Origin of the sequence: Teredinibacter sp. KSP-S5-2 (genome assembly GCF_032773895.1) — a bacterium.
Classification (GTDB): Bacteria; Pseudomonadota; Gammaproteobacteria; order Pseudomonadales; family Cellvibrionaceae.
The window spans coordinates 3,315,001-3,430,343 of the sequence record NZ_CP120416.1 but is presented as its reverse complement, the minus strand read 5'-3'; the positions used below and the strand labels follow the sequence as shown (position 1 = coordinate 3,430,343).

The window sequence follows — 115,343 nt, the reverse complement described above, 5'->3', positions numbered from 1 at the left end:
AAGCAAAAGAAGAGGTTCAGGAACTCGTTGATTATTTGATGGACCCCTCTCGCTTTCAGCGTTTGGGCGGCAAAATTCCACGTGGTGTCTTGATGGCTGGGCCTCCGGGAACAGGTAAAACCCTGTTGGCGAAAGCCATTGCTGGTGAAGCTAAAGTACCGTTCTTCTCCATCTCCGGTTCAGACTTTGTGGAAATGTTTGTTGGTGTGGGTGCTTCCCGTGTGCGTGATATGTTTGATCAGGCAAAGAAGCAGTCGCCGTGTATCATCTTTATCGATGAGATTGATGCAGTAGGTCGTCATCGTGGCGGCGGTCATGGCGGTGGTCACGATGAGCGCGAGCAAACGCTAAACCAACTGCTCGTTGAAATGGATGGTTTTGAAGGCAATGAAGGTGTGATTGTCATTGCCGCTACTAACCGTCCTGATGTGCTCGACCGAGCTCTGTTACGTCCAGGCCGCTTTGACCGACAAGTGTTTGTTGGCTTGCCAGATATTCGTGGTCGTGAGCAAATTTTGAAGGTACACATGCGTAAAGTACCCTTGGATGACAATGTTCAGGCATCGGTGATTGCGCGCGGTACACCAGGGTTTTCCGGTGCTGACTTGGCGAACTTGGTGAACGAAGCTGCTTTATTTGCCGCGCGAGCCAATAAGCGTCTGGTTACTATGGATGAGTTCGAAAAAGCCCGCGACAAGATTCTTATGGGAACCGAACGCAAGTCCATGGTGATGAGTGAAAAAGAAAAGGAAAATACGGCATACCATGAGGCAGGGCACGCAATTGTTGGGCGCTTGGTGCCGGAACACGACCCTGTACATAAGGTTAGTATTATCCCTCGTGGGCGCGCATTGGGTGTAACCCAGTTTCTCCCTGAAGAAGATAAGTACAGCAAAAGTAAGCGACAAATCGAATCTGAGCTTTGTACATTATTTGGTGGCCGTATCGCGGAGGAAATGACACTTGGTCTTGATGGTGTTACGACCGGTGCTTCCAATGATATTGAGCGCGCGACTGATTTGGCTCGTAATATGGTGACAAAATGGGGCTTGTCGGAAAAGCTTGGCCCGCTTCACTACGGTGAAGATGAAGGGGCTTATCCGGGAACGGGAACCTTGCAATATTCTGGCGCAACCTCAAAATTGATTGATGAAGAAGTTCGTCGGATTATTGATGATACTTACGCAAGAGCAAAAAACATCTTGGATGAGAATCGCGATATTCTTGAATCGATGAAAGACGCTCTGATGGAATACGAAACCATTGATTCTGAGCAGGTCGATGATCTTATGGCCCGTAGGAAAGTTCGTCCGCCTCAAAGCTGGCATGACAGCGGCCCTAAAGGTGGTGCTGGTACAAGCAAAGATACCGAGACCAAAAAAGACTCCTCCGAAAAACCGGTAGGCGGTCCAGCCAAAGAGCATTAATAAAAAAAGCCAGAGAAATCTGGCTTTTTTTATTGTCAGTTTAAAATTGCCTTTGCATGAAGTAGGCTGGTTGTTTGTTCTATTTAATCCCAGATAGATACCAAAAAACGGGCGATTTTTATACCGGGTTTGTGTGAATTAAATGAAAGCCACACTGCTGTGTAATGTATTGATATGGTTGTCTTTCTCATGCTTTTGTGCAGGCAGTGAAATTGATGTCTATGTCTATCACGATGCCCCGTTTTTAATTCGGCAAGGTAATCAAACCGATCTCAGCGATCTTTTTATATCGCGCCTGCAAAAGCAGTTTCCTAAAACACAATTTCAGCTCAAACCGAGTACCAAACACGAAGTGGTAAACGCGTTAACGGAGAAGAAGTCATTAATGATTTTGTGGGTGAACCCGCTCTGGTTTAACAAAGTGGATGTGCCTTTAATTGCAAGCAAACCCATATTATGGGATTCCGATCACTTGATCTCATTGCAAGATAAGCCTGTGCAATACGCTGGGCAGGATAGCTTGAAAGGTAAAACGCAATGTAGCGTAAAGGACCATTACTATCATTTCTCCGAGCCAGCTCTTCTTGCGGGGCTTGTTAAGGAAGTTAAGGCGGAGAGTCGTATGCGTTGCCTGCAATTAATTGAGGCGGGTAAGGCAGATTATGCAGTGATAGAGCGTTCAGCCTGGCTGCACATGTTGGTGTCCTCGGAAAAACAAAAATTTGTATTAAGTGATCAGACTGTTGATGCATTTAGTCGAGGTGTTTTAGTTACTTCGGATCTTGAGCCTATGGTGAAAACTATAAATCAATTGATCTATAGCCTAAAGAGCTCTAAGTCCTGGCGTGAGCAAATGCGCATATTGGGTTCCGATGAGTTTTTTGATCTGTTCCAGTTGGAGTTGAATGAGCTCCCCCAGATTGAAATAGATACGGGTAGAGCAAAGCCCGTGGCTAAAAATATTTTTGCTCAGCGCTAAAAATTTCTCCTGTATGCATTGTGTCGTATTCTTTGTTTATTGTTAGTTAATTCCACTAAAGAGTTATTTTATTACGATGAAATTCGGTTCACGAAAACTTGATTTATCTTTTCCCCGAGTCATGGGGATCTTAAATGTTACGCCAGATTCTTTTTATGATGGCGGCAAATTACATGACTCTCATGGTGTTCTAAAAGAGCGTGTGCTGAAGGTTGCCGAAAAAATGGTGTTTGATGGAGCTGACTTTCTGGATATTGGTGGAGAGTCTACGCGCCCGGGCGCAAAGGCGGTAAGTGAGCAGGAAGAAATGGATAGGGTATTGCCTATCGTTGAGGCGATTGCACAAAACATTGATGCGGTTATTTCTGTTGATACGAGCTCTCCTAGCCTTATGTTGGAGGCTGCACGCAAGGGAGCTGGGCTTATTAATGATGTGAGGGCCTTGGAACGAGCTGGTGCGGTTGAGGCGGCGAAAGATTCCGGTCTGCCTGTGTGTTTGATGCATATGCAGGGGATGCCAGCAACTATGCAGGAAAACCCAAGCTATAGTGATGTAGTAGCTGAGGTGAATAATTATTTGCTCCAGCGAGTTGATGCCTGTTTGCAGGCAGGAATTGCCCGTGAACAAATAATTCTGGACCCTGGATTTGGCTTTGGTAAAACCGACAATCACAATCTGGCGCTACTGAAGAAGCTTGAGCTGTGCGGTAATGGTGAATTTCCTCTTTTGGTTGGTATGTCGAGAAAATCCATGATTGGTCGTTTACTGGGGCGTGATCTCGCTGATCGCATGCCGGGTAGCTTGGCGCTGGCAATGGTTGCTTTGCGAAACGGCGCATCAATTATTCGTGTTCATGATGTGGCTGAAACCGCCGATGTTGTGAAAATATTTCAGTTAGCTCAATAAACTACCAAAAATGGAGTAGCGCTTATGTCGCGGAAATATTTTGGTACAGATGGTATTCGTGGGCAGGTGGGTGACGAGCCTATAACGCCCAAATTTGTTATGCAGTTAGGCTGGGCCGTTGGTAAAGTTTTGGCCAGAATGGATGATGGTGATCATCAGGGTATGGTGCTGATTGGTAAAGATACTCGTATATCTGGCTATATGTTCGAATCCGCTCTGGAGGCCGGGTTGATTTCTGCTGGGGTTGATGTTGGCTTACTGGGCCCGATGCCCACTCCTGGAATTGCCTATCTCACTCGAACCTTCAAAAACGCGAAAGCCGGCATTGTAATTAGTGCATCTCACAACCCTTATACGGATAACGGGTTTAAGATCTTTTCCGCTGAGGGAACAAAACTACCGGATGAAATTGAAGATGAAATAGAAAAGATGCTCGATCAACCTATGACCACTGAAGAGCATTTGGGTAAAGCCTGGCGGATGGATGATGCGCAAGGTCGTTATATTGAGTTTTGTAAAGGGTCACTTCCTTGGGGGTTTAGCCTTAGGGGTTTAAAAATAGTGTTGGATTGCGCTAATGGTGCAACCTACAACATCGCACCAAAAGTGTTTTCTGAGCTGGGCGCAGAAGTCGAGGTCATTGCCTGCGAGCCGGATGGGGTCAACATTAATCTGAATTGTGGCTCAACTCACATGGATCGACTCCAGCAAGAGGTTGTTGCTCGAAAAGCCGAGCTGGGAATTGCGTTTGATGGCGATGGCGACCGGGTGATGTTTGTCGATCACAAAGGTGAAGTCGTCGATGGTGATGAGCTGCTTGTGATAATTGCCAGCTACTGTCGAGATCATCTCGGAGGATGCAACGGGGTTGTGGGTACACAGATGAGCAACCTTGGAATGCAGCTGGCGCTGGAAGAGATTGGTGTTCCTTTTGCACGTTCCAAGGTTGGAGACAGGTATGTTAACGAGCTTATGACCGACAATGGCTGGTTGTTGGGCGGTGAGTCTTCTGGGCATATTGTATGTCGTGACCTGACCACCACCGGTGATGGTATTGTTTCTGCCTTACGGGTTTTGAGTGCAATAAATACAGAAGGCAAATGTTTACATGACTTAAAGCAACGCATGACCCGGCTGCCTCAAGTTATAGTCAATGTGCCTGTCAACGATAAGCAGTGTGTTGTCTCTGACTTGAATGTTCAATCGAATCTGGAAAAAGTAGAAGAAGTGCTGGGTGCTAATGGTCGTGTGCTTTTACGACCTTCCGGTACCGAGCCTTTGATTCGGGTTATGGTTGAAGGTAAACAGCAAGAGCAGATTCAAATGCTGGCAGATGAGTTGGCAGAGGTTGTGGCAAACGCCGCTTCCAGCTAATAGGTTCATAAAGCGCCAACTAAGTTGTTGTATCTTAGGGCGTTCTTCGCTACCATTTGCGCCCGTTTTGCCGGGCGTGGACTAAACCGGTTAAATAACTCTTTGGGGGAAAAACATGCGCCGCAAAATAGTAATGGGCAATTGGAAAATGAATAGCAATAGCGAGTCTGCTGAAGCTTTGTTGAAAGGGCTTGCAGAGCAGTGGACTGGAGTTCATCAAGCTGAGGTGGCTGTTTGTCCTCCATACCCATATATTGCTTTGGCCAAGTCTGTGCTTGAGAACACCAATATTGGTGTCGGGGCTCAGGATGTAAGTCAGCATGAAGCTGGTGCATACACTGGTGAGATCGCTGCGGATATGTTGGCTGATATCGGTTGCCAATATGTGTTGGTTGGCCACTCCGAGCGTAGGGATTACCATAAAGAATCCTCTGAATTGGTTGCTAAGAAATTTGCAGCTGTATCTGCCAAAGGCATGATTCCTGTTTTGTGCGTGGGTGAAACGCTTGAAGAGCGTGAAGCGGGTAAAACTTTTGACGTCATTGGCAGTCAGTTAATGAAAGTTGTAGACCATTGTGGTCTAGCTGGTGTTGCTAAAGGTATGATTGCATACGAACCAGTATGGGCAATAGGTACTGGTAAAACCGCAACGCCTGAAATGGCACAGGATGTTCATTCTTATATTCGAGAAGTTATGGGGCCAGAAGGCGACCAGATTCGAATCATGTATGGTGGTAGTGTTAAGCCTGAATCAGCAGAAGGCTTGTTCTCCCAGAAAGATATTGACGGTGCTCTTGTTGGTGGTGCTTCCCTGAGTGTGGAAGACTTCGTGGCCATTTGCCGCGCTGCCGAGTAAGGCATCAATTCTAATAATTAGAGATAAATATGGAAAACATCGTTCTTTTAGTTCATGTACTAATTGCATTTGCAATTATTGGCTTGATTTTGCTGCAGCAAGGTAAAGGTGCGGAGATGGGTGCATCTTTCGGTGCTGGGGCTTCTCAGACTTTGTTTGGTGCATCGGGTTCGGGAAATTTCTTTTCTCGAGCAACCGCATGGTTGGCTACGGCGTTCTTTGTTACCAGCTTTAGTTTGGCGGTTTTAGCGAAGCAAAGTACCAGTATTGATGACGATATTCCGGTTCCAATGGAAGAAACAGAAATTCCTGTATTGGAAGAGTCATCGGATGTGCCGGTTCTGAACGAAGAAGAGTCAATTGATGTGCCTGTTATAGATGAAGCAAGTGCTTCTGAAGTAGCGGACGATGTTTCTGATGTAGTGGATGAAACCATTACAGATGAAGAAGGTGATGTTCCTCAGGAATAAGCCTTTAACTCCTTTGCCCAGGTGGTGGAATTGGTAGACACGCTATCTTGAGGGGGTAGTGGCGTAAGCCGTGCCGGTTCAAGTCCGGCTCTGGGCACCATATACAAAGCCAGTCTAAGCGTATGTTTAGACTGGCTTTTGTCGTTTTATCCTCTGTTTTTTCACTCCCTTTTACCCGATTGATTTATCCGCTTGAATTTACTTGGAGTAAGTTTGGCTACGAGGTGTATGTCGACTGCTATTATTGTGAAGATAGCTGCGGTTGGTGTTGTTAACCTTAATTCAGGAGGAGCACAATGAGTATAATTAGGCTGGCGGTGCTTACAGGTTTTGTTGTTTTTTCGGTTACGGCTTTTGCTGAAAAGCCTGAATGGGTCGGAAAGGGAAAGCCTGGTGAAGAGCAGGTTGAAAGTCATAAAAAGGAGGTGGGCGAGAAGAATGAAGATGCACAAGACGAGGTTGAAAAAGGTAAGGGAGAGAAGAGGGCTCCAGGTGATGCTGATAAAAAGAAAGAAAAAGCTCCAAAAGATAAATTAAAAGATAAAAAAGATAAGGAGAAAAAAGAAAAGCGCTTGGAGGATCAAAAAGAGTTGGATAAAGGTTCTGAAAAAGGCCAAGAGCAGAGAGCGAACCGGAAAAAGTGGTGGAGGTTTTGGGAGTAGCGTTTTTCTGTTGTTGTTTTGTGGGTGTTCAGCGTCTTCTGCAGCTTTTTAGTGTGAGGTTAATTATTGGGGGTAGCGAAAAAAGAGTAGCTAACCCCTGCTTGATCTTTCTTATTCCTTTCTTCTTCTGTATGTAAGTCGGTTTTTTATCTGGCTTATCCTTATCTACATTGCTTTTTGTAAGTGCTCATTTATTGCTTGCATGTCTGGGGTGTGTTGAAGGTTTTCTCGGACTAATTTAAATCTGCGAGTCGCTCTAATGTACGGCTATGGTTTGGTGGGTTAGAGGATTTTTCGGGGGCTTGCAGTGTTAATGCACCTGAGGGAAAAGGTGGTGAATTTTGGAGGACGCTTTCCATTTTAAATAATAATATCAGAGTAGTTTTATTGGTTTTATTTCTGGAATTAACCGTTCTATGGTTTTGTGGATGTGCTTAATATTAACGAATAATAACTAAAAGTTGGAAATGCGGTTGACCTGGCTCGAACAGCTCCCTATAATGCGCACCCTCAGTTGATGGCAAGCCATTAACTTGCCGGTGCGGGGTGGAGCAGCCTGGTAGCTCGTCGGGCTCATAACCCGAAGGTCGTTGGTTCAAATCCAGCCCCCGCTACCAATTTCTTAGACGGCCTGTAGATAGTGTTGTGCTTTACGACTTTATCTACAGGCCGTTTTTGTTTTTACAGTCTTGTGGTGCCGCTCTCTCATTTCATTCTTGGCTATATTCCTTATTCTTTAGGTTTTCTGGTGTTTTGCTGGCGGATGAGGGTTTGGTGTATTTGTTATTCTGCGTTGGAATGAAGTGAGGTTGCTTGTGTTACAGAGGGAGGAGTGGGTTGATTAGGACGCAGTTTTGGTATGCGTTGCTGATCGGTATTGAATAAGTTATAATCCGCGCCCCAAGTGAGGTAGAACAATAGCTCCTCTTGGAATGTTTTGTTGATGTTGCTTTATTGCGGCATCTGCCGGTAAGGCAAAGGTGTTTGGAATGGGCGCCACTTCAAGGGTGGTGTTTGTATATTGAGCCCCTAATATGGGGCTTTTTAGTATCTAAACACTTTTAGTGGCTGATAACGAGATGGGCTTTATGCCCATTTTTTGTTTGTGATTTGTATGCAGTGAGAATTTAACCGCATGGCAGGAAAGCAGGCTAAATTAGAAGCTTTATTGGCTCCTGTAGTTGAGTCTTTCGACTGTGAGCTATGGGGGCTTGAATATCGAGCTCAGGGAAAGCGGTCCTTGTTGCTACTTTATATCGACAAGCCTGACGGTGTGTGCCTTGAGGACTGTGAGAAGATCAGTCGTCAGGTCAGCAGTGTCTTGGATGTGGAGGACCCCATTAATGGTGAGTACACCTTGGAAGTGTCTTCACCCGGCATGGACAGACCTCTTTATCGGCTCGAGCAGTATCAAGGTTTTATAGGTTCTCAGGTGTCTTTGCGCTTGAGAATGGCGTTTGAAGGACGCCGCAAGTTTTCTGGCCTGTTGAAAGGCATAGAGAACGATGAAGTTATCATCGAAATCGATGGTGAAGAATATATCTTGCCTTACGAGCTAATCGATAAGGCGAATGTTGTTCCAACATTCTAGTTTTTTGACTTATTACGCTTCCACTTAAGGAACAGAGGCAACTCAATGAGAAAAGAAATTTTACTGGTCGCGGATGCTGTATCTAACGAAAAAGGCGTAGATCGGGAAATTATTTTTCAGGCTATCGAACTTGCTTTAGCCTCAGCTACAAAAAAGCGCTATGACGAAAATGCGGACATTCAGGTTACGGTTGACAGAAAGACTGGTGATTACGTAACTGTGCGCCGCTGGGAAGTTATGCCAGATGACATTCTGGCAGAACTAGGTACCCAATTTACTATAGAAGAGGCGCACGAAAAGGATACTTCGTTACAAGCCGGTGATGTGTACGAAGAGGTAGTTGAGAATATCGAGTTTGGCCGTATTGCGGCGCAAACGGCAAAACAGGTCATCGTACAAAAAGTACGGGAAGCGGAGCGCGCTCAGGTTGTTGATGAATACCGTGAGCGAGTAGGGGAATTGATTTCGGGTACGGTTAAAAAAGTTACACGGGATAATATTATTGTGGACTTGGGTGGCAATGCTGAAGGTTTGTTGCCTCGCGAAGAGTTGGTTGGACGTGAAGTCTTCCGCATGAATGACCGTGTTCGGGCCATTCTTATTGATGTTCGTCCTGATGCACGTGGTCCTCAGCTGTTTTTGAGTCGTGCATGCCCCGAAATGCTTATCGAACTTTTTAAAATCGAAGTGCCTGAAATAGCAGAAGAAGTTATCGCTTTAAAAGCAGCAGCGCGAGACCCTGGTTCCAGAGCTAAGATCGCGGTAAGTACAAACGACGGCAGAATTGATCCTGTGGGTGCTTGTGTTGGTATGCGTGGTTCGCGAGTCCAGGCCGTTTCCAATGAATTGGGTAATGAGCGAATTGATATTGTGCTTTGGGATGACAACCCCGCACAGTTTGTGATCAATGCAATGGCTCCTGCGGAAATTGAGTCTATCGTTGTTGATGAAGAAACCGGCTCGATGGATGTGGCTGTAGCGGAAGAAAACCTGGCTCAGGCGATTGGTCGTGGTGGTCAGAATGTTCGTTTAGCTTCCGAATTGACGTCATGGGAAATTAACGTCATGAGTGTAGAAGACTGGAATGAAAAGCAAGAGGCTGAAGCCGGTAGCTCGAAAGACGTCTTTATTGAAGCACTGGATGTAGATGAGGAAGTGGCTGAAGTTCTTGTTGACGAAGGCTTTACCACCCTTGAAGAAGTAGCCTATGTGCCAATGGAAGAGTTTTTGTCGATTGAAGGTTTCGATGAAGATATTGCTAATGAGTTGAGAAACCGAGCCAAAGATGCGTTGTTAACGCAAGCATTAGCAAATGAAGAAAAAGTCGTATCTGCCGAACCGGCTGAAGACTTGGTAACTATGGAAGGTATGGATGATGTTCTTGCAAAAGAGCTGGCTTTGCGCGGTGTAATTTGCATGGAGGATCTGGCAGAACAGTCAGTGGATGAGTTAATGGAAATTGATGGTATGGACGAAGAGCGTGCAGCGTCACTGATTATGAAAGCACGTGAACCTTGGTTTGAATAAACCTAAACCAGGTTTTGGAGGGAGTTGTCCCTCCTTTGATTGAATGGTTGTGAGACCACGTTTAATTAATGACTGATACCAAAACACGGTAACAACGGGGACAGACCGAATTTATGGCCGAAGTAACAGTAAGTGAACTCGCCAAGTCCGTAGGGGCTACAGTAGAACGAATTTTATCGCAGATGAAGCAAGCGGGATTGCCACATACATCTGCGGATGAGGCTGTGTCGGATGACGAAAAGCAAAAGCTATTAGCCTTCTTGAAATCAAGTCATGGCGAGACCACGGCAGCACCCAAAAAAATTACGCTGAAGCGTAAAACCACGACAACAATAAAAACCGGTTCCGGTAGTTCGAGAAAAACCGTAAACGTTGAGGTTCGTAAAAAACGCACCTACGTTAAGCGCGATATTCTTGAAGACGAATCACTTCCTGCAGCTGAAGAGTTACAGAGCGAAGAGATGCTTGAGTCTGAATTGACAGAAGCGCCTGTAGTCGAGACGCCTGCTGTTGAAGAACCTCTCATTGAAACGCCAGAAGAAGAGCAAGAAGTCGTTGCAGAAGCGCAACAGGTTCAGGCAGAGGATGAGTCGGTTGAGGTGGAAGCGGAAGATGCGGCAGCTCAGGAAGATGTAACTGAAGAAGAGCAAGAGCCTACTTCATCTGCCAGCGAAGCCGAAGAGGTTTCGGACTCGGAGCAAACTCAGCCAGAGCCAGAACCTATGGTTCGCTCCTCTTTTGTTGATGATGCTGAGATTCTTCGCCAGCGAGCTGCGGAAGCTCGTCAAAAGGCAGAAGCAGAGAAAGCCGCTGCAGCGAAAAAAGCCGCTGAAGAGCGTGAACGCAAAGCGAAAGAAAAGAAAGAGAAAACTGCAGCGACGGCGAAGCCTTCTGAGAAAACTGCAGAGCGAGACAAAGCTGGTACCCCAGAAAGAAAACATCCTAGTAAAAAGGCTGTTAAAGAAGAGTTTGATGATGGGGACGAGAAGTCTAAGCATAATAAGAAAGCTGGTAAGGCCGTTAAGAAAGTTGCCGGTCCGAAGAAAGTCGCCTCCGCTTTGGATTATGTTGAAGACGAAACTGAAATCGATGAAGTACTTCACGCACCAAAATCCAAGACGCTTGCTTCCGGTAAAGGGGCTCGTCCAGTCGTTAAAATTACCAACAGGCATGGCTTTAAAAAGCCAACCGGTAAAATCACATATACAGTAGAAGTTCCGGAAGAAATTGTTGTTTCAGATTTGGCTCAGCGTATGAACGTCAAAGCCGGGGAAGTTGTTAAGCAGCTCATGAAAATGGGGACAATGGCAACAATGAACCAGGCGATTGATCAGGATACCGCTCAGCTAGTTGTTGAAGAGTTGGGACACACACCAGTATTGGTGAGTTCAAACTCCGTTGAAGAGAAACTGCAAGAACAATTTGTTCAAGTTGAAGGTGAGAGCGCCCCTCGTGCCCCTGTGGTGACGGTAATGGGACACGTGGATCATGGTAAGACTTCGTTGCTGGATTACATTCGTAAGGCGAAAGTGGCCTCGGGCGAAGCCGGCGGTATCACCCAGCATATTGGTGCATATCGTGTTCGTACCAGTCATGGTGAATTGGCCTTCCTGGATACGCCTGGTCACGCGGCTTTTACCGCAATGCGTGCGCGTGGAGCTCAATGTACGGATGTGGTTATTCTGGTTGTTGCTGCGGATGACGGTGTGATGCCTCAAACCGAAGAGGCGGTGCAGCATGCGAGAGCCGCAGGTGTACCAATTGTTGTTGCGGTTAACAAAATTGATAAAGAAGCAGCCGATCCAGATCGTGTTAAAAACGAACTGTCCGCGAAAGATGTTATCCCTGAAGATTGGGGTGGTGATACGCAGTTTATTAATGTTTCTGCCCATACAGGTGAAGGTATTGAAGATCTTCTGGAAGCCGTTGCTCTGCAAGCTGAGTTGCTTGAATTGACGGCTCCTGTTGACGTGCCTGCTCGCGGTGTTGTTGTTGAAGCAAGAATGGAAAAAGGTCGCGGTGTTGTTGCCACCCTGCTTGTTCAGGCTGGTATGTTGAAAGGCGGCGATATTATTCTTGCTGGCCAGAGCTTTGGTCGTGTTCGTGCGATGACGAACGAGTTGGGTAAGAAAGTCAATGATGCGGGCCCATCAACTCCGGTCGAGTTGCTAGGTTTGGATTCGACTCCTCAAGCTGGTGATGAATTTGTTGTCGTTCCCGATGAGCGTAAAGCCCGGGAAGTGTCCTTGTTCCGTCAGGAAAAAGAGCGCGAAGAAAAACTTAAGCGACAACAGGCTGCCAAGCTGGAAAATATGTTCGCTGGTATGGAGTCCGCTGAGAAGAAAATTCTACCGGTTGTGTTAAAAACCGATGTACGTGGTTCGCTTGAAGCGATTCAGGCCGCACTGTCTGACATGGGTAATGAGGAAGTTCAGGTGAATGTCATCGGCGGTGGTGTCGGTGGTATTACGGAAAATGACGTAAACCTTGCTTTGACATCTGGCGCTATTGTAGTCGGCTTTAATGTTCGTGCTGATTCATCAGCCAGAAAGCTCGCAGAAGCGGAGTCTGCCGAGATTCGTTACTACAGCATCATCTATCAATTGATCGATGAAGTTAAAGCAGCGCTGGGAGGTATGCTTGATCCAGAGCGTGTTGAGGAGATCGTGGGTATCGCAGAAGTGCGCGATGTCTTCCGTTCACCGAAGTTCGGTCAAGTTGCTGGTTGTATGGTGGTAGAAGGTACGGTATATCGCAATAAGCCTATTCGTGTACTTCGAGATAACGTTGTGATCTTTGAGGGCGAACTGGAATCATTGCGTCGATTTAAAGATGACGTGAATGAAGTGCGAAATGGTATGGAATGTGGCATCGGGGTGAAAAACTACGATGTTAAAGTTGGTGACCAAATCGAAGTCTTTGATATCAAAGAAGTTGAACGTCAGCTTTAAGCCAAGACTAAAACGTTATTTTGTGAGGTAAAACAGGCTTACACCATGCCAAGAGAATTTACTCGATCAGATAGAGTTGCGGATGCAATTCAGCGCAGTTTGGCGCATGCGATACAGATGGAGGTTCGAGACCCTCGTCTGGGTATGGTGAACATTAACTCTGTTTCTGTATCCCGCGACCTGACTTGGGCAAAAGTCTACGTAACGTTTGTTGGCGTGGATAGCAGTGAGGAAGCGGAAGCATCCGTTGCCATATTGAACAAAGCTGCAAGTTATCTGCGAAATGTTGTTTCTAAGGACCTGACTATTCGCAGTACCCCGAAACTGCAGTTTTTCTACGATAAATCAACCGTAGTTGGACAAAAACTGTCCCACCTTATTGATAAGGCAGTAGCGAAGGATCGCGAAGGAAAAGAGCAAAACGAGGAATAACGTTCTTGGGACGACGACGTAAATTCGGCCGTGCTGTTGACGGTGTTGTGATTATTGATAAGCCTTCAGGTATGACATCGAATGATGTTGTGCAGAAAGCTAAACGGTTATTTTTTGCCAACAAGGTTGGGCATACAGGCGCGCTTGACCCTTTGGCTACAGGCGTGTTGCCGCTTTGTTTCGGTGAGGCTACCAAGTTCTCGCAATATCTCCTGGACTCAGATAAAGAATATTTGAGTACTTTTCGTTTTGGTCAGGCGACAGATACAGGGGATGTTGATGGCAACATCCTTAGTGATCAGGACGCAAGTGGTCTTACTCGAAAGGAGTTGGAAAAGCGTATCTCTGAGCGCTATATGGGCCAAATTGAGCAAGTCCCGCCCATGTATTCGGCTTTGAAAAGAGATGGTCGGCCTCTGTACGAGCTTGCCAGAGAAGGCAAGACCGTAGATCGAGATGCACGCCCAGTAACTATTTATGCTTTTGAGGTAATCGATTTTCGTCCAGGTGTTGTGGCGGAGGCTGATGTTCGAGTCAGTTGCAGTAAAGGCACATACATCAGGAGCCTTGCCGAAGACCTAGGGCAGGATTTCGGGCTGGGTGGACATGTCGCTTCGTTAAGACGAACCTGCGCCGGTGGTTTTGTCGAAAAGCAATGCCATACGCTGGAGGAGCTTGAAGAAGAACGCGGAGAAGGGAGAGCGGAAGAGCTTGATCATCATTTGTTACCTATAGATGCTCCGCTAAGCGATTTACCTGCGTTGGAACTGGATTCCGATACCAGTTTCTACTTTACCCAGGGACAACCAGTTATGGACATGCGGGTCTATCGCCTTGGAGATGAAGGTGATACAGTGCGCGTTTTCCGTGATAACGGTGATTTTCTGGGCGTTGGTGTGATAACCGATGATGGCCGGGTAAGCCCGAAACGCTTGGTTGTACTTGCAGACTAGACCCAGCGGAAACAGTATTTAATTGAGCTTGTCAAAGCCAGTTAGATGGGTGGTAAAACCACTCTCGACCTATCTGTAAATATGCACGGATAGGCCGTATCCAACATGTAGGTAATGCATTGCCATTGCCTACTCGGCATATTGAGAAATGAGGAAATAGTTATGGCACTAAGTGCACAAGAAAAATCAGCGATTTTAAAAGAACACCAAACTGCAGAAGGTGATACTGGTTCTCCTGAAGTGCAAATTGCATTATTGACTGCAAACATCAATAAGTTGCAAGGTCACTTTGCGGATCATAAACAAGATCACCACTCTCGTCGTGGTTTGATTCGTATGGTAAACCAACGTCGTAAGTTGTTGGATTACTTAAAGAGTAAAGATGTAAATCGCTATGCTGCGTTGATTCGAAAACTGGGTCTACGTCGCTAAGAAAAGTGCCCGCATATTGCGGGCATTTTTTGTTTTTCATGTAATAAGTTTTCGCGCAGTTTGTTAGGCGCAAGATTTTCAGGTTGTATCCCTATTCTGGGCTGCAACAAATTTATTAATGTAATGTAAGTAAAGTGACGGCGTAAAAAAACGCCATTTAGTAGGAAAAAGAAGGATAAACAAGTGAATCCGGTAATCAAAAAATTTCAATACGGTAATGATACGGTAACTTTAGAAACTGGTCGTATTGCTCGCCAAGCTACTGGCGCAGTACTTGTCACAATGGGTAAGACATCTGTGCTATGTACTGTTGTTGGAGCAAAAGAAGCAAGTCCAGGGCAAGATTTCTTCCCTTTGTCTGTACACTATCAAGAAAAAGCCTATTCAGCAGGTAAGATCCCTGGCGGCTTTTTCAAGCGGGAAGGGCGTCCATCAGAAAAAGAAACACTGACTTCACGTCTGATTGACCGTCCAATTCGTCCATTGTTTCCAAAAGGTTTTGTAAACGAGGTACAGGTTGTTTGTACCGTTGTATCTTCAGAAAAAGATGTTGATCCAGATATTTGTGCGTTGATTGGTACTTCAGCAGCATTGCAGATCTCTGGTATTCCATTCAACGGCCCAATCGGTGCAGCACGAGTAGGTTATACCCAGGAAAGTGGTTATATTTTGAATCCTGGCTACCAGGCTCTTGGCTCTTCCGAGTTGGACATGGTGGTTGCAGGAACGCAAGAAGCAGTACTTATGGTTGAGTCTGAAGCGAATGAGCTTCCAGAAGATATTATGCTTGGTGCGGTTTTATACGCCCATCAGGAAATGCAAGCGGTAATTCAAGCTGTGCAAGAGTTGGCTCGTGATGCGGGCAAGCAAACTTGGGAGTGGACACCAGAAGCTGTTAACGAAGAATTAAAAGCGGCTGTAGAGCGAGGCTTTGAAGATTCAATCGGCGTTGCTTATCGCATTACCGACAAGCAAAAACGTTACGATCGTTTATCTGAATTGCGTACGCAAGCGGTTGGTGAGCTGGCGAATGACGAAGCGGGTGTTTCTGCCGATGACGTTAAGTCTATTTTTGGCTCAATCGAAAAACGCATTGTTCGCACACGAGTAGTTGCTGGTGAGCCTCGTATTGATGGCCGCGATAATAAAACTGTTCGTCCGCTTCATATTGAAGTGGGTGTGTTGCCTAAGGTTCACGGTTCAGCACTATTTACCCGTGGTGAAACTCAGGCGTTAGTTGTGTCTACGCTAGGTTCAGCACGTGATGCGCAAGTAATTGATGCCTTGGAAGGTGAACGTAAAGACCCATTCATGCTGCACTATAACTTCCCTCCATACTCTGTGGGTGAATGTGGTCGTATGGGTGGTACTGGTCGACGTGAAATCGGTCATGGTCGTTTGGCTCGTCGTGGTGTTGCTGCGGTATTGCCGAAAGAAAATGAATTCCCTTACAGCATCCGCGTGGTAAGTGAAATCACTGAATCAAACGGTTCCAGTTCTATGGCTTCTGTTTGTGGTTCCAGCCTGGCTTTGATGGACGCTGGTGTACCTGTTAAAGCTCCTGTTGCGGGTATAGCCATGGGCTTGGTTAAAGAAGAAAGCGGCTACGCAGTGTTGACCGATATTCTTGGTGACGAAGACCACTTAGGTGATATGGACTTTAAAGTAGCCGGTACCGCTAATGGTGTTACTGCTTTGCAAATGGACATCAAAATTGAGGGCATTACCGAAGAAATTATGGAAACAGCGCTTGAGCAGGCGTTAAGTGCGCGTCTTCATATTTTAAGCGAAATGAACCGTGTTATTTCGCAGCCTAGATCCGAGCTGTCTGATAACGCGCCTCAGTTCCACACCTTGTCAGTGCATCCAGATAAAATCCGCGACATCATTGGTAAAGGCGGCGCAACGATTCGTTCTATTACAGAAGAAACCGGTGCATCCGTTGACATCGATGATAGTGGTACGGTGAAAATCTATGCAGACGATGCTGAAGGGCTTCAAGCTGCTATCTTCAAGATCGAAGAAATTACAGCCGAAGCTGAGATCGGAACTGTATATAAAGGTAAGGTTGTACGCATTGTTGACTTCGGTGCATTCGTAAACTTTTTGCCTGGTAAAGATGGTCTGGTTCACATTTCTCAGATTGCTCACGAACGAGTACAAAACGTAACAGATTACTTACAGGAAGGTCAGGAAGTTGAAGTAAAATGTATGGACATTGATCAGCGTGGTCGAATTAAGTTGTCCATTAAAGAGCTTCTACCTGAGCCTCAAAAAGAGAGCGCTGGAGATTCAGAGGACGGCAATTCTAACGATGAGTAAGCGTTAGAATTTCTTCGAAAAGCCCGCCATTGAGCGGGCTTTTTATTGTGGGGATAAAAAAAGCTTATTTATGGTTAGTGACTGACTTTACAAAGGTAATTAGCCGAAAAACGAATGGATTAAGAGAATGATGGAAGCGACTGGAGTGGTTGTGCGTCAATAAAGGGAAGTGATTTGTTGTATCTTTTTGGGGGAAGTGTGAGAAAAGTAATTTTCACTGTTGTGATGTGTTTTATTTGCGGTGTGGCTGTTGCCGATGGTGAAGCAGATAGGAATGGCGGTTTGCCAACAATGGAACTGGGTGTTGGCATAGGTGGTCAGCATTTGAATGATTACCGTGGCTCAAAGGAGGCACAAACCACCGTCCTGCCTTTACCGTTTGGTGTTTACCGCGGAAATTTACTAAAGGCTGACCGGGGAGGGGTTCGAACGGATTTATTTGCAACCCAGCGGTTTGAATTAAATCTGAGTGCCGCGGTCGCTCTGAGCAGCGGTGACGATGATAATTCGCTCAGACGTGATATGCCTGAATTGGGGTCTATGTTTGAATTTGGTCCGTCATTTAATATTAATTTAACCGGTGAAGATTTTCGTCAAGGGTGGATGTTCCGAATTCCGCTAAGAGCAGCATTTTCTCTTGGTGGCGATGGTGACGGTTACGAGGGGTATATTTTTAATCCTAAGCTGACGTATCGCCATCCGGATTTTTATAAAGGTTGGTCTACTCGAGTTAATATTGCTGGATTGTATGGTTCGGAAAGCTTTCACGATTATTACTATACCGTTGATACGCCTTTTGTTACCGTAGACAGACCTTATTATAAAGCTAAAGCTGGCTATAGTGGTGCCTATGGCAAGGTGTCATTTACCCGTTACAGAGACAAGTGGTATTACGGTATAAGCTTTCGTTACGATTATTTAAACGGTGCTGTTTTTGAAGATAGTCCGCTAGTTGAGACTACCGGTTACTATGCTGTTAGCTTTGGTATCTCTCGCGTACTCTGGCAGTCAAAAGATTAATCTTTTGACTGTGTGTTTAAAAAATTCAATATATCCAGAGACTCATACATCCAGGTCTCTTCTCCCCGCTCATTAAAATATTTGAGAGCGGGGACCTGCTGTTTCCCTCCCTTTTCCCTTAGTTCTAAAAGTGCTTCTCTGTCTTCACTAATATTAAGAGTTTTAATTCCTATTGCTATATTGGGAAGTTGCTGTAACACCCTGACACAAAAAAAGCAGGTTGGACGGTAATAGAGAGAAAACTGATTAGACATATTAAAAGCTAAGTAACGCAATGGAAGTAACAAACAGGACAATAGCGGGTATTGATAGGCCCGTAAGCTGAGGAATGATTAATGCAGAGCTGCCAGCAAGCATGGTGATGCCTGCTATTTTTCTTATTGCTGATTTTTTCTTTGCCTGCTTTTGTTTAGCTAGGGCAATACTGGCTTCTTCAATGTGTGGAATTGCTTTGGCAAAAGTTTGAATCCCTTCGAGTGAGGAAAAAAACAGTTCGGGCAGTTTTGGAAATTTTTCCATCCAGTCGGGAGAGTGATATTTAAACTCTTTCCACAAGGTCTTAGGGTGATAACGTTTTTTTATCCAGTTTTCCAAATAGGGGTGTGCAGTATCCCATAAATTGAGGTCTGGATAGAGTTGTCGACCTAAGCCTTCTATATTTACCAGCGTTTTTTGCAGTAACACTAACTGGGGTTGGACGGGCATATTAAATCTGCGAGCAGTTTGAAAAAGGCTTATTAACGACTCCCCAAACGATATTTCTGAAATGGGTTTTTCAAAAATAGGTTCGCAGACGCTTCTTATCGCAGACTCAAAACCGCTGATAGATGTCTCTGGGGGTACCCAGCCGCTAAGTACGTGCAATTCGGCAACTTGGCGATAGTCTCGGCGAAACATGGCGATAAGATTACGGGCAAGATAGTACTGATCTTCTCGACTGAGGGAGCCGACAATAGCCATGTCCACAGCCATATAACCGGGGTCTTCCGGTGTGACTTTGGACACGAACACGTTACCCGGATGCATATCTGCATGGAAAAAATTGTGCTCGAATACTTGGGTGAAAAAGACTTCCACGCCTCTTTCTGCAAGCACCTTTAAATTCGTGTTTTGTTTTCGTAATGCTTCAGCATCGGTGACGGGTAAACCATAAATACGTTCCATCACCATAACATTCTTGGTGGTGTAGTCCCAAAATACATGAGGAACATAGAGTAGCTTGGAATTTTCGAAGTTTCTGCGTATTTGCGACGCGTTAGCCGCTTCCCGTTGTAAATCCAGCTCATCGAAAATTGTGGTTCGGTAATCTTCTACCACTTCTACAGGTCGTAAACGTTTGCCATCAACACTGAATTTTTCAATCAGTCCGGCAAAAAATGCCAGAAGTCTTACGTCCTTATCAATTATCTTTTCAATACCGGGACGAATCACCTTAACAACAACGTCTTCACCGGTTTTTAATCGAGCGGTTTGTACTTGTGCGACGGATGCGGAGCCAAGTACTTCATCTGAAAAATGGTCAAAGATTTCTTCTACTGTACCGCCGAGAGAGCGCTCTACTATTTTTTTGAATTCAGCAGTACAAAAAGGCGTAACGTTGTCTTGTAGGTTATTGAGTTCCTGGGCAATATCATCAGGAATTAGGTCCGGGCGTGTTGATAGCAGCTGGCCAAACTTAATAAACACTGGACCAAGTTCTTCCAGTGCGTAACGAATACGCTGACCGCGTGTCAGTTTAGGTTGAGGATATATTTTTAGTGGTAGTGTCAGTAGTTTTATCCGTGTTGGTATCTCTTCGCCAAAAAGAATATCAAGCCGATATTTGCCAAATGTATGAATGAGATTTAGCAAGCGCAATAATCTAGTCACTTTTCTCTCTTATTTTTAGTATCTTGTTTAGCCGAGCTTCCAAACGTTCACTGCCTGAGCGAAGGATATCAATTTCCTGTGCCAAAATTTCAAATTCGATTTTAGTGGGAAGTAGCTGTAGTTCCTCGGTTATATATTCCGGTAACTTTTTCGATAGTGTTTTACTTTGTGCTGTACCCCAGCCGACGAAAAGTCGAATCTGTTCTGCAAGCTGATGGCCTATAACTGTGCCGAATTTCTCTATCAGGGCTTCCTCCCAGTCAATCTCTATATCTGAAAATACGTCCTGGTATTCAGATATTAATCGGGTGTTGCCGCTTATGGTTACTGTGGCTTTGGATAAAGAGTGGGAGTACTGATCTGTTAACAAAAGTGTTGCCAGGTCGCTGAGGGTTCCTTCAACGCGCGCGTCATGATGAATACCGTCCAACTCTGTATCCGGGACTATGGTAATTGATACCAACTGTTCATTTGTCGTCAGAAACAGTGCGCAGTTAAAGTCAGAAATTACAATGCCCAGCTTTTGACCTGCCAGAGATTGGAATTTGTGCTGAGTTCCCGGGTCGTACTGCAGCGCACGGTTAAGTGCGTTTTCCAATACCGCGGTGAGCGCAGTGGCTAAGCTGTAATCAATCACGGTGTCACTCCGGTATTAGCTTTTTATACCTTTGTGCAATGCGACGATTCCACCGGTTAAATTGTAATATTTGGTTTGACTAAAACCGACGGTTTCCATCATGGATTTTAATGTTTCCTGATCTGGGTGCATACGTATGCTTTCAGCGAGGTAGCGGTAACTGTCAGAATCATTGGTGACCAGTTTGCCCATCATAGGCAGGACAGAAAACGAGTATATGTCGTAGGCTTTTTCGAGCAGTGTGTTTTGTGGTTTAGAAAATTCAAGTACAAGCAGACGTCCGCCGGGTTTTAAGACCCTGTGCATTGATTGCAGTGCGGTGTCTTTATCTGTGACATTGCGCAGTCCGAAGGCTATGGTGATGCAGTCGAAGGTATTGTCTGGGAAAGGCAGGTATTGGGCGTCAGTTTGAAGATACTCAACATTACCCGAAATGCCTTTATCAATGAGTTTATCTCGACCAACCTTCAGCATGGAGTCATTAATATCTGCTAAGACAACCTTGCCTTCAGGACCAACCAATTGGGCGAACTTGGCGGTAAGGTCACCGGTTCCTCCTGCAATATCCAACACCGCGTTGCCTTTGCGAACACCGGATAACTCGATTGTGAATTTTTTCCAGATTCTGTGAATCCCAGCAGACATCAAGTCATTCATCAGGTCGTATTTCGCCGCGACAGAATGGAATACTCCCGCAACTTTGTCGGCTTTGTCTTCTACACGAACCTGTTCATACCCGAAATGGGTGGTTTTATCGTCTGTCATTGGCTGTTCTTCGATCTGTCTACGGAGAAGACCATTGTACCTTCTGCCGCGACTTAAGATAAGACTCCGTGTGATTGGAGTTTGATATCACTCAGCGGGGGGAGGAGATACCCAACGAACCACTGATGTTTCCATTTCTTCTTTCTTTTTCTCGGCTTGAACTAGGTATTCCTGCCAATAGTGTTCGTGGTTTTCCCCCAGATCCTTCAAATAGGACCATGTGTAGATACCAGAGTCATGGCCATCGTCAAAGGTAAGGCGAATAGCGTAGTTGCCTTGAGGTTCAATTTTGGTAATCAAGACGTTTTGTTTGTTTAGTGGAAGTTCGCCGTCGTTTGCCCCGTGGCCACGAACTTCTGCGGAAGGTGATAGAACACGAAGCAGTTCAAAGGGGAGTTGGTAACTCTCAGGTTCAAAAACCAGTTCCAGGGTCTTTGAACCTTTGTGTACCTTAATTTTTTGTGGGGGAAGTGTGGTCATGATTCTCGTTACAGGATAAACCGGCTCAGGTCTTCATTCTCTCGCAGTTCACCCAACTGTGCATCAACAAAAGATGCGCCAATTTCAATGCTGTTTGTGCTCGGTTCGCTGTTGAAAGAAACTTCTTCCAGGAGTTTCTCTAGAACGGTGTGAAGTCTGCGTGCGCCAATATTTTCTGTTCGCTCGTTGACTTCATAGGCTGTTTCAGCGATTTTCCGTATACCGTCTTTGGTGAAGGTTACTTCAATCCCTTCTGTTTTGAGCAGTGCTTGATGTTGCTCAGTTAATGATGCATCCGGTTCTGTGAGAATGCGCTCAAAGTCATCCGGGGTTAGCGCTTCCAATTCAACTCGAATAGGGAGCCTGCCCTGAAGTTCTGGAATTAAATCCGAGGGCTTGGATAAATGGAAAGCGCCAGAGGCAATAAACAGAATATGGTCGGTTTTGATCATTCCGTGCTTGGTGGAGATTGTGCAGCCTTCAATTAATGGCAGGAGATCCCGTTGTACGCCTTCTCGAGAAACGTCTGCACCTGAGGTTCCTTCACGTTTACTGACTTTATCGATTTCGTCGATAAAAACAATGCCATTTTGCTCGGCGGCCTCAATGGCCATGCTTTTGATTTCCTCTTCATTGACCAGTTTGCCTGCTTCTTCATCCGTTAATTTTTTAAAGGCTTTTTTAACGGTGATTTTCGCTTTCTTCGTTTTTCCTGGAGAAATTGAAGAAAACATGTTTTGTAGCTGACTGGTCATGTCTTCCATTCCGGGAGGTGCCATGATTTCGACCCCTACCTGGGCGGCGGCGATATCTATTTCGATTTCTTTGTCATCCAGCTCTCCCTCTCGTAGCTTTTTACGAAATATCTGGCGAGTGTTGGATTCATGACTTTGTTCGGCGTCAGTTCTTGCCGGTGGAAGTAATGCATCTAGTATGCGTTCTTCAGCAGCTTCTTCCGCTCGGGTTTTTACTTTGGCCATTTCCTGTTCGCGGTATAGCTTAATGGATCGGTCTACCAAGTCGCGAATGATGGATTCCACATCCCGGCCAACGTAGCCAACTTCAGTAAATTTGGTGGCTTCAACTTTTACAAAGGGGGCGTTGGCTAATTTTGCCAAGCGTCGGGCGATTTCTGTTTTCCCCACCCCGGTTGGGCCAATCATCAGAATGTTCTTTGGGGTAATTTCATTACGTAATTTCTTATCTACCTGGGTACGGCGCCAGCGGTTGCGTAAGGCAATGGCTACGGCTTTTTTGGCAGCTTCCTGGCCAACGATATGTTTGTCTAATTCGTGTACGATTTCACGAGGAGTCATATGAGACATGAATTCTTTACCTTAAATTAATATGCCAATTCTTCGATAGTGAAGTTGTGATTGGTGTAGACGCATATGTCTCCTGCAATGGTTAAGCCCTTTTTCACGATTTCCTGAGCTTCAAGCTCGGTGTTTTCCAGAAGGGCTCTGGCTGCGGATTGAGCAAACGGTCCACCAGAGCCGATTGCAATAAGGTCATCTTCCGGCTGAATTACATCACCGTTACCGGTTACGATTAATGATGCTTCGTGATTGGCTACCGCGAGTAAGGCTTCCAGACGGCGTAAGGCTCGATCGGTTCGCCAGTCTTTGGCGAGTTCCACTGCTGCGCGAACAATCTGGCCATTATGTGTTTCCAGTTTTGCTTCAAAGCGTTCGAATAGAGTAAATGCATCGGCTGTGCCACCGGCAAAGCCGGCGATAACTTGATCTTTATATAGGCGACGTACTTTTCGGGCATTGCCTTTCATGACGGTGTTGCCCATAGAGACTTGGCCGTCGCCACCGATAACGACTTTGTTTCCACGGCGAACGGAAAGAATAGTTGTGCCCCGATACTGTTCCACAAATAAGTCCTTAGTTTAGTAACTTTACCCCTATATTTGGGGTTGGGGACTTTATTTCAACTATTCAGGTGTGTCTTTTGGTCGCTTTAATAAAAGCGCGTCATAGTTATTGGAGAGTAAGGTGGAGCGGGCTTTTGCCAGTTTTGATCGTGATTCAAAGGGTCCGACAATGACTCTGTGCCAGGTTCCCCCGCCTTTGACCTTGGCTTTTTCCCGTGTTGCTTCGAGGTTGAGTAGCAGCAGTTCTACCATCAGTTGTTCGGCGTCGTCCTTATCGCGGAAAGAGGCGACTTGAAGTAGAAAGTCAAATTCTTGCTTTACTTGTTGGGGGTTTTCTCCCGGCTCTTCGGAATTGAAATCTGGAACTTCAATTTTGTTATTTTTCAGCATTTCGTAAAAATCAAATCGGGGCAGCACTTTTTCTTTCTTTTCTTCTGACCGATTTGATGTCTGTTCTTTTTGCGTAGCAGCTGGCGGCTGATCTTGTTTCATATCCGCCAGGCGCATCAAAAACATAATAAATGCCCCCAGGATGGCTCCTGTGAATAGCCATACCCAAGCGGGAACGCGGGGCTCACTGCGTCGAGAGGCGGAGGGTTTTCGTCTTTTGGCTTGATAGCTACTCATAAACTTGGGCTGTTTTTTGATCAGTGCGTGTGGGTGTGAATGGAAACTTGATTCGACGATTCTACCTCAAAATGCTTTGCAAAGTGTTGCGCAAATTTACAATTTATCCATTAGAATTATTGGCTTAGCAAAACAATCTAAGCTATTATCGAGCTAAATGCGGCACTCCGGGTTATAGGAGGTTGAACGCTGTTTTGTTACCTCAGCCGGTATATGATGTGGCTGGAGTTGCAGGGATTTTGTTTGCTACGCTCCGTAAAAGCAAACCTGTTTATATGAATTGATCACAGAGAGCGTCGAAATATGAAGAGTGTTTTACAAAAAATGGTATCGCCTCTGGCAAAAGTATTATTGCTTTCGCTTGCTAGTTTGTTGGTTATTTCCTGTGGCGGAGGCCCTGGAGGTGGTGGAGTTTCCGGTGGCGATAGTGATCAGTTAATCGTAGCTTATGACAGTGCAACATCAAGAGACCTTGTTTTAAAAGGGCAAGGAGGCTTAGAGGTTTCCGAGATAACCTTTACCGTTAAAGACCTATCTGGAGCGAACAAGCGTGGTGCCGCGGTTGTTTTTTCGTTGAGCACAGACGTTGGAGGGATAACCCTAGCTTCTTATACTGCGAGAACAGGGTCTGATGGAAAGGTAACCGCCGTATTAAACAGTGGTTCTGTAAGTACATCCGTGCGGGTTAGTGCGACCGTAGGAGCTGTGACAGCAACGTCCGAGGACATTTCCATTTCCAGCAGTTCTCTGGTTGCTGGTCGTATGTCGTTTAGTTTGATTCTGGATGAGAATACCGGGGTAGATGGAAACGGTAACCTTGTGGTTTACAAAGCTGGTGCTTTAGATGGTATCTCAGCAAAACTGCAGGTGATTGCGACGGATAGATTTGGTAATGCGGTAACAGATGGAATCCGAGTGAGTTTTTGGTCGCCAGAAACTGGTCGGGTAGAAGACTTCTGTGATCTTGAAGATGGTGTTTGTCAGGTTCAATGGACCAGTGCAGCATTGGCGGGTCAAACTACGGCTAACTTTGTTAATACTGTCATTGCTTTTGGTTCAGGCGCTGAAGAATATACCGATGTAAATGGTAATAACTTGTATGATGACGGCGAGGCTTTTGTCGACTTGCCGGAAGTTTTTGTTGATACCAATGAAAATGATGCATATGACGCTGGTGAACCATTTATTGATGCCGATGGTGACCAAGTGTACGACGCGGTGGGTGATGGCACTTGGAATGGCCCTGCAGCGGGTGACTATACTAATATTTGGTCATCACTGACATTCACTTTGGTTGCCGAAGAGAAGCCCGCGGCGGCGAAACCTTCAGTTTCCGCTCCGTAATTAATTTTCGTAAGAATCCACATCTATTGACCAGCGTGTTCTCTTGGCGAGAGCATTCTGGTCAATTTCTTTTAACAATTCCGTTAATAATCTACTTTTGGTTTCGTGACTCAGGGTTTTTATCTGAAGGTAATAACGAAATCGATCATTTACTTTCTCTATGGGCGCAGGTATCGGGCCAAGGTAGTTGAGCTTTTGAGATGGCGGCGCAATAGCCATTGCTCGTGTTCTAACGAACTCTAAAAGCTCAATCGCATTTTCCGCACGTTTTGATTCCGCTTTAATCGTGGTCAGGTTCCATATAGGTGGTAGATGGTTATGGCTACGTTCTTCGATTAGCTTGCGAGCAAACCGGTGGTAGCCTTTGGTTAACAGCTCTTTAAACGTGGGGTGATCGGGGCTGTGGCTTTGAATAATAACCTCCCCTTGTTCGTTCTCTCGCCCTGCCCGTCCAGCGACCTGCACAATTTGTTGGGCGAGTCTTTCTGTACTGCGAAAATCTGCACTGAATAATCCCTGATCTGCATCCGCTATCACAACCAGGGTTAGCTTGCTGAGATGGTGACCTTTTGCCAGCATCTGAGTACCAACCAATATACAGGGTTTGCCCTCGTTTACTTTTGCAAGAATGACACTGAATCCCTTTACTGTTTGTGTCGTATCTCTGTCAACACGAAATACCGGTATTCGGGGGAACGTTTCTTTCAATGCTTCTTCGAGTTGTTCGGTTCCCAGTCCCGAATGAACCAGGGATGGGGAGTGGCAGCTTGGGCATGTATGGGGGACCCGGCATTGAAAATCACAGTGATGGCAATGTAAGTGGAACGGGGTTTGGTGAAGGGTTAACTTGGCGTCACAGGATCTGCAGCTGGCTGTCCAGCCGCACTGGTGGCATAGCAAGCTGGGGGCATATCCCCGACGATTTAAAAAAACCAAAACTTGGTTTGCGTTGTTCAAGTGTTTTTGCACAGCTTCGAGCGTTTGGCTTGATAGGCCACCAGTAAGCTGTTGTCCTCTTAAATCTGCGAGTTGTATTTTTGGCGGCTTGGCTTCCCCTGCTCGTTTGGTTAAGCGTAGTAGCTCATATTTACCTTGAATTGCGTTGTGTAGGGTTTCGAGAGAGGGCGTGGCGCTGCCAAGTATGATGGGGATGTTATTTTTGTTTGCCCGGACAATGGCAAGATCTCGTGCCGAGTATCTAAACCCATCTTGCTGTTTGTAGGATAGGTCGTGTTCTTCATCGACAATAATGAGGCCGAGATCTTTAAATGGTGTCATTGTCGCCAGGCGGGTGCCAATAATTACCTGAGCATTGCCTTCTCGGGCTGCCTGCCAAGCTTGGGCGCGCTTTAAGTCGCTTATGTTTGAGTGAAGCACTTCAATGCTGCCAGAAAAGCGGCGACGAAAGCGGCTGACGGTTTGAGTTGATAGTCCTATTTCTGGAATCAGTACGAGCACTTGCTTGTCTGCGCGAAGACACCTTTCTGTTGCTTGAAGAAATACTTCTGTCTTGCCGCTTCCGGTGGCTCCTTCAAGGACATAGGTACAGTAGTGGTGGAATCGTATCTGTAATAGAGCGGCTTCTTGTTCGTTGGTGAGTGGCAGTGGTGGCTCGTTCAATATTTTTTTGTCTGACGAGGTTGGTGCCGTAATCAGGTGTGTTTCCTGGATAATGTGTTTTTCTAGCAGTGTATTGATGATGCTGTGGGATATACCTTGTTCTTTGAGTTCCTGAGCTGATGCTTGATGGTTTTGCAGAAGATATGTGACGAGTTGTTGCTGTTTTTTCGCTCGTTTTAAAGCGTTCTCTGAAAGTCCTTTACCTTCTTGTGTCAGTTGGTAGCCAGTTATAACCGGTATATGTAACCCTTCCCGAAAGCGTTTCGGTAGTGCCGTATTGAGAACTTCACCTAAAGCATGGTGGTAGTACTTGGCTCCCCATAGACACAAATCCAAAAGCTCTGGAGGGATGCAGGGTGTTTCATCAAGTATTTCCTCTGCTTCTTTAAGTTTGCTCAGCTCGTATTCGCTGGTATCGGAGATGCTAGTGATAATGCCAACTAGTGTTTGGCTACCAAACTTTACTCGTACCCGGCAGCCTATACATGTTGATGTGTGGCCCTGCTTGGGAGCGAAGTAGTCAAATGTTCGGCGCAAGGGGACTGGCAGGGCGACGTTGAGAATGGTGGGGGGATTACTCATTAAACAAAAGCAGCCTGTCGGAAAACGAGGGCCAATTCTATCGGAAATGGGTGGGGTTCAGCGAATCTATCTTTTTGGCTTGCCTATCGGAGAAATTCTGGTACCATTCGCAGCCTTATTTTTCGCCTAGAAGACTAAGAAGTCGGTATATTACTGAGCTGTACCGTGCTTGACCAAGCTTAAGTGGCGGTGCACATAGAAGAAGAGGCATGTTATGCAACAAGATATTCAACCGAATTACGGTGAAATGACTGCAACTTGTAGTTGCGGTAACGTGATTAAAACACGTTCAACTTTGGCAAAAGACATTCATTTGGATGTTTGCTCCGCTTGTCATCCATTCTACACTGGTAAGCAAAAGGTTGTTGATAGTGGTGGTCGTATTGATCGATTCAACAAGCGTTTTGCGGGCAAACTTAGCTCCAAATAAAAAAACCGGCGTAAGCCGGTTTTTTTATGCCTGGATTTTTTGATTCTAGAGTAAATTTTTGAAGCCTCAGGGATTAACTGAGGCTTTTTTTGCGTTAAGTTAATTAAACAGTTCTTCCGTTAGAGCCTCTTCGTCCTCGTAGGGAGAATAGCTTTCGGAGTTGGCCGCAGCTTCCGATTGTTCGGGCACATTTTCTTCTCTGAATATCTCAAAGATTGCATCCGGGTCGTCAGCTCTGGCTCGCTTTCCTGTTTCCGGGTCAATTTTTACCGTGACGATACCTTCTGGTTGTAGACGTTTAGTTTCTGGTACGTCCTTTAGTGCGACTTTCATAAAGTCTATCCATATTGGGAGCGCTGCTGAGCCTCCGTATTCTCGAAGCCCAAGAAGTGAATTCTGGTCGAATCCTACCCATGTGGTGGTTACAATTTGTCCTCCATAGCCGGAGAACCAAGCGTCAATGGGACCATTGGTTGTTCCTGTTTTTCCTGCCAAGTCTCGCCTGCCAATCACTTTTGCCTTAACGCCAGTTCCTCTTTGGATAACGTCTTTGAGCATGGAGTCAATGATGTATGCCACTCTGTCATTAATTACTTTGGGGGCCTGGGGGTAGTCTTGCGGTTCAAGTATGTCCAGTAGAACCTTGGTATCAATATCAAATTCAAATGCGTCTTCATCAAATTCGATGCTGAAGAACTCTACATCAGTTTGTTCTGTATCGTCCGCCAGTTCTGGTGTTTCGATCTGATCTGGCTCTTCTTCGCATGTTTTGCATACGGTCTGTGGTAAGGCCTCGAATAGTGAATTACCTTCAAAATCAATAATTCGCTCAATAAAATAGGGCTCTACCTGGTATCCGCCATTGGCAAGAACAGCATATCCCCTGGCGACTTCTAACGGGGTCAGAGAGTGGCTGCCGAGAGCTAATGATAGGTCTCTAGGCATTTCGCTGGTGTCAAAACCAAGCTGATTAAGTTGGCGAATAGTTTGTCCTATTCCGACACTTTGCATGACTTTGATGGAAACCAGGTTTCTTGAGCGGTAAAGGGCTTCTCTGAGTCGGGTTGGACCATAAAATTTTCTCGACGAGTTAACTGGCCGCCAGGTTCCTTCCAGCTGCTCATCATTTACCACTATCGGAGCGTCATTGATTATGGTGGCTGCTGTGAGGCCGCTTTCTAGGGCGCTGGTATAGATAAAAGGTTTGAAGTTTGAGCCGGGTTGACGTTTTGCCTGAATAGCTCGATTGAAGTGACTTTGCTTAAAGTCGAACCCGCCAACAAGAGAGAGTAATGCCCCATTTTTGGGGGATAGAGATACAAGTGCTGCTTGGGCGTCAGGCACTTGTCTTAGGTACCATCTATCTCTGGGTTGCTCCTCTGCCTCTTGGTTAACTGAGGCCCTTTCTTTTAGCTCAAGCCGGACTATATCGCCAATTTGCAGAACATCTGAGGCATTTTGGGGTTTTGGGCCCAGGACATTTTCTGTCTGAAATCGTCGTGCTTGAGCGATACCGTCTTCCCAGGCCAGTTCTACTTCGGTTCCGTTTCCTAGTAAGGTTTTGGCGTTTTTTTCACCTACGGATGTGACTACGGCTGCTTCAAGCCCTCCGTATTCCGGGATGCTTTCAACGTTTTCCAGCCATTGCTGTATTTGCAATTCTTGCTCGTCTTGCGGAAGGGTATTAAATGTACTGGCTTCTTCCGCCGTTAATAACTGTTGCTCTGGACCTCGGTAACCATGGCGTTCATCGTAAGTAAGAAGTCCCTTGATTACGGCTTCTTGAGCTGTATTTTGCAATGTGCTTTTTATCGTTGTATAGACTCGATAGCCTTCTGTATAAGCGGTAAGGCCAAATTGTTCTACCACTTTCTTGCGGGCCATCTCAGCGACATATGGTGCGTTGACTTCAAGATTTTTTGAATGGTACTTGGCCGTCACCGGCTCATTGATGGCTTGTTGGTAGGTATTTTCATCTATGTAATCCAGTTTGAGCATTCTTTTCAAAATCCAGTTGCGTCTTTCTATGGCCCTGACTGGATTGGCTATTGGATTTTGTGTGGATGGACCCTGCGGTAAGCCAGCAATCATGGCTAACTGGGCTAGACTTAATTCACTAAGTGGTTTGCCGTAGTATACGTGGGCTGCTGCCTCAATCCCGTAGGCTCGCTTACCAAGAAATATGACGTTGACATAAAGTTCAAGAATTTCTTCTTTTGTGAGCTCCTGCTCAATTTTGAGTGCCAGCAAAATTTCGTTGAATTTCCTGGCAAAGGTTTTTCTACGAGAGAGGAAGAAATTCCTTGCAACTTGCATGGTGATCGTACTTCCGCCCTGGCCGCGGCGACCAGTTGTGATCAGTTGTGTTGTTGCACGTAATAAGCCTTTTATCGATACGCCGTTATGCGAATAGAACTGGGCGTCCTCTGCTGAAAGTAATGCATGGATATATTGCTCGGGAATATCTGCGTATTTAACCGGAATTCTACGCTTTTCGCCGAATTCCCCCATAAGTTTACCATCTGCTGAGTATATTCTCAGAGGGGTTTGTAGTCTGACTTCTTTAAGTGTTTCCACGTCGGGAAGTTGGGGGCTCAGGTATAGGTACATGCCTGCCAGAATGCTTGTGGCCCCGCCAATTCCGGCGATAAGGAACCAAGATATAACTATCAAGTGGACTTTTTTTATTTTCATTTCGAATAAGAATGTTGTTAGTAAGGGGCTATTTGTAAATTAGTGGTGATTATAAGACCTTTTTCACACTTTACCTATGTGCTCTGTTGTTGCAGGTTATACTTAAAGTGCTATAACATAAACATAAGCTAAGTAGCGGAAATAGATAGAAAAATGGGTATTCTCGAACTCTTCAGCCAAAAACAAAAGCCCGTTTTGGGGTTAGATGTTAGCTCTACATCGGTCAAGCTTTTGGAATTTAGTCGCCAGGGCGATAGCTTTCGGGTGGAGAACTACGCCGTTCGTCCGCTGCCCGATAACTCCGTCGTTGAGAAGAATATTAACGATGTAGAAGCTGTGGCGCAGGTCATTAAAGCCGTTGTGCAATCTACCAGAACCAAAATTAAGGATGCCGCTGTCGCAGTGGCTGGATCCTCGGTTATCACGAAAGTTATTGAGATGCCGGGGGACCTTAATGAGGATGCGATGGAGCTTCAAATCTCCCTTGAGGCGGATCAATACATTCCATATCCTTTGGAAGAGGTTGCGATTGACTTCGATATTCTGGGGCCTTCTGAAAAAAATCCGGAGAATGTGAATGTTCTGTTGGCGGCCTGTCGTCGGGAGAATGTGGACATTCGTTCTACGGTTCTTGAGCTGGCTGATTTGCATCCGAAAGTAGTGGATGTTGAGGCCTATACCATGGAAAGGGCGTTTGGCTTAATCCGTGAGCAGCTGGAGGATCAGGAAGAGCAAGTAGTTGCTATCGTAGATATCGGTGCGACCATGACCACTCTCAGTGTGCTGGTAGACGGAAAAACCGTTTATACACGAGAACAATTGTTTGGTGGTCGTCAATTAACTGAAGAAATTCAGCGACGTTATGGTTTATCTGCCGAAGAAGCTGGCTTGGCAAAAAAACAAGGTGGTTTGCCGGACGATTATGAGCCAGAGGTACTTGAGCCTTTTAAAGATGCCGTTGTGCAGCAGGTAACTCGCTCCTTACAGTTTTTCTTTTCTTCTAGTCAGTACAATGATGTTGACCATATCCTTCTAGCCGGAGGCGTTGCTTCGTTATCTGGATTGGCGAACCTGATTGAGGAGAAGCTGGGAACAAGCGTTTCTGTAGCGGACCCCTTTGCCAATATGTCAGTCTCTTCCAAAGTGAATGCTGCAAATTTGGCGAATGATGCTCCTTCACTCATGATTGCAGCAGGTTTAGCATTAAGGAGCTTTGATTAAATGGCTCAAATTAACTTATTACCCTGGCGTGAAGAGTTTCGCCAGGAGAAGAAAAATGAATTTATCAAACAGCTTGCGGGCGTTGCTGTGCTTGGCGGCTTGATGTGTTACCTGTGGGTTATGTCTATGAATAACTCCATAACGGATCAGCAGCAGCGGAATAGCATTTTGCAAAATGAGATTAATCAACTTAATCAGCAGGTTAAGGAAATTAACGAGCTTAAAAAGCGAAGAAAAGAGTTGTTGGATCGGATGAAGGTAATTCAGGATCTTGAAGGTAAACGATCTATCATAGTTCACTACTTTGATGAGTTTGTAAAAGCCGTTCCCGATGGTATCTATATTACTTCCCTGAAAAAAACAGACAACATGTTGTTTATTGAGGGTGTTAGTGAATCTAACACTCGGGTATCTGCATTTATGCGTCGGCTTAACGACTCTTCGTGGTTTTCCGATCCTAACCTGAACTCTGTTGTTTCTGCTCCCAAAAAAGGAGATCAAGCAGGTACTTTTGTGATGCAGTTAAAAACAGTTCTTCCTGATACAGGAGAGAAAAATGGATCTTAATCAGTATATTGAGCAGCTGCAGAACTTTGATGTTAATAATATCGAATGGGAAAGAGTTGGTGTATGGCCACTGCCTGCAAGAATTTTCCTGTTTGTTTTGACCGTAGCTGCGTTGTTGGTTGGGACCTATTTCTTAACGATTAAAGATAAGAAAATGCAACTGCAGGGGGTTCAGACACAAGAGCAGACTTTGCGTCGTTCGTTTGAAACAAAAGCCTTTGAGGCCGCTAATTTGGATCGCTACCGGCAGCAAATGGTTGAAATGGAGGAGTCTTTTGGTGCGCTTGTTTCTCGTCTTCCGAGCGATACAGAGGTTCCTGGTTTGCTTGAGGATATTGATGATAAAGGCGTAGAAAGTCGTCTGGTCATCGAAAGCATAGATCTCCAGCCTGAGGTTTCAACGGAGTTTCATATTGAGCTTCCTATAAAAATTAAAGTAACCGGTGGTTATCATGAGTTTGCCACGTTTATTAGTGGTGTAGCGGGGATGCCTAGGATTGTGACGCTTCATAATTTTGAAATTAAAAGCTCAAAGAGTAGTGGTAATCAGGAAATGGATGTTTTGGCAAAAACCTACCGCTATAAGAATCAGGAGTAATCGCAGATGAAGTTTCAAGCTAAGGTTTTTCTGATTTTTTTACTGGTTATTCTCACTTCATGTTCGCGTAGCGACCACTCTGATTTACGCGCATATATTGATGAAGTAAAACGTAGACCTGCAGGCGCAATAGATCCTATTCCGACTTTTGTTCCATACGAGGCATTCGTATATAGTTCTGCATCATTACGTAGTCCTTTTGATCCTCCTGTTGATGTTCAGCGTCGTCAAATTGTGAATTCTGGTAAAAACATTAAGCCGGATTTCAACCGGGAAAAAGAGTATTTGGAGAGCTTTGATTTAAATTCTCTTTCTATGGTTGGCTCCATCATTAAGCGCGGAGTATTGTGGGCGCTGTTAAAGGATGGTGCAGGCGGTGTTCATCGCGTGAAAAAAGGCAATTATGTGGGCAAAAACCACGGAAAAATAGTTGCAACAGCAGAAAGCCAAATTGAAATTACCGAAATTGTTTCTGATGGTTTAAGTGGTTGGGTCGAGCGGCCTAGAGTGATAGTGTTATCTGATCAGGATTAAAAAAATGAAGCTAGTTATAAGCAGACTTTTAGCCGTATTTGCGCTTTCTTCCGTAGCGCTGGCATCTCAATCACAAACTTTGAATGATATTGCTTTCTCGGAGTTGCCTGGAGAAAGGGCCGAGTTGCGGATGACGTTTGACTCCACTCCACCATCTCCGAAAGGGTATGCGATTGATCAGCCCGCGAGAATCGTGCTTGATTTTCAGGGTGTTGAAAATGGGCTGCCGAAGAAAAAGTATCCTATGTCTGTTGGTGCAGTATCCAGTGCCGTAGTTTTGGCAGGTGGAAATCGTACTCGGGTGATTGTGAATCTGGATTCATCCGTACCTTATGCTTCTTCGATTGAAGGAAATACGTTGGTTGTGGTTATTGGCGCCGAAACTGCGGGTTCATCTACAGTTGCTCATTCGGGAGTTCAATCCGTTCAGGCTCAAGGCCCTGTTATCCAGTCCACACCAATTCACGCCGGCCCATCTTCATCAAGTATTTCCAAGGTTGATTTTCGCAGAGGAGAGTTGGGTGAAGGTAAGGTCATCGTTTCCTTGACTAATCCTAACGTCAATATCGATGTAGAAGAGGTTTCTGGAGGTATAGAGGTTAAATTTGTTGACACAGAGCTACCAACTGAGCTTCGTCGTAAACTTGATGTTGTGGATTTCGCTACGCCTGTGAAAATGCTCGGAGCAAAAGCAACCAGCGAAGGCAGTTTGTTAACAATCGAAGCTACTGGCGATTACGATTACTTGGCCTACCAGGCTGATTCTGAATACGTTGTCAGTATCAAACCATTGACCCAACGTGAGATTGAAGAGAAAAAGAAAAAGTTTGCCTATACCGGTGAACGCTTGTCGTTGAATTTTCAGGATATTCAAGTGCGTTCTGTTCTGCAGTTAATAGCAGATTTTACGGAGCTGAACTTGGTGGCGAGCGATACTGTCAGCGGTAGTATCACTTTGCGTCTGGATAACGTTCCCTGGGATCAGGCGTTGGATATTGTTTTGAAGTCCAAGGGCTTGGATAAGCGCCAAGTGGGTAATGTATTGATGGTGGCGCCTGCAGCAGAGATCGCTGAGCGGGAGCGCCAGGAAATTGAGACGCAGAAGCAGCTTCAAGAGCTTGCTCCTTTGCGAACTGAATATATCCGTATTCGTTATGCTAATGCGAAAGAGCTATTCAGTTTGTTTTCTGATGCTGGCGGTAACGCTGGATCGGGAAGTAACGGAACAGGGCAAAGTACGACGGGTAGCATATTATCTGATCGTGGCCAGGCGATTGTTGATGAGCGTACAAACTCAATTATCTTGACTGATACCGAGGAAAAAATTAACGAATTTAAAGAATTGGTTGATCGAATAGATATTCCCGTTCGACAGGTTATGATCGAGGCGCGTATCGTTATTGCGAACACCGATTTTAGAAAAGAGCTGGGTGTTCGAATTTCTGGTGATGCTGCAGAAACCTCCCGGTCTGGCGATCGACTCTATGAGTTCACTGGTCGTCAGGAAGGTCTGCTTAACGATTCTGGCGTAGGTGGTCCCGCGCAGTTATTCGTTGACTCCGATGGTGACGGTGTTTCGGATGGTAAGAGAAACCTAGTCAATTCCAGATTGGTTGATTTGGGGGTATTTAATCCAACAGGTGCGTTCTCCTGGAACATTATTGGTTCAAACTTCCTTTTAGGAATGGAATTATCAGCTTTACAAAACTCTGGGTTTGCAGAGATTGTTTCTCAGCCGAAGGTGATTACAGGTGATAAGCAACTAGCAACAATTGAATCTGGTACGCAAATTCCTTATCAGGAAGAATCCGCAAGTGGTGGTACCACAACAGCATTTAAGGATGCAGTGCTCAAGTTGGAAGTAACACCACAAATTACTCCCGATAATAGAGTAATTATGGATCTTGTCATTAATCAGGATTCTGTAAGTGCGATTTCTTCTGCGAACATCCCGGTTATTGATGTGACTAAATTGGAAACTCAGGTTTTGGTTTCTGATGGTGAGACAGTTGTGCTTGGTGGAATTTACCAGACAGAAACTATTCAAGGTCAGGAGAAAGTGCCTTTGTTAGGAGATATTCCTGTTCTTGGTCGATTGTTTAGAAAAGATATTCAATCCGAAGATAAAAAAGAATTACTCTTGTTTGTCACGCCAAAGATCATGTCATCTAGCTTTGTTGAATAATTTGTGAGTAGTAGTCTTGTTCTTATCGGCCCCATGGGGGCCGGTAAATCCACTATTGGTAAGATGTTATCCTCTCGTTTAGGATATACCTTTTTTGATACCGACCATATTATCGAGGATAGAACCGGGGCAGATATTCCCTGGATCTTTGATGTGGAGGGCGAGAGCGGATTTCGTGATAGGGAATCTGCAGTGTTGGAAGAAATACTGCAGGAATCAAATTCAGTTATTGCAACTGGTGGGGGTATTATTGTCCGCGAGAAAAACCTAAAGCTTTTGCAAAATTTTTCTCCGGTGTTTTACTTATCTGCGACAGTGGACCAGTTGGTAGAGCGCACCCATAAAGATAAAAAGCGCCCCCTTCTTCAAGTGGATGATCCCAAGTCAAAAATACAGGAACTCTATGCCGCTAGAGATCCTCTTTATCGTAAGGTTGCTGACCATATCGTGACGACGGATAGCCGTGGCCCGAAACATGTGGTTCAGACTATTATGAATTTGCTCTAGAATAGCTCGCATTATTTTTTGATATAAAGGCGTATCTCACCATGCGAAAGCTTGAAGTCGATCTAGGCGATCGAAGTTATCCAATTTTTATAGCTTCTGGTCTGTTGGCAGATCCAGATAAGTTGGTGCCTTATATCTATGGCGCACAGGTCATGATTGTTACCAATGAAACGGTTGCGCCATTGTATCTTGAGCAAGTTAAGTCCTCTCTAAAAGGTTTTTCCAAGATTGACGCCGTCGTGTTGCCGGATGGTGAAGAGTACAAAACGCTGGAAGTGCTGAGTCAGATTTATACCGCGTTGCTTGAATCTCGGCATAACCGAAAAACAACCATTATTGCTCTTGGTGGTGGGGTGATTGGTGATATGTCGGGGTATGCCGCTGCCTCTTATCAGAGGGGAGTGGATTTCATTCAAATCCCAACAACCTTGCTTTCTCAGGTTGATTCTTCCGTTGGTGGTAAGACAGGGGTTAATCACCCGCTGGGTAAGAACATGATAGGTGCATTCCATCAGCCGAATGCTGTAATTATTGATATTGACGCATTAAAAACCTTGCCTGCTCGGGAGCTTTCCGCAGGGCTGGCCGAGGTGATTAAGTATGGTTTGATAGCCGACGCAGAATTCTTTGTCTGGTTGGAAGAAAATATGTCCAGGTTGTTGGCGTTGGATGAGAAGGCCCTGGCCTACGCCATCGAGGTTTCCTGCGCAACCAAAGCCAAAGTTGTCGCGCAAGATGAAAAAGAGTCGGGTATTCGGGCAATACTTAATCTGGGGCACACATTTGGCCATGCGATAGAGGCCCATCAAGGCTATGGGCGATGGTTGCATGGCGAAGCTGTCGGAGCCGGTATGGTTATGGCTTGTGATTTGTCAGCAAGACAAGGCTGGATTTCCTACGAACTGTATTATCGGGCGAGGAAGCTGATTCAGGCTGCTAATTTGCCGGTTGAAGCACCAGGAAATATGACTCCTGAGGTTTTTATGGAGTATATGGCTGTAGACAAAAAAGTGCTTAACGGCGGCTTGCGTCTGGTGTTACTTAAAGGCTTGGGCGACGCAGTTGTTACTGAGGGGTTTGAGCGAGAACTCTTACTTGAAACGCTTAAGGGTGAACCTCTGAAATAATGTAATTGTTGGCTATTGCCATTGGAGGGGGGGATGAACGATACATATAGCGCACTCGCTCCTTATGTCGCGACTCCAGAGCGTCAGGGGTTATTAAATCAACTTATTCACCTTGCGCAATTTGGTGATAGTCTTTCCGTTGTGCAGGGTGTCTCGGGTGCAGGTAAAACTGTCATCGCCCATCAACTGTCGTCCATGTTGCGAGAGCAAATGGGAGACCTTCCTTCCGTACATTTAGTGAGTCTAGACAAGGATGACGAAGAGGATATCCGGTCTTCGTTATTCAAGATCGCAACGGTGTTTGGTTTACCTATAGCAAGTGCTGGTAATAAAACTGCGGGGGAGCTACTTAGCGAGATTAGGCACTATTGCCAGGCGTTAATTGCCGAGCAAAAGCTTTCCATCTTAATTGTTGATAATGCTCAATCGCTTGCAAAGGATGCTTTGGGAGCATTGCTGAGTTTATTGCAAGGTAACCAAAACACCGGATTTGGCTTGCATCTGATTTTTTTCTCGCGTCCGGGGTTTATTCAGGAAATAGATGACCTGCAACTGCATGATGTCTCTGCGTATGATTTTGATGTGCCAAATATTTCTTCCTCCGAGCTGGATGAGTTCCTTTCCGTGGTATTTGCTCAAGAAGATTTTTCCGACGAGTTTGTTAAAAGTATATGGGCTCAGTCCAAAGGTAATCCTGGCACTATCATTAGTCTGATTGGCAAATCGATTGAGGTTAAAGAGCCGCCTGAGGTTCGAAAACCGATGATGAATACCCGCGGTTTACCTGTGGCCCATATTGTTGCTCTCTCCTTGTTATTAGGCGTTCTTATCTGGGCTCTTATTGCTCGCGATTCCGGGGAAGAAGCTGTGTCTATCGTCGTTGATAGTGGGATAGATAAAAAGACGCAAAAAGTTGAATTGCCAGAACAGACCGATGAAGTGGAGGTTGCTGCAGGGGCTGAAAATGATTATTCCGCATTAGAGGGTGCTTCTCCATTTGCCCCTGATGATTCTGTCGTCGAAACAGCGGTCTCTGATAAGAGTGACGAACTAGTTGAAAATGGTGGTTACGAAAACGATGCGGTACTTGATGTTGACTTGAACGAAAGTGAGTTCGGGGTAGGTGAGTCAGAAGTAGAAGATGAGGCTGAAAGTGTGAACTTTTCGCAAAGTTCTGGTTTAAATCCAGCCGTTATTTCTGTCGACGACGAGATTGATGAAATTTCAATTGCTGCAGGAGTTGAGGAGATTGATGAGCAGCCTTCAAAAGAGGAGCAGGTCAAGGAAGGTGCTCAAGAGTTGAGAGAATCCGAGGAAGTATCCAGCTCGCTGTTCGACGAATCTCAAGATAAGGCTCTTAGTAGCGATGCGAGCTATTTAATGGATCAGCCTCCAACTTACTATACGCTTCAGGTATTGGCCGCAAGCAAAAAAGAATCCTTACAAGACTACATTGCCAAGCAACCCAATAAGAAGGATCTTTACCTCTATGAGGGGGTAAGAGAAGGGAAGAGTTGGTACGTTGTGGTTTGTGGTGTGTATCCCAGCAGCAAAGAAGCTCAAAAAGCCAGAGATCGACTTCCTGCGGAGCAGAAAAAAGCCGGTCCCTGGCCGAGATCTCTGAAATCAATTCAGCAGGAGATCGCTGCAAATAGCAGCAAATAGACGTATTTTAATCAAATCTATCAATATTTAATCAGCGTCAAAGTGTTTTTCCTTGCCATTATGAGGGTGAGCAGTTAACATTCTGCGCCCATTTAAGCGTCGGCCCCAAATTATGGGGCTTTTTTGTCTTGAAGAATGCAGTGCGAGTGGGTCAGGAAATAGCAAAAAGCTTCCCTCCACCCCTATCGCCTACCCTGTTTTTAACGACTTAAGTGAATAATTCTATGAGTACAGGTCTCTATCGGCTGGACGAGTTTAAAGATAACTGTGGATTTGGTTTGATCGCTCACCTTAAGGGCGACAAAAGCCATAAGTTATTGAAGACAGCAATCGAAGCCCTGACATGTATGACCCACCGTGGTGGTATTGCCGCTGACGGAAAAACGGGTGATGGCTGTGGCTTACTATTACAGAAGCCCGACGGCTTTTTGCGTGCAGTTGCTAAGCAGGATGCGAACATGGAGCTATCTGCCAGTTATGGTGTTGGCTCGATTATGCTTAACCGCGATGAAGAAAAAGCGGAAGCGGCAAAAAAGATTGTTGCTGAGGAGTTGGCGGCACAAGGTCTGACTGATATCGGCTGGCGGGAAGTTCCGACAGATTCGGCATGTCTAGGGCCCATCGCGCTTGAGTCATTACCTTATATTTATCATGTCTTTATCAATTCCGAAGGCTTAACCGATCAAGAGTTAAACGCCAAGCTCTTTGTCGCTCGTCGAAAATCAGAGATACGTTTAGCCAGTGACGATGCTTTTTATGTGGCAAGTTTAAGTAGTCAGGTGTTGTCCTACAAAGGCTTGATGATGCCGGTGGACCTCCCTCGCTTTTATGCCGATTTGGCTGATGAGCGGTTGGAAACAGCTATTTGTGTATTCCATCAACGTTTCTCGACCAACACTTTACCTAAGTGGCCGTTGGCTCAGCCTTTCCGTCTGTTAGCCCATAACGGTGAAATCAACACAATTATGGGCAACCGCAACTGGTCGGTTGCGCGTACCAAAAAGTTCCAGACAGACCTGCTTCCTAATTTGGAAGAAATTGTGCCTTTGGTTAATCGCACCGGGTCAGATTCTTCAAGCCTGGATAATATGCTTGAGTTGTTGCTTATTGGTGGTATGGATTTACACAGGGCAGCAAGAATGCTGGTTCCACCTGCCTGGCAAAATGTTGAGCAGATGGATCAAGACCTCAAAGCTTTTTATGAATATAACTCGATGCACATTGAGCCTTGGGATGGCCCTGCCGGCTTGGTGCTTACAGATGGTCGATATGCCGTATGTACCTTGGACCGCAATGGTTTGCGTCCCTCTCGTTGGGTTATTACCAAAGACGACATCATTACCGTTGCATCCGAGATTGGTGTATACGACTACAAGCCAGAAGATGTTGTGGCAAAAGGTCGTTTAGGGCCTGGGCAGATTTTATCGGTTGATACCGAAACCGGGACCCTTAGTCATACAAAAGATATCGACGAACAATTAAAAAATGGTCAGCCATATCAAGAATGGTTGTCGAAAAATGCCATCCGTATTGAATCCAAATTGGACAGTGATACTCCTGAAAATGGCATGAATGAAGCGGAAGTCAGCACCGCTATGAAAATGTACCAGGCCACATTTGAAGAGTGTGATCAGGTGTTGCGACCACTTGCAGAAGCCGGTCAGGAGGCCGTTGGCTCCATGGGCGATGACACTCCCATGGCTGTGCTTTCCGAAAAGCAGCGTTCTCCTTATGAGTATTTCCGTCAGCAGTTTGCCCAGGTAACCAACCCGCCGATCGATCCATTGCGAGAAGCCATCGTCATGTCATTGGAGACATGTATAGGCCGTGAGCTTTCAGTTTTCGATGAGACCGAAGAGCACGCAAACCGGGTAATTTTAACCAGTCCGGTGTTGTCCCCTGCCAAGTTCCGCGCTCTAACCACGCTTAAGCGTGCGGGACAAAAAGTGCAATCATTTAGTTTGCACTATGATGCAAGCACGCTGAACCTGAAGCAGGCGATCGAGCTGTTATTGGAAGAGATCGTTGCAGCCGTTAAGTCCGGTGTGAGTATGGTTGTTCTAAGCGATGCCAATATGGAGCAGAGTAAGCTTCCCATTCACGCAATGCTAGCGACGGGTGCAGTTCATCACCGCTTGACCAAAGAAGGTCTGCGTTGTGATGCCAATATTGTGGTTGAAACAGGGACTGCCCGAGATTCACATCATGTGGCCGCTCTGATTGGTTATGGCGCCACAGCGGTATACCCGTATCTCAGCTACTACATTCTGAATCGTATGATCAACTCTGGTGAGTTGCGTATCAGCACTGATGATGCCTACAAAAACTACCAGAAAGGTATCGATAAAGGCTTGTTGAAAATCCTGTCGAAGATGGGAATTTCAACCATCGCATCGTATCGTGGTGCGCAATTATTTGAAGCCATTGGCCTTGCAGAAGACGTAATCGAAGAGTGTTTTGCCGGTACTGCGAGCCGTATTGGCGGTGCTTCGTTTACCGATTTGGAAGCCGATCAAAAGGTGTTGGCAAAGTCTGCCTGGAAAGCGCGTAAGCCGATTGAGCCGGGTGGTTTGTTGAAATACGTTCACGGCCAGGAATACCATGCTTTTAACCCAGATGTCGTCAAAGCATTACAGAATGCGGTGCAATCTGGTGATTACTCCGCGTGGCGAGATTACGCTGCTTTAGTTAATGAGCGTCCATTTGCCACATTGCGCGATATGCTGAAGCTGAAAGAGGTTGAGTCTATCCCGCTTGACGATGTTGAACCCATGGAGTCGATTGTTCGACGTTTTGACTCTGCGGCAATGTCACTAGGTGCTTTGAGCCCGGAAGCTCACGAGGCGCTTGCTGAAGCCATGAACACCCTTGGAGGCCGTTCAAACAGCGGTGAAGGTGGTGAAGATTCTGCTCGTTTTGGTACAAACAAAGTATCCAAAATCAAGCAAATCGCATCCGGTCGTTTTGGTGTGACGCCACACTACCTGGTCAACGCAGAAGTTTTACAGATTAAGGTTGCTCAGGGTGCGAAGCCTGGTGAAGGTGGTCAGCTGCCTGGTGGTAAGGTAAATGATCTTATTGCTCGCCTGCGTTTCTCTGTTCCAGGCGTAACCCTTATTTCTCCTCCGCCACATCATGATATTTATTCCATTGAAGATTTGGCGCAGCTCATCTTCGATTTGAAGCAGGTAAACCCGGATGCACTCGTGTCTGTGAAGCTTGTTTCTCGCCCTGGCGTGGGTACTATCGCTGCGGGCGTAGCGAAAGCCTATGCTGACTTGATCACCATATCTGGTTATGACGGTGGTACCGCTGCAAGTCCTCTTACTTCGATTCGTTATGCAGGGTCTCCTTGGGAGTTGGGATTATCGGAAACCCATCAGACTCTGCGTGCCAACGACTTGCGTGACAAGGTTCGAGTGCAAACGGATGGTGGTTTAAAGTCTGGTTTGGACGTGATTAAAGCTGCCATTCTTGGTGCCGAAAGTTTTGGTTTTGGCACTGCACCAATGGTTGCATTAGGTTGTAAGTACTTACGTATCTGTCATTTGAACAACTGTGCGACGGGCGTGGCGACTCAGCAAGACAAGTTGCGTAAGGATCACTATATAGGCACCGTGGAAATGGCGAAGAATTTCTTCCGCTTTGTTGCTGAAGAAGTGCGTGAGTGGATGGCCAAGCTCGGTGTTCGCACTATGGACGAGCTTATCGGTCGAGTTGATTTGCTAGAAGCTATTGAAGGCAAAACCGCTAAGCAGCGCAATATTGATTTGAGCCCGATTGTATATACAGATGAGTTTCTACAGACAAAACCTCAGTTCTGTACAGAACCGAAAAACGCGCCTTTCGATCAGGGTGAATTGGCTGAACGGATGGTTGCTGAAGTTTTACCGGCAATTGATGCGAAGTCTGGTGGTGAATTTGCGTTTACTGTTACCAACTGCGATCGCTCAATCGGTGCTCGCATTTCCGGTGAAATCGCTAAGCGTCATGGCAACCAAGGTATGGCGGACAAGCCAATTAAGTTGAATTTGACAGGTGTTGCTGGCCAAAGCTTTGGTGTTTGGAATGCCGGTGGCTTGGAAATGTATTTAGAAGGGGATGCTAACGATTACGTTGGTAAAGGTATGGCTGGCGGTAAATTAGTAATTCGCCCACCCAAAGGTTCCTCTTTCTCCAGTAAAGACACAAGCATTATGGGTAACACCTGCTTGTATGGTGCGACAGGCGGTAAGTTATTCGCTTCTGGTCGTGCTGGTGAGCGCTGTGGTGTTCGTAACTCTGGTGCCCATGTTGTTGTTGAAGGTGCTGGGGATCACTGTTGTGAGTACATGACTGGTGGTGTGGTAACGGTGCTGGGTGAAACCGGTCTTAACTTCGGTGCAGGTATGACAGGTGGTTTTGCATACGTTCTAGATGAGAGCAATACCTTTGTCGACAAGTACAACCATGAATTGGTGGAGATTACTCGAGTCAATACTGAAACCCTTGAGGCGCATCGGAACCATCTGCGTGGTGTTATCGAAGAGTTTGTTGCGGAAACAGAAAGCGAGTGGGGTAAGACCCTTCTTGAGAAATTCAATGATTACGTTGGTAAGTTCTGGTTGGTTAAGCCTAAGGCGACAAATCTGGATACTTTATTAAACAGCGTAAAAAAGCGCGGTGAGTAAGCGAGAGCTTACTCTAGCAATACATAGTTGTAGAGGCTGAGAACTATGGGTAACCGTTTACATAACGATTTCCAATTTCTTGATGTTGGTCGGAAGGATCCTGATAAAAAGGATGTTTCCACCCGAAAAACAGAATTTGTGGAAATCTACAAACCCTTCACCGAAGAGCAGGTTGCTGACCAATCTGAACGGTGTTTAGGCTGCGGTAATCCTTACTGTGAGTGGAAGTGTCCCGTTCATAACTATATTCCAAACTGGCTGAAGCTGGTTGCAGAAGGCAATGTGATGGAGGCGGCAGATCTTTGTCATCAAACCAACTCTTTGCCCGAGGTTTGTGGTCGTGTTTGCCCTCAAGATCGTTTATGTGAAGGTGCGTGTACCTTGAATGATGGTTTTGGTGCGGTAACCATCGGTAATACTGAGAAATATATTACTGACACAGCTTTTGCTTTGGGCTGGAAGCCGGACATGTCAAAAGTGGTATGGACGGATAAAAAAGTCGCGGTTATTGGGGCTGGCCCCGCTGGTTTGGGGTGTGCAGATATCCTAGTCCGCAACGGTGTGAAACCTGTGGTGTTTGATCGTTATCCTGAAATTGGTGGGCTGCTGACGTTTGGTATTCCTGAATTCAAATTAGAAAAAACCGTCATGTCTCGTCGTCGTGAAGTTTTCACCGAAATGGGTGTGGAATTCCGATTAAATACCGAAGTGGGTAAAGATATTTCCATAGAAGAAATTCTTGAAGAGTATGATGCGGTATTCATGGGTATGGGGACCTACACCTACATGAAAGGTGGTTTCCCTGGAGAAGACCTTCCTGGTGTTTACGACGCACTTCCATTTTTGATTTCTAACGTTAATCGTAACTTGGGTTTTGAAAAAGACGCCTCGGAATTCATTAGCGTACAAGGTAAAAAAGTGGTTGTCCTCGGTGGCGGTGATACCGCTATGGACTGTAATCGCACCTCTATTCGTCAACAGGCAGAGAGTGTTACTTGTGCTTATCGTCGTGACGAAGAAAATATGCCTGGTTCTCGCCGTGAAGTACAGAATGCCAAAGAAGAAGGCGTTGAGTTTTTATTTAACCGTCAACCTATTGCGATAGTTGGGAAAGATAAAGTCGAAGGGGTTAAAGTTGTAACCACTCAGCTTGGTGAGCCAGATGAAAATGGTCGACGTAGACCCGAACCTATTCCCGGTAGCGAAGAGGTTCTTCCTGCGGATGTTGTATTAGTGGCATTTGGTTTTAAACCCAGCCCGGCTCCATGGTTTGAAAAGCATGGTATTAAGGTTAATCACTGGGGTGGTGTTGAGGCGCCAGAAAAACAGCAGTACAAGTTCCAAACCAGTAATTCGAAAGTATTTGCCGGTGGTGATATGGTTCGTGGTTCTGACCTTGTGGTAACAGCTATTTGGGAAGGGCGTGAAGCTGCTGAAGGTATTTTGGAATATCTCGATCTTTAATTTCCGGAGCCTTGATTGTCGCTGATTTGTCCTTCCAGGAGAGTTTTGTACAAGCTCTAGAAATTGGTGAAATCCAGTTTGTTTAAATGCCTGATTTACTAATCAGGCATTTTTTTATGGCATAAACCATTTTCTTTGAGAATGGTTATACAGCAGTTGTGGTGAGTATTTTCTTACTCGATCGACAGGTTTTCTTCAAATATAAACGCTTAAATCGGACCAGCTTATGATTGAATTAAAAAACGATCGCTTTTTACGTGCGTTACTTCGTCAGCCTGTTGATGTGACCCCCGTTTGGATGATGCGTCAAGCAGGGCGCTATCTACCTGAATATCGAGCGAGTAGAGAAAAAGCTGGCAGCTTTATGGATTTGTGTACTAATCCTGAAGCTGCTTGCGAGGTAACTCTTCAGCCTTTAGAACGTTACCCGCTTGATGCTGCAATTTTGTTTTCAGACATCTTAACGATTCCAGATGCAATGGGTCTCGGACTGTATTTTGAAACAGGCGAGGGGCCAAAGTTTAGAAAGCCCGTACGTACTGCAGCAGACATCGAAGCGTTAGACGTTGTAAATGTTGAGCAAGACCTAAGTTATGTGGTGGATGCGGTTACGACTATTCGCCGTGAACTAAAAGGGCGTGTGCCGTTAATCGGTTTCTCTGGAAGTCCGTGGACCTTGGCAACCTACATGATTGAAGGTGGCTCCAGTAAAGATTTTCGCCGGGCTAAAGCGTTGTTATTTGACCAGCCTGAGTTAGCCGAACAGCTATTGGATAAGCTGGCTGACTCAGTTATCGCTTACCTAAATGCCCAGATATTGGCTGGAGCCCAAGCTGTTCAGATTTTTGATACTTGGGGAGGGGCGCTATCTCATGCGGCGTATCAGGAATTTTCTCTGAAGCCTATGAAGAAAATCGTCGATGGCCTGATAAAAGAAAATGAAGGTCGGCGGGTTCCCGTTATTCTGTTTACCAAGGGCGGTGGCCAGTGGTTGGAGTTAATGGCCAATACCGGTGCGGATGCTTTAGGGTTAGATTGGAGTACCGATATCGGCTTGGCTCGGCAACGCGTGGGCGACAAAGTAGCGCTGCAAGGTAATATGGATCCTTCCGTGCTTTATGCTTCTCCGAAGAGGATTCGTGAGGAAGTGTCGCAGATCTTGTCGCGTTTTGGTCACGGTAATGGGCATGTTTTTAATCTTGGTCACGGTATTACACCAGAAGTCGATCCGGCAAATGCAGGTGCGTTTATCGAGGCGGTGCACGAGCTTTCTGCTCAATACCATAACAGCTAATATATATCTAAAAGTTATAGGTTAAAAAGTGGTCAGCAAACCCAGTTAAGAGTTTTTAAAAGCCACTTGTCATAAGGCTTTACTTTCTGATGGGTGCTTAGTTTATAATCATTCCTAACTGAAAGTGTGGTTCTACGCCAAGAAGGTTATCAGAAAACCCGATGGCAATCTGATTTTGGAGTTGGTACTTGGGTGTTAAACAGGTAAAAGTTGCGGTAAACGAGTTGACTGTGGGCATGTTTGTCTCCGGTCTGGATCGGCCGTGGACGCAAACTCCATTCCCTTTGCAGGGTTTCTATATTCGTGATTTGGATGAAATTAAAGAACTGAAGGTTCACTGTAATTTTGTCTACATTGACGTTGCCAAAGGTGCCTCACCGGTTAAAACCAAACTGCATAAGCTTTCTGATAAAGCCGGTTTGACTAAACGCAATAGAGCACCGAGAAGTACGCGTGTTGTCGATGTCGCTCCACTTAAGATTCGCCGTGATGTCTATTCCGAAGTTACTCCAATCGAAAAAGAAATTGGCAAGGCACGTGAGCTTCACCAGCAAGTCTACGACGCAATTGGTGATGTCATGGCCCAGGTGGACAGGGATCACCACGATGTTCCCCTGAGTGAAACCAAGCGTGTTGCCAGTCATATGGTGGACAGTGTTCTTCGAAGCCCAGATGCGTTTACCTGGCTTTCTCGTGTAAGAGAAAAAGACGAATATACCTATAGTCATGCGGTTCGTTCAGCCGTTTGGGCTATTTTATTTGGCCGTCATATTGGTTTACCAAAAGTCGATCTCGATGTTTTGGCAATGGGTGTACTGCTGAAGGACATTGGTAAAACCAAATTGCCGCAGCATTTATTGACTAAGAAAAAACGCACGGATACGGAGCAACAGGCTTACGAAAAGTTTATTGATTACGGTGTAGAAATCCTTCGTAAGATGCCGGATGTTAAACCGAGAGTAACCTCTGTAGTGAAGACACACTGTGAGCGGGTAAACGGTAGTGGATTTCCCCAGCATTTGGTTGGCGATAAAATTCCGTTGCTTGGCAAGATTGCAGGGATCGTGACTTTCTATGATGAGACAACAAATCCCCGCGGTGAATCCCAACCTCTATCTCCGTCGAAAGCCGTTGCTAAGCTCTACGAACTTCGTGAAGTTGAGTTTCAGGAAGAACTGGTTGTCGAATTTATTCGTGGTATTGGCTTGTATCCAACAGGGACCCTGGTTGAGTTATCTACAGGAGAGGTTGGTGTTGTTGTTGAGCAAAACTTTGATCGACGGTTGAAGCCGAAAGTGATGCTGGTTCTGGATTCTGTAAAAGAGCACTTGTATGAGCCTGTGTTATTGGATTTGGCAGAGGACGACAGGCATAAACAACATATGGTCGATTCCGGGAAATATCACCCATCTGAAATTACACGAATTGATATCGCACAGGATTTGGAGCCTGGCGCGTATGGGATTGATATTGCCAGAGTTCGGGATGACTACATAGATAAAAAAATGGGTAAGGGACTTATCTCGTTATTAAAGCGCAGCAAGGCCAAGTTGTTTAACCGCTAGCTTTCTCTTTTTCTTCCATCATTAACATCATTCGTTTTCTGGCTTTCCCCCAGCGGTAGTTGCCTATGATACCGCTTTTTAATATGACCCTATGGCAGGGAATAATAAATGAGATTGGGTTTTGCCCAACGGCGCTGCCCACTGCTCGTTGGGCTGCAGGATTACCAATCGTGTTGGCGATTTGTCCGTAGGTCACTGCAGAACCTGGGGGAATCTTTAATAGTGCCCGCCATACATTTATCTGGAAGTTAGTGCCTTTAACCCAGAGGGAGAGAGGTGTCTGTAATGGCTTCTTCTGTAAAGAGGAAAACACATTTTCAGCTAATTGCGTGGCCTGGCTAAGGTTTTGCGTAAGCTCTGCTTTAGGCCACATTTTTCTTAAACTGTTTAATTCCGTCTCCGCTGTCGAGTCAACAAAAAATAATTGGTGAATGCCCTTATTAGTCCAGCACAGAAACACTGTTCCGAACAGGCTTTCCACTACCCCCCACTCAAACCGCATTCCTTGTCCTTGGGATTTAAATTCTCCCGGTGTGATTGCTTCTAAGGTGACAAAGTGGTCATGCAGCCGAGAACCACTTGAAAGACCTGTTTCAATACTGGTGTTTAACGTTGAGCTTTGAGAAAGAAGCTGTTTGGCTGATTCCAGAGTCAAACTTTGCAGAAATGACTTGGGGCTAATACCAACATATCTGGAAAAGGTTTTGTGAAAGTGGGACGAGCTAAGCCCTACATGCCTGGATATATCTTCGAGTTTCGGCTGTTTATCTTCGTGTTGAACCAGAAAATCAATGGCTTGCGAAATGCGCTTTAGGTTAGTGTGGTTGTTCATGCTTATGTCTCACGAATTTACCACTAATGTGAACTATGCCAAAAGCGCTTTCAATCCGTTTCTTACTCTTGGATCGGGGAGGAATTATGCTTGCCTATGAGCTGGCCCATTCGTACAGAGTCGTCAGCACTTAAGGCGGCTTCCCATTCCATGCTGTTTTCCGGGAATAACATAATCACGGTGGAGCCGAGTTTAAAACGGCCCATCTCCTGGCCTTTTTTCAAGCGTATTGGTGACTGGTAATTATAGTTTGTGACTTGAACTTTTCTGCCTGCAGGAGCAATTTGTCCTCCCCAAACTGTATCAATAGAAGCCACAATCATTGCACCAACGAGAATAATCGCAACTGGTCCAAATTCGGTCTTAAAAATAGTGACTACCCGCTCGTTGCGTGCGAACAGTCTTGGAACGCTTTCCGTTGTGGTTGGGTTTACTGAGAAGAGAGCGCCAGGGATGTGGTGCATGGATACGAGTTCACCATCGATAGGCATGTGTACCCGGTGATAATCTTTGGGGGAAAGGTATATGGTGGTGAATTGGCCGTTAGTGAATTTTTCGGCCAAGTGTTTATCTCCGCCAAGCAACTCCGCGGTGGTGAAGTCTCTCCCTTTGGCTTGAAAGATTCTTCCTTCCTCGATTTTTCCTACCTGGCTTATTGCTCCGTCCGCTGGGCTGATAATACCGTTATTTTCCGGTGCAATTGGTCTGGCTGTTGGTTTAAGTTGGCGGCAAAAAAAGTCGTTAAAGTGTATAAATTGTTTTCCATCTTCAACCAAAGATTCTGACATATCAACATCGAATTTTTTGATGAAGTTGGTAATTAATAAATTCTTTAGCCACTTTATTTGGGATCTCGCAAAAAAACCCACAAGTCGCGATAGTGCGTGCTGCGGGGTTATATATTGCAATACGATAAATGCTGTTTTTTTCAGGGAATGACGGATTGTTTCTGATTTGCTCATGTGTTTACAAACTGGTTTTCGAATTATTGATCTTGCTGAACCAAGGATGATTCAATAGGCGTGTCCGGATGATTTCCCCACTCGGCCCAGGAGCCGTGATAGCCTCGGATATTAAAATCCAAAAGTCGACCGACTAAATAAGTAAATCCGGATCGATGATGGGTTTGGCAGTGGGTGATGATGTCTTGACCTTTGCGAATGCCGAGCATGGCAAGGCGAGCTTCAGCGTCGTCCCGGATTCTGTAGCCATTTTCCGGGTCCATAAGACTCGTCCATTCGCAGTTTACGGCACCAGGAATATGACCGCCCCGTTGAGCAAACACTTTTTCTCCCCGGTATTCTTCCGGGCTTCTTGCGTCCCATATGGCAAAATTATCTTGGCCTAGGTTAGCCAGTATGTCAGGAATTTCTGCGATAACTTGTGTATTGATTGCAATGTGAGGGGAGGTGGGCTCGGCTCTGTTTGCTGTCGCTTCAAGCGCTAACCCTTCTGCTCGCCAAGCCAGAATGCCACCGTTAATGTAGGAATAGTGTCTATGGCCTATGGCGTCCAGTGTCCAAATAAAACGGCCTGCCCAACCACCGCCTTCATCGTCGTAAACAATGAAGTGGGTATTGTCTTTTAGACCAAGAAAGCCCATTACCTTTTCCAGCTGTTCTTTGCCGGGTAGTTTTCCTGGTACAGGGGGTTGACCAGAGATTATTGCCTGTGGCGGAAGATGGATTGCCCCGGGAATGTGCCCTGCCTGATAAGACTGCTCTGAGCTTAGATCTACAATACGTAGATCTACCCCTGCGAGGGATTTATTCATGAGTTGGTCATGAAATGCTCTGGGCTCGATAAGCAGAGGAAGCGCATTTGTCATACTTATTGTCTTCTGTGTATTAGTGACGTGGGCGTTGGATTGTGACTTCATCCAAGCTATTCAGAATACGTTTATAACTCGCAAAACGTTCTTGTGAAACTATTTTTTCCTCTAAGGCACGATTAATTGCGCAACCGGGTTCTTGTTCGTGCGAACAATCACGGAATTTGCATTCGCCTTCGAGACTTTTCAGTTCTCTAAAGCCGGCCAAAACCTGGTTAGAGGTAAAGTGCCAAAGACCGAACTCTCTTATCCCTGGAGAATCTATACAGCTACCACCCTGAGCAAACTGGTAAAGTTGTGAGTGCGTTGTGGTGTGTCTGCCCTTATTGACCTGATCGGATAGGTCACCAATTTTGATTTCTTCATCTGGCAGCAGTTTTTTGATTATTGAAGACTTTCCAACGCCAGATTGACCAACAAAAATGCTGGTCCCCTGGGATAAATACTGACTTAGCGGTTTAAAACCATCGCCTGCTTTTGCGGAAACAAAAAATACTTTGTATTCCAGCTCTTGGTAGAGCTGAGTGATCTGTTCTATTTTTTCCGCCTGTTCTCCAGCAATAAGGTCTTTTTTATTAATTAGAATAATTGGCTCGATACCGGTGTTTTCTCCCGCGACCAGATATCTATCGATTAGATTCGGGTAGGGTTCTGGAATCGGGGCGATGGTTATCAGCATGAAATCGACATTAGCGGCCACTAATTTCAATTTACCGTAACTGTCCGGGCGAACCAGTTCGGTTTTTCGCGGCTCGACAGAAACAATTACCCCATTGCCTTCGTGTTCGCGATAGACAACCTGATCTCCTGTAACAATGCTTTTTACATTCGCTCTGACAAAACAATGGATGATTTGTTGTGAATTGCCATTATGCGGTGAAACCAACACTTTTTTTCCATGGTGAGCAACTGCCTGTCCAATCAGCTCCGGACCGAGCTGGTCATCGGGCGTTAATTCGGTTTGTTCTTTCGCGCGGTTGAGTCGGGCTTGCTGTTGCTCTCGAATTCGACGGGATTGTTGTTTCGTTAGCTTTCTTTTAGTCATGGGTAAGGCGGCTGTCTTCTTTGATTTCGATCCATAGTTTCATGTTTGCTAAGTACTCACCCGATATTGCTGATAGAATTCTAGAACATGTTAAATTTGTGTTAACAGATTCAATTGAACGCCTATTGTAGTGCAATGTGACGGAAAAAGTTATGCAAAGCAGTGAAAGCAATCTGATTTGGATTGATTTGGAAATGACCGGCTTAAACCCGGAAGAAGATGTGATTATTGAAATCGCGACTATTGTGACCGATGCAAACTTGAACACTCTTGCCGAAGGGCCAGTGTACGCGGTACATCAGCCTGACAGTATTTTACAGCAGATGGATGAGTGGAATACCAATCAGCATGGGAAGTCTGGTCTAACTCAAAGGGTTAAAGAGAGTCAGATCTCAGCTCAACAGGCTGAGGCAGATACCATTGCGTTCTTAAAACAATGGGTTCCTCAAGGAAAATCTCCGATCTGTGGTAATTCCATCTGTCAGGATCGTCGCTTTTTGGCTAGGCATATGCCGGATCTGGAAAACTATTTTCATTACCGGAACCTGGATGTCAGCACACTAAAAGAGCTGGCTGCACGCTGGAAGCCGGATTTACTCAAGGGCTTTAAGAAAAGCTCAACCCACCTTGCTTTGGATGATATCCGAGACTCCATAGCGGAACTTCAATATTATCGAGAGCACTTTATTGTCACTTAAACGTTGTTTTTGATAGCAATTGGCAAAACCCTCTTGCCAAAGGAGGGCTTTATCTGAACTTTGTTCAAGCATTTTTTGGAGCTGCTTACAGCAGGGTATGTGTAGTAACGCTGCCACGTAGCCCGCATGGCTGTAAGGTTATGTTTTTTTGTTTTGTCGTAAAAATCATTTATATAACGAAAGGTCATTAACGTATTTATTGACAAAAATGTGAACTGGCGCAAAGCTCAGTATATGTGTTTACCACTCGAAGGAATGAGACTATGTCATATTCAGTCACTTCTCATACAGGCGTTGAATCAGGAACGATGAAGCGCAACCGCCGGCGAGGCGAGGCGCCAATTCCCCATAATGTGGATAGGTACCTGAACGAAGACCAGTTGATGTCACTGCGGCAAATGGAGTCTTTTGGTTGGGAGCTCGCATTTATTCGTCGTCCACTTTTCCAAGAGCCCATTGCGGTTGTATCCAATTCTGATCACACCAATTTCGGTGTTTTGGAACTGGATGGTTCCATTAATACGAAGCCAGACATTGTGATACGGCATTAGTTGTGTCGCTTTTGGCCGCTTTGCCCGTTATCTGAGCAAGGCGGCGGGTTTACTTCGCTCTGAACCTCATTTCGCATTATAATCCGCGGCCCTCCATTTGCCGTTTTTATAGGGTATCGCGGTGCGCTCGTATTTGCATTTCTTGTCATCAAGTTGGCCTCTTCTGGTCTTTGGTTTTATCACCGTGTTTTGGGGAAACCTGGGGCAGTCTTTCTTTATCAGCTGGTATGGAGAAAGTTTCCAGGCAAAACTGGGGTTAAGCGCTGCTGACTATGGTTCGACATACTCTATTGCGACATTGATCAGTGGCACTATGGTCATGTTTGTCGGTGGTTGGATTGACCGGATCTCGCTAAAAATCTTTGTTCTGTTTGTTGCGGCGGGGCTTTTCTCGGCCTGTCTTATGTTATCCATGGCGAACGCATACTGGATGCTCTTGGTTGGATTCTTCCTGGTCAGATTATTCGGCCAGGCGATGATGCCTCACACTGGGGTAACTACTATGGCGAGATGTTTTGAGCAAAACCGTGGGAAAGCGATTAGCCTGGCAACCTCGGCTATGCCTGTTGGTGAGGTGATTCTACCTTCGTTAGCGGTGTTGTTAATCGCATATATGGGTTACCAAAATTCCTGGTTACTATGGGCGGCTACCATTCCGTTAGTTATGCTTCCTGTCTCGTTTCTGCTGCTGAAAAAAAGTGAAAAGCTCGCTGGTGAAGCGTTACGGCCTCAATCCGATAAGAAAGAAGGGGATTCTTCGACAAAGGGCTCTATACGGGCAGAATTACTTCGTGACCCCCGATTCTGGAAAGTGATCCCTGTATTAAACTCCGCCCCTTTTGTGGTGACAGGTATTTTTATTCAGCAGAGCTTTGTCCTGAAAGAAAAAGGCTGGAGCCTGGAATGGTTCGCTGTGTGTTTTGCTTTCTACGGTGTGGTGCATTGGCTAAGCTCGATTACGTCCGGTATTTTGGTTGATCGATACTCAGCAAGAAAAATGCTGCGTTTCTTCCAGATTCCCATGATCTTTGCATTATTACTTGTCGCGTTCGTGGAAGGGCAGTGGGTTGCCTGGGGTATGTTGTGTCTAATTGGTATGACCATCGGCTGTGCTGGCCCTATATCCGGTTCGTTATGGGCTGAAGTTTATGGCACAGCCAAAATAGGTGGTATCCGTTCTCTGACAACCACGATTGTTGTTTGGTCGACATCGATTTCTCCTTTCGTGTTGGGTTATCTTATTGACCAAAACATCTCGTTACAAAATATTGCGATAGGAACCGCTGTGCTGCTTACCAGTTTTAGTGTGCTGTCGATTTTTTCATATAAGCCGGACTAGTTGGATGCATCTGGTTTTTTGATTTTTCGTTTTCGTTTTCTGTTTGGTGAGTGTTGTTGGGTTAAGGCCCAATCAATATGTTCGCGAACTAATTCGGAACAATGTGCTTTTTTCTGTTCGAGGGTGTGCCCGATTTCATTGTGAGATGGGGCGTTGCCTAATCCTACGGCCAGATTTCTCAACCAGTTTTGATAGCCGATCCGTCGTATCGGTGAGCCCGCCGTTTTATCCAGAAACTGCTTTTCATCCCAATTAAATAAATCAATCAATTCGCTGATATCTAATTGGTGTCGTGGATGAAAATCTGTTTCCTCAGTAAAGCTCGCGTATTTATTCCAGGGGCAGATAGCTTGGCAGTCATCACATCCAAATACTCTGTTACCCATTGGTTCGCGAAATTCTTCTGGAATGCTTCCTTTATTTTCGATGGTGAGGTAGGAAATGCACCGGCCTGCATCAAGCACATAAGGTTGTGGGAATGCATCTGTTGGGCACACTTTTAAGCAGGCTTCGCAGTCTCCACATTTGTTTTCTACTTTTTCTTCATTAACAGGAAGAGGAATACTGGTAAATATTTCACCCAGGAAAAACCAGCTTCCGGCCTCGGGGTGGATGATTAAGGTGTGCTTTCCCGTCCACCCCAGACCAGCCATTGCAGCGAGTGGTCGCTCCAATACCGGGGCGCTATCGACAAACGGACGCTGTTCCGGTTGTCCTTCATTAAGATGGGTTTCTGCAAATTGTTCAATTTTGGTCGCGATTTTCGCCAGGCGTTTACGAATGAGTTTGTGGTAGTCCCGACCAAGTGCGTAGCGCGATACATAGGCTTTGGTGGGGGATTTTAATATCTTGATTTGTTCCGTATCGGGTGGGAGGTAGTTCATTCGGAACGAAATTACCCGCTGGGTATTTGGATGGAGTAGAGCAGGAGAAAGTCGTTTCTCCTTATTTTCTGCCATCCATTGCATGTCTGCGTGATAACCTTTTTTTAACCATGCTTCATACGCCGGTTGTTCAGCCGTTAAATCCCCTTTAGTAATGCCGACTTGCTGGAAGCCTTCTTCTTTGGCCCAGTTTTTTATGGCGTTGGTTAATTGGTCAAGCTTGGAGGTGGACATACTTCAGTTTGGCGTTCTGTGTGGGTGCATATACTCGCACTTTGTCGATCACGTATAATGTGCGCCCAATATACCACCATTAAGGCGAATTATGGCCGTTAAGCTAAAGAGTTACACTTCTTCAGGGGAAGCACAGCTATCCAGATTGTATAGCGTGGACGAAGTTCGAAGCTTGGATAGTTACGCCATTAATCATCTAGGGATTCCGGGTATTCGATTGATGAAGCGCGCCGGACGTAGTTGCTTCGATGTGATTATGAATCGTTGGCCAGCGTTACGCAGCCTTACTGTTATGTGTGGTTCGGGAAACAATGCCGGTGACGGGTATATCGTTGCCGCCCTTGCTGCCCAAAGTGGTATTAAGGTCAAGGTGTTCAGCCTGGTTGACCCAGCTCGTCTTAGCGGTGATGCCCAGACAGCGTTTCACTACGCGCAACAAGAACGTGTCGAGGTGATGTCTTTTCCCGGACGGCAGCTTGAATTGGATGATAGCGAATTAATTGTTGATGGCCTGCTAGGAACCGGATTCAAGGGCGAGCTACGTGATAATTATGTTCAGGCAATTGATTGGATAAATGCGCAGTCTGTTCCGGTCGTTGCGCTTGATATTCCATCCGGGCTGGCGGGAGACACTGGTGAGCTTGCTTCAACTTGTGTCGAGGCGACGATAACCACTACTTTTGTCGGTATGAAAAAGGGGTTGCTGACAGGACGTGCCCCGAATGTAGTCGGTGAGTTAATCTTTTGTGATTTAGATGTTCCAGATGACGCCTATCAGGCAATCGAGCCTTCTTGCGTTCAAACTTCGACAACTCAGCTTTTTCCGAAACTCAACCCGAGACGTCCAGCCAGCCACAAAGGTTCTCATGGTCATGCATTGATTGTGGGTGGCAACAGTGGAATGGGGGGGGCGGCGATATTGGCGGCCGAAAGCTGTGCCCGAAGCGGGGCAGGATTAACATCGGTTGCAACGCGAGCAGAGCACGTACTTCCATTGCTTGCCCGTTTACCGGAAGTCATGGCTAAGGCAGTGTCGTCAGGTCACGATCTTGCGGATCTACTCTCCAGGCCGAAGGTCGTGGTGATTGGTCCAGGCTTAGGTCAGGGAGCCTGGGCGGAACAGATGTTACAGCAAGCATATTTGGCAAACCTGCCGATGGTTATCGATGCTGATGCTCTGAATTTGCTGGCTAAAGGCCGTGTCATCGGAAATTTACCTTGTCATCGGTGGGTCCTCACTCCTCACCCCGGTGAAGCGGCTCGGTTGCTTGATTGTTCACTTGAAGAAGTGCAGAAAGATCGTTTTTCCTCGACGCAAAAAATTCAACAGCGTTATGGCGGAGTGGTCGTTTTAAAAGGCGCGGGAACCATTATCGCGACGAGCAAAGGTGTGTTTCTGGCCAATGTTGGCAATCCCGGTTTGGCTGTTGGCGGAAGTGGTGATGTATTGAGTGGTGTTATCGGTGCGCTGATTGCTCAAGGGTTAGAGTTGGATGATGCGGCAAAACTGGCGGTTTGTGTGCATGGTGATGCGGCAGATATGGCTGTTGAAGATTTTGGTGAGCGGGGGATGCTCGCTTCAGATTTAATCCCTTACATTCGGGAATTGCTAAACTAATATGAATGAAAAAAAACTGACGCCTTGTGTAAGTTATCTGGCGGATGAGCAGGCAACCGTTGTGGCTGGTGCTGTCTTGGGGAAGGCCTTGAGTCAAGGTGGGGTGATATACCTTGAAGGCACTCTGGGAGCAGGCAAAACAACTTTCTGTCGAGGCGTGTTATCCGCCTTTGGTTATTCAGGCAGTGTTAAGAGTCCGACCTATACGCTAGTTGAGCCTTATGATTTACCGGGAATGCAACTTTACCATTTTGATTTGTATCGTCTGGCTGACCCGGAAGAACTGGAATTTATGGGAATACGGGATTATTTCAATAGCTCATCTATTTGTCTGATTGAATGGCCGTCAAAAGGGAAGGGGGCTTTGCCTCAGGCCGATTTAGTGGTAAAAGTAGAGCCTAAATTACCCGGGCGTGAGTTAACGCTTACCGCAGGATCAGCGAAAGGGGAATTCATTATCCAACAATTAGAGGGAGTGGCCCGGTAGTAGCTGGTGTGCTTAAACTATGCGAGACACGGTAATGCAGAATTATCATCACAGATGCACACTATTTAGAATCGCGATTTTATTATCGTTAGTGCTTTGCCCTCTTAATTTTCTCCACGCGGCTCAAGTTGAGAATGTACGTGTATGGCGCGCGCCAGATCATACGCGTTTAGTGTTTGACCTGAGTGGTCCGGTTGAGCACAAAGTGTTTTCTTTACGCTCCCCGTCTCGTTTAGTTATTGATGTTGATCGCTCCACGTTTGATGCCCCTACCGATGCTCTGGTTTTTGCGGACTCTCCGATTGATCGATTGAGAATTGGCAAGCGTAATCAAACCGATTTACGTGTTGTGCTGGATCTAAATGCTGAAGTAAAGCCGAGGAGTTTCGTACTCAAAAGGCATGGCGATAAAAAAGATCGTTTAGTTATCGATCTATACGACAGTGGTAGCAAAACAGTAAAAACTGTTGAGCAGGTGGTGAAAACCCCCACCGGCAAGCGAGATATTATTATTGCTATTGATGCCGGGCACGGTGGTGAAGACCCTGGTGCAATTGGACCAAGAAAAATATATGAAAAAGATGTGGTTTTTAAAATCAGTAAAGAATTAAAAGCCATTATCGATGCTGAGCCTGGCTATACCGCAAAACTCATTCGTACCGGTGACTACTATATTCCATTGCGCACGCGACGAAACAAGGCACGGGAAATGCGGGCTGATCTCTTTGTCTCTGTCCACGCTGATGCGTTTAAAAATCCAAAAGCCAAAGGCGCATCGGTTTTTGCTTTGTCTCGCAGAGGCGCAACCAGTGAAACGGCTCGCTTCCTTGCGCAAAAAGAAAACGAAGCTGACTTAATCGGTGGTGTGGGCGGTGTTAGTCTGGAAGATAAAGACGATATTTTGGCTGGGGTGTTGGTGGATTTGTCCATGACTGCAACCCTGGCGAGTAGTTTGGATGTGGGGGATCGTGTATTAAAGAACATGGGGAGCACAACCAAGCTCCACAAGCACCGGGTTGAACAGGCGGGCTTCGCAGTTTTAAAGTCGCCGGATGTGCCAAGTATTTTGGTGGAAACCGGCTTTATATCCAACCCAGACGAAGCGCGTAAACTCAATACGCATTCTCATCGACAGAAACTCGCTAAGTCGATTTTCTCCGGCATTCAAAGTCATTTTTCCTTGCAACCTCCTGCGGGAACCTATATCGCCTGGCAGAAAGAAAACGGCCAGCAAAACATTCCGGTAAGTTATGTTGTTGCTCGCGGAGATACATTGTCAGGAATTGCCAAAAAGTACCGAGTAAGTGTCGCTCGTCTAATACAACATAACGGCTTACAAGATTCGCAAATCAGAGTCGGTCAAAAAATCACTATTCCCGCTAGTTAGCTATGCAAAAAATTAAAAGATTAAGTCCCCGCCTCGCCAACCAGATTGCTGCCGGTGAGGTGGTAGAGAGACCTGCCTCTGTCGTAAAGGAACTTATTGAAAACAGCCTGGATTCCGGTGCGACACAAATCGATGTGGATATCGAAGTCGGTGGCGTTAAGTTAGTTCGGGTTCGAGACAATGGTTCCGGTGTGGCGAAGGATGATTTGCCTTTGGCATTAAGCCGTCACGCCACCAGTAAAATTACCGTACTCGATGATCTAGAAGCCGTCGGCACCTTGGGCTTTCGTGGGGAAGCGCTGGCCAGTATCAGTTCCGTCTCCCGCTTGAAGTTTGTGTCTAACGATGGCCAGTCTGATATGGCTTGGAGTGCCCAGACCGAAGGGCGTGATATGGCCACAGAGCTTTCTCCGGCAGCACATCCGCAGGGGACAACCGTGGAAGTTAAAGATCTGTTCTTTAACACACCGGCCCGCAGAAAGTTTTTACGCACAGAGAAAACCGAGTACAACAGAATAGAAGACATTATTAAACGTCTCGCGCTTTCCCGTTTTGAGTTGGGTTTTTCTCTGAAAAATAACGGCAAAGTGATACACAGCTGGCGACCAGCAAACAGTCAAGCCGAGCAGGAGCGAAGAGTTGCTCAAATTTGTGGACCTGCTTTTATTGAAAACGCTGTTCATGTGGATATGGAAAGAGCGGGCTTACGTTTGTGGGGTTGGGTAGCTCTGCCAAAGTTCTCCCGCAGTCAGTCAGACCTGCAGCACTTTTTTGTTAATGGTCGTTCCATTCGGGATAAGCTGGTTTCTCATGCTATCAAACAAGCCTATCAGGACGTGTTGTTCCATGGCCGTCATCCTGCGTTTGTTTTGTATCTGGAGTTAGATCCCTCCAATGTGGATGTCAATGTCCACCCAACCAAACACGAAGTGCGTTTTCGCGATAGTCGGTTAGTACACGATTTTTTATTCAGCAGCTTGCATAAAGCCTTGGCCGATGTGAGGCCGTCTGACGAGGCGGAAAGAAGTTATGTCGCCGAACCGGCTGAGTTGGTGATGGAAGCGGAGCCCACACAGCATGCGCTTGGTTTGTCTGCAAGAACTGAAACTCGTCCGTATACCGGTAATTATTCCGTGCCAGCCGGAAGCAGTTCTTTCTCCGGCTCATCCAGTGTCAGAGAACAAATTGCTCAATACGCTACCTTAACCAACCCTGATGTAATATCTGGTGGAGAAATGGAGAGAGCTTCCCCAGAACAGCAGCTGGTGCCTCCACTTGGTTATGCCATTGCACAATTAAAAGGCATATATATTTTGGCGGAGAACACTCAAGGGCTGATTATTGTTGATATGCATGCAGCCCATGAACGAATTGTTTACGAGCGCATGAAGGCGCAGTTCAGTGAGCAGGCAATTCAATCTCAGCCTCTATTGGTGCCACAAACGCTGGCTGTGAGTGAAAAAGAAGCGAACCAGGCGGAAGACTGTATGGACGTTTTTTCTCGCCTGGGTATTGTTATAGAGCGTGTTGGTCCTGAATCCTTATTGATTCGTCAGGTTCCAACCTTATTGCATGCCGATGATGTGGAAGCTTTGATACGCGATGTGCTGTCTGATTTGATTGAATACGGATCGAGCCAAAGAATTCAGCACCATATTAACGAGATTCTGGGCACTATGGCCTGTCACGGTTCTGTCCGGGCAAATCGTAGATTGACGATCCCGGAAATGAACGCGTTGCTCCGCGATATGGAAGCAACCGAGCGCAGTGGGCAATGTAACCACGGGAGACCAACCTGGACTCAACTCGCTTTGGGTGAACTGGATAAGCTCTTTTTGAGAGGGCAGTAATGTCCGGCCAGCCACGTATTATTGCCATTATGGGCCCAACGGCTGCGGGTAAAACTGACCTGGCCATTGCTTTGAGAAACAAGCTTAATGCCGAGTTGATCAGTGTTGACTCCGCGTTGGTATATACCGGTATGGATATAGGCTCGGCTAAGCCATCGAAAGACGAGTTGGCTGCCGCACCGCATCGGTTAATTGATATTCGAGATCCCGGTGAGCCATATTCTGCCGCGGATTTTTGCTTGGATGCCAAGCGTGAAATTGAAGATATTATTCAGCAAGGGAAGACGCCCATATTGGTTGGCGGAACAATGATGTACTTCAAGGCGTTACGGGAAGGCCTGTCTGATTTACCTGCGGCGGATGAGCAGGTTAGAGCAGCAATAGAAGCTGATGCAGCGCAATATGGTTGGCCCCATATTCATGCACAATTAACACAAGTTGACCCGGACGCCGCAGCGCGGATTCACCCTAATCACTCCCAACGTTTGAGTCGGGCATTGGAGGTGTATCGCGTTACAGGTAGGCCCATGAGTGAGCTGCAACGAATGTCCGTTGGTGGATTGATGTACGACTATCAGTGGGTGCAAATGGCTGTCGCACCGAGAGATCGGGGTGTTTTACACGAGCGGATTGCCAGGCGGTTTGATCTTATGCTGGAAAATGGGTTGCTTGAAGAAGTCCGTCATTTGCGTGAGCGAGGAGATCTACATAAAGACCTTCCTGCAATACGTGCCGTGGGATATCGTCAGGTGTGGGAGTATCTGGACGGGCTGGTTTCCTATGAGGAAATGCGAGAAAAAGGCAAGGCCGCGACCAGACAACTGGCCAAGCGCCAGTTAACGTGGTTGCGCGGTTGGGATGACCTGAACTGGGTTTATACTCAGAACGAGAACGGACAATTGTTGTCGGATCAGGAAATTGTGACTGTCGCCTTGAATTTTGTTCCCACGACAACAATATAATGTGGCAATCTCTAATGAATTCTTGGGCAAATACTAGAAACGTCTATAATCTTTGTTATTAGGGCACTATTTTAGATGATTGGCATCTAACACGGTGGCAACCTCAGTAACATTAGGGGTGACTACAGAGTTGTTATGCTGTGTATTCAGCGGGCAACTGGAACATGTTTTATACGCTTGCACATTCCACAGACTACTATTGGCAGGTAGTGGGGTGAAAAACTTAAACAGTAAATTTTGGCTGATTAAGTAGGATTGTGTATTTACATTTATCCTAATAAGGAGAATAACAATGTCAAAAGGGCATAGCTTACAAGACCCTTACTTAAACGTACTTCGTAAAGAACGAATTCCTGTTTCAATCTACCTCGTAAATGGAATTAAATTGCAAGGTCAGGTTGAGTCTTTTGATCAGTTCGTTTTGCTTCTTAAAAACACGGTAAGCCAAATGGTTTATAAACATGCCATTTCTACTATTGTGCCATCTCGTCCTGTAAGAGTTCCTATGTTGAACCCTGAGGCCGGTGGACATGATGAAATGGAAAACGGGGGTTAAACGGAGTCCCCTTTGTTTTTTGATCGTCCAGATTCGGGTGAGCTGGCCATACTGGTTCACCTGGAATTTTCCAACGTAGTTGACAACAACGATCCTCGGGAATTTGAAGAACTGGTGCTTTCTGCCGGTGGGGATCCTATTGATTTTTTGACGGGTCAGCGTAGTTCGCCCCACGCGAGGTATTTTATTGGTACCGGAAAGCTCGAAGAGCTTAAAGCGTTGGTTGAAGAACATTGTGCCGAGCTGGTTATATTTAATCATGAGCTGTCAGCTAGTCAGGAACGTAACCTAGAGAAAGAACTTCAGTGTCGTGTCCTCGATAGGACAGGGCTGATTCTTGACATCTTCGCACAGCGAGCACGTACCCATGAAGGTAAGCTTCAGGTCGAGCTGGCTCAGCTTAATCATATTTCAACCCGCTTGATTCGTGGCTGGACTCACTTGGAAAGACAGAAAGGTGGGATAGGTCTGAGAGGGCCGGGTGAAACGCAGTTGGAAACTGACCGCCGGTTGCTCCGTGGTCGAATTAAAGCCATTGGCAAACGGTTGGAAAAAGTGCGTAAGCAACGCGAGCAAGGGCGTCGAGCACGAATTCGTGCTGAAATTCCAACGCTGTCTCTGGTGGGCTACACCAACGCAGGCAAATCAACCTTATTTAACGCTATTACTGAGGCGGGTGTTTTCGCTCAGGACCAACTTTTCGCCACACTGGATCCAACCATGCGACGAATTGGCTTGCCGGATGTCGGGCCTGCTATTTTGGCCGATACGGTGGGGTTTCTGAGTAACTTACCGCACCGCTTAGTGGAAGCATTTAGGGCGACCCTGGAAGAAGCGGCCAGTGCGGACTTGTTACTTCATGTGGTGGATGCAGTAGATGAAGAGCGTGCACGCAATATCGTAGAGGTTAATGGTGTCTTGGAGGAGATTGAAGCTGATGAGCTTCCTCAGCTAATGATATACAACAAAATTGACCTGATTGAAGACTTTCAGCCCAGGATTGATCGGGATGGAGACGGCCGCCCGACAGCGGTATGGTTATCCGCCCAGGAAAAAACCGGTATTGATATACTGCAGAAAGCAATCTCTGAGTTGTTGGCAAATGATATTTTTGAGTCCAAAGTGACTTTAGCTGCAACCATGGGGAGCTTAAGGTCAAAACTGTATCGACATAATGCTGTTCTGGGTGAGGAATATCTCAGTGATGGAAGCTGTGAACTCCTTATTCGACTGCCTCAAACTGATCTCACTCGTATGCTAAGCTCAGAAAGCATCAGCCTGGATGACATCACAGGGGATAAATTTGACGATTCGACGCAGCAACTCGCTGTATAGTCTTGAAAAATAACAATCCACCTGCATATTTCGTTATTAATAGATAATTTATACGCCAACAACGTGAAATGCTTGATATCAATATATCGGCAACTATGATGTTCAGCGCAAAAAATGAATACAGATACGTTATTTCGACGTAATACAAAAAAAGATTCAAAACCTTGATGGAGATGCCTTATGGCCTGGAATGAACCGGGTGGTAATAAAGACAAAGATCCCTGGAGCGGTGGTAATCGCGGTAATGACGGCCCACCAGACCTGGATGAGATACTGAATAATCTAACCAAGAAGTTTAATGGTTTCTTTGGGGGTAACGGTGGACGAGGTGGAGCCTCTGGCGGTTCAGGTTTCAGTGCTGCCATATTTGCTCTCATCTTTATTGTTGTTGGTGTGTTTTACGTCATAAAAGGGGCAGGCATTGTCAACGAACAAGAGAGAGCGGTGGTGCTGCGATTTGGTGTTTACAGTGAAACCAAAGGCCCGGGTTTTCGTTGGAATCCGCCACTAATTGATAATGTCTACACCGTAAACGTAACCAAAGTTCGTGGTTGGACAACCTCCGAACAAATGTTAACCAAAGACCTCAATATTGTTGATATCAAGCTGTCCGTACAGTATGTCATCGCTGATGCTCGAGATTTTGTACTTAAAGTAAGGGATCCAGAGAGCAGCCTTCAACAAGCGACCAATAGTGCCTTACGTCATGTTGCTGGTTCGACAGGAATGCATGATGTGTTGACGCAAGGGCGTGAACAGGTTGCCCTGGAAGTTCAAGAACGATTGCAAACCTATCTCGACAACTACCAAACTGGTATTCGTATCGAGAAGGTGAACGTCGAGGATTCTAATCCACCAAGAGAAGTCCAGGCAGCATTTGATGATGTTATTAAGGCTCGTGAAGACGAAGAGCGTTTCAAAAACCAGGCTCAAGCATATGCCAACGGTATTATCCCGGAAGCGCGTGGTAAAGCTCAACGTGTAATCGAAGAAGCCAATGCGTATAAAGAGCAGGTAATTGCCCAGGCTGAAGGTGAGGCGAAACGTTTCGAATTGTTATTGGCTGAATACAAAAAAGCGCCTCAAGTGACGCGCAAACGTCTATATATCGATGCCGTGCAGGAAGTAATGGGGAATGCCTCTAAAGTGATGGTTGATGTGGAGGGGGGCAATAACATGCTCTATATTCCGCTGGATAAAGTCATCTCATCATCTTCAACATCTGCAAGCAAAGGCTTTACTGATGCAGATATCGATACGATTACCAACGAGGTCATTGATCAGTTGCGTAGAGAAGCGTCCAATAATTCACGTCGTAGGGAGGCAAGATAATGTCCGGAAGAGCTATTTTTTCAATACTTGTCCTAGTGTTGATCGCCTTTTTTGCGTCGAATACGTTATACATCGTCAACGAGTTTGAGCGTGGTGTTTTACTTCGTTTGGGTAAAGTGGATGACAATGACATCAAGGCAGGCTTGCACGCAAAAATTCCGTTCATAGATGTGGTTCGCAAGTTTGATGCGCGAGTACTTACTTTGGATGCTCGTCCTGAGCGTTTTCTTACCGTTGAAAAGAAAAGCATGATGGTGGACTCCTTTGCCAAGTGGCGCATTATTGATGTGGGTAACTACTATGTTGCTACCAATGGTGAGGAAGCTCGTGCCGAGAGACTGCTTGCTCAGCGAATTAATGAAGGTTTGAGAAACCAATTTGCCCAGCGTTCACTTCAGGAAGTGGTTAGTGGTGAGCGTGATCAGCTTATGGTCGATCTCACTAATCAACTGAATGAATTCACCCAGGATTCATTAGGTATTGAAGTGGTTGATGTTCGTGTGAAGCGTATTGATCTACCCGAAGAGGTCAGTGGCCCGGTATATAGCCGTATGTCTGCTGAGCGGGAAAAAGAAGCCCGTGAACACCGTTCCAAGGGTAAGGAGCAAGCCGAGATTATTCGAGCTGATGCCGATAGGCAGCGCACTATCCTTGAGGCTCAGGCCTACCGGGACGCTGAGTTGCTGCGCGGTGAAGGGGATGCGAAAGCGGCTGCTATCTATGCCAATGCGTATAACAAAGACCCAGACTTCTATGCTTTCGTCCGTAGCTTAACGGCCTATAAGACCACGTTTAAGAGTAAAGACGACATTATGCTGATTGATCCAGATAGTGAGTTCTTCCGTTATCTGAAGGATGCTCAGGGTAAGAAGTAAGCTCTGACCGAAATCAATCGCGCGGTTGTTTTTTGATACCGCAGTTCATGATAAAATGAAGCAACCGGCCCCAATGGAGCCGGTTTTTTTGTGCTTATCACCTATGACTTGAATGGCATACGGGAGCGAAAGGGATACAGCAGCTATGTGGGAAGAATTGGCAAAAGCAGTCTGTTTAATGCTGGTTATCGAGGGGATTCTGCCCTTTTTATACCCTCACAGGTGGCGGAGGATGGTTGCAACTCTGGCCATTACCAGTGATAAGCAATTGAGAATTATGGGGTTAGTGAGCATGCTGATTGGTGCGGGCTCACTGCTACTTATTGCGAAAGGTTTTTAGGGTACGGGTTTAGGTAAAAAGATATGAGTAAAGTCGATCGGTGGTTGTTACCTGACGGAATAGAAGAAATGCTTCCCGGCGAAGCGCATCAGACTGAACATCTACGTCGAAGTATTACCGATCTTTTTCAGCGCTGGGGATATGACTATGTTATCCCACCAATGATTGAGTTTACCGACTCCTTGCTTACCGGTTCAGGTAAAGATATCGACCTGCTAACTTTCAAATTAACCGATCAAATTTCAGGAAAAACCATGGGCTTGAGGGCGGATATCACCCCTCAAGCTGCTCGTATGGATGCCCATAGCCTTCGGCGCGAAGGGGTAAACCGGCTGTGTTACGCCGGACATGTGATGCACTCTCGTCCCAAAGGGGCGCTGGGTTCTCGAACGCCCATCCAGGCAGGGCTGGAACTCTTTGGTGTGGAAAGCATTGACGCTGATATAGAAGTGGTTAGCCTCATGCTTGCAGCACTGGACCAAATTAAGTTACCGCTCTATATCGATTTAGGGCACGTTGGCATATATCGAGGCTTGGCCTCTGCTGCGCAGCTGACTTCCGAACAAGAACACGCTTTCTTTGAGCTATTACAATCCAAATCCCTCACTGATGCGACAGAATGGGTATGTGCCAACACATCAAGTGAGCAGGCCAAAAAATGGTTTACAGCCTTACCAAAATTATCTGGTAGTCGGTCGGTACTAAAAAAGGCAAAAGATGTCTTTCAAGATGCGCCAGAGGCTGTTACCCAGGCGATCAATGAGCTTGAATTACTTGCGGATACCATCGCGGAACGTTTTCCTGAAGCTCAAATGTATTTTGACCTGAGCGAGTTGAGAGGCTATCGCTATCATACCGGTATCGTGTTTGGTGCCTTTGCACCAGGCATGGGGACGGCAATTGCCAGTGGTGGACGTTATGATCATGTTGGTGAAGCGTTTGGTCGGGCAAGGCCTGCAACTGGCTTTGCACTAGATATAACTGCCATAGTTCGGTTAGTGGGTGATCGACTGTCAGAAAATACCGCTCAAGATGGGATTTTTGCTGTTGCATCCGACAGTGTTTTTCAATGGCAAGAGATCAACGCGTTACGTGCATCAGGCGAGCGGGTGATTGTCGGGCTTTCGGGGCAAAGTAAGCCCCTTGATTATCAACAGTGTGATCGAGTGCTTGTCGAAGAAGATGGGCGTTTTTCAGTGCAGCCTCTTTCGTAAGCGAAAGTTTTTATTTATTAATGTAAGCGAGTGATATCAAACAATGGGCAAAAACGTTGTCGTATTGGGTACCCAGTGGGGTGATGAAGGTAAAGGTAAGATCGTTGATCTGTTAACCGAACAGGTCAGCCATGTTGCCCGATTTCAGGGTGGGCATAACGCCGGTCATACATTGGTTATCGATGGCAAAAAAACGGTGCTTCACTTAATTCCTTCTGGAATTTTGCGTGAAGACGTTACATGTTACATCGGCAATGGTGTGGTGCTTGCTCCTGACGCCCTGGTAAAAGAAATTGAAGAATTGGAAAAACAGGGGGTACCAGTTCGAGAAAGACTGCGCCTTTCACCTGCATGTCCGCTCATTCTTCCATATCATGTCGCCCTGGATCAGGCGCGTGAAGCAAAGCGCGGTGAAGCTAAAATCGGTACCACTGGGCGTGGAATTGGCCCAGCCTATGAAGATAAAGTTTCCCGTCGTGGCCTGCGTTTGGGCGACCTGCAAAACAAAGAGCGTTTTGCCTCCAAACTGAAAGAAGTTGTGGAGTATCACAATTTCGCGCTTACCGAATACTACAAAGCAGAACCTGTCAGTTACGAAGAGGTACTACAGGAAGCTTATCGTCTGGCTGAGCAACTTCTGCCAATGGTGGTTGATGTTGTTGATGCACTACACAACGCAAGAGAAGCCGGTCAGGATATATTGTTTGAAGGTGCCCAAGGTTCCTTACTCGATATTGACCACGGTACTTATCCTTTTGTAACGTCATCCAATACCACTGCAGGTGGCACCGCGACCGGCTCGGGTTTTGGCCCACTTTATCTTGACTATGTTTTGGGAATTACCAAAGCCTACACCACTCGCGTTGGTTCCGGTCCGTTCCCAACCGAGTTGGAGTGTGAGGTGGGTGAGCACTTAGGTGTTAAAGGTCATGAGTTTGGTGCAACAACCGGCCGTAAACGACGCACAGGTTGGTTTGATGCGGTGGCAGTAAAGCACGCCGTTCGCATCAATAGTATGACTGGTATGTGTCTGACCAAGCTGGATGTGTTGGACGGTTTATCCGAAGTGAAAATCTGTGTCGGATACCAAGACGCTAATGGTGCGCCAACAGGCATTCCATGTGATTCCGAAGGGTGGGATGAGATTCAGCCTGTGTATGAATCCATGCCTGGATGGTCAGAGTCCACAGTAGGTGTGCAGTCCAAAGATGGTTTACCTGCTACAGCGTTAGCCTATATCGCTCGTTTGGAAGAGTTGGTTGGTATTCCAGTGGATATTATCTCTACTGGCCCGGATCGGGTTGAGACGATCGTTCTTCGCCATCCATTTGCATAAGTTTTTACAACTACTCGTGCCCACTGGAATAGCCAGTGGGCATTTATTTCTCGTTCTGACTATTCTTGGGGCGAGAACTCAGTAATAGTGGGAGAACGTGAGTGAGCGAGCGACGAGCTCATCCCAGATTTCCTGTTAACTGGTCCGCCAGAATCTTATTAGCAGACAAAAGCCTCCATTCCGCACAGATACAAAATGTATCTAAGGGCGGTCTCTATTTCGTTTTTGATCAAGCGCTTGCCATTGGTTCAACTATTGGAATTGAATTCTTTTTTAATTTTCGTGGTGAGCGTCATCGTGCCAGGGCACACGCTAAAGTCACAAACTCAGCATTGTTGAGTGGTAATTCCGGGGCCGGAATTGGTGTACAGTTTCTGGACATGGATAAGGATATTTATCACGCGTTTAACAATGTGTTGCAAGAGTTATCCATCCAGGAATAATACTTTTCCGTCGCGACGACATTCAAAGTATTCAATCGTAAACCCTGATATTGTTCCAGCATCCAAGTTGGAGATGACCTTATGCTAAGAGGCGCGATCAAAATATTGCTGTTGGCGGTAATATCTGTTTCTGCGAATGCTGGAGATCAATGGATATGGGACGGGTACTTTTCATCGATCACACTTGAGCGTGAAAAGGCATTTCAGGAAGGCGTCGATGACGACGCCTACAGTTTAGGAACCAGTGTTTCCTACGCCAATGACAACATCAATTGGTTAATGCTAACTGGTGGCCTGGAGCTTTTGTTTTACGAGGATAATGATGCCTTTACCCAAGTGGTTGAAGAACCGGATGGTGATCGAAAATCCGAATCTTCCGACGCTAACGGCGTTATGGCATACCTTGAGTTTGGGCCGCGTCTGGTATTGGGGAAAAGACAATCGACTTTCCTGACGGCAAGGGCCGGTGTAAGTACTATTTTTGAATCGAGTCGATCCATTTCCAATTGCTCAAACTGTTACGAAGAAGATATCGACTTGAATGGTGGTTATTATTTCCAGTTTGGGGTCGCACACAGTGCTGATAGCGTCAGTGTCGGGGTATATTTTAATCGGTATTTGAATGAAGATAGCGGTATTAAAAATAGCCTGCGCTTATCTATAGGAACAGGATTTTGATTGTTATATGAATTACCAACAGATCAGGGCGTATATGATGAATAAGCCCGAAACGACAGAAGACTTCCCTTTTGGCGAACAGTCAGCAGTTTTTCGCTTGCGAGAGAAAATCTACGCAATTTTATATATGGAAGGCGACTGTGCCAGAGTCAATTTGAAATGTGAACCAGAGCAAGCAAATGCGCTGCGAGATATTTTTCCGAGCGTTATTCCTGGTTATCATATGAATAAAAAGCATTGGAATACTGTTATTTCCGATGGTTCTATTCCTCAATCTGAAATTGAACGAATGATTGACCATTCCTATGAGCTTATTTTTAAAGGTTTAAAAAAGGCAGATCAAAAAGTGTTGAGTATGAAATTCGGTGCTCAATTGAAAGTGGAATGACAATAATTCTCTTTTCTTATGCATGCAGAAATAAATTTTCTTGAACAAGGATAAGCTAGTTGTTTTTGTTTGCTTCCGGTTTAGTTCTCATTTTCTTTTCGTTCTTAAATATAGATATCTTTATTTGCCGAAGAAAGAGGCAAATGAATTCAAATGTTTTTGGTTTTGAAATAAAAATCAAACGTATGATTTAATTTTGGGTGAGTTAATTAATTAGTAAAAAAGTACCGTTTTATTGTGTGAGTATGAGGGGTGGGTAAAAATAGTTATTCGGATTTATGATGTGTTAAAAAATTATTTATAACTTTTAAATTTCTTTTTCTAAGAAAAAATTCAATTTTATTTTCCTCTCTTTCTTTATTTTGATATTTGTCAATTGTTTTTCGAGTAAGCAGGGTGCGTTTTTTGTATAGGTGGTAAGCTTTAGCGAGTTTAAGCACTAATATATACGCTCGTATACATACTAATAAACGAATTGCTATCTTGTGTTTTTCATGCGTATGTAGCTTTGAAGAATTTTCAAAACACAAGAAGATCTACACAATGCCTAGTTCATATATTTTGCAACGAAGACACAGAGGTGACTTCTCATCTCGTGCTGAGTATTTAGAGCATGAGCTTTCCGTTATGGAGCCGAGACGCTGGGGGTTTAATTTACCTTGGCGTGATTATCATTTTGAATGGGAAGATATTGTTCCTGCTTTAGCCGGGACAATAGGAAAAGTTGTTATGGTTGCGGCAATGGTTGGTGCATGGGCCGCACAATATCAAGGTCTTGATACCGCTTTTATCATCGAAAACACTCGTTTCGAAATGATCATTGTTGGTGTGCTGTTTGCGCTTCTGTTTTCAGGTTTTTTAAACCCAAATGCCAATTTGGCCGGTACTCACGGGCCAATGATTCCAATGATTCCATTAATTGTTTCATCTGGCGGACATCCCCTTGCATTGGGAATTACTGTGGGAATTTTTGGTCTGGCACTGAGTTTTAGCAAAGGTGGTTCTCGTTTAATCACATTAACGGGGGATGGTGTTCGAGGCGGTTTGCTGATTTATTTAGGGGCGGTCGGAACTCTAAGCCAGATATCCAGTTTCAAACTGTGGACCGCAGAGAGTGGTGTTCCGTCTCTGGCTTTTATTCTTATATTGTCGACGGTAATTATTTATGCTGTTTTAGCAAGGTTAAAAAAACGTTGGCTTTCTATTCCACTGTGCTCTGCATTTGCTCTTTTACTTTCTTGGCTGCTTGGTACGCCTTTCGAGTTTCAAACCAGCCCGGGGATACCACATCTAAATCCAATGTATTGGTGGGGTGAAAATACAGGATGGCAAATGGGGTTACCGGATTTAGCCAATTATCTTGCTGTAATGCCTTTTGCGCTTTTGGCTGTTGCAATGTGGCCACCCGATTTTTTAGGTCACAGAGTGTTCCAGGAAATGAACTATCCCAAAACGAATAAAGTGCTAATGAATGTTGATGACACTATGACTATCTGCTCTATTCGTCAGATGGTTGGATCTGCGTTGGGCGGGGGAAATCTATCGAGCTCTTGGGGAACCTATATGATTCCTGCTGCGATTGCAAAACGACCGATTCCTGCTGGTGCTGTGTTGACCGGTTTATTTTGTATTGTGGCGGCCGTTTGGGGTTATCCAATGGATCTAGCATCCTGGAAACCGGTTTTGGTGGTTGCTCTTCTGGTGGGGGTGTTTTTACCGTTGCTTGAAGCCGGTATGCAGATGATTTCTGACGAAAAAAATGCGCAGGGAGCGGGTGTATGTATTTTTGCTTCTGCGTTGGTAAACCCGGTATTTGGTTGGTCGTTAACGATGTTTCTGGATAACATGGGGTTAATAGGAGACGCGCACAGAGGTAAAACGTTGAGTGTTGTTGATCGTATGGTGATACCTGGTGCAGCATTTATTATTTGTACTTCGATCATGGCTGTCGTAGGAATGATTCCCGGTATTCCCGCTCTTATATAATATCTGTAAGCAGGCCTAACAGGCCTGCTTTTCTAAAAACGATTCGATAATTGTACCGATGTCCAGAATCATGGCTATATTGCCATCGCTGAGAATGGTTGCGCCGCTGTAACCGATTTGATTGTTGATCGCTTTACTGAGCGGCTTAATCACAGCTTGTATTTCACCGAGTAAATCGTCCACAACCACGCCCACCCGCATATCTAAATGCTCAATAACAATCACTCTTTCCCATATTTCTGTTTTAGGTAGAGAGAAATAGTCTCGTAAGCGTGCAAGGGGAAGTAATTCTCCACGAAGGTTAATATCTGCATTGTTTCGAATTTTTTTCCAGGTTATATCGTCGTGCTCTATGCATTCGGAGACATTCGCGAGCGGGATAACATATCGACTTTCGCCAACCTGAATAAGAAAGCCATCGATAATTGCCATGGTCAGAGGAATTCTAAATCGAAACAGTGATCCTTTTTGTGGTTCGCTTTCGATTGAAATTACTCCGCCAATTGATTCGATATTTTTTTTGACTACATCCATTCCCACACCGCGGCCAGAAATCTCCGAGACTGCTTGCGCGGTGGAAAAACCAGGTAAAAATATGAGCCGATAGCATTCTTCCGGGGAAAGATGAGAATCTGCAGATATGAGCTCACGCTCTATCGCTTTCGCTCTGACTTTTTCTGCGTCTATGCCTTTACCGTCATCTTTAACCTCAATAATGACATTGCCTGAAGCCTGGTAGGCTTTTAGAGTAATCGTTCCTGCTTCCGGTTTGCCCAGGCTTGTTCGGGTTTCACTGTCTTCAATACCATGGTCGACCGAATTTCGAATCAAGTGTGTCAACGGGTCAACAATTTTCTCAATTAATGACTTGTCCAGTTCTGTACTACCGCCTTCGATTTTTAGATCAATTTGTTTTCCCGCTTTTTGAGATAGGTCGCGTATTACTCGTTTGAAACGGTTAAATGTTGCATTGAGTTCAACCATTCGCAGTTCGGTAGTGGTATCTCGTATTTCGTTGACCAGGTGGGATAATATACTGGCGGTATTATTGAGTTCCTCTTCTTCTGGCAAAGCTTCAATTAATCGGTTTGAGTTCGCATTGTTAATTATAAGTTCGCCAACAAGGTTAAATAGACGTTCCAGTTTGGCTGTTTCGACTCTCACCGTGGTATTGGTGCGAATGGTATTTTGCTGTTTTACTGCCGCTTTAACGATAGCGGGATCGGCGGATTTCATTTCGATAAGGATTTCGCCGATACGTTTTTGTATATTATCTTCAACAAGTTTGAGCTGTTGTTGTCTGGCCTGATCTAATTCTTGAGTACTGATTGCGCCAATTTCGCACAGGATTTCTCCAATTCTTTGGTCGTCAGTAACATGAGCGAGGTTCTCTGTTAACTCTTTTAATTCGGATTGGGGTGGGTTAATGAGTATCTGACAATCATCAACTAAAAATTCAAAGACATCAGCGATTTGCTGCTTGTTGACTTTTCCCTTAAAAAGAACCTGTATATTGATATAACAGGTCTCGGGATCCATTTCTGAATTCAGAGGCAGTTCGTTGTCAAAGATCTCTACGCTTTCGACCTTGCCCAAGTTCTCAAGGTAGTAAATAAAGGAAAGTGGGTCCATTCCATTACGAAGCACGTCGGGCCCAAGGTTAAGCAATATAATCCAGGGTTCATCATCTGTTGAAATGTCAGATTCATCGTCGTTTACTTCGTTTGAGTCAGCGGAGGCTTTAGAATCCGCTTGGACCAACTGAAGTAGCTGATCCAGAAGAGACTTGCCGTAGACCGCAGTGTCTGATGGAAGTTGTGTAACACCTTCGCCTGCTAAGTTGACCAACGTACTAATGTGGTCGACGCACTCGAGAAATAACCCAATGTTTTCGTTGGTTACTTTAAGATTTGAGCCTCTATATTGATCCAGAACAGTTTCAAATACGTGGCTGAATTCCACTACATCCCGATAATCAAACATACCGGAGGAGCCTTTCATTGTATGAACTGCTCTAAATAGGGTGTTCATGAGTTCCGCATCGTCAGGTGTCTGCTCTAAGTGAACGAGAGCCTCTTCGGCAGCGGATATGAGTTCTTCAGCCTCCTGGGCAAAAAGTTCTCTTGGATCACTCATGTGTTAGTTCCTCGGGGATGCATAACATTTCTTTTACGCCAACATATTCAAGAACGGACAATATCTGCTCGTTAATATGGGTGAGCTTGAGTGGCTGATTGTCATGAGTTGATCGCTTATGTAACCAAATAAGCAGCTGGACTCCCGCTGTGTCTAGCGTTTCAACTTGCTCAAAATCGAGCTCGATTTCTTGATTATTTGATAGGTATGGTTCGATCTTTTGTTTTAATTCGGTAACAGCATAGATAGAAACTTCAGCAGGAAGCTTGATGCATTTCATAATGATTCTCGTTCTTTAACCAGCAAATAAAAAATCAAATAACTGACCTGCTTTGGAGTGGCATGTATGTAAAGTATTCCTTTCTATAATCAATCCGTATTTGCAGAAATGATTTAATTATAGTTCGGTTGTTCGTAAATCAAATATATGTGCTAAATATAATAAACCTATTCTTTGTGGGAATTGTTTATTCCTTTTTTTAGACCATAACGGTATAGGGGTAAAGTGTTGGGGACGCTATTCTTTGAGAACTGGAAGCAAAATCAACTTATTTGGTCAATCGCTACTAGGGTCTGGAGTTGCTAAATGCGGTCATTTTTCAGAAATTTAAAATTATCCTATAAGTTATCAATTACGCTTGTTTTAATGAGTACTGCACTGTCGGTCACTATAGGCTATTTGTCCTACTATGAAGCAAGTGTGGCATTGAGACACGCTGAATTTAATCAGTTGGTGGCTACGCGAGAAGGAAAGGCTGAAGAGCTTAAGTTATTTTTCGAGCAGCTAAGGAAGCAAGTAAAAAACTTCTCCACCGCACCGGTTGTGATTGAAAGCGCAAAAGAATTTAATGCATCATTTTTCAGTCTGAAAAAAGCAGCTCAAACGGCACAAGATGAAGAGCTGAATAATTCCTTAATCAAGTATTATAGGACAGAGTTTGTTCCGAAGCTAAATCAAAACTCAGAAAATGCCGTATCGATTCAGACTGTATTGCCGCAAGACGTTATTACCCGCTACCTTCAATATCAGTACACCTCCAACAACAGTGCCCCCACTGGATCAAAACATTTAATGGAGGCTGCAAAAGACAACACTACATATAGTCAGGTCCATAAAAAGTATCACTCGTTTTTCCGTAGTTTAATGGACACTTTTGGTTTTTATGATGTGTTTCTTATCGAGCCTGAAACAGGCTATGTGGTGTATTCGGTATACAAAGAAGTGGATTTCGCTACATCTTTGTTGCGGGGGCCTTATGTTGAGTCGTCTTTAGGTAAGGCATTTCGCGAAACGGTTCAGCTCAACCTGATTGATGATGTTTACACAGCGGATTTTGCATTTTACCAGCCGTCCTATAATGCACCTGCAATGTTTATATCTGCACCTATCTACGATGGTGAAACCCTGGTTGGGATCTTTGCTATTCAGGTTCCAGTTGCAAGGTTATCTGATATTACAACCAGTAATCAGCGCTGGGAAGCGGTTGGCATGGAGGAAACCGGTGAAGTTTATATTGTCGGAGATGACCTAAAACTGCGCAGTGATTCCCGCTTCATGCTTACCGATAAAGATGCGTATCTGGAACAGATGAAGGAAATTGGTCTATCACAACAGAACTTGAAGATGATTGATCACCTTAATACCGGTATTTTAACTCAACCAGTTAATTCACCCGGAGCGGAAAGTGTTTTTGCCGGTCGTCATGGTCAGTCAGAATTTTTGGATTACCGTGGTGTGCCGGTGTTTTCCGCGTATGAACCGCTTGAAATTCCCGGGTTAAACTGGGGCATTTTAAGTGAAAAAGATACTGAAGAGGCAATGGAGGGAATCCACGGATTAAAAAGAGATACAGCAATTATGGTCTTAATTGCTGTTGTTGTTTCATTTGTCATCGCTTTACTGTTTTCTCGTGCGATATCACGGCCTTTGGAGAAAGCCGTGGCGGCTTTGGCACGTGTTGCACAAGGTAATTTGAATGTTGAAGAAAGCGAAGATAGAGACGATGAAATTGGTCAACTTCTAAGTGCCAATCAGCAGATGGTAGACCAACTTGCCAATGTTATTGGCGAGCTTCAGGCTGCAGGTAATAATGTTTCAAGTGGTGCTGAGCAATTGAGTACCGCCTCGCAACAAATAGCAGCCGGGGCAAGTAATCAAGCTTCTGCGATTGAACAGACCTCTTCTGCTATGGAAGAAATGAGTGCGAATATCGAACAAAATGCCGATAACGCTGGGCAAACAGAAAAAATTGCCAATCAAGCCGCACAAAATGCGCAAAATAGTGGAGATGCCGTTAGCCGAACTGAACACGCAATGCGTCAAATTGCAGAGAAAATATCGGTCATAGGTGAAATATCCCGGCAAACAAATTTATTGGCGTTAAACGCAGCCATTGAAGCGGCACGTGCCGGAGAGCAAGGTAAGGGCTTTGCGGTAGTTGCTTCGGAAGTCAGGCATTTGGCAATCAGCAGTCAGAACGCGGCCAGTGAAATTAGTGACTTAACTTCTTCGAGTGTTGATACCGCTGCAGAGGCTGGAGAGTTGTTAAAAGTATTGGTGCCGGATATTCAAAAAACGGCGGAGCTGGTGCAGGAAATTAGTGCTGCTTGTCGGGAACAAAAAATTGGTGTATCTCAAATTAATGAGGCGATACAACAATTAGACAGCGTGATTCAACAGAATGCCAGTGCTGCAGAAGAAAGTGCAGCTACGGCTGAAGAGCTGAATGCTCAAGCAGAACAGATGCGCGAAGTAATTAGTTTTTTTCAGTTAGAGGAAAGTGCAAAAAAAACCGATAAGCCTAAAGTGAATGCTATTTCCAGAAAGGAAGAGTTTATTCCAGATACAGGTTCTGATGAGTCTGGAGTGACGATTAATCTCGACGATTCCCTCGGTGATTTGTCTGACGATGACTTTGAACGTCAAGCGTAATAACAACGGTATAGTGAGGCACTAAATGGGGCAGCCTGTTTCTGAAACATTCGAAGAGGATATCAACCAGTATCTAACATTTATATTGGATGATGAGTACTATGCTGTCAGTGTGAGTTTTGTCAAAGAAGTCCTTGAATTGGGCGAGGTGACTAAAGTCCCGAAAACACCCGATTTCTTTTATGGAGTATTAAATTTACGGGGCAGTGTTGTCCCAATTATTGATTTGAGGCTTAAGTTTGGTTTAGCCCCTATTGTTCCAACTATTGATACTTGTATTGTTGTCCTGGAAGTCGTGGTTGCTGGAGAAAACACCGTAATTGGTGCGCTAACAGATTCTGTTCATGAAGTAATTGAACTCGACTCTGATGATTTGCATCCAGCCCCTCGTGTGAGTGCACGTATTAATTATGATTTTATCTCTTCCATGGCCAAGTTTGACGAAAAGTTTTTAATGCTGCTGGATATTAATAAAATTTTTACGCAGCAAGAGCTTGGTGTTATTCGCGATGCGGAGCAAGAAAATAGTATTGCCGAATAGTCAGTCAAAAATGGATTTCGGACTTTACAGAATGTCCAAGTCTGAGTTCGTCAGGTTGCAGGGGTTTATTGAGAGTCAGTTGGGTATAAAAACGCCTGTAAATAAACTGACAATGTTGGAAACCCGCCTGAATAAGCGCCTCAATGCCTTGGGAATGTCCAATTTTGGTGATTACCTCAAGTTCTCTTTTTCTAATTGCCATGAAGGTGAAAAAGAGCTTCAGATATTAATCGATCTTGTTTCCACCCATAAAACAGATTTTTTTCGAGATCCTTCGCATTTCGATTTTTTATATGATCGTGTTCTTCCTGATTTTTTTCGAAGGAAAAACTCAGCCTCTCTGAATATGTGGAGTGCAGCTTGCTCTACGGGAGAGGAGGCTTATACTATGGCAATGATCGCTGCCAAGTATTTTAGGCTGCATGATATTCCTTTATATCGATGCCAGATTATGGCAACGGATATATCGATACCTTCTCTGCAAAAAGCGCGTGCAGCAATTTATCCATCTGAAGCTGTGACTCCTATTGATAAAAATTTAAGTTCGCGTTTTTTGCTAAAAAGTAAAAAGGGTGAGGCCGTGTACCGTATCGTTCCGGAGTTAAGGCAGCGAGTTTACTTAAGCCTATTTAATTTGATTACGGGGGATTACCGTAAAATTCAACCTATGGATGTGATCTTCTGTCGAAATGTTCTTATTTACTTTAACAAAGAAAATAAAGATGCAGTAATCGAAAAACTGCTCTCCGTTCTAAAACCAAAAGGATACCTTTTTATTGGGCCGTCAGAAGGAATGTTGCCAAAAGGTTTGCCCATAAAAAACGTCAGCTCTACTGTATATCAATATGACCCGTAGTTATCTCTGTGTTCACTAGCGACAGGAATTTGGGAATGAGTAAAATCAAGGTGATGCTCGTCGATGACTCTGCATTAATCAGGAATGTGTTCGAACAGGTGCTTGCTGGTAGTGCCGAGGTGGAGCTGATATCCACCGCTCAGGATCCGTATTTCGCTGTAGAGAAACTAAAAAGAGCCGTTCCTGATGTGCTGATTTTAGATATTGAAATGCCTCGTATGGATGGCCTGACTTTTCTGAAAAAAATCATGGAGCAGAACCCGATGCCCGTTATTATCTGTTCAACCTTGGCTGAGCAGGGCACGGATTCTTATTTCAAGGCTTTGGAGCTTGGTGCGGTAGAAATTATTACCAAACCAAAATTAGGCTCAAAGTTGTTTATTGAGGAGTCCAAGGTTCAGATCGTTGATAAGATTAAAGCGGCTGCGGCTTGTAGAGGGCATTTAAGAAAGCGAACCGAAATTAAGAAGCCTCAGACCAAATTAACGGCTGATGTGATCATCGGCCGTCAAAGGCAAGCTCTGTCAATGACCAGGACAACGGAGAAACTCGTTGTTATCGGTGCGTCAACTGGAGGAACCGAAGCGATTAGAGCAATCCTTACTCAATTGCCCCAGGACTCACCAGGAATCTTGATTGTTTTGCATATGCCGGAACATTTTACCAAAAGCTACGCTAACCGATTAAATCAGGAGTGCAACATAACCGTTCGGGAAGCAACAAATAACGAAACTATTTTACGGGGAACGGCTTTAGTGGCGCCAGGCAATCAGCATATGTTGCTCAAAAGAAGCGGTGCTCGTTATTTTGTTGAATTACGCGGAGGCCCGTTGGTGTCTCGACATCGCCCATCGGTTGATGTGTTATTTCGATCGGCTGCGCAATATGGAGGGAAAAATATTGTGGGAGTAATATTAACCGGAATGGGAGATGACGGTGCTCGGGGGATGTCAGAATTGCACGATGAGGGAGCTGTTACCATTGCTCAAGATGAACAGAGTTGTGCCGTGTTTGGTATGCCCAATGAAGCGATAAAAAGAAATGCGGTTGATAAAGTGCTGCCCCTTGGTTCTATTGCAGAGCAGCTTTTATTGGAAACACACAATTGATGTATCAGATATCGATAGTACTGACTTTAGTGTGCTGTTGAATAAACCATCGGATGGTATCGAGTAGGTTTTCTTCGAAGGATCCTGTTTGGGAAAAGTTTAAATGGGCAGACAACTTATTAGCATTTATTGCGTAGCGTCTATCGTGCCCTAGCCTATCTTCAACGTGAGATATTAATTCTTTTGATTTTCCTTCAGCGGCCTTGGTGGCTTCTGGAAACTGGCGTTGTAGTTGTGTGTTATCCGCAAACAGTTTATCCATAAGTGAGCATGTTTCACCAATCAGCGTCATATTGGTTTTTTCCTGATTATAACCGACATTATATGCTTCGCCTTTTTCCCCTTTTGTGATGATTCTTTCGATGGCTTCTACTGTGTGATGAACGTACATCCAGTCTCGGATTTGTAAACCATCGCCGTATACGGGAATAGTCTTATTCGACAATATCGCATGGATTGTTTTGGGAATAAGTTTTTCTGTGTGCTGATGTGGGCCGAAGGCATTACAACAATGGCATATTGATGTATTGAGTTGATATGTGTTGTGGTAAGCGCGGACTAAGTGGTCAGATGCAGCTTTACTCGCAGAATAGGGTGAGTTTGGTTTGTAATTGTTTTCTTCTGTAAAGGGCGACTCTCCAGGCTGTAAGCTACCAAAAACTTCATCCGTTGAAACGTGATGAAACAGATGGGTGCGCGGCTTTGCCCCTGGATATAGCCAGTGCTGCTTGGCACATTCCAGCAGGTTGTGCGTGCCCAGTACATTGGTTTTGAGGAATATATCAGGTTCTTCGATTGAGCGATCAACATGGGATTCTGCTGCAAAGTGCACAACGCAGTCGAAGTCTTTTTCGGCGAACAAGCTGCTAACCAATGCCTTATCGCCAATATCACCTCGAACAAAGGAAAGGTTTGGATTATCTGCAACGGATTGCAGATTGGCCATATTGCCGGCATAGGTGAGTAAATCCAGTATCGTTACTTGCGTGTGCGGATGTTGGGCAAGCCAATGTGCAACGAAGTTTGACCCGATAAATCCGGCCCCACCGGTAATTAATAGTTGTTTATACATTATTCACGCACTTTTCTGTTGCTAAAGGCTATTTTAGGTGTGACAGGCGTCATGATTTTCACTCTTCTATGTTTATAATAGTGAAGAGTTTTACCTAGAGTTATCAATAGCCTAATACTATTTTTACCTTATTTTGGCTGATTTTTAACTCCATTCAATACAATTCAGGGGTGTTATATGCGGTTAACCAGTAAGCTTCTCAGTATTCTTATTTTGGGGGTGTTTTTTGTCGGATGCAGTGAATCTGAGTCTCCTGCACCGAAAGAAGAGAAACAAGCATCAACGGCGGTGACAGAGGAGCTTGAAGTGAGTGCAAAGCCAAAAGTGGTCGGGTATTTCCCTGCATGGGAGCCTGAGCGCGGATATCGGGTTAAAGATGTGGTTACCCGTGGTGCGGCCGAACAGTTAACCCATATTCTGTTTGCTTTTGGTGGTGTTGAAGGTGGTAAGTGTGTATTGGATAGAGTGCCTGCGACGATAGAGCATGCATACAGCGCAGAAGACAGTGTTGATGGCGTTGCAGATGCCGAAGACGCTAAAGTTAAAGGTGTGATTGGCCAGCTAATCAAACTGAAGAAAATGTACCCTGATTTGAAACTACTCTGGTCTATTGGTGGCTGGACGTTATCAACCGGGTTTATCGAGGCAGCAAACGATGTCGAAACCTTTGCTGATTCCTGCTATGACATGATTCATGATCCTCGTTGGGAGGGATTGTTCGCCGGTATCGATATTGACTGGGAATACCCGAATGCCTGTGGTATTGAGTGTGATAAGAGTGGTCGTGACGGTTACTACAAATTGATGAAAGCTGTACGCGAAAGATTTGGTAACGACGAGTTGGTGACCACTGCCATTGGCGCACAGCTAAAAACGCTTACCGCTGCGGATTACGCAAAAGCCGCTCCTTATATCGATTTCTTTATGCCCATGACTTACGACTATTCTGGTGGTTGGGCGTCTCAAGGTCCAACTTATCCTCACTCTCCGTTGTTCCGTGTGCCGGGTACAGAAGGTACCGATGAAGAGAAAAACTCAACGGACGACTCAATTCGTTATATGTTAGAACAAGGCATCCCAGCAGAAAAAATTCTCCTTGGTATTGGTTTCTATGGTCGTGGTTGGACCGGTGTTTCTCAGCCGGAAGCCTTGGGTAGTGCATCTGCCCCAGCACCAGGTAAGCATGAATTGGGAGCTGATTCTTACAACATCTTGAAAACACGTTGTCCTGCAAGTGGAATCGTGGGCGGCACCGCTTACGGATTCTGTGATGGAGAATGGTGGAGTTATGACACACCAGAAACCGTTCTTGGTAAGATGGATTACGCAAAACAAAAAGGCTTGGGTGGCGCTTTCTTCTGGCAACTTAGTGGTGATGACGAAGAGGGTGCGCTTCTAGGCGCAATCGTAGAAGGATTAAAATAATATGTGGACACCGGATTCCGAACGGTACCAACGCATTGAATATCGCCGCTGTGGAATCAGCGGCGTTTTATTACCTGCCTTATCTCTTGGTTTGTGGCATAACTTTAGTGAGCAGGATGACCAGCGGGAAATTCAGAAAATGCTGCACTACGCCATTGATCATGGTGTCGTGCATTTGGACTTGGCGAATAACTATGGTCCTCCCCCAGGTTCTGCGGAAAAGACTTTGGGAAAATACCTTTCTGGTGATTTCTTTAATTTACGCGATGAACTCTTTATCACGACCAAAGCCGGTTGGGATATGTGGGACGGCCCATATGGTAACTGGGGTTCGCGCAAGCATTTGATTTCCAGCTTGGATCAGAGCCTCAAGCGTATGCAGTTGGACTATGTGGATTTGTATTATCACCATAGACCAGACCCGAATACGCCGCTTGAGGAAACTATGGGAGCATTACGGGACATAGTGGCACAGGGAAAAAGCTTGTACGTGGGTATTTCTGCGTATTCCGTTGATGAGACAGAAAAAGCGATTCATATGGCATCGGAAATGGGCTTTTCGATTCTCGCCCACCAGATGAGCTATTCCATGTTGAATCGGGAACCGGATAATGGTTTGTTTGATATGTTGCAAACCCACGGTGTGGGAAGCGTGGCATTTGCACCATTATTTCAAGGCGTGCTTTCTGGTAAATATCTGGGTGGTATTCCTCAGGACTCTCGAGCATCACGGGATACAGGCAATTTACAGGCTGCTTGGATAACGGAAGATATCCAGAAAAAAGTCAGTCAGTTACATTCCTTAGCAGAGCAGCGGGGCGAACCATTGGCGCAGATGGCGTTGGCCTGGATTCTACAAGGCAAACCCACCACGACACTGCTGGGGGTTAGAACCCTCGAACAGCTAAAAAATAATTTAAATGCGTTAAACTCTGCACCTTTCTCGCAAGAAGAAATTGATTTAATAAATACAATAACGCTTTCTTAAAAAATCAGGAGTTTTTCATGCGGCTTATGACTGCGATGCCACTGGTTGTGGCACTTGTTTCTGGATGTGCCTCAACAACTCAAGAACTGTTTACTGTATCGGACTGGACCAAGGATGGGGATTTCACCAATGGTATCGAAGGGCCAGCGGTGGATACAAACGGACATTTGTATGCGGTGAACTTTAAAGAGCAGGGAACGATTGGTGTTATCCCGAAGAAAATGCAGCCAGAGTTGTATGTAACTTTGCCTGAAGGTAGTACGGGCAATGGTATTCGTTTTGATCGGCATGGCAACATGTTGATTGCGGATTACTCAGCTCATAATGTGTTGAAGGTGGATGCTCAATCAAAAAAAGTGAGCGTCTATGCACACAACCCTAAAATGAACCAGCCAAATGATATTGCCATTGCGCCGAATGGAATTTTATTCGCCAGTGATCCCAACTGGGCAAACAGTACCGGTAACCTATGGCGTGTTGAAGAGGGTAAGGTCACGCTTCTGGAATCCAATATGGGGACAACCAACGGTGTTGAAGTCAGCCCAGATGGCCGTACTTTGTATGTAAACGAAAGTGTTCAGCGAAAAGTTTACGCTTATGACCTGGATGCATCTGGAAATGTTTCCAATAAACGAACCTTTATCGAATTTGACGATTTTGGTATGGACGGCATGCGCTGTGATGTTTCCGGTAATCTGTATATCGCTCGTTATGGTGCTGGTGTTGTGGCCATAGTGTCACCTGAAGGCAAATTAATTCGAGAAGTGAAATTGAAGGGGCAGCACCCAACAAATGTGGCTTTTGGTGGGGTTGATGGCAAGCAGGTTTTCGTTACCATGCAAAAACGTGGTGCAATTGAAACATTTTTTACGGATACTCCCGGCCGGGCTTGGGTTGAGCAGCAGTGATTTGGCTAAACTTGGCTCACTTTGATGACTAAACCGCGAAGGTTTAGTCATTTCAGGCTAAAATAGAGCTAAACCTAAAGCCATTAAAGTCGTGTCTTGGCACAGACTCTCAAAGCAGGCGTCAATTTGAGTAAAATATTTAAGCAATTAGATCCATTCGCTGAGCGCGAATCTCAAAAGTATCAAAACCCCATTCCCAGTAGAGAATTAATTCTCGATATTCTAGAAAAGTCCTCTGGCCCGATGAGCCACCGATCATTGTGTCGAGCCTTAAAACTAACCTCTGACGACAATATAGAAGCTTTACGTCGACGTTTGCGTGCGATGGAGCGGGATGGACAAATTGTGTCTAACCGCAAAGGTGCTTACGGTCGCATTGATAAAATGGATTTGGTTAAGGGCGTGGTGCAGGGGCATCGAGACGGTTACGGTTTTGTATTGCCACACGATGGTTCTGAAGATGTGTATTTGACGAATCGACAAATGCGCAAAGTGTTTCATGGTGACGAAGTTCTTGTTCGCCCAGGCCCGCCGGATTTTAAAGGGCGTCGTGAGGGAAATATTGTTGAAGTCTTAACCCGCAATACCACCCAAATTGTTGGGCGATATTTTTGCGAGCGAGGCATCTGCTTTGTTCGGCCTGACAATACCCGCATTGGTCATGACATTATTGTTCCTCCCGAAAATGCAAACGGCGCACAGAACGGACAGTTTGTTTTAGTGGATGTCATTCAGCAGCCAGCGCGCAATTCGCCGCCGGCAGGGAATGTGGTTGAGGTGATGGGCGATCACCTCGCTCCGGGAATGGAAATAGATGTTGCCATTCGTTCGCACAATATCCCCAATGTATGGCCTCACAGCGTTGAACAGCAAGTTGCGCAGATTAGTCCTGAAGTGTCTGAGCAGGATAAGCAACACCGAATTGATTTACGTCAGTTGCCTTTAGTGACGATTGATGGCGAAGACGCCCGCGACTTTGATGATGCGGTTTATTGCGAAACAAAAGCTTCTGGTGGTTGGCGATTATATGTCGCCATTGCTGATGTGTCTCATTATGTACAGGTTGGTAGTGCGCTTGATAAAGAAGCTGTTTTAAGAGGTACATCGGTTTATTTTCCTGATTTTGTTGTGCCCATGCTGCCCGAGGTTTTATCGAATGGCTTGTGTTCGCTGAACCCGAATGTTGATCGATTGTGCATGGTGTGCGAAATGACGATCAGCGCGGCGGGGAAAATTAGTGGTTATAAATTTTACGAAGGCGTCATGCATTCTCATGCGCGTTTAACCTATACCGATGTTGGAAAAATAATCGAGGATCGAGGTAAAAAACGCAGTGGTGTTCGCAAGCAATACTATCATGTGCTTGAGCAGATCGATGCCTTACATGACTTGTATCAGGTGCTGCGTGGCACGCGGGAACAGCGTGGAGCCATTGATTTTGAAACCAAAGAAACCCGAATTATTTTTGATGAGTCGCGGAAAATTAAAAAAATTATTCCTGTCGAACGTAATGATGCCCACAAGCTAATTGAAGAATGCATGTTGGCCGCAAATGTATGCGCGGCGAAATTTTTACAAGCACATAAACTCCCCGCGCTATATCGTGTGCATGAACCACCCAAGGCAGAAAAGCTGGAAATGCTGTTTGAGTTTCTGGGCGAGTTGGGTATTTCTATGTATTCCAAAGGTGAAATTGCGCCGGCGGATTACCAGGATGTGATGCAACAAATTGCACAGCGCCCGGATGCGCACCTGATTCAAACAGTGTTGTTGCGCAGCATGAATCAGGCGGTTTATCAGCCGGATAATATGGGGCACTTCGGTTTGGCATACACGGAATATGCACACTTTACGTCGCCTATTCGTCGTTACCCCGATTTGCTTGTTCATCGAGCGATACGTTGCATTATTCGTTCGGATGCGGAATCCAAAAAAGTGGTTCGTGTGCCCGGAGCGCCGAAACTGCCGGAGCAAGAAATATATCCCTACTCCTTTTCGGCAATGGTTGGCCTTGGCGAGCAATGCTCTTTGTGTGAAAGGCGAGCCGATGATGCCACTCGGGATGTGGTGACCTGGTTAAAGTGCGAATACCTACAGGATCATGTCGGCGAAGTATTTGAAGGCGTTGTCAGTTCCGTCACAGCTTTTGGCGTGTTTGTCGAATTGAAAGATATGTATGTGGAAGGATTGGTGCATATTACGGCGCTTCCGCAGGACTATTATCATTTCGAACCGGCCCATCACCGGCTTGTTGGTGAACGAACCCGGCAAGTTTTTCGTTTAGGGGATGAGCTTGAAGTACAGGTTGTCCGTGTCAACCTGGAAGAGCGCACGGTGGACTTTGAACTTACCCAGGTTAAGTCAAAAAAACGTTCTAAGGTCAAAGTGTCGGACCAGGCAAAAAACCTGGCTAAAGATTACGAACGGGAGCGCGCTCGAAAAGCTGGAGGGCGGAAGCCTCGGAAACGAAAATTGTCCGCACCCGAGTCGGAAGACGGCAAGCAAAACCAGGAAGTCCGCAAGCCGAAGAAAATGGCAAAGAAGAAGCCCGTAAAATCGGCGAAGAAGAAAAGTTCAAATAAACCTAAAAAGAAAAAGTAAGCAAATAGAATTTTATGGCCAAACTCGATCAGGCTTATGGTATTCACGCCATACAGTCACTCCTAAAATCTGCACCTAAAAAAATTGTTGAACTCTATCTTGCCGAAGGTCGGCAGGATCAACGCATGCAAAAAGTAGTCACTGCAGCTCAGAAACAAGGTATACCGATAAAACTTGTTGATAAGAAAACCCTGGATTCCATGAGCGATGGCAAGCATCAAGGGGTGTTCGCCTACGTGATGCCCGGTAAAAAGCTGGATGAGGCGGCACTGTATGAGATGGTGCAAACTCTGGATTCAGAGCCGCTTATTTTAGTTCTGGACGGCGTGACCGACCCTCATAACCTTGGGGCTTGTATGCGCTCGGCAGATGCGTCGGGGGTGGATGCTGTTGTGGTTCCTAAAGACAACTCTGCCAGCTTGAATGATGTGGCCCGTAAGGTCGCCTGTGGCGCCGCTGAAACGGTTCCGTTAATTCCGGTAACCAACCTGGCCAGGAGTCTGAAGAAGCTTCAGGAGTTGGGGTTATGGGTATATGGTGCGGCGGGGGAAGCTGAGCAAACTATCTATGATGCCACCTTGTCGGGCCCCAGAGTGATTGTGATGGGGGCAGAAGGGGATGGTATGCGCAGACTCACTCGGGAAACCTGCGACGAGTTGATCAAGATCCCTATGCAGGGCAGTGTCTCCAGTTTGAATGTCTCGGTTGCCACGGGCGTTGTCTTATTTGAAGTGCTCAGACAACGTCTTAACCGTTAACTATTGATCAGAAAAGCCCCCTGATACGTGAGCTTTGCCTCTGAAGGGGGAGATTTCAGTGGTTTCTGTTGCCGTTAAGTTGCTTTTTCGGCGTCAACTCCCTAGAATACGCCGCCCAACCCGCCCCTGCGTCCCCCATTATTGGGCCAGGAGGCGATACTCCTTGCTTCACTGCATACATTTTTTATGCAGGAGGCTACTAACCCGTAAGGAGCGACAATGCGACATTACGAAATTGTGTTTCTGGTCCACCCTGACCAGAGTGAGCAAGTGCCCGGCATGATCGAGCGCTATACCTCATCCGTTAAAGAAAGCGGCGGCCAAGTACACCGTTTGGAAGACTGGGGTCGTCGTCAGTTAGCCTACTCCATCAATAAAATTCATAAAGCACACTATGTTCTTATGAACATTGAATGTACTGATGAAGTGCTTGAAGAGCTAACCACTACTTTCCGTTACAACGATGCTGTTCTTCGTAACATGGTTATCCGTACGGATGAAGCTGTGACCGAAGAGTCACCAATCATGAAAGCTGAGAAAGAAAACCGCGAGCGCAAGAATCGTGCGGAGCGTCGTGCACAGCAAGAAGCTGAAGCACAAGAGCAAGAAGAAGATGATGAATCATCTGATGATTATGAAGATTCAGAAGAAAATGATTCAGAAGAAGCTGGAAGTGAGGAGGTTTAAGCATGTCACGTTTTTTCCGTCGTCGTAAGTTTTGCCGTTTCACTGCTGAAGGCGTGAAGCAAATTGATTATAAAGATTTGGAAACTTTAAAAGCCTACATCACTGAAACAGGCAAAATCGTTCCAAGTCGTATTACTGGTACTAAAGCGAAGTATCAGCGTCAGCTAGCCACTGCGGTTAAGCGCGCTCGTTATATCGCGTTGTTACCTTATACTGATGCTCACGAGTAATCGCAGGCGCAGTAAAGAGATATAAATATGATGCGCGCACTAGCTGAATTCATCATGCGTGGGCGCATCCAGGCAGTGAGCATAGCGCTTATTGGGAGTTGGTTCCCACTGCTTACCCAGGCAACACTGGGACTTGTTACCCTGAGAAAGGGTTGGCAAGAAGGCTTTTTGGTTACCCTCTGGGCTAGTTTGCCGGTATTTCTGGCAATATGGGTTGGAGATGTTGGTGTAGCAAAAGTATTCGCGGGTGTTGCCGTAATTTGTGTTTCCTATGTCGTTGCAGGCATATTAAGAGCAACAGTCTCATGGTCTGCAACGTTAGCGGCGTTAGTTGCGTTTAGCATGCTGTCGGCGTTGTTGGTAACACTGAGTGTCGAAGACCTGGCGGGTGAACTGTCGGCTTTTTATCAAAAGCTTATGGTGTCCCCGGACAAGCAGCCTAGCGCTGAAGTACTTGAAATATTAGGGTCATGGACAACAAAAAAGGCATCTGGAGTGATAGCACTCTGGGTCGGCTTTACAACCGTAGCTGGTTTATTTGTCGCCAGATGGTGGCAAGCGATACTCTTTAACCCAGGTGGTTTTCAGTCTGAGTTTCATAGTATTCGGTTAACCGGTGCTCTCGCTTTGGCAAGTGGTATTGCGGTAGCTTACTGCGATTTCAGCGGGGCAGAGTATCAGTTCTGGGGTGGGTTGTTTCGCCTTCCTCTGCTGGTTGCTGGTTTGGGTATAGCACATTGTGCAATAGCGAAATACAAAATGAATGTAGCCGCTGTTGTCATTTTATATATAGCGCTATTCATCTTTCCGCCAATAGGGTTCATTTTGTCCCTGATTGGTTTGACAGATGCTTGGCTTAACTACAGAAAACGATTTAATTTATTACCGCAACCTTAAAGGGCGGTAATGTGAAACTAGAGGGTAAGCGAGATGGAAGTTATTCTACTCGAGAAAGTTGGTAACCTGGGTACAGTTGGTGACCGAGTTACAATCAAAGCCGGTTTTGGCCGTAACTATTTGTTGCCTCAAGGTAAGGCTATTCCTGCTACTGAAGCAAATATTGCAGAATTTGAAGCACGTCGTGCTGAGCTGGAAGCTGCTGCTGCAGACAAGCGTACAGCTGCTGAAGGTCGTGCCAAGCTGCTTGAAGAGCTGGGTTCTATAACCATCAAAGCCAATGCTGGTGATGAAGGTAAGCTTTTTGGTTCTATTGGTACTCGTGATATCGCTGAAGCCTTGACTGCCGCTGGCATTCAAGTTGCTAAATCAGAAGTGAAATTGCCTCAAGGTACTTTGCGCGAAGTTGGCGAATTCGATGTCGATATCCAGCTTTACGTTGATGTGACTCAGGTTATTAAGCTAGTAGTCGAAGCTGAGTAAGTTTGAGTTTCGGAGCCACAAGCTCCGTAAGTCACAGGCGATAGTTAATTGGGTGCATATCCGTTCATGAATAGAACTAGGTATGTGCCCAATTTGCGTTTAATCTATACCCTTCTCTTACTGGTCTCGTGTAATTGGAGAGACGCTTTTGGAACACTTTGAGTCAGAGCATCTAGATTCCGAGGTGGGGGACGTCTCCCCGGCCAGCTCACTTCCTCATTCCGCAGAAGCAGAACAGTCTGTACTCGGCGGCTTGATGCAGGATGCAGAGAATTTTGACTCCGTGACAGAAGTGGTAACAGAGAATGATTTCTTTGTTGCCCGCCACCGGCAGATTTTCCGCATTATGAAGGCCTTGCGTGAGCAAGACCAACCAATCGATGTTATCACGGTTTCTGAAGAGCTTGCCCACCAGGGCGAGTTGGATAGCTCTGGAGGTCTCGAATACTTAACCGACCTGGCAACCAATGTACCCAGCAGTGCTAACGTTGCAGCCTATGCCAAGATCGTTCGGGAACGATCTACTCTTAGACAGCTTATTTCAGCCGCTACCGAGATTAGCCGAGCCAGCTACAATCCGGCAGGAATGGGCTCCGAAGACCTTCTACAGTTCGCAGAAAAACGTGTCCTTGAGATTGCTGAAGAGCGTCCAAAAGAGGGCGGCTTCGTTGATGTTAATTCACTGCTTAAAGTTACGATTAACAAAATCGATGAGTTGGTGCGTTCTGGAAGTGACATTACCGGGTTGTCCACAGGGCTGACCGAGTTGGATGAGCGGACTTCGGGTTGGCAGCCGGGTGAGCTGGTGATTTTGGCCGCGCGTCCCTCTATGGGAAAAACGGCCTTAGCGCTTAATTTCGTTGAGTCCGCAGTGTTGACTCAGGATAAGCCCACCCTGGTATTCAGTATGGAAATGCCAGCGGACTCGTTGATTATGCGGATGCTTTCCTCAATTGGCCGAATAGATCAGGGGCGTATCCGTAACGGCTCTCTGACTCAGGAAGACTGGCCCAAGTTGGAAATGGCGGCCAGAAAGATGAAAGATAAGAAACTGTTTATCGACGATACCGCAGGGCTTACGCCCAATGAAGTACGTGCCCGGGTTAAGCGGGTTGCGAGAGAGCATGGTAATCCGTCTCTGGTAATGATCGACTATATCCAGCTGATGCACGTGGGAGGCTCATCAGAAGGTCGTGCCCAAGAGGTCTCTGAAATATCCCGCTCGATGAAAGCGTTGGCTAAAGAATATGAATGTCCCGTGATCGCTTTGTCTCAGTTGAACCGGGGTGTTGAGCAGCGTCCGAACAAGCGGCCGATGAACTCTGACCTGCGGGAGTCCGGTGCGATTGAGCAGGATGCGGACGTAATATTGTTTATCTACCGTGATGAGTATTACAACGAAGACAGCCCGGACAAAGGTGTTGCCGAGCTGATTGTGGGCAAACATAGGAACGGTGAAGTAGGTACCTGCCGTGCGGCGTTTGTTGGCAAGTACACCAGATTCGATAATTTGGCGCCTGAATACTATCAAAACGCTGAATAATATCAGCCCGTCCAGTGATTTTTCAGGTTATACCATAGTAGGCTGTACCATCCATGGTTCGCAGAGTATGATTTGCGCCTGCAGCATATGGGTGGCCTCTAAACACATGTTTGACTGATGAGGAAATGAAACCCTGATGGATGTATTTCATCATATAAAAAGCATCCGTCTCGCGATTAGCGAGGCGAAAGCGGCTGGGAAAAAAGTCGGTTTTGTGCCAACCATGGGTAACTTACATGATGCCCATCTGGCCTTGGTCGAACAGGCTCAGCAGCTATCGGACGTGGTTGTGGTCAGTATCTTTGTGAATCGGTTGCAGTTTGGCCTTAACGAAGATTGGGATCGCTACCCCAGAACGATGGAGCAAGATATTGTCAAGCTCACTTCTATCGGGTGTGATTACCTTTTCCACCCTGAAGAGGTTGAAGTGTATCCCAATGGAATGGACGAACAGACTCGGGTTATCGTACCTTCGATGACCAATGTGCTGTGTGGCTCCAGTCGTCCAGGTCACTTTGAAGGTGTGACCACGGTTGTTAGCAAGTTATTTAACATTGTGCAGCCTGATTTGGCGATTTTCGGTAACAAAGACTACCAACAACTGGCGATTATTCGCCGAATGGTAGAAGACTTGTGTATGCCGGTGGAAATAATCGCGGGAGATATTGTCCGAGAGAAAGACGGCTTGGCCATGAGTTCTCGCAATAGTTTCATTACTGAGCAGGAGCGACCGAGAGCAAACCAGCTACATCGCTCATTGAGCTGGATCTGTGATCAGGTCAAAGAGGGAAATAGAGACTTCCTGAAGCTCGAAGGAGAAGCTAAGTCACAAATTGAAAAAGCGGGTTTTCGTCCCGACTATGTGACTATTAGCAATAGTAAGACATTGGAGCCAGCTGCCCATGATGACCTTGAAATCACGGTGCTCGGCGCAATGTACACACAAAATGCGCGTTTAATTGATAATCTTTCTCTGGATTTGTATACAGAAGAAAAGGCAGTAAGAGGTTAATTCTATGCAAATTACGCTACTTAAAGGTAAGTTGCACATGGCTTGCGTGACGCAAGCGGAGTTGTGGTACGACGGGTCTTGCGCAATAGATGCAGACTTGGTTCGCATGGCTGGGCTGCGGGAATTTGAAAAAATCGAAATCTATAATGTCGACAATGGCGAGCGTTTTTCTACCTATGTAATCCTGGCTGAGCCTGGATCAAAGACTATTTCGATGAACGGCGCTGCTGCGCGAAAAGTCCAGGTGGGTGACAGAATCATTATTGCCGCCTATGCTAGTTTTACTGAACAGGAAGCCGATAATTATAAACCCAAGCTCGTCTACTTAAACCAAGATAACTCTGTAGAACGAACTAGCAATACTATTCCGGTTCAAGTTGCTTAAGAATTTAAAAACAGTTTGAGCAGTACTGATTTACACCCAGTCCTCAAACTGTTTTTTTATGGAGATAAAACGTCAACCTTTAGGTTTGGCGCCATTAGGAAAATAACACTTACAACTAATAAATAAAGAATGATGGAGTTATGTTATGTCAGAACAGCACGTCTATCCCGTTCCTGCGGCGGTTGCTGACTCAGCTCATTTAAACAAAGAACAATATGAAGCTGAATATAAGCGATCGGTGGAAGACCCTGAGGGTTTCTGGTCTGAGAAAGCGGAAGAGTTCCTAACCTGGGATCAAAAGTGGAACACAGTACGCGAGTTTGATTTTCATAAGGGTGAAGCTAAATGGTTTGACGGCGGTAAGCTTAACGTAACCGTTAACTGTATTGATCGTCATTTAGAAACACGCGGTGACCAAACTGCAATTATCTGGGAAGGGGACGATCCTTCCGTTGATGCAAAAATTACTTATAAAGAACTGCACGAAAAAGTTTGTCGTATGGCAAACGTACTTAAAGATCGTGGTGTTAAAAAAGGGGATCGTGTATGTATCTACATGCCAATGATTCCTGAAGCGGCATACTCGATGCTGGCTTGTGCCCGAATTGGTGCGGTTCATTCTGTGGTTTTCGGTGGATTCTCTCCCGAAGCACTAAAAGACCGAATTTTGGATTCTGACTGTCAGGTGGTTATTACAGCAGATGAAGGCCTGCGCGGTGGTAAAGCTGTGCCACTGAAAGCGAATGCCGATAAAGCTGTTGCTGAATGTGCATGTGTAAATACGGTACTTGTGGTTAAGCGTACCGGTGGTGATATTGCCTGGAATGATAATCGTGATGTGTGGTACCACGAAGCCACGGCTGCGGTGTCTGCCGACTGCGCGCCAGAGTCTATGGATGCCGAAGATCCTTTATTCATTCTTTATACTTCCGGCTCAACTGGTAAGCCGAAAGGTGTGTTGCACACAACCGGTGGGTACCTATTGCAAGCAGCAATGACCCACAAGTATGTATTCGATTATAAAGACGGCGAAATTTACTGGTGTACTGCGGACGTGGGTTGGGTTACTGGCCACACCTATATCGTTTACGGACCGCTAACCAATGGTGCCACCACTTTAATGTTTGAGGGCGTGCCTACATACCCATCTGCTTCCCGTTGCTGGGACGTATGTGACAAGCACAACGTCAGTATTTTCTACACCGCACCTACTGCTATCCGTGCCCTTATGGGACAAGGCGATGAACTGGTTACTAAAACATCCCGTAAATCGCTACGTTTACTCGGTACAGTGGGTGAGCCAATTAACCCGGAAGCTTGGGAGTGGTACTACCGCGTTGTTGGTGAAGAGCGCTGCCCAATTATCGATACCTGGTGGCAGACCGAAACTGGAGCACACATGATTACGCCACTTCCAGGCGTAACTGATTTGAAACCTGGATCCGCCACTAAGCCGTTCTTCGGTGTTGAGCCTGTGCTTATAGACCAGGAAGGCAACGAGATTGACGGTGTAGGTGAGGGCAGTCTGGCGATTAAATCTTCATGGCCAAGCCAAATCCGTACCGTATACGGCGATCATGAGCGAATGGTACAAACCTATTTCAGCACCTATCCTGGCTATTACTTCACCGGTGACGGTGCACGTCGTGATGAAGACGGCTACTACTGGATTACTGGTCGTGTAGATGACGTGCTCAATGTTTCTGGTCACCGCATGGGGACAGCTGAAATCGAGAGTGCTTTGGTATTGCACGAGTCAGTGGCAGAAGCTGCGGTTGTGGGTTACCCTCATGATATTAAAGGCCAGGGTATCTATGCCTATGTCACGTTGATGCAAGGTGTTGAACCAACTGATGAGTTGAAGAAAGAACTGGTCAGCATGTGCGTAAAAGAAATTGGCCCAATTGCCAAACCAGACCTCATTCAGTGGGCTCCTGGCCTACCGAAAACGCGTTCAGGTAAGATTATGCGTCGTATTCTTCGTAAAACGGCTGCAAACGAAATCGATAGCCTGGGTGATACCTCTACACTGGCGGATCCGTCCGTGGTGGATGAGTTAATCGAAAATCGTTTAAACAAGTAGTTTAAATTATCGCAACTCTCTTTGGTTATTATGAAGAGAGGTATGGTGAAGCGGGGAACGCTATCTGGTTGTCGGATAGCTCGCCCGCTTTTTTCATTTCTGCGTTGTTCATTAAGTAAAAATTATTTATTGCTCGGCGCTTAATAATCGAACTAGGAGAATAGTTATGAAAATCGAAAACAATAGCGTTGTGGCAATTCATTACACCTTGACCAACAATGACGGTGACGTAATTGATAGTTCAGCAGGTCGTGAACCATTAAAATACCTAGCTGGTGCTGGCAATATTATCCCAGGTTTGGACGATGAGTTAATTGGCCTTGAAGCTGGTGAGCAGAAGCAGGTTACTGTTCAGCCTAAAGATGGTTACGGTGAGGTGGACGAGAATCTGGTGCAGAAGTTGCCACGCGATGTCTTTACTGGTATTGATGAAATCAAAGAAGGCATGGAGTTCCAGGCGCAAGGTCCAAATGGTGAAGTGCAATTTGTGGTTGTGAAAAAAGTGGAAGATGATGGCATTACTATTGATGCTAACCACGCTTTGGCCGGTGTTGTGTTAAATTTTGACGTTACTATCGATTCTGTTCGTGAAGCCAGCGAAGAAGAAATCGAACATGGTCACGTGCATTAATTGAAAAAATAGAAGTAATATCTTGAAGGTCGTTATATGAGTGAAAAAATATCAGCGAGGATTGCTCCCGAAGAAACATTGCAGGTTTTATCACAACTTGAAGTTGAGCGGCTGATACATATTAAGGAACCCGAAGTCTACGAATCTTTTCGTCGTTGTGCTCTGGCAGTGTTGAACACTGGCAATGAGACGGACGATACAAGAGAAATTCTGGAAGCCTACAAAGACTTTGAAATATCCGTTATTCAACAGGAAAGAGGCATTAAGCTGGATATAAAAAATGCCCCGGCTGAAGCCTTTGTTGATGGCAAAATGGTTAAAGGGATTAAGGAACACTTATTTTCTGTTCTTCGAGATATTATTTATATTAATAACGAACTCACGGAAAACCGCGATATTGATTTTCATGACTCTAAAGGAATCAGTAACGCAGTTTTTCACATTGTCCGGAATGCGGGTCTATTGGAAACCAACTCGCTGCTCAACTTAGTGGTCTGTTGGGGAGGGCACTCCATTGGTCCGGTGGAGTATGATTATTCCAAAGAAGTCGGCTACCAAATGGGGCTGCGGGGCCTCGATATTTGCACAGGTTGTGGTCCCGGTGCAATGAAAGGCCCAATGAAAGGGGCAACGTTTGGCCATGCAAAACAGCGTTTGCCTGGTCGATATGTCGGTATTTCTGAACCCGGAATTATTGCCGCCGAATCACCCAACCCGATAGTAAATCAACTTATCATCATGCCTGATATTGAAAAGCGCCTGGAGGCGTTTGTTCGATGTGGTCATGGTATTGTGGTTTTCCCCGGTGGTGTGGGAACTGCGGAAGAAGTGTTATATATCCTTGGTATTTTGCTTCACCCGGAAAACAAACATATTCCTTTCCCGTTGGTTTTTACCGGGCCTGAATCTTCTCGCGAATATTTTGAGCAGATTGACGAATTTATTGGTGCTGTGCTTGGTTCTCAAGCGCAATCAAAATACGAAATTATTATTAACGATCCCGTGCTGGTTGCACGGCGGATGGGAGAGCAGGTTGCTCAGGTAGAAGCTTATCGTCGAGCTACCCACGATGCGTTTTATTTCAACTGGGTGTTACATATCGAAAAAGAACTGCAGGAACCATTTAACCCCACCCATGAAAATATGGCGGAACTTAACCTGTACCGAGATCAGGAACCGCATATTCTGGCTGCGAATTTGAGACGTGCATTCTCCGGTATTGTTGATGGCAACGTGAAAGCGCATGGTATTCAAGCTGTCGCCGAACGCGGGCCATATGAGATCAAAGGGGGGCAAGAAATAATTGCACCTCTGGAAAAATTATTACGTTCATTTGTGGCACAAAAACGAATGAAGATTCCAACACAGGAATATGTCCCCTGTTACCGAATCGTGAGCTGATGATTGTGTTATGTCGGACGAAGATTTTAGCAATCTACTGGGCGGTGATGTTAAGCCGATAAATTTCGAAAAGCGAGTGGCGGTTAAGCAATCTGCTGATCGAAATGTAGATAAATCGGTTCGTCGAGTGGCTGCAGAAAATGAGCAAAAGCCGGAAGAAGATCCGTTATCAAGTGCACCAGAGGTGATGCTTGATCCCTATGATGTTCTAAGTTTTGTTCGGCCTGGGGTTCAACATGGCGTCTATCGCAATCTCCGTCAAGGAAAGTATCAGATTGATGCACGCTTGGATCTCCATCGCTTAACGGTGGAACAAGCTCGAAAAGCGGTATTTCAATTTGTCACGGATTGTGTGTCGAATGATGTACGTATGGCGTTAATTACTCATGGAAAAGGTGAAGGTAGAAATACACCAGCATTACTTAAAAGCCATGTTAATCACTGGTTACCACAGTTAGATTTAGTTTTGGCGTATCACACTGCGCAAAAATGGCACGGCGGCTATGGTGCAACCTATGTGTTACTCAAAAAGAGTGATAAAAAAAGCGAGCAGGCCAGAGAGGCAAACTTAAAAAACAAATAAGAATAAACTTTGGAAGATATTTGTTGCATCCTAACCAGATAAGTAAAACAGGTTAAGATGCATATCGGATTAGATAGATAGTTTTTGATCTTCTATATAACGTTTTCTTCGACTGGGTTTTAGTTTGCTCAGGTCTCCCATGCAAAGTCCGTCCAGACAATCACCAAAGTCAGGGTCCACGCTGAACACAATAGACTGAAAACCACCTTCTTCGTATATAGCCGCATATTGCTTGAATAAAACCGGAAGCTTGTGGCCAAGTTCCTGAAAGCACTTCTGCATATAATCAAAGGCTTCTTCCCTGTTTCTATCGCCAAATTTTTGTTTAAGCTCTGCAACCGTTGTAGTGGAAAGCTCATAGGGATGATGCGCTTCTGCTAATGGTTGGTTGCATGGATAATAGTGACGATAGAAGTAGGCCAAAATATCTTTAAGTTCTCGAGGATAATCGGCACTCATGCTTACCGGGCCAATAACGTAGCGAACTTCTGGGTGGTGAGCAAGGTATGCGCCAAGCCCTTGCCACAGATAATCCAGGCTGGCTTTACCCCAATAATTTGGTGCAACGAAACTGCGTCCGAGTTCCAGTGCCTGAGTTAGGTAGTTCTCGAACACTGGGAAAAAATTATAGAGAGTGCTGGTATAAAACCCGGAAACTCCCATGCTTTCCATGATCGTTTTGCCTTCACCAATGCGGTAGGCTCCAGCGATTTCCAGCTTTTCCCTGTCCCAAAGTACAAGATGTTTGTAATGTACATCGAACTCATCCAGATCCCTTGATTGCCCAGTTCCTTCTCCAACTCTACGAAACGTCAGTTCTCTAAGGCGACCGATTTCACGTATGACTGCTGAGTTTTCTTTATGGTCGACAAGGTATATACGGTTATTGTCCCGTGTTTCGCCAAGTATTTTTGCCTGACGAAGTTCTTCCTGTAAGGCTTGGCGATTTTCCGGGTGAGCAATTGTCTTTTCCGTTTCAAAAAGGGGGCGTCTTCGATTGCCGACTTTGTACAAATGCTTCTTAAGATTTTTTAGTAGTGTTCGGTCATGCAGGCTTTTTGATCGGAGAGAGGCTTCGGGAATAAGCTCGCCAATGCGAAACCGGATTACCCGAGAATGTTTATTAAACATTTCATGAGCAAGTAAGGCTGTTCCCAGAGGCTTAAATAACATGGATGCGCCGTAAAAGAGCAATGAATTTTTTGCTCCAATATGGATAGGTAGTAACGGTGCTTTTGCTCGTCGAGCAAAGTGGATAAAGCCCGGTTGCCAGTGAGTATCTTTCACCCCCGTTGGCCTTGCACGGGAAACTTCACCTGCGGGGAAAACAATAATCGCTTGCTCTTGCTCAAGTGCTGCGAGCACACGTTTGTAGCTTTTGCGTGCGCTACCACCAGTCATATTATCAATTGGAATGAGAAGCTCTGACAGTCCGCCAAAATGACTCAATAGGTCATTTGCTACGATTTTTACGTCTGTACGTACCTCACTGACCAAGCGTAATATCGCCAGACCATCTAACGAGCCAATAGGGTGATTGGCGAATATGACCACGCGGCCACTTGCGGGGATATTACGTTTATCTTGAGCGCTGACTGTGTAACTGAAGTTGAAATATTCAAAGACTCTATCGATGAAGTCGAAGCCTTTCGCTTCTTTATTATTAGCGAGGAAATCGTTGATCTGATCCTCATAAATAAGCCGTTTGAGTAAGGAAATCGTAGGTCTACGGATAATCCCTGGTTTCCGTGCAAAGCTTGGAAATTTATTGGTAACAGCTTGCTCAATGCTGATCATACTGGTTGAGTCCATTGGCATATCTTTCTTCGTTGTAATACCTGGGCATGAAGACCCTTTTGGCACGAAGATTAAACAGCGAGTATGAAATTTAAGTGACAACGTATTTCAAAAACAGAAAGATGACACTTTTAAGACAGGCTGTAAATAAGAAAAAACAACTACTTGAGCTAGGCCAAGCAAATGGACTCTATATGTCTGGGTTAAACCAGTTTGGCCAACTGTTTTCTTTGGTTTTCCAATAGATTCTTAAAGGGTTGTTCAAAGCCCGAGATTATTTTTTGGCCGTCCTGTTCGCTAACATCCATAAAGCGCAATCTGCGAATAATCAGGTCATCTTCGGCTGCGGATTCGTCCAGCTGAATGCCTGCTACCGGAATGTTTACAGGAGTCAGGTCATTTTTGTTTGCTGAAACCAAGCCGGCGAGGTCGAGGGGAATATTGTGAATAATACTTGCCAGCTCAACGATCAAGTGGGCGCTGCACACTGCCCTGAACAGCGCTTCGTGGACGTCATCCTCTGCATTGAAGCTTAACGTGTAGCAGTCACCCTCAATTTCGTAACCTGCCCCACTGTACAAGGCGAGTACATCGCTGGTAATTTTTCCGACTTTATTTAGGGTTTTGGCCAGTGTGGAATGGTTAAGCTGTTGATTAAGTACACCCAGGTTTTTTATCTGGATGACAGCATAGACTTTAGGCGATGCTGTCATTTCTTCCTCTGGAAGTTGGCTGTCATTCTCCTGTTCTTCTATTTCTGATATGTGGTTGGTTTCTGGTTTTGGTGTTCGATGAATTTCAATGAAATTGGTTTTTATCGTTAGCCAAACAATGAGAATCAGCAATGTGCCGATAACCACAAAAACTCTCTGAAGAACGGGTTGATTGCCGTAGTCGGATTTGTTGAGGGTAACGGTTAGGTAACCCGCAATACTGTCGTGGATAACAATCGGTGAGGTGAAGTTGATAAGGTCATCTGATTCGGCGTGTTTACCCGCCTGGGCGAGCAGATGGTTTTCTATGTCGTGAATTGTGGCAACTTCTACCGAAGGTATCTTTTTTAACTCGGATAAAATAAGTCTGAGCTCAACCTGGTTTTGGCTGGGAAAGGCTTCTGCGGCATGGTTGGCTGACAATAGAGCCAGGCTTTCTCCATATTGATTAAATAATGCTTCCTTGTCTTCGAATAGACTTGGTAAGCTAACGACCGCTATGAGAAGTGCGCCAAGGAGACCACCTATAAGTAACGAAAGTTGTGGTGGTACCACTCGAAAGTTGAATTGCAAGATACGCTTCTCCACGATAGTCATATGAAAAAAGTTATAATGGCCTAGTCTGAATTGAAATAGAAGTAGTAAGGTGAGCGAATTAATTTTAATTAGCCTGTCGGGGCATGATCGACCTGCTGTGACGTCGGCAGTAACCCGTATTTTGGCCGAAAGTAATGCCAATGTCCTCGATATTGGTCAGGCGGTCATTCATGATACTTTATCCTTGGGTATCCTCGTTGAGATTCCAGAATATTCTGATTCTTCTCCAGTTGTAAAAAACATTCTTTATCGTATGCATGAAATTGGTATGCAGGTCCGGTTTCAGCCTATTTCCGAAGAGAGTTACAACGATTGGGTAAAACAACAGGGAAAGCCTCGCCATATCGTCACGCTGCTTGCCCGTCAAATTACGGCTCAGCAAATTGAGGCCTTGACCTCTATTGTCAGCGCCAAAGGGCTGAACATCGATAACATTAGTCGTTTATCCGGGCGCGTTCCACTTGATCATAATGATCCAAGCTCAATTGCCTGTGTTGAGTTTTCTGCTCGCGGCAAAGTGGAAAACGTTTCTGGTTTGCGGGCCGAGTTGGCGGATTTGGCGACCAAGCTGGATGTTGATATCGCTTTTCAGAAGGACAATATGTATCGTCGAACGCGACGTCTTGTTTGCTTTGATATGGACTCAACCTTGATCGAGGCGGAAGTCATTGATGAGTTGGCAAAGGCTGCGGGGGTCGGGGATGAAGTAGTAGCCATTACCGAGTCGGCAATGCGTGGGGAAATTGATTTTCGCGAGAGTTTTGGTCGACGTATGGCGTTACTCAAAGGGTTGGATGAGTCGGTACTGAAAGATATTGCCGCTTCACTACCGGTAACGGAAGGGGCTGAGAAACTGATTACCACCTTGAACAGCCTTGGGTACAAAACTGCCATATTGTCTGGCGGGTTTAATTATTTTGGCCGCTATTTACAGCAAAAACTGGGAATAGATTATGTCTATGCCAATGAGCTGGAAATTGTTGATGGCAAGGTGACCGGGAATGTGATTGAGCCTGTTGTCGATGGGCAAAGGAAAGCTCAGTTATTAAGACAATTGGCGGAGCAGGAGAAAATTTCACTTGAACAGGTGGTTGCCGTTGGCGATGGTGCCAATGACTTGCCCATGTTGAGTATCGCAGGTTTAGGGATTGCCTTTAGGGCAAAACCGCTGGTCAAAGCGGAAGCCAAGCAATCTATATCAACCCTTGGGCTGGACGCGATTTTGTACCTGATGGGATTTCGGGATAGAGAAATAAGCCGTTAAAGCATTATTCGATATGGGAAGCGATTAGCTTTCCATATCGAAATCATAGTTCATTGAATCTGCAGGTTCCTGCAAATAATACCCCTGAATATAGTGAACACCAGTTTGCCATAGCTTCGACAATACTGAAGCATTCTCCACAAATGGCACTATGGTGATTTTATCCAGTTGATGCAACTCGCTGACAATTTCGTTAAGTGCTTCGGTATTGTCCGCGTTGCTCTGCAGGTCCTGAGTAAATGAACCGTCAATCTTAACGTGCGTTGCTGAAACAGCTTTCAGGGTATTCATGGGGTTTAGTGCACAGCCAAAATGGCTGACACTGGTTTCACATCCCAACTCGGCTAACTGCTTGGTAAAAGTGCTGGCCACGTTTAGATGGTCGTTGATATCAATTTCTTTCATTTGAAAGATGATCGCTTCAGTGGGCAGTTTAGCGGCTTTGAATGCCACTGCCAGCCAGGGAGCCAAGGTTGCATCGAGTAATGATTCCCTGCTCAGGTTAATCATTAGGCGTGTGTTATGGCCATTAGAGCGGTGTTCGGAAAGCATTTTTATGGATTCCAGAATCACCCAGCGATCGATTTTTGTTGTGGCACCCATCTTGGCGGCTGAACTGAGAAAATCGTTCGGTGAAATCTCGTTTTCTTCGCTATCCAACATACGCAGTAACACTTCATAATGCTCCATATCCGAGCCGCGCAGGCTGAGTATCGGTTGGAACAACAACTTGAACCTTCCTTTATCCAGAGCTGATTGCACCATGTGTATCACATTTGCTTTTGATTCGGAGCGGTTCTCTGGCTCGTAAATCTTAACAAATACCGCGTTGTCTTCGGCGTTTGCCTTGCGGGCAAGCTCAAGGGCTTTCAACGCATGTTCAACCGGGACTTCCGAGTTGGTGCTGGTTTCGTTTATTAACGAAATGCCGATATTGTAATTAAAGTGCAGGGTTGTTCCCTGAATATCGACCACGTAATCGCGTAATTTTTGACAGAGGGATTCGGCGCGTTTCAGTGCTGTTCCCGCATCGATTTTAGGCACGAGTAACATGAATGTGTCTTCACTGAAGCGACATAGCACATCGTTTTTCTTAACCAGAGCTTTCGCTTGATTGGCGATAGCTGCCACTACCGTATCCACTGAAGCAATGCCCAATTTCCCTTGGACGGTTTCCATAAAGTCTTCGATGCCAATGTGAAATAGCGCGCTGCTGTATTCTTTGTTTAGGGCTTTATCGACAAGGCCATCCATGGATTCCATCAGGTAGTTTTTGTTGAACAAACCAGTGGCCATATCCTGGTTTTTGATTTGTTCCAATTGCGCTTCTAATTCCTCACTATCCACACCTTTGGTACGAATTAGAAATTGAATGCACAGTTCTTCGTCGTAATTGGATTTGCTGACCTGAATTTTGATTTTCTTTTCTTCGCCGGAACCGGTTAGCGCAGTGAACTCCAGGGCTGAGTTGTCCTGATCGGTGTTTTTCAGGAAAAACTCTTTTAGAAACTGTTTAATTGTTTCCTGATCTGATTTTTTTGTAATGTCGATAACCGGCATACACTCCAGGTCATCTCGTGATTCATAGTCCAGTAGCTCGGCAAAAGAATCGTTTACATACAGAAACATACCGTCCTGAATATAGGCAATAGCGTCGCGAGAGCTGTCGAGCAGTTGTTGGTTTCGTTTTTCTATTTCTTTATGCCTACGCTCAGCAAACCGCCTTTTATTCCGTTCTTCTCTGTTGTTGACTTCTCGTTGAATCACCAATAGCAAATGCTGATCTTCATCCAAGCGAACTACATCCTGGGCTCCATGTTTTATCCCATCGACGGCAGGCTTTGAGCCTTCTTCGTCTGTAAGGAGAATGGTTGGTATATCCTTATTGAGGCGTTGAATGGTTTTGATTGCGTTTGTTGGTGGAACATTACTCGTTGTATCCAGGGCGATCATCAAATCCCAGGATTTTTCTAGCAGTAGTTTATTAAGCGCTTCTTCACTTTCAACGTGGGTGGCTCGCACTGGGCGACCTGCGTTGTGAAGCATGCTGATTAGGCGTTCAGCTTCGGAACGGGAGTCGTTGAGAATTAGTAATCGTATTGTTGAATTTTGATTCATACCCTGTTCTATATTATTGCTATTGCCGAAAATACAGTCGGTAGGAAAAGCAGTGCGTTTATCTAAATATAGCTGCTTTCCCTTGACATTCTATGCATTTATAAGTGGACAAGTTTAACTGATTCAAATTTTCTAAGTGAGAAAATTCAAAGGAAGATTTGAGCTTGATCGCATTATTCCCAGGCGGAATCAAAATCGTCCGCTTCACTTTTGGTCGGTTTTGTCACCTGGCTCCCCCCATCGAGTGCCTTGAATGAGAACTGTTGCATACTCCCAGTAGAAAAAACACATTTATCTAACTTCAGGTTTATCACGGTATCTCCATCGAAGGATCTTACTTTATCAAATTCCTGGAATGGAATGGCGGCCGTCACCAGGGAAGAGGGAATATCTGCGACTTTTGATGGCGGTAAGAGCAAGGCGCGCATGTACTCTGAATAACCGCCCATATCATAGGTTCTGGCCAGAGCGTATGGGCGTGCTTGAGATGACAGAAGCTGAATACCGAGTTGAGAGGCCCCTTTCATCAGTCGAATCCATCTTACGACACCGATATTCCATGTTCTGCGCCCCATCTCTTTTATACCGATTAACTCACCCGCTTGAAGTCTGGAGGGTACTTGCCCCTTCCACAACACGCAATATCCGCCTGCGCTGACATTTTGCAGCGATATCTTGTACACGGGACGGTCAAATTCGTTACCGCTGTGTTTGGATTCCAGAGGTGTAAACCCGGAAGAGGGAGCTTCTTTCACCCGGCCAAACACTGATGAGGTATCACCTTCCTGTCCCACAAAGTCTTCGAAGTGCTGTCCTCCAGAGACAAAATAGTGGCAGTCAACCAAGCCTACGCAAGCTTCAGCCAGTGTTTGAGTTTCTTTTCGTTCCTGCTTGCGTAACGCGATATTGCCCCAGGTATTGAGCAGGTGGTCAAGTAAGGGTGCAGGGAAGTCTTTGGGGACTTTCAGCGTGCTGGAATCGCCAATGATGTCGGTTGCGTCGCCTGATTGTTTGGCGAGTTGTCCCAGCAGAAGTTTAAAGTCCAGCTCCAATACAGCTTCCTGCTGCTCTTCTTGCAGTCGGGCTTTGTATACCGGAGGCATGTCGTTGAGCAGATCAATAACCAGGAAGTTGTCCCTGTTATCGGTCATCTCCGGGTAAGTCTTAATGAATTGGCTCCAGCTTTCAAAAGTCTGGTAGCACAATGAAACATCTGTTTGGCTCAGCTGGTTAGACTTCGCTGACGCCAGCATTACCACTCGCAGGTATGCTGCCTGTACAGACGTTGCTTTAGAAAAGCTAAGCAGTGGATCCATTACTGGCTTGTCTAGCAGGTCGTAGTATTCTGCGATAAGGTAAAACATATGCAGACGACGCCACAGCCCTGGTGGTGTTTGCGTATATATCTGATAGTTTCTGAGAAACATCAGGCCTATACCTGTAATACTGCGGTGAAGGCATTTGGCTAGCATGTCCAGAGAGGCAGCTTTTAGTTTTTTCTGCAGACACAGGTCACGAATACATACTGAGTAGCCGTCCACCATAGCTTTTTGGATCGCCTGGCTCACAATTGCTGCTTTTTGTGCGGCTTCGGGTAACACCAGTGGTTTTTGTAAGAAAGAATGGGAAAGCCCGTGGTTGCAATGCTGTACGGTTGGCCGACAGGCTTCCAGAGAGTCAAACCGGGTGGCTACATCGGTTTTTAAACGCGGCAGTTCTGGCAGACTCCGATACAGCTGCGCGCTGGTTTGGTTAACCTGAGTTGCTTTAAGGCCATTAATCCAGTCTGCAACTTTACTGGCTTTGGTTCCGGCAAAGGACAGTTTGGGCAGATCCTGAGCGGGAAGCGTAAGCTGTTCAAGCAGAGCGACGGGTTTTAAATGGTCTTTTGAATTACTGGTCATTTTTTAAACTTAGTACAACTTCCAAGATTGTTAAACGATTTCGCGTCGAATCGTATAGAGTTTACTCGCCGGCGTTGTCACTGGTTTTTAAAGCGGTTAACTCTGTACTCCGATTATTATGTAAGAGTAATCAAAGTTTTTGATTTTTCACCTGCAATTTCCTGTACTAACTTTGGCACTAGGTAGCCAGGCAGTTCGGCAATCAAGTTCTGATAAACTTCAGTAGCAGTGTTGGTGCTGACGGAGAAGTGCGCCGCACCATGTACTTTATCCAAGAGGTGCAAATAGTACGGTAGTACCCGGTAGCGGAACAACTCTTTACTCAGTTTTTTTAATGTATCCGTATTGTCATTCACACCTTTAAGTAAAACCGACTGATTCAGCAGTGTGACGCCTTCCTGCGCGAGTTTCTCGAGCGATTCTGAAACCTGAGAGCTTAGTTCTCGAGGGTGGTTACAGTGAATTACCAAGACTTTTTCCAGTCTGGAATTATTTAGTATTCGACAAAAATTTTGCGTGATTCGACTCGGTAGAACGACAGGCAGACGTGTGTGTATACGTAACCGTCGTAAGTGTGAAATCTGGTCGAGTTGTGAGATTAGCCAGGATATTTGTGCATCAGACTGGGCCAATGGGTCACCGCCGCTAAGAATCACTTCTTCAATACTTGGATCATTCTCGATGTATTGCAGGGAGAGTTGCCATTGAGCTCTGGACGGATTATTTGCCGAATAGTCAAATGCACGACGGAAGCAATAACGGCAGTTAATCGCACATTGGGTTGCACCAATCAGCAATACCCTCCCGTGATATTTGTGCACGACCCCAGGCGCGACGGTGGTGTGTTCTTCTCCTACAGGGTCATTGCTATAACCTTCAACATGTTCCAACTCTTCCCCGATGGGAAGTATTTGCCGGAGCAGCGGGTCGTGAATATCGCCCTTGTTGATATTCTGGGTATAGGAAAAGGTTGTTCTGATTGGGAAGGCTTTGTGGGCTTGATAGGCGGCATCAAGCATCGACTCGGGTAATTCCAGCACTTCAAATAGGGTTTTGGGGTCGGTTATCAGCTGTGAAAGCTCTTCTTGCCAGCTTTTGGCCTGCCATGTTGGGATAGTTCGATGTATCATGTGCGCCTTTTAATCAGTAAGCTCTTGCTTTGGTTGTTATTTGTACAATGCGATCGAATATTTAGTTTGGTGTTCTCGTTGTACAGCAGGTTTCTTTGTAATTTAGGTTTGAGGACATAATGGCTAGTTATTCTACCAATGAATTTCGAAGTGGTTTAAAAGTAATGCTCGAAGGCGACCCATGCTCAATCGTTGAGAATGAGTTTGTGAAGCCTGGTAAAGGGCAAGCATTTAACCGGGTAAAACTAAAAAACTTAAAAACCGGCCGTGTATGGGAACGTACATTTAGGTCTGGTGAAAGCTTGGATGGTGCAGACGTTGTTGATGTAGAAATGGAATACCTCTACACCGATGGCGAATTTTGGCACTTTATGGAACCTCAGACATTTGAGCAACATCAGGCCGATGCAAATGCAGTGGGTGAATCCGCAAAATGGCTGCGTGAGCAGGACACGATCGTGGTGACCTTATACAACGGCGCACCTCTTGCTGTGACAGCGCCAAACCATGTTGAGTTGGAAATTGTGGAAACAGACCCGGGTGTCAAAGGTGATACCGCACAAGGTGGCACCAAGCCTGCCACGCTTTCAACAGGCGCTGTGGTGAAGGTTCCTCTATTTATCGCTCAAGGTGAAGTGGTTCGAGTTGATACACGCACAGGCGAATACCTAGGGCGTGCCAGTAAGTAATTAATCTAGAGGCGCGCTCAATTTGTACAGATTGGGCGTGTTTTTCGTATCATTTTCTCCTGTCAGTAAACCGCTTTGAATGTAAATTTTTCAGAAACTATGCTGCAGCGTCGGTCAGAGCTGTTACGTTGCATTCGGAACCATTTTTATTCCAGTGGTGCGTTGGAAGTGGATGTGCCTGTACTGGCTTCCACTACGGTTTCAGATCCTCACATACAGTCTTTTCAGGTTGATGGTTATTTTCTCCAGACATCTCCCGAGTTCTATATCAAAAAACTGCTCTCGAACATTTCGCAGGATGTGTTTTATTTAGGAAAAGCATTCCGTTTGGAAGAAGCAGGACGAAAACACAGTGCCGAGTTCACCATGCTGGAATGGTATCGGATGGGTTGGAATGAGCAGCAGCTTATTGAGGATGTGTTCCAGTTAATCGGTTCTTTAACGACAGATATTGAGCCGGAAAAAATGTCTTATGAAGAGGTTTTTGTCAGTGCTACTGGGGTTAACCCTCATACCTGTTCGGCGAGTCAGTTGCAGCTCATTGCCAAAGATCGTTTGGAAGTTACCTGGGAGAGCGAGCCGAAAAACTTTTGGCTGGATCTTCTCTTTACTCATTTGGTGGAACCGCTTTTCAAGGAGCGGCTTGTTGCTGTATATGATTTTCCCGAATCCCAATGCGCCTTAGCTCGAATACAGCGGAGTGCTTGCGGTTCGTACCCAGTCGCAAAACGCTTTGAAATCTATTGGGACGGAGTTGAGTTGGCAAATGGGTATTACGAACTTACTGATGCAGAAGAACAGAGGCAGCGTTTCCTTGCTGATAATGTGCAGCGAGAACAAATGGGGTTGCCAGTGATGCCCATCGATAGTGAGCTTCTGGTGGCGTTGGAAAACGGTATTCCTGAATGTGCCGGTGTTGCCTTGGGAGTGGATCGATTACTGATGTGTTTGACCAAGGAAAATGACATCAAGCACGTAATGCCATTCTCCATAAACGGATAATCCTATTTCTTGCAGTCCTCGTCGCAACTGATCGAGTGATTCATTTCCAGTGCGGGTGATTCTGAGGTTGGATGGCCGACTTCGACAGCGGGTACACCGACAACCGTGGTATGCGGTGGTACATCTTTCAGGACGACACTGCCTGCGCCGATTTTAGCGCCTTCACCGATACGGATATTGCCAAGCACCTTAGCTCCCGCGCTGATCAATACGCCTTTGCCGACTTTCGGGTGCCTGTCACCAGACTCCTTACCGGTTCCGCCGAGAGTGACGGCCTGCATAATGGAAACATTGTCTTCCACTACTGCTGTTTCACCAATGACAATGCCTGTTGCATGGTCAAGCATGATGCCTTTACCAATTTTGGCGGCCGGATGGATATCTACACCAAATGTTAAGGCAATGTGGCTTTGTAAGAAGTAGGCGAGGGACAGACGGCCTTTATGCCACAGGCAGTGTGAAACACGAAAAGCCTGCAATGCGTGGAAGCCTTTGAAATAGAGAAAGGGTAAGGAATACGAATCGCAGGCGGAGTCTCTGTCATACACCGCCTGAATGTCGGCTCTTACAGCTTTACGCAAGCAACCGTCCTCTCGAATGGAGTCTTCAATAATTTCTCTGACTTGCAGAGCTGAAAGTGCAGGGCTGGCAAGCTTGTTGGCCAAGTGGAAACTCAATGCGCCTTCAAGCGTATCGTGATTAAGTATACTGGCGTGGAGGAAACTGGCTAAGGCGGGTTCTTGTTCTGCCTGCTCTTTCGTTTCACGCCGAATTTCGTCCCAGATCATATCTTCTTTATCGCTAATAACTGAAAGTGGCTGCTTTAAAGGCATTATTATGCTCCAGCTACGGGTGAGAGGTGCATCTTAAGGCTATAAATGTGTCGAAACAATGTTGCACGTTAGATATGGCGTTGAATGCCCCTATGTAATGTATGCCTGTTTGTAAATTGTACAGTTAAATTCTTGAACTAAGCAAAATAGGGCTTTAGGATGCCCAACCATTCTAGATGCCTGAGAAAACCTGATGCCAATCACTGCAAAACCGATCAACTCCTATCCATTGTACTGGGCGGAATGCTTTGGCACTGCACCGTTTTTACCTCGAAGCCGCCAGGAAATGGATGCATTGGGGTGGGATAGTTGCGACATTATAATTGTTACGGGTGACGCTTACGTGGATCATCCGAGTTTTGGTATGGCGGTGATGGGACGGGTATTGGAAGCGCAAGGCTTTAGGGTCGGAATTATTGATCAGCCAGAATGGACGACCGATGAACCGTTTAAAGCGTTAGGTAAACCAAACCTATTTTTCGGTGTGACAGCGGGCAATATGGATTCCATGATTAACCGCTATACGGCCGATTTAAAAACCCGTAGCGACGACGCATACACGCCCGGTGGTCTTGGTGGAAAACGCCCTAATCGTTCCGTGATTGTTTACAGTCAGCGTTGTAGACAGGCTTACAAAGATGTTCCGATTGTGATTGGCGGTATCGAAGCCAGTCTGCGTCGTATTGCGCAATATGATTACTGGAGCGATGAAGTTCGACGTTCTGTTCTTGTTGATTCAGGAGCGGATATTCTTTTGTATGGCAACGCAGAGCGGGCTATTGTGGATCTGAGTCACCGTTTGGCTGGTGGAGAGAGCGTGTCCTCTATCCAGGATCTTCGCGGTACCGCTGTGATGCTGGATCATGTGCCGGGGGGATTCACAGAACTGGATTCGTCGCGGATTGATTGGCCAGGTCAAATTGACGCAATACCAAGCCCGTACGAATATATTCCTGAAGCCAAATGTGAATCTCAAACAGAGCCTGTTCAGGATGATGTTCAGCCGATTCGAATTGTGCCTTTGCCGTTAAGACGTCATGAGAAAGAACTCAAGCTGGAAAAAACCTGCATACGTGTACCGTCTTATGAAAAAGTCAGCAAAGATGCTGTGTTGTACGCGCATACATCGCGAGTCTTGCATCAGGAGTCCAATCCTCATAACGCCCGTGCCATAGTGCAAAAACATGGCAATAAAGAGGTTTGGATAAACCCTCCGCCCATTCCGCTAGAAACTGATGAGATGGATTTTGTCTTTGGTCTGTCCTACCAGCGAATTCCGCACCCGGATTACGAGGGACAGAAAATTCCAGCGTACGACATGATCAAAACCTCAGTGAATATTATGAGGGGATGCTTTGGCGGTTGTACTTTTTGTTCAATCACCGAACACGAAGGGCGCATTATTCAAAGTCGTTCAGAAGCGTCCATTCTCGACGAAATTGAACAAATCAAAGAAAAGGTTCCGGGTTTTACCGGTACGATTTCTGATTTGGGCGGGCCGACGGCGAATATGTATCGCCTGAATTGTAAGGACCCAAATATCCAGGCTTCCTGCCGTAAGTTAAGTTGTGTATACCCGGAAATCTGTAAAAATTTAGAAACTGATCATAAACATACTACACAACTTTATCGTAAGGCTCGGGCAATTGATGGTGTTAAAAATATCGCGATAGCCTCAGGCTTACGTTATGACTTGGCTGTGGAAGATCCCGAATATGTGAAAGAATTGGTGACACATCATGTGGGTGGCTATTTAAAAATTGCGCCGGAACACAGTGAAAACAGTCCTCTGAGTTTGATGATGAAACCGGGTATGGGAACCTACGATCGTTTTGAAAAAATGTTCTATAAGTTTTCCAGGCAGGCAGGGAAAAAGCAGTACTTGATTCCGTACTTTATTGCCGCGCATCCGGGAACCCACGATGAAGATATGATGAACCTGGCTTTGTGGCTGAAAAAACATAATTTCAGAGTGGACCAGGTGCAAACCTTTTACCCATCGCCAATGGCGTTAGCCACAGCGATGTATCACTCCGATCGTAATCCGTTAAAGCATATTACATACAAATCAAAAAGAATCAGCACGCCCAAGTCATTAGAACAAAGAAGAACACAAAAAGCGTTTTTACGTTACCACGCACCGGATAGTTGGAACTTGGTCCGTAAAGCGTTACGGGATATGGGGCGTGAAGATTTAATCGGCGATACAGAAAAGCACTTAGTGCCGGGTGAAAAGCAAGAGCACAAATTTAAAGGTGCAAGAAGTGGGGCTCGTGCGGCAAGAGGGGACAAGCGAAATCAGATGTTGCCACGTTCTTCTCGAAGTAAAGTCGGGAAGAAAAGATAACGTTTTTGTTCGGCAAAAATAACCGTAGAGCAAAATATAGCTGGTTGGTAGATTATTGGGATTTATGTCTTATACCTTAGCATCTGAAGTTCAATTTGAGCTAGTGGTTAAAAAAAGCCGCTTTATCGGTTACTTAATTCCGTGCGCGGACAAATCAGAGGCTAAGGGGTTTATCGAAAAACTAAAAAAACAATACCCTGATGCCCGACATGTATGCTCTGCGTTTAAGTGTGGTGCGCATACGGGGTTAGATGATGATGGCGAGCCTTCGGGTACTGCGGCGAAACCCATGTTTCAGATATTACAGGTGCAGGATTTAGAGCAGGTTTTAGCGGTTGTTGTACGTTATTTTGGTGGTATAAAACTGGGGGCTGGTGGTTTGATTCGCGCTTATGGTGGAACGATTTCCGAGTGTGTCAAACTTGCAGAAAAGTGTCCGGTTATTCAATATCAGCAGCTGTGTTTTTCTGTGCCCTTTGCTTTGGAAAACAAAGTTCGCCATTACTGTGAGCAATCTGACATCACAGTTGATGATGTTTATTACAACCAAAGCAATAACGTTGAATTCTTACTGCGTGTTCGAGAAGAAAAAATTGAACTAATTAAAGATGCGCTAAGTTCATTAACACTTGGGCAAATTGAATGGTCTGCTGGTAAGTAAACAGGTTTTGCGTATCCTTTGATTAGGGAAGGAATATGCCTCCGAGTATTGCCGGTCTGGTTGCGCCAGTCACTTCAGGCAGGTTCCCTGGTAATCTTTCCATTGTGCGTTTTGCCAGCCAGGCAAATGCACAGGCTTCCACCCAGTCGGGGTGAATATTCAATTCTTCTGTTGTCGCTAATTTTTTTGACGGGCAGTTGGCCTGAATCCGGCTCATTAAATATTCGTTGTGTGCACCGCCGCCGCAAACATAGAGTTCGTTGGCTTTGGAACAATGTTTTTTAACGGCTTCAGATATTGAGCGTGCGGTTAACTCAAGCAAGGTTGCTTGAATATCCTCTGGTGCTAATTCTTTGTCGATATGTCCGAGCAGCCACTGTTTGTTGAACTCTTCTCTACCCGTACTTTTGGGATAGCCTAATGAAAAATAGGGGTAAGAGAGGAGGGTTCGCAATAGGGAGTTATTCACTGTTCCGCTTTTTGCCCATTCACCATTTTTGTCGTAGGACTTACCAATTTCAAGTGTAATCCAGGTGTCCATAAGAACGTTTCCCGGTCCGGTATCAAAACCGAAAATGGTTTCCGAGTCGTGGTCTTTTTCTGCCGGAAGGTAGGTGACGTTGGCCATTCCACCGATATTGATAATGCAGCGTGTTATTTCTGGGTGGCTAAAACTGTCTTGATGAAAAGCCGGTGCAAGTGGTGCACCGTGGCCATTCAAAGCAACGTCTTTACGTCGGAAGTCAGCTACGGTAGTTATTCCTGTTAAGCTTGCAATAGTATTGGGGTCGCCAATTTGTGTGGAAAAGCCTAAATCGCTTAGTACACCTTTTGGGTGGTGGCGAATGGTTTGTCCATGGCTGCCAATCGCTTTTACATCATCTGGGGAGACTCCCGCTTCTCCCAAAAGCTGGTCGGTTGCGTGGGCAAATAGAATTCCAAGCGCCCGGTCGAGGTCTCCGGTTTTTTCTATTTCATTTTCACCGGGAGTACAGACTTCGAGAATCTTGTGTTTGATTTCCAAAGGAATGTCGTGTTCATGCGATGCGACAATTTTTAACTCGTTACCGGTGAAATCAATTAGAGCCGCGTCAATAGAGTTGACACTGGTTCCAGACATAAGTCCGATATAAAGGTCTTTCTCGGGCACCCGGATATCCTTAGCTTATTTTCCGCGCTACTGTTGGTAGGCTTGGTTTTCTTTTTTATTTGTAGCAAGCGCTAATTTCGTTTCAGATTGTTGCGGCGCCAACTCAGCTAGCAGTGGTTGAGTTTGTGCACGAAACAAGGCCAGTTCCGATTCGTTTACAGATTTTGCCTTGGGTAATTTTTTTACAATGGTTCGAGGGTTCCTATGAACACCATCAATAAGAAACTCATAGTGGAGGTGTGGAGCGGTTGAATAGCCCGTTGTGCCAACTGAACCGATTCGTTGGCCTTGTCTGATTTTTTGACCTCGTTTTACATAGCGTTTATGTAAGTGCAGGTACTTGGTTTGAATGTTGTTTCCGTGCTGGATGACAATGTAGTTGCCGTTAGCTTTGGTGAAACTAGACTGAATGACCCGTCCGTCACCAGATGACCAAACAGGGGTTCCGGTTGCGGCTGCGTAGTCTGTTCCCCTGTGAGGGCGAACTTTTTTGGATATTGGATGCATCCGCTTGGGGTTGAAGTTAGAACTGATACGACGGAAATCCAATGGCGCCATGAGAAAGGCTTTGCGCATGCTGTTGCCATCGGGGGTGTAGTAATTCGCATCACCTTGAGCATTAACATAACGGACGGCTTGATAGCTTTTCCCTTGATTAATAAACTCCGCGGCAAGAATGTGGCCGTTGCCGATTTTTTCTCCGTCAATAAACTCTTCTTCGTATAGAATTTTAAACTGGTCGCCTTTACGAATATCCAGTGCAAAGTCGATATCCCAACCAAAAATACCGGCAAGTTCCATCAATAACTTGTCATTGATGTCTGATTCTTTTCCTGCGGCAAAAAGAGAACTGTCGATGTTAGCCGAGCGTAGGGCTCTTTTAACATCGGGTTTGCGTATGGTTTCTTTGTATTCGAAACCGCTGTCTGTTCGCTTAAAGTGAAAACTGTTTAGCCTGTCTTGAACATAATTCAAAGAATAAAGCTGGTTATCTGTTGTTGTGGAAAATTCCAGCTTGTGGCCAGGGTAGAGTTGAGCCAGCTTCTTGGCCTGCTTGTTGCCGTTGACCAGCTCCATCATGTGTTTATCGGATAGTCCGGCCCGGGCAAATATTTTTGACAGGTTGTCTCCGGCTTTTACAGTAATGGTGGTTTTGTCCAGATTTGGAGCATCCAGTAAAACCTGATCGAGTTCATTAACAAAATCGCTTTCGTTCGAATCGGTATAGCTCTCAGGGAGAGATATGGTGCGAGTTTCTCTAATTGCCTCTGCTTGCTTTGATGGCAGCATGGCAATAACACCCAAAGATAAAGACAGTAATGTCGCTGCAGCTAAATGACCGTGGGGGATCTCTTTAACCGATCTTAATACTGGGTTTTTTATAATATTTTCAATGAGTTTCATTGACTATCTCGAAGACCATCTAAAAAAAGCACGTAACTTATA

The 115,343-nt window shown here is 45.6% G+C and carries 99 protein-coding genes and 2 tRNA genes (1 of these 101 running past the window's edge); 75 read left to right on the top strand and 26 right to left on the bottom strand.

Features of this window, described 5'->3' with window-relative positions:
• The 17 genes from ftsH to P5V12_RS14635 all read left to right on the top strand — a co-directional run.
• Positions 1–1,427 carry the 3' portion of an ATP-dependent zinc metalloprotease FtsH gene (ftsH, locus tag P5V12_RS14715; protein WP_316957439.1) on the top strand. 481 nt of this gene lie to the left of the window's left edge, so only the last 1,427 of its 1,908 coding nucleotides appear in the window; its start codon lies off the left edge, out of view; it ends in the stop codon at positions 1,425–1,427.
• 142 nt (positions 1,428–1,569) lie between these two features.
• Entirely contained in the window at positions 1,570–2,406 is an 837-nt protein-coding gene (locus P5V12_RS14710) for a transporter substrate-binding domain-containing protein (protein ID WP_316953838.1), read from the top strand.
• A 76-nt stretch (positions 2,407–2,482) separates the two neighbouring features.
• Positions 2,483–3,313: a dihydropteroate synthase gene (folP, locus tag P5V12_RS14705; RefSeq protein ID WP_316953837.1), complete on the top strand. Its 831-nt coding sequence runs from the start codon at positions 2,483–2,485 to the stop codon at positions 3,311–3,313.
• Between the two features lie 24 nt (positions 3,314–3,337).
• Positions 3,338–4,687 (top strand): phosphoglucosamine mutase, encoded by a 1,350-nt coding sequence (gene glmM / locus P5V12_RS14700; protein WP_316953836.1) that lies wholly within the window; start codon positions 3,338–3,340, stop codon positions 4,685–4,687.
• 115 nt (positions 4,688–4,802) lie between these two features.
• Positions 4,803–5,543: a triose-phosphate isomerase gene (gene tpiA / locus P5V12_RS14695; protein ID WP_316953835.1), complete on the top strand. Its 741-nt coding sequence runs from the start codon at positions 4,803–4,805 to the stop codon at positions 5,541–5,543.
• 29 nt (positions 5,544–5,572) lie between these two features.
• Positions 5,573–6,013, top strand: coding sequence for a preprotein translocase subunit SecG (secG, locus tag P5V12_RS14690; protein ID WP_316953834.1), 441 nt, complete (start codon positions 5,573–5,575; stop codon positions 6,011–6,013).
• A gap of 15 nt (positions 6,014–6,028) precedes the next feature.
• Positions 6,029–6,113 (top strand) — tRNA-Leu (locus P5V12_RS14685).
• 196 nt (positions 6,114–6,309) lie between these two features.
• A complete protein-coding gene (locus P5V12_RS14680) occupies positions 6,310–6,675 on the top strand; it encodes a hypothetical protein (RefSeq protein ID WP_316953833.1) in 366 nt (121 codons plus the stop codon).
• A 540-nt stretch (positions 6,676–7,215) separates the two neighbouring features.
• Positions 7,216–7,292: transfer RNA gene (locus tag P5V12_RS14675), tRNA-Met, on the top strand.
• A gap of 518 nt (positions 7,293–7,810) precedes the next feature.
• Entirely contained in the window at positions 7,811–8,266 is a 456-nt protein-coding gene (gene rimP, locus P5V12_RS14670; protein WP_316953832.1) for a ribosome maturation factor RimP, read from the top strand.
• Between the two features lie 45 nt (positions 8,267–8,311).
• Complete coding sequence (gene nusA / locus P5V12_RS14665) at positions 8,312–9,793, top strand: transcription termination factor NusA (protein ID WP_316953831.1); 1,482 nt, start codon at positions 8,312–8,314, stop codon at positions 9,791–9,793.
• Positions 9,794–9,906: 113 nt separating this feature from the next.
• Positions 9,907–12,744, top strand: a complete 2,838-nt coding sequence (infB, locus tag P5V12_RS14660; RefSeq protein ID WP_316953830.1) for a translation initiation factor IF-2 — start codon at positions 9,907–9,909, stop codon at positions 12,742–12,744.
• A 45-nt stretch (positions 12,745–12,789) separates the two neighbouring features.
• On the top strand, positions 12,790–13,176 hold the full coding sequence (gene rbfA, locus P5V12_RS14655; protein WP_316953829.1) for a 30S ribosome-binding factor RbfA: 387 nt from the start codon (positions 12,790–12,792) through the stop codon (positions 13,174–13,176).
• Positions 13,177–13,181: 5 nt separating this feature from the next.
• Positions 13,182–14,129 (top strand): tRNA pseudouridine(55) synthase TruB, encoded by a 948-nt coding sequence (gene truB, locus P5V12_RS14650; RefSeq protein WP_316953828.1) that lies wholly within the window; start codon positions 13,182–13,184, stop codon positions 14,127–14,129.
• A gap of 162 nt (positions 14,130–14,291) precedes the next feature.
• Positions 14,292–14,561 (top strand): 30S ribosomal protein S15, encoded by a 270-nt coding sequence (gene rpsO / locus P5V12_RS14645; protein WP_316953827.1) that lies wholly within the window; start codon positions 14,292–14,294, stop codon positions 14,559–14,561.
• Between the two features lie 183 nt (positions 14,562–14,744).
• Positions 14,745–16,883, top strand: a complete 2,139-nt coding sequence (gene pnp, locus P5V12_RS14640) for a polyribonucleotide nucleotidyltransferase (protein ID WP_316953826.1) — start codon at positions 14,745–14,747, stop codon at positions 16,881–16,883.
• A 198-nt stretch (positions 16,884–17,081) separates the two neighbouring features.
• Positions 17,082–17,903, top strand: a complete 822-nt coding sequence (locus tag P5V12_RS14635) for a MipA/OmpV family protein (protein ID WP_316953825.1) — start codon at positions 17,082–17,084, stop codon at positions 17,901–17,903.
• Here the strand turns inward: P5V12_RS14635 and P5V12_RS21795 are convergent.
• The 8 genes from P5V12_RS21795 to P5V12_RS14600 all read right to left on the bottom strand — a co-directional run bounded on the left by P5V12_RS21795 (position 17,900) and on the right by P5V12_RS14600 (position 24,163).
• Positions 17,900–18,157 carry a glutaredoxin family protein gene (locus P5V12_RS21795; protein WP_410483297.1) on the bottom strand — a complete coding sequence of 86 codons (258 nt, stop codon included), beginning with the start codon at positions 18,155–18,157 and terminating at the stop codon, positions 17,900–17,902. The genes P5V12_RS14635 and P5V12_RS21795 overlap by 4 nt on opposite strands.
• A gap of 1 nt (position 18,158) precedes the next feature.
• Entirely contained in the window at positions 18,159–19,772 is a 1,614-nt protein-coding gene (ubiB, locus tag P5V12_RS14630; protein ID WP_316953824.1) for a ubiquinone biosynthesis regulatory protein kinase UbiB, read from the bottom strand.
• Positions 19,765–20,409 carry an SCP2 domain-containing protein gene (locus P5V12_RS14625; RefSeq protein ID WP_316953823.1) on the bottom strand — a complete coding sequence of 215 codons (645 nt, stop codon included), beginning with the start codon at positions 20,407–20,409 and terminating at the stop codon, positions 19,765–19,767. The genes ubiB and P5V12_RS14625 overlap by 8 nt, the downstream gene beginning before the upstream one ends.
• A 15-nt stretch (positions 20,410–20,424) precedes the next feature.
• Positions 20,425–21,174 carry a bifunctional demethylmenaquinone methyltransferase/2-methoxy-6-polyprenyl-1,4-benzoquinol methylase UbiE gene (gene ubiE, locus P5V12_RS14620; RefSeq protein WP_316953822.1) on the bottom strand — a complete coding sequence of 250 codons (750 nt, stop codon included), beginning with the start codon at positions 21,172–21,174 and terminating at the stop codon, positions 20,425–20,427.
• An 87-nt stretch (positions 21,175–21,261) separates the two neighbouring features.
• Positions 21,262–21,654, bottom strand: coding sequence for a DUF971 domain-containing protein (locus P5V12_RS14615; RefSeq protein ID WP_316953821.1), 393 nt, complete (start codon positions 21,652–21,654; stop codon positions 21,262–21,264).
• An 8-nt stretch (positions 21,655–21,662) separates the two neighbouring features.
• The gene (gene hslU, locus P5V12_RS14610) at positions 21,663–22,979 is read right to left on the bottom strand and encodes an ATP-dependent protease ATPase subunit HslU (protein WP_316953820.1); all 1,317 of its coding nucleotides are present in this window, start codon (positions 22,977–22,979) and stop codon (positions 21,663–21,665) included.
• 17 nt (positions 22,980–22,996) lie between these two features.
• The gene (gene hslV, locus P5V12_RS14605) at positions 22,997–23,536 is read right to left on the bottom strand and encodes an ATP-dependent protease subunit HslV (RefSeq protein WP_316953819.1); all 540 of its coding nucleotides are present in this window, start codon (positions 23,534–23,536) and stop codon (positions 22,997–22,999) included.
• A gap of 60 nt (positions 23,537–23,596) precedes the next feature.
• Positions 23,597–24,163 carry an SPOR domain-containing protein gene (locus P5V12_RS14600; RefSeq protein WP_316953818.1) on the bottom strand — a complete coding sequence of 189 codons (567 nt, stop codon included), beginning with the start codon at positions 24,161–24,163 and terminating at the stop codon, positions 23,597–23,599.
• A gap of 303 nt (positions 24,164–24,466) precedes the next feature.
• Here P5V12_RS14600 and P5V12_RS14595 point away from each other — a divergent pair, with 303 nt between their 5' ends.
• The gene (locus P5V12_RS14595; RefSeq protein WP_316953817.1) at positions 24,467–25,507 is read left to right on the top strand and encodes a hypothetical protein; all 1,041 of its coding nucleotides are present in this window, start codon (positions 24,467–24,469) and stop codon (positions 25,505–25,507) included.
• On the opposite strand, the gene P5V12_RS14590 is transcribed toward P5V12_RS14595, so the two are convergent.
• A complete protein-coding gene (locus tag P5V12_RS14590) occupies positions 25,508–27,709 on the bottom strand; it encodes a primosomal protein N' (RefSeq protein WP_316953816.1) in 2,202 nt (733 codons plus the stop codon). It lies immediately after the preceding gene.
• 214 nt (positions 27,710–27,923) lie between these two features.
• Here P5V12_RS14590 and rpmE point away from each other — a divergent pair, with 214 nt between their 5' ends.
• Entirely contained in the window at positions 27,924–28,139 is a 216-nt protein-coding gene (gene rpmE, locus P5V12_RS14585; RefSeq protein WP_316953815.1) for a 50S ribosomal protein L31, read from the top strand.
• Between the two features lie 99 nt (positions 28,140–28,238).
• On the opposite strand, the gene P5V12_RS14580 is transcribed toward rpmE, so the two are convergent.
• The gene (locus P5V12_RS14580; protein WP_316953814.1) at positions 28,239–30,812 is read right to left on the bottom strand and encodes a penicillin-binding protein 1A; all 2,574 of its coding nucleotides are present in this window, start codon (positions 30,810–30,812) and stop codon (positions 28,239–28,241) included.
• Positions 30,813–30,986: 174 nt separating this feature from the next.
• Here P5V12_RS14580 and P5V12_RS14575 point away from each other — a divergent pair, with 174 nt between their 5' ends.
• The 12 genes from P5V12_RS14575 to P5V12_RS14520 all read left to right on the top strand — a co-directional run bounded on the left by P5V12_RS14575 (position 30,987) and on the right by P5V12_RS14520 (position 48,230).
• Positions 30,987–32,054, top strand: coding sequence for a pilus assembly protein PilM (locus tag P5V12_RS14575; protein WP_316953813.1), 1,068 nt, complete (start codon positions 30,987–30,989; stop codon positions 32,052–32,054).
• Positions 32,055–32,621: a PilN domain-containing protein gene (locus P5V12_RS14570; RefSeq protein ID WP_316953812.1), complete on the top strand. Its 567-nt coding sequence runs from the start codon at positions 32,055–32,057 to the stop codon at positions 32,619–32,621.
• Entirely contained in the window at positions 32,611–33,219 is a 609-nt protein-coding gene (locus P5V12_RS14565; protein WP_316953811.1) for a type 4a pilus biogenesis protein PilO, read from the top strand. The genes P5V12_RS14570 and P5V12_RS14565 overlap by 11 nt, the downstream gene beginning before the upstream one ends.
• A 6-nt stretch (positions 33,220–33,225) precedes the next feature.
• Positions 33,226–33,753: a pilus assembly protein PilP gene (locus P5V12_RS14560; RefSeq protein ID WP_316953810.1), complete on the top strand. Its 528-nt coding sequence runs from the start codon at positions 33,226–33,228 to the stop codon at positions 33,751–33,753.
• A gap of 4 nt (positions 33,754–33,757) precedes the next feature.
• Positions 33,758–35,938 (top strand): type IV pilus secretin PilQ, encoded by a 2,181-nt coding sequence (pilQ, locus tag P5V12_RS14555; RefSeq protein WP_316953809.1) that lies wholly within the window; start codon positions 33,758–33,760, stop codon positions 35,936–35,938.
• A 3-nt stretch (positions 35,939–35,941) separates the two neighbouring features.
• Positions 35,942–36,445 (top strand): shikimate kinase, encoded by a 504-nt coding sequence (locus P5V12_RS14550; protein ID WP_316953808.1) that lies wholly within the window; start codon positions 35,942–35,944, stop codon positions 36,443–36,445.
• Between the two features lie 41 nt (positions 36,446–36,486).
• Entirely contained in the window at positions 36,487–37,572 is a 1,086-nt protein-coding gene (gene aroB, locus P5V12_RS14545; RefSeq protein ID WP_316953807.1) for a 3-dehydroquinate synthase, read from the top strand.
• A 33-nt stretch (positions 37,573–37,605) separates the two neighbouring features.
• Positions 37,606–39,237 (top strand): AAA family ATPase, encoded by a 1,632-nt coding sequence (locus P5V12_RS14540; protein WP_316953806.1) that lies wholly within the window; start codon positions 37,606–37,608, stop codon positions 39,235–39,237.
• 224 nt (positions 39,238–39,461) lie between these two features.
• Entirely contained in the window at positions 39,462–43,907 is a 4,446-nt protein-coding gene (gltB, locus tag P5V12_RS14535) for a glutamate synthase large subunit (RefSeq protein ID WP_316953805.1), read from the top strand.
• Positions 43,908–43,952: 45 nt separating this feature from the next.
• A complete protein-coding gene (locus P5V12_RS14530; protein ID WP_316953804.1) occupies positions 43,953–45,371 on the top strand; it encodes an FAD-dependent oxidoreductase in 1,419 nt (472 codons plus the stop codon).
• Positions 45,372–45,597: 226 nt separating this feature from the next.
• Complete coding sequence (gene hemE / locus P5V12_RS14525; RefSeq protein WP_316953803.1) at positions 45,598–46,665, top strand: uroporphyrinogen decarboxylase; 1,068 nt, start codon at positions 45,598–45,600, stop codon at positions 46,663–46,665.
• 188 nt (positions 46,666–46,853) lie between these two features.
• Positions 46,854–48,230: an HD-GYP domain-containing protein gene (locus P5V12_RS14520; RefSeq protein ID WP_316953802.1), complete on the top strand. Its 1,377-nt coding sequence runs from the start codon at positions 46,854–46,856 to the stop codon at positions 48,228–48,230.
• Here P5V12_RS14520 and P5V12_RS14515 read toward each other — a convergent pair.
• From P5V12_RS14515 to rsgA, 4 genes are all read right to left on the bottom strand, one after another.
• Positions 48,220–49,062, bottom strand: a complete 843-nt coding sequence (locus P5V12_RS14515; RefSeq protein ID WP_316953801.1) for a methylated-DNA--[protein]-cysteine S-methyltransferase — start codon at positions 49,060–49,062, stop codon at positions 48,220–48,222. The genes P5V12_RS14520 and P5V12_RS14515 overlap by 11 nt on opposite strands.
• A 62-nt stretch (positions 49,063–49,124) precedes the next feature.
• Positions 49,125–49,994: an archaetidylserine decarboxylase gene (asd, locus tag P5V12_RS14510; protein ID WP_316957438.1), complete on the bottom strand. Its 870-nt coding sequence runs from the start codon at positions 49,992–49,994 to the stop codon at positions 49,125–49,127.
• A 53-nt stretch (positions 49,995–50,047) separates the two neighbouring features.
• Positions 50,048–50,890: a sulfurtransferase gene (locus P5V12_RS14505; RefSeq protein WP_410483296.1), complete on the bottom strand. Its 843-nt coding sequence runs from the start codon at positions 50,888–50,890 to the stop codon at positions 50,048–50,050.
• Between the two features lie 19 nt (positions 50,891–50,909).
• On the bottom strand, positions 50,910–51,938 hold the full coding sequence (rsgA, locus tag P5V12_RS14500) for a small ribosomal subunit biogenesis GTPase RsgA (protein WP_316953800.1): 1,029 nt from the start codon (positions 51,936–51,938) through the stop codon (positions 50,910–50,912).
• Positions 51,939–52,090: 152 nt separating this feature from the next.
• On the opposite strand from rsgA, the gene orn reads away from it, so the two are divergent.
• The 3 genes from orn to P5V12_RS14485 all read left to right on the top strand — a co-directional run bounded on the left by orn (position 52,091) and on the right by P5V12_RS14485 (position 54,526).
• Positions 52,091–52,636: an oligoribonuclease gene (gene orn / locus P5V12_RS14495; RefSeq protein WP_316953799.1), complete on the top strand. Its 546-nt coding sequence runs from the start codon at positions 52,091–52,093 to the stop codon at positions 52,634–52,636.
• 263 nt (positions 52,637–52,899) lie between these two features.
• Complete coding sequence (locus P5V12_RS14490; RefSeq protein ID WP_316953798.1) at positions 52,900–53,187, top strand: hypothetical protein; 288 nt, start codon at positions 52,900–52,902, stop codon at positions 53,185–53,187.
• A 121-nt stretch (positions 53,188–53,308) separates the two neighbouring features.
• Entirely contained in the window at positions 53,309–54,526 is a 1,218-nt protein-coding gene (locus P5V12_RS14485; RefSeq protein WP_316953797.1) for an MFS transporter, read from the top strand.
• On the opposite strand, the gene queG is transcribed toward P5V12_RS14485, so the two are convergent.
• Positions 54,523–55,644, bottom strand: coding sequence for a tRNA epoxyqueuosine(34) reductase QueG (gene queG / locus P5V12_RS14480; protein ID WP_316953796.1), 1,122 nt, complete (start codon positions 55,642–55,644; stop codon positions 54,523–54,525). The genes P5V12_RS14485 and queG overlap by 4 nt on opposite strands.
• Before the next feature lie 91 nt (positions 55,645–55,735).
• On the opposite strand from queG, the gene P5V12_RS14475 reads away from it, so the two are divergent.
• From P5V12_RS14475 to P5V12_RS14400, 16 genes are all read left to right on the top strand, one after another.
• Complete coding sequence (locus P5V12_RS14475) at positions 55,736–57,262, top strand: NAD(P)H-hydrate dehydratase (protein ID WP_316953795.1); 1,527 nt, start codon at positions 55,736–55,738, stop codon at positions 57,260–57,262.
• Position 57,263: 1 nt separating this feature from the next.
• A complete protein-coding gene (gene tsaE, locus P5V12_RS14470; RefSeq protein WP_316953794.1) occupies positions 57,264–57,749 on the top strand; it encodes a tRNA (adenosine(37)-N6)-threonylcarbamoyltransferase complex ATPase subunit type 1 TsaE in 486 nt (161 codons plus the stop codon).
• A gap of 19 nt (positions 57,750–57,768) precedes the next feature.
• Positions 57,769–59,136, top strand: coding sequence for an N-acetylmuramoyl-L-alanine amidase (locus tag P5V12_RS14465; protein ID WP_316953793.1), 1,368 nt, complete (start codon positions 57,769–57,771; stop codon positions 59,134–59,136).
• 2 nt (positions 59,137–59,138) lie between these two features.
• Entirely contained in the window at positions 59,139–60,986 is a 1,848-nt protein-coding gene (gene mutL, locus P5V12_RS14460) for a DNA mismatch repair endonuclease MutL (protein ID WP_316953792.1), read from the top strand.
• Positions 60,986–61,948 carry a tRNA (adenosine(37)-N6)-dimethylallyltransferase MiaA gene (gene miaA, locus P5V12_RS14455; RefSeq protein ID WP_316953791.1) on the top strand — a complete coding sequence of 321 codons (963 nt, stop codon included), beginning with the start codon at positions 60,986–60,988 and terminating at the stop codon, positions 61,946–61,948. The genes mutL and miaA overlap by 1 nt, the downstream gene beginning before the upstream one ends.
• Before the next feature lie 292 nt (positions 61,949–62,240).
• Positions 62,241–62,504 carry an RNA chaperone Hfq gene (gene hfq / locus P5V12_RS14450; protein ID WP_316953790.1) on the top strand — a complete coding sequence of 88 codons (264 nt, stop codon included), beginning with the start codon at positions 62,241–62,243 and terminating at the stop codon, positions 62,502–62,504.
• Between the two features lie 12 nt (positions 62,505–62,516).
• Positions 62,517–63,839, top strand: a complete 1,323-nt coding sequence (gene hflX / locus P5V12_RS14445) for a ribosome rescue GTPase HflX (RefSeq protein WP_316953789.1) — start codon at positions 62,517–62,519, stop codon at positions 63,837–63,839.
• 180 nt (positions 63,840–64,019) lie between these two features.
• On the top strand, positions 64,020–65,171 hold the full coding sequence (gene hflK / locus P5V12_RS14440) for an FtsH protease activity modulator HflK (protein WP_316953788.1): 1,152 nt from the start codon (positions 64,020–64,022) through the stop codon (positions 65,169–65,171).
• Positions 65,171–66,046 carry a protease modulator HflC gene (gene hflC, locus P5V12_RS14435; RefSeq protein ID WP_316953787.1) on the top strand — a complete coding sequence of 292 codons (876 nt, stop codon included), beginning with the start codon at positions 65,171–65,173 and terminating at the stop codon, positions 66,044–66,046. Before hflK ends, hflC begins: the two co-directional genes overlap by 1 nt.
• 145 nt (positions 66,047–66,191) lie before the next feature.
• Positions 66,192–66,386 carry a DUF2065 domain-containing protein gene (locus P5V12_RS14430; RefSeq protein ID WP_316953786.1) on the top strand — a complete coding sequence of 65 codons (195 nt, stop codon included), beginning with the start codon at positions 66,192–66,194 and terminating at the stop codon, positions 66,384–66,386.
• A gap of 23 nt (positions 66,387–66,409) precedes the next feature.
• Positions 66,410–67,600: an ATP phosphoribosyltransferase regulatory subunit gene (locus tag P5V12_RS14425; protein ID WP_316953785.1), complete on the top strand. Its 1,191-nt coding sequence runs from the start codon at positions 66,410–66,412 to the stop codon at positions 67,598–67,600.
• Positions 67,601–67,643: 43 nt separating this feature from the next.
• Complete coding sequence (locus P5V12_RS14420; protein ID WP_316953784.1) at positions 67,644–68,936, top strand: adenylosuccinate synthase; 1,293 nt, start codon at positions 67,644–67,646, stop codon at positions 68,934–68,936.
• Between the two features lie 101 nt (positions 68,937–69,037).
• Complete coding sequence (locus tag P5V12_RS14415) at positions 69,038–69,379, top strand: PilZ domain-containing protein (protein ID WP_316953783.1); 342 nt, start codon at positions 69,038–69,040, stop codon at positions 69,377–69,379.
• Positions 69,380–69,460: 81 nt separating this feature from the next.
• Positions 69,461–70,057 carry a hypothetical protein gene (locus tag P5V12_RS14410; RefSeq protein WP_316953782.1) on the top strand — a complete coding sequence of 199 codons (597 nt, stop codon included), beginning with the start codon at positions 69,461–69,463 and terminating at the stop codon, positions 70,055–70,057.
• A gap of 7 nt (positions 70,058–70,064) precedes the next feature.
• Entirely contained in the window at positions 70,065–70,445 is a 381-nt protein-coding gene (locus P5V12_RS14405; protein ID WP_316953781.1) for an MmcQ/YjbR family DNA-binding protein, read from the top strand.
• Positions 70,446–70,988: 543 nt separating this feature from the next.
• Positions 70,989–72,431: a DUF3360 family protein gene (locus tag P5V12_RS14400; protein ID WP_316953780.1), complete on the top strand. Its 1,443-nt coding sequence runs from the start codon at positions 70,989–70,991 to the stop codon at positions 72,429–72,431.
• Positions 72,432–72,446: 15 nt separating this feature from the next.
• On the opposite strand, the gene P5V12_RS14395 is transcribed toward P5V12_RS14400, so the two are convergent.
• Complete coding sequence (locus P5V12_RS14395) at positions 72,447–74,567, bottom strand: chemotaxis protein CheA (protein ID WP_316953779.1); 2,121 nt, start codon at positions 74,565–74,567, stop codon at positions 72,447–72,449.
• Complete coding sequence (locus tag P5V12_RS14390; protein WP_316953778.1) at positions 74,560–74,847, bottom strand: STAS domain-containing protein; 288 nt, start codon at positions 74,845–74,847, stop codon at positions 74,560–74,562. Before P5V12_RS14390 ends, P5V12_RS14395 begins: the two co-directional genes overlap by 8 nt.
• 306 nt (positions 74,848–75,153) lie before the next feature.
• On the opposite strand from P5V12_RS14390, the gene P5V12_RS14385 reads away from it, so the two are divergent.
• Genes P5V12_RS14385 through P5V12_RS14370 form a run of 4 tightly spaced genes read left to right on the top strand, consistent with a single transcriptional unit; the run spans position 75,154 to position 80,005 of the window.
• Positions 75,154–77,499 carry a methyl-accepting chemotaxis protein gene (locus P5V12_RS14385; RefSeq protein ID WP_316953777.1) on the top strand — a complete coding sequence of 782 codons (2,346 nt, stop codon included), beginning with the start codon at positions 75,154–75,156 and terminating at the stop codon, positions 77,497–77,499.
• A gap of 25 nt (positions 77,500–77,524) precedes the next feature.
• Complete coding sequence (locus P5V12_RS14380) at positions 77,525–78,040, top strand: chemotaxis protein CheW (RefSeq protein ID WP_316953776.1); 516 nt, start codon at positions 77,525–77,527, stop codon at positions 78,038–78,040.
• A 31-nt stretch (positions 78,041–78,071) separates the two neighbouring features.
• Positions 78,072–78,896, top strand: coding sequence for a protein-glutamate O-methyltransferase CheR (locus P5V12_RS14375; protein WP_316953775.1), 825 nt, complete (start codon positions 78,072–78,074; stop codon positions 78,894–78,896).
• Positions 78,897–78,931: 35 nt separating this feature from the next.
• Positions 78,932–80,005 (top strand): chemotaxis response regulator protein-glutamate methylesterase, encoded by a 1,074-nt coding sequence (locus P5V12_RS14370; RefSeq protein ID WP_316953774.1) that lies wholly within the window; start codon positions 78,932–78,934, stop codon positions 80,003–80,005.
• 4 nt (positions 80,006–80,009) lie between these two features.
• Here P5V12_RS14370 and rfbB read toward each other — a convergent pair whose 3' ends face one another.
• On the bottom strand, positions 80,010–81,077 hold the full coding sequence (gene rfbB / locus P5V12_RS14365; protein ID WP_316953773.1) for a dTDP-glucose 4,6-dehydratase: 1,068 nt from the start codon (positions 81,075–81,077) through the stop codon (positions 80,010–80,012).
• Positions 81,078–81,254: 177 nt separating this feature from the next.
• On the opposite strand from rfbB, the gene P5V12_RS14360 reads away from it, so the two are divergent.
• The 16 genes from P5V12_RS14360 (at position 81,255) to smrA (ending at position 97,692) form a co-directional block, all read left to right on the top strand.
• Positions 81,255–82,502 (top strand): glycoside hydrolase family 18 protein, encoded by a 1,248-nt coding sequence (locus tag P5V12_RS14360; RefSeq protein ID WP_316953772.1) that lies wholly within the window; start codon positions 81,255–81,257, stop codon positions 82,500–82,502.
• Between the two features lies 1 nt (position 82,503).
• A complete protein-coding gene (locus P5V12_RS14355) occupies positions 82,504–83,490 on the top strand; it encodes an aldo/keto reductase (RefSeq protein ID WP_316953771.1) in 987 nt (328 codons plus the stop codon).
• 17 nt (positions 83,491–83,507) lie between these two features.
• Positions 83,508–84,398: an SMP-30/gluconolactonase/LRE family protein gene (locus P5V12_RS14350; RefSeq protein ID WP_316953770.1), complete on the top strand. Its 891-nt coding sequence runs from the start codon at positions 83,508–83,510 to the stop codon at positions 84,396–84,398.
• A gap of 126 nt (positions 84,399–84,524) precedes the next feature.
• Positions 84,525–86,999 carry a ribonuclease R gene (rnr, locus tag P5V12_RS14345; protein ID WP_316953769.1) on the top strand — a complete coding sequence of 825 codons (2,475 nt, stop codon included), beginning with the start codon at positions 84,525–84,527 and terminating at the stop codon, positions 86,997–86,999.
• Between the two features lie 14 nt (positions 87,000–87,013).
• On the top strand, positions 87,014–87,757 hold the full coding sequence (gene rlmB, locus P5V12_RS14340; protein ID WP_316953768.1) for a 23S rRNA (guanosine(2251)-2'-O)-methyltransferase RlmB: 744 nt from the start codon (positions 87,014–87,016) through the stop codon (positions 87,755–87,757).
• Positions 87,758–87,976: 219 nt separating this feature from the next.
• On the top strand, positions 87,977–88,444 hold the full coding sequence (gene rpsF / locus P5V12_RS14335) for a 30S ribosomal protein S6 (protein ID WP_316953767.1): 468 nt from the start codon (positions 87,977–87,979) through the stop codon (positions 88,442–88,444).
• A gap of 2 nt (positions 88,445–88,446) precedes the next feature.
• Entirely contained in the window at positions 88,447–88,674 is a 228-nt protein-coding gene (rpsR, locus tag P5V12_RS14330) for a 30S ribosomal protein S18 (protein WP_316953766.1), read from the top strand.
• Positions 88,675–88,701: 27 nt separating this feature from the next.
• Positions 88,702–89,571 (top strand): hypothetical protein, encoded by an 870-nt coding sequence (locus P5V12_RS14325; protein ID WP_316953765.1) that lies wholly within the window; start codon positions 88,702–88,704, stop codon positions 89,569–89,571.
• Positions 89,572–89,604: 33 nt separating this feature from the next.
• Positions 89,605–90,054, top strand: a complete 450-nt coding sequence (gene rplI / locus P5V12_RS14320) for a 50S ribosomal protein L9 (RefSeq protein WP_316953764.1) — start codon at positions 89,605–89,607, stop codon at positions 90,052–90,054.
• 256 nt (positions 90,055–90,310) lie between these two features.
• Entirely contained in the window at positions 90,311–91,597 is a 1,287-nt protein-coding gene (gene dnaB / locus P5V12_RS14315; RefSeq protein WP_316957436.1) for a replicative DNA helicase, read from the top strand.
• Between the two features lie 136 nt (positions 91,598–91,733).
• Positions 91,734–92,609: a pantoate--beta-alanine ligase gene (gene panC, locus P5V12_RS14310; protein ID WP_316953763.1), complete on the top strand. Its 876-nt coding sequence runs from the start codon at positions 91,734–91,736 to the stop codon at positions 92,607–92,609.
• 4 nt (positions 92,610–92,613) lie between these two features.
• Positions 92,614–92,994, top strand: a complete 381-nt coding sequence (gene panD, locus P5V12_RS14305; protein ID WP_316953762.1) for an aspartate 1-decarboxylase — start codon at positions 92,614–92,616, stop codon at positions 92,992–92,994.
• Positions 92,995–93,139: 145 nt separating this feature from the next.
• A complete protein-coding gene (gene acs / locus P5V12_RS14300) occupies positions 93,140–95,077 on the top strand; it encodes an acetate--CoA ligase (RefSeq protein WP_316953761.1) in 1,938 nt (645 codons plus the stop codon).
• A 166-nt stretch (positions 95,078–95,243) separates the two neighbouring features.
• Positions 95,244–95,708 (top strand): peptidylprolyl isomerase, encoded by a 465-nt coding sequence (locus P5V12_RS14295; protein WP_316953760.1) that lies wholly within the window; start codon positions 95,244–95,246, stop codon positions 95,706–95,708.
• A gap of 36 nt (positions 95,709–95,744) precedes the next feature.
• Positions 95,745–97,109: a nucleotide 5'-monophosphate nucleosidase PpnN gene (gene ppnN, locus P5V12_RS14290; RefSeq protein WP_316953759.1), complete on the top strand. Its 1,365-nt coding sequence runs from the start codon at positions 95,745–95,747 to the stop codon at positions 97,107–97,109.
• Positions 97,110–97,119: 10 nt separating this feature from the next.
• Entirely contained in the window at positions 97,120–97,692 is a 573-nt protein-coding gene (gene smrA / locus P5V12_RS14285) for a DNA endonuclease SmrA (RefSeq protein ID WP_316953758.1), read from the top strand.
• Positions 97,693–97,761: 69 nt separating this feature from the next.
• Here the strand turns inward: smrA and P5V12_RS14280 are convergent, their stop codons facing one another.
• Positions 97,762–99,489, bottom strand: coding sequence for a lysophospholipid acyltransferase family protein (locus P5V12_RS14280; protein ID WP_316957435.1), 1,728 nt, complete (start codon positions 99,487–99,489; stop codon positions 97,762–97,764).
• Positions 99,490–99,692: 203 nt separating this feature from the next.
• Positions 99,693–100,775: a hypothetical protein gene (locus P5V12_RS14275; RefSeq protein ID WP_316953757.1), complete on the bottom strand. Its 1,083-nt coding sequence runs from the start codon at positions 100,773–100,775 to the stop codon at positions 99,693–99,695.
• A 73-nt stretch (positions 100,776–100,848) separates the two neighbouring features.
• Between P5V12_RS14275 and serB the strand changes: the two genes are divergently transcribed.
• Positions 100,849–102,063: a phosphoserine phosphatase SerB gene (serB, locus tag P5V12_RS14270; RefSeq protein ID WP_316953756.1), complete on the top strand. Its 1,215-nt coding sequence runs from the start codon at positions 100,849–100,851 to the stop codon at positions 102,061–102,063.
• A 24-nt stretch (positions 102,064–102,087) separates the two neighbouring features.
• On the opposite strand, the gene P5V12_RS14265 is transcribed toward serB, so the two are convergent.
• From P5V12_RS14265 to epmB, 3 genes are all read right to left on the bottom strand, one after another.
• Positions 102,088–104,181 (bottom strand): EAL domain-containing protein, encoded by a 2,094-nt coding sequence (locus P5V12_RS14265; RefSeq protein ID WP_316953755.1) that lies wholly within the window; start codon positions 104,179–104,181, stop codon positions 102,088–102,090.
• Positions 104,182–104,354: 173 nt separating this feature from the next.
• Positions 104,355–106,085 carry a PilZ domain-containing protein gene (locus P5V12_RS14260; RefSeq protein WP_316953754.1) on the bottom strand — a complete coding sequence of 577 codons (1,731 nt, stop codon included), beginning with the start codon at positions 106,083–106,085 and terminating at the stop codon, positions 104,355–104,357.
• 116 nt (positions 106,086–106,201) lie between these two features.
• Positions 106,202–107,215: an EF-P beta-lysylation protein EpmB gene (epmB, locus tag P5V12_RS14255; RefSeq protein ID WP_316953753.1), complete on the bottom strand. Its 1,014-nt coding sequence runs from the start codon at positions 107,213–107,215 to the stop codon at positions 106,202–106,204.
• Between the two features lie 119 nt (positions 107,216–107,334).
• On the opposite strand from epmB, the gene efp reads away from it, so the two are divergent.
• Together efp and epmA are read left to right on the top strand one after the other, a co-directional pair.
• Positions 107,335–107,904, top strand: a complete 570-nt coding sequence (gene efp, locus P5V12_RS14250; protein WP_316953752.1) for an elongation factor P — start codon at positions 107,335–107,337, stop codon at positions 107,902–107,904.
• A 75-nt stretch (positions 107,905–107,979) separates the two neighbouring features.
• Entirely contained in the window at positions 107,980–108,906 is a 927-nt protein-coding gene (gene epmA / locus P5V12_RS14245) for an EF-P lysine aminoacylase EpmA (RefSeq protein WP_316953751.1), read from the top strand.
• Positions 108,907–108,908: 2 nt separating this feature from the next.
• On the opposite strand, the gene cysE is transcribed toward epmA, so the two are convergent.
• A complete protein-coding gene (gene cysE, locus P5V12_RS14240) occupies positions 108,909–109,739 on the bottom strand; it encodes a serine O-acetyltransferase (RefSeq protein ID WP_316953750.1) in 831 nt (276 codons plus the stop codon).
• 193 nt (positions 109,740–109,932) lie between these two features.
• On the opposite strand from cysE, the gene P5V12_RS14235 reads away from it, so the two are divergent.
• Together P5V12_RS14235 and P5V12_RS14230 are read left to right on the top strand one after the other, a co-directional pair.
• Positions 109,933–112,086, top strand: coding sequence for a YgiQ family radical SAM protein (locus P5V12_RS14235; protein WP_316953749.1), 2,154 nt, complete (start codon positions 109,933–109,935; stop codon positions 112,084–112,086).
• Between the two features lie 64 nt (positions 112,087–112,150).
• Positions 112,151–112,747 carry a YigZ family protein gene (locus tag P5V12_RS14230; protein ID WP_316953748.1) on the top strand — a complete coding sequence of 199 codons (597 nt, stop codon included), beginning with the start codon at positions 112,151–112,153 and terminating at the stop codon, positions 112,745–112,747.
• 22 nt (positions 112,748–112,769) lie between these two features.
• Here P5V12_RS14230 and P5V12_RS14225 read toward each other — a convergent pair whose 3' ends face one another.
• Both P5V12_RS14225 and P5V12_RS14220 read right to left on the bottom strand, forming a co-directional pair.
• Positions 112,770–113,867, bottom strand: coding sequence for an anhydro-N-acetylmuramic acid kinase (locus P5V12_RS14225; RefSeq protein ID WP_316957434.1), 1,098 nt, complete (start codon positions 113,865–113,867; stop codon positions 112,770–112,772).
• Positions 113,868–113,924: 57 nt separating this feature from the next.
• Positions 113,925–115,301, bottom strand: coding sequence for a peptidoglycan DD-metalloendopeptidase family protein (locus tag P5V12_RS14220; RefSeq protein WP_316953747.1), 1,377 nt, complete (start codon positions 115,299–115,301; stop codon positions 113,925–113,927).
• Between the last annotated feature and the right edge of the window lie 42 nt (positions 115,302–115,343).

What these genes read in the sequence shown, in the direction of transcription:
- P5V12_RS14710 (WP_316953838.1), top strand. Translation starts at nt 1,570, where the DNA reads ATGAAAGCCACACTGCTGTGTAATGTATTGATATGGTTGTCTTTCTCA.
- folP (WP_316953837.1), top strand. Translation starts at nt 2,483, where the DNA reads ATGAAATTCGGTTCACGAAAACTTGATTTATCTTTTCCCCGAGTCATG.
- glmM (WP_316953836.1), top strand. Translation starts at nt 3,338, where the DNA reads ATGTCGCGGAAATATTTTGGTACAGATGGTATTCGTGGGCAGGTGGGT.
- tpiA (WP_316953835.1), top strand. Translation starts at nt 4,803, where the DNA reads ATGCGCCGCAAAATAGTAATGGGCAATTGGAAAATGAATAGCAATAGC.
- secG (WP_316953834.1), top strand. Translation starts at nt 5,573, where the DNA reads ATGGAAAACATCGTTCTTTTAGTTCATGTACTAATTGCATTTGCAATT.
- P5V12_RS14680 (WP_316953833.1), top strand. Translation starts at nt 6,310, where the DNA reads ATGAGTATAATTAGGCTGGCGGTGCTTACAGGTTTTGTTGTTTTTTCG.
- rimP (WP_316953832.1), top strand. Translation starts at nt 7,811, where the DNA reads ATGGCAGGAAAGCAGGCTAAATTAGAAGCTTTATTGGCTCCTGTAGTT.
- nusA (WP_316953831.1), top strand. Translation starts at nt 8,312, where the DNA reads ATGAGAAAAGAAATTTTACTGGTCGCGGATGCTGTATCTAACGAAAAA.
- infB (WP_316953830.1), top strand. Translation starts at nt 9,907, where the DNA reads ATGGCCGAAGTAACAGTAAGTGAACTCGCCAAGTCCGTAGGGGCTACA.
- rbfA (WP_316953829.1), top strand. Translation starts at nt 12,790, where the DNA reads ATGCCAAGAGAATTTACTCGATCAGATAGAGTTGCGGATGCAATTCAG.
- rpsO (WP_316953827.1), top strand. Translation starts at nt 14,292, where the DNA reads ATGGCACTAAGTGCACAAGAAAAATCAGCGATTTTAAAAGAACACCAA.
- P5V12_RS21795 (WP_410483297.1), bottom strand. Translation starts at nt 18,157, where the DNA reads ATGTCTAATCAGTTTTCTCTCTATTACCGTCCAACCTGCTTTTTTTGT.
- ubiE (WP_316953822.1), bottom strand. Translation starts at nt 21,174, where the DNA reads ATGACAGACGATAAAACCACCCATTTCGGGTATGAACAGGTTCGTGTA.
- P5V12_RS14615 (WP_316953821.1), bottom strand. Translation starts at nt 21,654, where the DNA reads ATGACCACACTTCCCCCACAAAAAATTAAGGTACACAAAGGTTCAAAG.
- hslU (WP_316953820.1), bottom strand. Translation starts at nt 22,979, where the DNA reads ATGTCTCATATGACTCCTCGTGAAATCGTACACGAATTAGACAAACAT.
- P5V12_RS14600 (WP_316953818.1), bottom strand. Translation starts at nt 24,163, where the DNA reads ATGAGTAGCTATCAAGCCAAAAGACGAAAACCCTCCGCCTCTCGACGC.
- P5V12_RS14595 (WP_316953817.1), top strand. Translation starts at nt 24,467, where the DNA reads ATGAAGAGTGTTTTACAAAAAATGGTATCGCCTCTGGCAAAAGTATTA.
- P5V12_RS14590 (WP_316953816.1), bottom strand. Translation starts at nt 27,709, where the DNA reads ATGAGTAATCCCCCCACCATTCTCAACGTCGCCCTGCCAGTCCCCTTG.
- rpmE (WP_316953815.1), top strand. Translation starts at nt 27,924, where the DNA reads ATGCAACAAGATATTCAACCGAATTACGGTGAAATGACTGCAACTTGT.
- P5V12_RS14575 (WP_316953813.1), top strand. Translation starts at nt 30,987, where the DNA reads ATGGGTATTCTCGAACTCTTCAGCCAAAAACAAAAGCCCGTTTTGGGG.
- P5V12_RS14570 (WP_316953812.1), top strand. Translation starts at nt 32,055, where the DNA reads ATGGCTCAAATTAACTTATTACCCTGGCGTGAAGAGTTTCGCCAGGAG.
- P5V12_RS14565 (WP_316953811.1), top strand. Translation starts at nt 32,611, where the DNA reads ATGGATCTTAATCAGTATATTGAGCAGCTGCAGAACTTTGATGTTAAT.
- P5V12_RS14560 (WP_316953810.1), top strand. Translation starts at nt 33,226, where the DNA reads ATGAAGTTTCAAGCTAAGGTTTTTCTGATTTTTTTACTGGTTATTCTC.
- pilQ (WP_316953809.1), top strand. Translation starts at nt 33,758, where the DNA reads ATGAAGCTAGTTATAAGCAGACTTTTAGCCGTATTTGCGCTTTCTTCC.
- aroB (WP_316953807.1), top strand. Translation starts at nt 36,487, where the DNA reads ATGCGAAAGCTTGAAGTCGATCTAGGCGATCGAAGTTATCCAATTTTT.
- P5V12_RS14540 (WP_316953806.1), top strand. Translation starts at nt 37,606, where the DNA reads ATGAACGATACATATAGCGCACTCGCTCCTTATGTCGCGACTCCAGAG.
- gltB (WP_316953805.1), top strand. Translation starts at nt 39,462, where the DNA reads ATGAGTACAGGTCTCTATCGGCTGGACGAGTTTAAAGATAACTGTGGA.
- P5V12_RS14530 (WP_316953804.1), top strand. Translation starts at nt 43,953, where the DNA reads ATGGGTAACCGTTTACATAACGATTTCCAATTTCTTGATGTTGGTCGG.
- hemE (WP_316953803.1), top strand. Translation starts at nt 45,598, where the DNA reads ATGATTGAATTAAAAAACGATCGCTTTTTACGTGCGTTACTTCGTCAG.
- P5V12_RS14515 (WP_316953801.1), bottom strand. Translation starts at nt 49,062, where the DNA reads ATGAACAACCACACTAACCTAAAGCGCATTTCGCAAGCCATTGATTTT.
- P5V12_RS14505 (WP_410483296.1), bottom strand. Translation starts at nt 50,890, where the DNA reads ATGACAAATGCGCTTCCTCTGCTTATCGAGCCCAGAGCATTTCATGAC.
- rsgA (WP_316953800.1), bottom strand. Translation starts at nt 51,938, where the DNA reads ATGACTAAAAGAAAGCTAACGAAACAACAATCCCGTCGAATTCGAGAG.
- orn (WP_316953799.1), top strand. Translation starts at nt 52,091, where the DNA reads ATGCAAAGCAGTGAAAGCAATCTGATTTGGATTGATTTGGAAATGACC.
- P5V12_RS14490 (WP_316953798.1), top strand. Translation starts at nt 52,900, where the DNA reads ATGTCATATTCAGTCACTTCTCATACAGGCGTTGAATCAGGAACGATG.
- queG (WP_316953796.1), bottom strand. Translation starts at nt 55,644, where the DNA reads ATGTCCACCTCCAAGCTTGACCAATTAACCAACGCCATAAAAAACTGG.
- P5V12_RS14475 (WP_316953795.1), top strand. Translation starts at nt 55,736, where the DNA reads ATGGCCGTTAAGCTAAAGAGTTACACTTCTTCAGGGGAAGCACAGCTA.
- tsaE (WP_316953794.1), top strand. Translation starts at nt 57,264, where the DNA reads ATGAATGAAAAAAAACTGACGCCTTGTGTAAGTTATCTGGCGGATGAG.
- P5V12_RS14465 (WP_316953793.1), top strand. Translation starts at nt 57,769, where the DNA reads ATGCGAGACACGGTAATGCAGAATTATCATCACAGATGCACACTATTT.
- mutL (WP_316953792.1), top strand. Translation starts at nt 59,139, where the DNA reads ATGCAAAAAATTAAAAGATTAAGTCCCCGCCTCGCCAACCAGATTGCT.
- miaA (WP_316953791.1), top strand. Translation starts at nt 60,986, where the DNA reads ATGTCCGGCCAGCCACGTATTATTGCCATTATGGGCCCAACGGCTGCG.
- hfq (WP_316953790.1), top strand. Translation starts at nt 62,241, where the DNA reads ATGTCAAAAGGGCATAGCTTACAAGACCCTTACTTAAACGTACTTCGT.
- hflK (WP_316953788.1), top strand. Translation starts at nt 64,020, where the DNA reads ATGGCCTGGAATGAACCGGGTGGTAATAAAGACAAAGATCCCTGGAGC.
- hflC (WP_316953787.1), top strand. Translation starts at nt 65,171, where the DNA reads ATGTCCGGAAGAGCTATTTTTTCAATACTTGTCCTAGTGTTGATCGCC.
- P5V12_RS14430 (WP_316953786.1), top strand. Translation starts at nt 66,192, where the DNA reads ATGTGGGAAGAATTGGCAAAAGCAGTCTGTTTAATGCTGGTTATCGAG.
- P5V12_RS14425 (WP_316953785.1), top strand. Translation starts at nt 66,410, where the DNA reads ATGAGTAAAGTCGATCGGTGGTTGTTACCTGACGGAATAGAAGAAATG.
- P5V12_RS14420 (WP_316953784.1), top strand. Translation starts at nt 67,644, where the DNA reads ATGGGCAAAAACGTTGTCGTATTGGGTACCCAGTGGGGTGATGAAGGT.
- P5V12_RS14410 (WP_316953782.1), top strand. Translation starts at nt 69,461, where the DNA reads ATGCTAAGAGGCGCGATCAAAATATTGCTGTTGGCGGTAATATCTGTT.
- P5V12_RS14405 (WP_316953781.1), top strand. Translation starts at nt 70,065, where the DNA reads ATGAATTACCAACAGATCAGGGCGTATATGATGAATAAGCCCGAAACG.
- P5V12_RS14400 (WP_316953780.1), top strand. Translation starts at nt 70,989, where the DNA reads ATGCCTAGTTCATATATTTTGCAACGAAGACACAGAGGTGACTTCTCA.
- P5V12_RS14395 (WP_316953779.1), bottom strand. Translation starts at nt 74,567, where the DNA reads ATGAGTGATCCAAGAGAACTTTTTGCCCAGGAGGCTGAAGAACTCATA.
- P5V12_RS14390 (WP_316953778.1), bottom strand. Translation starts at nt 74,847, where the DNA reads ATGAAATGCATCAAGCTTCCTGCTGAAGTTTCTATCTATGCTGTTACC.
- P5V12_RS14385 (WP_316953777.1), top strand. Translation starts at nt 75,154, where the DNA reads ATGCGGTCATTTTTCAGAAATTTAAAATTATCCTATAAGTTATCAATT.
- P5V12_RS14380 (WP_316953776.1), top strand. Translation starts at nt 77,525, where the DNA reads ATGGGGCAGCCTGTTTCTGAAACATTCGAAGAGGATATCAACCAGTAT.
- P5V12_RS14375 (WP_316953775.1), top strand. Translation starts at nt 78,072, where the DNA reads ATGTCCAAGTCTGAGTTCGTCAGGTTGCAGGGGTTTATTGAGAGTCAG.
- P5V12_RS14370 (WP_316953774.1), top strand. Translation starts at nt 78,932, where the DNA reads ATGAGTAAAATCAAGGTGATGCTCGTCGATGACTCTGCATTAATCAGG.
- rfbB (WP_316953773.1), bottom strand. Translation starts at nt 81,077, where the DNA reads ATGTATAAACAACTATTAATTACCGGTGGGGCCGGATTTATCGGGTCA.
- P5V12_RS14360 (WP_316953772.1), top strand. Translation starts at nt 81,255, where the DNA reads ATGCGGTTAACCAGTAAGCTTCTCAGTATTCTTATTTTGGGGGTGTTT.
- P5V12_RS14355 (WP_316953771.1), top strand. Translation starts at nt 82,504, where the DNA reads ATGTGGACACCGGATTCCGAACGGTACCAACGCATTGAATATCGCCGC.
- P5V12_RS14350 (WP_316953770.1), top strand. Translation starts at nt 83,508, where the DNA reads ATGCGGCTTATGACTGCGATGCCACTGGTTGTGGCACTTGTTTCTGGA.
- rlmB (WP_316953768.1), top strand. Translation starts at nt 87,014, where the DNA reads ATGGCCAAACTCGATCAGGCTTATGGTATTCACGCCATACAGTCACTC.
- rpsF (WP_316953767.1), top strand. Translation starts at nt 87,977, where the DNA reads ATGCGACATTACGAAATTGTGTTTCTGGTCCACCCTGACCAGAGTGAG.
- rpsR (WP_316953766.1), top strand. Translation starts at nt 88,447, where the DNA reads ATGTCACGTTTTTTCCGTCGTCGTAAGTTTTGCCGTTTCACTGCTGAA.
- P5V12_RS14325 (WP_316953765.1), top strand. Translation starts at nt 88,702, where the DNA reads ATGATGCGCGCACTAGCTGAATTCATCATGCGTGGGCGCATCCAGGCA.
- rplI (WP_316953764.1), top strand. Translation starts at nt 89,605, where the DNA reads ATGGAAGTTATTCTACTCGAGAAAGTTGGTAACCTGGGTACAGTTGGT.
- dnaB (WP_316957436.1), top strand. Translation starts at nt 90,311, where the DNA reads ATGCAGGATGCAGAGAATTTTGACTCCGTGACAGAAGTGGTAACAGAG.
- panC (WP_316953763.1), top strand. Translation starts at nt 91,734, where the DNA reads ATGGATGTATTTCATCATATAAAAAGCATCCGTCTCGCGATTAGCGAG.
- panD (WP_316953762.1), top strand. Translation starts at nt 92,614, where the DNA reads ATGCAAATTACGCTACTTAAAGGTAAGTTGCACATGGCTTGCGTGACG.
- acs (WP_316953761.1), top strand. Translation starts at nt 93,140, where the DNA reads ATGTCAGAACAGCACGTCTATCCCGTTCCTGCGGCGGTTGCTGACTCA.
- P5V12_RS14295 (WP_316953760.1), top strand. Translation starts at nt 95,244, where the DNA reads ATGAAAATCGAAAACAATAGCGTTGTGGCAATTCATTACACCTTGACC.
- ppnN (WP_316953759.1), top strand. Translation starts at nt 95,745, where the DNA reads ATGAGTGAAAAAATATCAGCGAGGATTGCTCCCGAAGAAACATTGCAG.
- smrA (WP_316953758.1), top strand. Translation starts at nt 97,120, where the DNA reads ATGTCGGACGAAGATTTTAGCAATCTACTGGGCGGTGATGTTAAGCCG.
- P5V12_RS14280 (WP_316957435.1), bottom strand. Translation starts at nt 99,489, where the DNA reads ATGATCAGCATTGAGCAAGCTGTTACCAATAAATTTCCAAGCTTTGCA.
- P5V12_RS14265 (WP_316953755.1), bottom strand. Translation starts at nt 104,181, where the DNA reads ATGAATCAAAATTCAACAATACGATTACTAATTCTCAACGACTCCCGT.
- P5V12_RS14260 (WP_316953754.1), bottom strand. Translation starts at nt 106,085, where the DNA reads ATGACCAGTAATTCAAAAGACCATTTAAAACCCGTCGCTCTGCTTGAA.
- epmB (WP_316953753.1), bottom strand. Translation starts at nt 107,215, where the DNA reads ATGATACATCGAACTATCCCAACATGGCAGGCCAAAAGCTGGCAAGAA.
- efp (WP_316953752.1), top strand. Translation starts at nt 107,335, where the DNA reads ATGGCTAGTTATTCTACCAATGAATTTCGAAGTGGTTTAAAAGTAATG.
- cysE (WP_316953750.1), bottom strand. Translation starts at nt 109,739, where the DNA reads ATGCCTTTAAAGCAGCCACTTTCAGTTATTAGCGATAAAGAAGATATG.
- P5V12_RS14235 (WP_316953749.1), top strand. Translation starts at nt 109,933, where the DNA reads ATGCCAATCACTGCAAAACCGATCAACTCCTATCCATTGTACTGGGCG.
- P5V12_RS14230 (WP_316953748.1), top strand. Translation starts at nt 112,151, where the DNA reads ATGTCTTATACCTTAGCATCTGAAGTTCAATTTGAGCTAGTGGTTAAA.
- P5V12_RS14225 (WP_316957434.1), bottom strand. Translation starts at nt 113,867, where the DNA reads ATGTCTGGAACCAGTGTCAACTCTATTGACGCGGCTCTAATTGATTTC.
- P5V12_RS14220 (WP_316953747.1), bottom strand. Translation starts at nt 115,301, where the DNA reads ATGAAACTCATTGAAAATATTATAAAAAACCCAGTATTAAGATCGGTT.